This window comes from Bacteroides faecis, from assembly GCF_020091505.1.
GTDB lineage: Bacteria > Bacteroidota > Bacteroidia > Bacteroidales > Bacteroidaceae > Bacteroides > Bacteroides faecis.
In genome coordinates this window covers 4,381,941-4,497,283 of record NZ_CP081916.1, presented here as the reverse complement: position 1 = coordinate 4,497,283, position 115,343 = coordinate 4,381,941, and the positions used below count along the sequence as shown (strand labels likewise).

The following is a 115,343-nucleotide window of genomic DNA, read 5'->3' as shown; positions in this document are numbered from 1 at the left end:
AAAAGATATCTTGTCGCTTCTGCTATCTTCTATAGTCACGGCATTCATACCTGAAGGGTGGACGCTTGATTCTGTCACGCTGATACAGGATCAGGAAACTTTTGAGAAATTCGAGTTTACGTCTATGGACAAAAAGTGGACACGCTATGTAAAAATGAACAGATGAATTATGGGAAAAAAAACAATCACAGGAACAAAAAATGTATATGAATTAGCACAAGAACGACTGAAAGTAATATTTAACGAGTTTGATAATATTTATGTATCTTTCTCGGGAGGGAAAGATAGTGGGGTACTGCTCAATATGTGTATCGACTATATCAGGCGGAATAATCTGAAAATACGTTTGGGGGTATTTCACATGGATTATGAAATCCAATACAAGATGACCATCGACTATGTGGACAGAATACTGGAAGCAAATAAAGACATTCTGGATGTATACCGGGTATGCGTTCCTTTCCGGGTATCTACCTGTACGTCCATGTACCAGTCTTTCTGGCGACCTTGGGAAGATAATAAAAAGGATATATGGGTGCGCTCCATGCCTAAAAAGGCTATGAAGAAAGAGGATTTCCCTTTTTACAATACTACCATGTGGGATTATGAATTCCAGATGCGCTTTGCACAATGGATACACCAGAAGAAGGATGCGGTGCGCACTTGCTGCCTGATCGGTATCCGTACACAGGAAAGCTTTAACCGCTGGCGCTGTATCTACATGAGCCGTAAATTTCAAATGTATCATAAATATAAATGGACCTCAAAGGTGGGAAATGACATCTACAATGCATATCCCATTTTTGACTGGAAAACGACGGATGTATGGACGGCGAACGGGAAATTCCAATGGGACTATAACATCCTGTATGACCTTTATTATCGTGCGGGAGTGAACCTGGAACGTCAGCGGGTGGCGAGCCCGTTCATTAATGAAGCACAGGAGAGTCTGGCCCTCTATCGGGTACTCGACCCCAACACATGGGGAAAGATGATAGGAAGGGTGAATGGAGTGAACTTCACCGGTATGTACGGCGGCACACATGCGATGGGCTGGCAGTCGGTGAAACTGCCCGAAGGCTATACCTGGCGCGAGTTCATGTATTTCCTGTTGTCTACCTTGCCGGAACGGGCACGCAAGAATTATCTGCGAAAACTGTCTGTCAGCGTACATTTCTGGCGGACTAAAGGTGGATGCCTGAGCGATGCAACCATCCAAAAATTAATTGATGCCAAAGTGCCGATTATCGTGATGGATAACAGTAACTATAAAACGTATAAGAAACCTGTACGCATGGAGTATCAGGATGATATTGATATTCCGGAGTTCAGGGAGATACCTACTTACAAGCGTATGTGTGTTTGTATCCTCAAGAATGATCATGCCTGCAAATACATGGGATTCTCGCCGACAAAGGAAGAGATGAGTAAAAGAAGTCAAGTAATGGAACAATATAGAATTATAGTATCATGAGTGTAGATAAAAGCCCGGTCTACGAGGTAAAAGCAGTACCTGTAGAAAAAGTGTATGCGAACGATTACAATCCGAATGTCGTAGCTCCGCCCGAAATGAAGTTGCTGGAACTTTCGATTTGGGAGGACGGCTTTACGATGCCTTGTGTGTGTTATTATAATAAAGAGGAAGACAACTATATCCTGGTGGATGGTTATCACCGGTATACGGTGCTGAAAACCTCGAAACGTATTTATAAACGTGAAAACGGTTTGCTTCCGATTGTGGTGATCGACAAGGATTTGTCGAACCGAATGAGTTCCACTATCCGGCATAACCGTGCCCGTGGAATGCATAATATCGAACTGATGTGTAATATTGTGGCAGAACTGGACAGAGCCGGAATGTCTGATCAGTGGATCATGAAGAACATTGGTATGGACCGGGATGAACTGTTGCGTCTGAAGCAGATTTCGGGACTTGCGGATCTATTTGCCAATCGGGAGTTCAGTATCCCGGATGAGGTGGCACCTACGGAGATGGAACGGAAAACGCTGTAGACGTTATCAACTCAGAATAAAGCTTGAAAAGGCCCTTGGATGATTTCATTCAGGGGCCTTTTTTAATATGGATTTTATTTATAATAATTCACTTCAAAAGTTTCGAATGCCGTAACTTTTGGATTTTTTATATTCGAATAATGCAAAATAAAGATTTGATCCTTATTGCCTTTCATTATTCGTAAGCGCATTGGAGTTCTCCTGCATTTTTAGTCTTTTATTTAAACTTTCATTGTCAGTATGAGAAATGGATGAAATTCCTTATCTCATGCAATATACCGACATTTGCAATATCTGATTAAAACGTTTTTTGCGTGTCTAATAAATACAACTATTTAATGAGAGAGATTAAACATAACATATACAATAGAGGGCCGATTATTTTCCTGTTATTGCTGATTATTTCATCTTGTATAGATGAGACTTTCATTGATAACGATGATAAGATTAAAAGCTCATATATATCCATCAGAGGGATTGGAGCCAAGGTTGGTATACATCCGGGAACAACTCCTGATGATTATGTTATTGAAACTCTCCGTATTCTGGCTTTTGATAAGGTTACTGAAAACTGTGTGTCTAACGTTCGCTATAATGCTGCGAATGGCGATATTATACAACATCCTATTAATCCGGATAGTTATGATTTTGTTTTTTTGGCGAATGAACCGGCGAATACACTTATTATAGATCAGTTGGATGGAATAACTAAATATGAAGATTTAAACGATATTGCATATCCGGAGAGATATTTTTCGTCTGATTTGATTATTCCAATGATACAGGAAATTAAGAATATAACTGTATTGCCCAATGGTCAGGGAGCTCAGGTAAATGGTGGCGCGGTTGTTAATGTGCTGCAATTGGGACTTGACAGGTTAGCCGTCCGCTTGGATGTTGTGTTGGAGGCTGAAGATAATCTGGAAGCTACCTTTACTGGAATTATATTGGAAAATATTCCCAATGCGGTGCCACTTACGAATAATTATACAGGTGAAGTGGAAAGGAATGTAACACGTACTTTTACTAAAGCAGCTGATGCCGGTTATTTTTCGGACGAGACTCCAACTGCTTCGGACAGATCATGGGCAAAAGGAGTGAATCGAATTATTCTGCCTGCCAATGAGTTGAAGACAGTGGGAGATGCGAGTAAAGCAGTGACTCTTATAGTAGGCATGGGGAATAACTATAGTCCCTCCACTCAATTGAAGACCGCTAGTGATCCGACAGTGAGTTATAGTCTTCCGATAAATACAAAACTTGATTTTCTTGGTATCATCAAAGAGCCCTTGGAAGTGAATATTAAGGCATCAGAATGGGATAAGATTGGAGAAGACTGGGAGATTTCCGGTACCAGAGTCTTGAATGTGTCTGATATTGAGGTTAATATAACAGACTTCAATGGAGCACGAATTGCATTTTGGTCAAATATGCCGGTTGTGAGAGTGTTGGATGTGGTATATGATGAGAATGGTGCTGAAAAAGTGACGAATAATATATTTAATGCCTTGTCTTCTCAAAACTATGCTCCTAACGATGACTTCAGAATCAGGTATGATGCGAAAACAGGACTGGGATATATGGATATTGTGTTGGATCGGCCTAATACCGATGATAATGTGGCGGGTGATAAAACATATACTCTTACTTTATCAGCTTCAGAAGATCATGCGGGGACCAATGCCCTCCAAAGGAAAATTATTGTGCATGTAAAGCAGGAAGGTGTACGATATGTCTTTGAGAAAAATGCTTCTGACAATTTGTGGTCTACTCCTTATGTAGGAGCTTTTTGGGATGATAATGAAGTCGGAGAGAGAGTGATCAAGGGTATAAGATGGGACTATTGGTGGAATTGGACGGTAACAGTGCCTGATGAATACAGGGATTTTATTGTCATAAGTGCCAGCCCGAGTTTTGACCCGAATATTGGTACGGATAATCCAGGGGACGCTGAAGATTATCCGGTTGTTCCTAATGCTTTTAGATTTGAAACAGGGAGCTCTGTAGCAGGGAAAGGACGTGTCTATTTCAGAATAGGATTGAAAAGTAAAAATACAACAGGAAGCCCTAGATATGGTTTTGTGAATGTTCATTACGAAAAGTCTGAAAACAATGTAGTAACGTCTTATGATACTAAATTATTTGTTCGTCAGGGAGGCGATCCGGATTATCTGATGCGGAGTGGGAGTATAAGAGGTGCTTCTGATTATGGAGCTAAATTCTCGCCGTATAACTTGACGATGAAAGCGTTTAAGGATACTCCGGGTACCACAGTTCAGTATCAGGCTATAAATTATAGTAATCTAGCAGGTGAAGTTGATTTTGTAAAGTATCCTACCCAGGCCGGGGCGCATTTTCAGTGGGCACTGCCCATTGCGAATGTAGCTAAGGGACTCCGAGGATATCATCCTACGAATGTGAATATGGGAAGTGCCCCTTGGGCTATAACAGGGTGGCCGATAGAACGTATCAATGGTGTGAACCTTTTTTGGAATTCTTCGACGGGAACTATCCTGAAGAATTATTATGAAATATGTCCTCCCGGGTATGTTCGTCCCACTGATGGACCGGAGGATCGGATTGCAGTGAATAGTTATAATTACGATCAGGTTTATATGTCGGACTGGAGAATGTCTTTATTTGCCGATCCTATGCGGGGAGATGCGGCTTCCAATACGGTAGATAGTCCATATCCGACTAATGGGACATATAAACCGGAATTATATACTCCTGTGCCGCTTTCTGAAGTTATGTATGGATTTTATGCTGATGGTTTCTTTGACAGACGTCCGATCAAGGAGAAAACGATGGTTGATGGCACAACTAGAGGAGAAGGAACATTAGGTTATACTAAATATAGAGGTGTCAGTTTGGACAACGCTGATGTGGCTTATGGTGGTGTGTTAGTATATAACAGTAATACTAGTGCTTCTATCTTCTTTCCGGCTGCGGGAAGAAGATGGCATCTGGATGGTAGTTTGGAATATGCCGGCCAAACGGGATATTATTGGGCTTCCTCTGTAGCACCGGGGTGGACTAAGGTAGTTAGTGGCAATGAAACCGGAGCACCTTATGGAAATATATGGACGATGCAACTTAATTATGCAGAGCCACGCCCGATATCTACAGGACATGTATTTGGGTATTCAATACGATGTGTGAAGAAATGAGGAAAATAGTAATACATATAAATAAACTGTTCTATCTGCTCTTGCTACTGTTGATATCAAGCTGCGAGCATGATATCAATAGTACAGAGCAGCAAGGCGGAGGGAATGATTCGGATGATAAAGTACAGATTGAAATTTTTACTCGTGCTCATTCATACGATCTTCCATCGACGAGGGCTGCTGAAAATGATATCAGCATGACACCTTGGGTGCTTGTGTTTAAGGGAAATGGAGGAAGTGCCACCTTTGTAGAGGCAGTGCAAGCTTTCGAAATGGTAGGAAAAAGATATGTAATATTGACCAAACAAAGTAGTAAATGTCAGTTGCTAATTTTGGCAAATACTCAGAGTAAGTTTTATTATAATAATGATAATGCTAATGGATATGTATTTAATGAGACGAATCTTAATACAAGATTGAGTGGTGTAACGCTGGCGGATGCATGCTCAAAGTTGTTGACTGAACCATTAGCAAGTCCTTCGCTTACAATAATTCCATATAGCGGAACTGGTGAAATAATTCCGATGAGTGCTGTGCTGGAAGTAAATAAGATAGATAATGATACTAAAATACAGAATTCAGATCCGTCTAAGGGGGCATTGTTACTCACTCGTGCAGTAGCTAGAATAGCAGTAGTGAATACAGCAGACAATTTTGAGTTAAATGGAATTATGGCTTTATTCAATGTACCTCGACAGGGACAGTTGCATAACTATAGCAACTCGATCATGAATAATACTTCTAATTTGACGGAGTATCAGGGAGCTTCAGATTACTCAACCCCTTTGGTGGCTGCAAGTGTAGTGACTGAGGGACAGAGTACAAATAGCAATCCCATATATATATACGAGTCTAACACGCTGAATAATACATATATGATTATTCAGGGAAAGTATGATAATAAGGATTACTATTATAAAATGGCTATCGTCGATAAAAACTTGAACGCAATAGATTTGTCTCGTAACAAGTCTTATACGTTTACCATTATAAAAGCCAAGGGACCTGGTTACGACACAATGGCTGATGCTAAAGTGGCTAAACCTTCGAATGTCGACCTTGATTTCAAAATAATTGTGGATGATGGCGATTCGTATGAAATTATAGCTAATAATGATTATTATCTGGGGGTGAGTAATTCGGTCTATATTACTTACTCAGATGTGGATAATATCTATAATGCTTTTGATTTAATAACAGATTGTACAAAGGTTTTTCCTGATACAAGAAATATAACAGATAATAGGGGAGAAGTATCAGGAGCTTTTTCATTAAGTTCTCCCGTAGATGGAAAAATACCTGTTGTAACCGGGGGAGTTGCTTCCCCTCGTATTACTACAGTGAGGGTCTTTACATATACCTGGCTGATGTATTTTGAAAACGGTCAATTTGAAAACGGAGTTGAGAAAAATAATGCATATATAACATTAAAACTTGGAAATTTGGAAAAACAGGTTCATATCAGACAAAGACAGGCGATTAACGCAAGTGGAACTGTACTGGAGTATAGACCTACTGATAGCTATCCGTATCCGGGTACTTACCCTAACTTAATGGACTATCATTGTCTTACCGGTCAGGTTGAGGATGGCGATGATAATCCTAAAAATTGGATAAAATTGCGCCCTTCGACAATGGTTGAAAGAGAAGATACGGAACGGATTATAGTAGAAGATGGACAGATTTTTATTGAAGTATTGCCTAATACTACTAATAATCGCAGAAGGGGAACTGTATATTTGACAACAGTTATGTCTAATGGATCATCGGTAGGTGGGAGTTCTGTGAAGCGTATAAAGATTGATATCACCCAAAAAGGGTGACCTATAAATGTAAGATATAATGAAGAAAGTTATTATACTCATAGTACTTATGCTGGGATGCGTTGCTTTCGAGAGTAAAGCCCAGAAGATAGCTCTGAAAAGCAATCTTCTGTATGATGCTACTACTACCATGAATCTCGGTTTGGAGTTTGGACTGGCACGCAAATGGACATTGGATGTTCCTGTGAATTATAATCCCTGGAAGCCTGATAATGGCAGACGTTTGCGGCATTGGGGAGTACAACCGGAGGTTCGATATTGGTTCTGTGAGAGCTTCAGACGAACATTTATAGGAGTACACGGGCATTATGCGGATTTCAATGTAGGCGGATTTCCTGACTGGTCGTTTATTAGTGAGAATATGCAGAATACCCGTTACCAGGGACATCTGTATGGAGGAGGTATTTCGATAGGACATTCGTGGATATTGAGAAAACGTTGGAGTATCGAAGCATCGGTAGGAGTGGGATATGCACATATTGTATACGAGAAATATCCTTGTGCAACGTGTGGTACTAAACTGAAGGATTCGAGCAAAAATTATTTCGGTCCTACAAAAGCGAGTGTATCACTTATTTATGTAATTAAATAAAATAGAATGATGAAAAGGAGTATACAACTCATCGTATTGGTACTGATGGTTTTATGCCAGAATACAGGTTCGGCTGTTGCCCAGACGTGTTCTTATGATGGAACTATCTCTGTGGTGCCGGTACAACTGGAACAACGCGGTAAATCGGTTTATATAAATATTGACTTCGTCCTGAATGATGTAAGGGTGAAGTCGGCACATGGAGTGGATTTTATTCCACGGCTGATTGCTCCGACACGTAATCTTAATCTTCCGAAAGTGTCAATCAAAGGACACAATGAGTACTTGGCTTATGAACGTTGGCTTTCTCTGATGAGTACTAAGGAGAAGAATCTCTACGAAAAGCCTTATGTTGTAGAGAAAAGTAGTAAGAGAAGAAATGATACGATAAAGTATAGATATGTATTGCCTTATGAATCGTGGATGGATGATGCTCAAGTGGAGGTACAACGTGATGAGTGTGGCTGTGGTGAAACTCAATTGATGAGTGTGGAACCATTAGGTGACGTTGATCTGGAACGTATGCTGGTGCCGTATGTGGTAGTGCCTCACCTTGCTTATTTGCAACCGGCTGCGGAAGAAGTGAAGAACCGTGAAATACAAGCGGAATGTTTCCTTGATTTTGAGGTGAATAAAATTAATATTCGTCCGGAGTACATGAATAATCCGAAGGAGCTGGCCAAAATTCGTGCAATGATTGATGAATTGAAGTCTGATCCCAGTATTAAGGTAAACAAGCTGGATATTGTGGGCTATGCTTCACCTGAAGGATCATTGGCGAATAACAAGCGTCTGTCCGAAGGACGTGCAATGGCATTGCGTGATTATCTGGCATCAAAATATGATTTCTCACGAAATCAGTATTATATCGTCTTCGGCGGTGAAAACTGGGATGGATTGGTGAAAGCATTGGATTCGTTTGAAATGGAGTATAAAGATGAAGTACTGAATATTATCAAAGATGTTCCTCTGGAAAAAGGAAGAGAAACTAAGTTGATGCAGCTTCGTGGTGGTGTACCTTATCGATATATGTTGAAATATATTTTCCCAAGTCTTCGTGTGGCTATTTGTAAAGTGAATTATGAGATTAAGAATTTTAATGTAGACGAAGCGAAAGAGATTATTAAGACACGTCCTCAGAATTTGAGTCTGAATGAGATGTTCTTGGTGGCTAATACTTATCCGAAGGGCTCGCAAGAGTTTATCGATGTATTCGAGACAGCTGTACGGATGTATCCTAAGGATGAAATAGCCAGCATCAATGCTGCTATGGCTGCCCTTTCGCGCAATGACTTGGTATCTGCGGAACGCTATTTGAAAATGGTAAACGCTCATAAGCAATTACCTGAATATAGCAATGCTATGGGTGTATTAATGTTATTAAAAGGAGATTATGAACATGCGGAAGAATATTTGAAAGCAGCTGCCGAAGCTGGTCTGGAGGCTGCCGGACAGAATTTGGAGGAATTGGCTACGAAAAGAACGAATGCAGCTGAAATTGAAAAGAAAAATAAAAATAGAGATAAATAAACTAGTTACAAACGCTTTTATTAATTTGTAAGAACAATGAAAAAGAAGAATTTTCTTATGTTAGCGCTTGCTGCTGTGGCTTTTGCTGCTTGTAGTAACGAAGATTTGGTGCCGGTGGATAATCCGGGCAACAATAATGACTTGGTGACAGACCCGAATGCAGACGCATGGGTGGCATTAGCAGTAAAGACTCCGGTACAAACTCGTGGATTACATAACCCGAATCAGGAAGCTGCAACTGAAGATGAATCAAAAATCACTAAAGTACGTGCCATATTTTTTACGGCAAATGCAAATGAGGATGCTGCAACTGTGACTGCTGATATCACATTGTCTAATGATCAGGCGGGGCTTGATGCCAATGGTATACCAAGTGGAACTGCAGGCAAGGCTTTTAAAGTTCCTGCAACTTCTAAGAGAATATTGATTATTGCGAATCCATCTCCAGAGTTTGAAAAAAAGACTGTTAGTATGACAGATCAAAAATGGCCTGTTGGAACGCTATATTCAACGGTTAATGCTGCTCTTGATGATGCTGTATCAGATCTGACAATTGCTGGTGAATTTATGATGTCTAACGCCAAAGGATCGTTAGAACCTTCGGATGATGTTGAAACTTCACCAACATTTGGTGATCCCATCGATTTGTCTCTTTATGCAAATGAGACAGCGGCTACTAATAATCCATTGTCTATCAGAATTGACCGTGTTGTAGCAAAAGTTCGTGTATATGTAACTGCTGATTCTGATGCTAAAGCAACAATCTCGGATGCAGGATGGATATTGAATGCTACTAATAAGACATACTTCCCTGTATCTAAGAGAACATTGACTTGGAATGAAACTCCGGCTAATAAGCCAGGTGCTCGCGGTGAGTGTATTACTCCGTTTGACCAGTATAAGATAGGTTCATACAGAATTGACCCTAACTATGGTACTCAAAACTTGAGCTACTATAACTCTTATAGCAGTACTTCAGCTCCTTCTAATTGGAATGATCCTACAACTACGATAAATAAAGTTGCTGAATATTGTCTTGAAAATACGCAGACTGCAACTCATAATGTGCACGCTTATACTACGCATGTATTGTTGAAAGCTAAATTCATCCCGTCTGAATATGGTAGACCTGCACCTAATGATGGTACTCCATCTACAGATCAGGAAACAGACCCGGCGCTTGCTGGTGACTGGATGTTAATTAATGGTGGTTTCTATACTTTTGCTACATTAATGGAGTGGATTGAGGCAGAATTGAAAGCTAAATATGCTGATGGAGAACCTGCTACATTCCCGACTGCTCGTACTACTGCGTACAATAGATATTTAGTAGCTGTTGGTGTGGGTGCAATTGGGCTTCCTCCTACAGCCGATGCTACAGCTATTACTGCTCTTGTTGACGATTTTAAAAATACGAAAGCTCTTGTGGCAGCTATTGCAGCTAAAGACAGAGCTAAAACAGTAACAGGGCTTACTTATTATGTAGGTGCAGTAAGCTACTACAAAATCATGATCAAACATGATGATACTAGCGCTGCAACAAATGAGTTAGGTGAGTTTGGAGTAGTTCGTAACTCTGTTTATGACATTAATGTTAAGAAGTTTAATAACCCGGGATATCCGGCTATTCCAGATCCGGATCCAGATACTCCGGACGAAAGCGACGAAGGCTGGTTATCTATTGAAATTACACCTAATCCTTGGACTTGGTATACTCAAGAGGAAATCATGTAATTCAGAATTAGTAATAGAAATAGATTTTTCAAATAAAAAGTTGTGGGAGAAACTCTCCCACAACTTTACTCCCAACATTTTCAAAGTTGCCGAAAACTTTAAAAAAACTTCGGAATATAGCTTTTGATGGAATTATTGAGGTATTCCATCCTCTGGATTAGGAAATAACGAGAGAAGAAATAGTTTCTTTTCCTCTATATATAATTGAAAAAAGGAAAATATGAATCTAAAAAGCCTTATATGTTACGTTGTCTTAGGAATTCTTCTGATGGGTTCCGGGATAGTAGTTTCATGCGACAGCTTTAATGAAGACTTGCCGGAATGCCGCTTGCTTGTGAAGTTTAAGTATGACTATAACATGGAATTTGCAGATGCGTTCCATGCTCAGGTTGATAAAGTGGAGCTTTATATATTCGATAAAGACGGGAAGTTTATGTTTAAGCAGGCGGAAGAAGGGAGTGCACTGTCAACCGGTAATTATCTGATGGAAGTAGAATTGCCCGTCGGACAATATCAGTTTATGGCATGGGCCGGTGCACGTGATTCATATGACATTACTCCATTGACGCCCGGCGTTTCTACCATTACTGACTTGAAGTTAAAGCTAAAGCGTGAAGCCTCTCTCATTATCAATAAAAAGATGGAAACGCTTTGGTATGGTGAAATCATTGGTGTCAACTTCACAGGAACTGAACACCAAACGGAGACTATTAATCTGATCAGAGATACTAAAATAGTGAGATTTGGCTTCCAGTCTTATACCGGTACCTGGACATTGGATATGAATGATTACGATTATGAGATTATAGAATCCAATGGACACCTGGGACATGACAATTCATTGCAGGATGATGATGTGCTGAGTTTCCGTCCTTATTATATGGAGCAGAAAGATCCTGCTACAGCTTTTGTGGATATGAATACAATGAGGTTGATGGCGGATCGTAAGACTCGCTTGGTGCTTACAGAGAAGGCTTCGGGAAAGAAAGTATTCGATATAAATCTGATTGATTATTTGGCTATGACCAATGCGGAAGGTAAGAATTTGAGTACACAAGAATATTTGGATCGACAAAGCAACTACCATATTATATTTTTCTTATCTGAGTCATGGTTGGCCGTGCAGATTGTTGTGAATGGATGGGTACATCGCATTCAGGAAGAAAATCAATAATAAGATATTTAAGAGAATAGTGGGGAACTATTGTTAGCGGGACAGGATGAATCATCCTGAATAAGGGAAGACGAGGTTGTGTCAAAACGCTGGCACAACCTTTTTTTATGCACAAAGCCCAGACTTTCACAAGCCCGGGCTTTGTTATTACCCAAAGTTTTTGTATCTTTAGGCATAAAGTTTTTCGTTATGGCAAAGTTACATTTTCGTCCTTACATTCCCAACCAAACAGTTCTTTTTCCCGGAAGAATTGATGAAAACATAGCAGCGAACGATCCGGTTCGCATAGTTAATACTGTTGTTGATAATCTCAATCTTGACAATTTCAAGAAGCTTTATAAAGCAACCGGTCGCTGTCCTTATCATCCTAAAATGATGCTTAAGGTGATTATCTACGCCTACATGAACAATATCTATTCGTGCCGCAAAATAGAGAAGCTTCTCCTACGTGATATTCATTATATCTGGCTTTCCGGTAATGAACATCCGGATTTTATTACCATCAACCGTTTTCGAAACCGTGTAAAAGAGGAAATAAATACCGTATTCACGCAGTTGGTTCTTGTCCTTGCCGACAAAGGTTTCATCAGCCTTGACGTAGAGTATATCGACGGTACCAAGATTGAGTCCAAAGCCAACAAATATACTTTTGTCTGGCGCAAGACAGTCGAAAAGAACCGTACAAAGCTGATGGATAAGATCCGCATTCTCCTGGAGCAGGTGGATGAAGTCATAGCCCAAGAGAACTCCATGAAAGATACACCCGTAGAGTTCACTCCCGCCATGCTCTCAGATATAGTGAATGAACTTAAAGAGGTGCTGGAACACCATCCTGTAACAAAGGACAAGGAACAAAAGAAGGTCATCCGGGAAAAGAAGAAACAGGTCCGGGAACTTGAGGAGTACCGTGACAAGTTGATAGAATACGACAACCATCTTGATACTCTTGGAGAACGCAACTCCTACTCCAAGACCGATCCTGATGCCACCTTCATGCGCATGAAAGAAGACGCCATGAGAAACGGACAGACCCAACCCGGATATAATCTGCAAATAGGTACCGAGAACCAATTCCTCATAGACTTCCGACTGTTTCCCAACCCAACCGACACACTGACCCTCATACCTTTCTTCCACTCCTTTGAGCAACGCTATAACCGCTTACCAACTGTCGGTGTGGCAGACTCCGGTTACGGCTCGGAAGAAAATTATCGGTTCATGCAAGATAATGGGATAGAAGCCTTTGTCAAGTACAACTACTTCCATAAAGAACAGCGTCCCCGTTATACCCCCAATCCATTCCATGCGGAGAGTCTCCATTACAATGCGGGGGAGGATTATTACGTTTGTCCTATGGGGCAGCACATGAACCGTATAGGAACTAGACGTGACAAAACAGCAAGCGGATACATCACCGAAAGTGCCCGATATAAAGCACAAAGATGTGAAGGGTGTCCTTTGTGTGGCAGTTGCTTTAAAGCTCGGGGGAACCGTATGATAGAAGTCAACCACCGGTTAAACCAATACAAACGGCAGGCACGGGAAAGGTTACTCTCGGAAGAAGGCATCAGGCATAGGGGAAGGCGATGTATAGAACCGGAAGCAGTTTTTGGACAAATGAAACACAACATGGCATACAAAAGGTTCCGGCATGTGGGAGAAGACAAGGTTACAATGGACTTTGCCTTCTTTGCTATAGCTTTTAATATCAAAAAGATGTGTACAAAACTACTAAAAGCAGGAAAGAGAAGGAGTGCACACACTATATTTATCTTTATCAGACCACGTGTGACTCAAAATACGACGAATATTAAGCCTTATTACCTAATTACTGAAAAAATAGTCGCATAGACAAAAAAGAGGAACGACCATTTTATATTAAAAAAAGAAGGGGATGTGCCTTAGTTTTGACACAGCCCCGTTATTGTTTACAGAGTATCGATGATTGCCAGTTGTTTTTGCAAAAACTCAATACGTTGGGCCTCTCCACTTTCCGAAATCAGAGTAGAGTGGCGTTTTAGTGACTGAATCCAGTTTCGTTGGATCTGGCAGATTTGCGGGCTCTGTGAATCCATAGAATTGATAGAGTACACCCGAAGTAAACTGACTTGATAGTCTTTCTTCTCTATATAGGTGTAAGTCGCTTCAAAATCAATATTAGAGAGATAGAAATATACTTTATGTCCTTCACTGAACTCTCCCTTGATAGAAAGTGTTTCCATGATTGCAAGCAACTGGTATAGCTCTTCTTTCAGGTGTGCTACATCGTCTTCTGTGATCAGATTCAGACTGGCAAAGTACTTGATTTCCTTGATGAATGAAAGGAATATGTTGCTGTCCCAAATAAAATAGGTTTTCGGACATTGCTTCACACTTTCACTTAACTTCTTATGCGCTTTTACGATTTTCGGATCTACTTGCATTTCTGCCAATGAATTGGGAGTTTTCATTTGCCCGTTCTGGTAAATCCATCGACAGAGACGAAACTTGGACATGTGTTCAAAGGAAGAGTAAAGAGTGAAAGGGAGAAGATTGGAAGCTGTATAGACTTCCGTTGTGTTGTCTCCTTTCACATAATCGAATATTTGCTGATACCGATTAATAATCTCATAATAACTGTCCAAGGTGTTAGGTGAATTGAGCAGATTCATGTCAAAAGTAACTCTATTGGATAGATGGTTACCTATAATCTGATCAATGGAAATACCAAGCTTTTTGGATAGCAGGGCTACTTCGTCAATAGTAAAAGCCACTTCGCCACGAAGTCTACGATAAACTGCTTCTTTTCCCATATAGAGAATGTCTGCCAAAGAATTGGCAAGATTTTGTCCTTTGGGGATACGCTCTTTCATTGCAATAATCAACTCGTTTACAATACCATTTTTCATTGTTTGTTCTCTTTTATATACGTTAATAATCTGTATGATACATTCTATGCAAAATTAAGTCATGTAAACGATAGTTTTGTGTGGGAAAACAGCTCTGAGAGGTGATGGCTTTTTCTCATTTGATAGAATAGCTAAGTGCGGAGGTCGTATAATGAAAAAAGTAGGCAAGAGGCTTGTCTACTTTCATGATTTAGAACTAAGATTTTCGCTTAGTTTCGATAATCGAAACTAAGCGAAAATTAAAGAGCATCAATAATTTCACGTTGTTGCTTGAAGAACTGGATGCGTTGCATTTCTCCACTTTGTGAAATCAGTGTAGAGAATTTTTTTAGTGATTGAATCCATTCCTTCAAGCTTCGGAACATTTGAGCATCCAGCGTGGTTAGTGAGTTGATGGAATAAACTCGTATCATACTGAGTTGCATCAGGTTTGTTTCCAGGTAGCTGTAAGTTGCTTCAAAATTGATTTGTGACACATAGATATGCACATCATTGCCGAAGTCTGTTTTTCCTTTCATGGCGATGCTTTCCAACTCATCCGTAAGTTTCAGTAATTCCTCTTTAATGTTTTGCTTCATTTCGTCTGAAATAAGGTGAATGTCGGAGAAGTACTGTATGTCATTGATGAGATGAAGAAAAATCATACTGTCCCAAATATAATCGGTCGTATGAATATGCTGTGATAACTTCACAAAGTCTTGTTGGGCATTGATAATCTTTTGGGGAATTTTCAGGTCCTCAAAATGTTTGCAATTGATATGTTCATTTTGGTACATCCATTTGAAGAAACGAAACTTAGCCAGAAGTTCATGTTTCAGATAGAGCGTTTGGGGAATCACGTTTGAAGCAGTTCCTAATACAGCACTCGTATCTTCCCGTAATGTGTGGAATAACTTGACATGTTTGTTCAGGAAATCATAATAGGTCTCAAAGGGTTCGTTATGATCTACTACATTGATATCGAACATTGCATTATTGCTGAAGCTCACTCCTGCAATTCTATCCAATGATATCCCCAGTTCTTTTGAAATAACGGCTGCTTCCTGAAATGTAAAGGGGACTTCGCCGCGCAGCCTCCGGTAAATAGCTTCTTTGCCCATATAGAGGGTATCCATCAATATATTCGCTAGCTGTCCTTTTGCTGGGAATCTTTCTTTGGCCGCTTCTATCAGGTTTGTATTAAGTTCATTCATTATCATAATCCTATTGAATTAGTGGTTTATTGGTATTAATAACACTTGGTGCAGGGAAGTTGTTTCGAAAACTGAAACTATTTTATTTTTGCTTTTCTTAAAAAATATCCATCTCTAAAATTGTATATTATGAGCAAATCGTTTACATTTGCCTTTATAAACAAAACAGAGAAGTTATGTTCTCTGAAAAACAATAGTTAATATTAGAAAATGAAAAGAATATTGGTAAGTGGCGGGGCTGGATTTATAGGCTCTCATCTTTGTACTCGACTTGTAAATGAGGGGCACGACGTGATATGTCTGGATAACTTCTTTACAGGTTCCAAGGACAATATAAAGCATTTGATGGGGAACCATCATTTTGAAGTTGTAAGACACGACGTTACTTATCCTTATTCTGCCGAGGTGGATGAAATATACAACTTGGCTTGTCCGGCGTCTCCTATCCATTATCAACATGATCCGATTCAAACAGCCAAAACATCTGTGATGGGTGCTATCAATATGCTCGGACTGGCAATGAGACTGGATGCGAAAATACTGCAAGCCTCTACCAGCGAGGTGTATGGTGATCCGATTGTTCATCCCCAGCCGGAATTTTATTGGGGAAATGTGAATCCGGTGGGGTACCGGTCATGTTATGATGAAGGAAAACGATGTGCTGAAACATTGTTTATGGATTACTATCGTCAGAATCAGACACGTATCAAGATTATTCGTATCTTTAATACTTATGGCCCGAGAATGCTACCTAATGATGGACGTGTGGTTTCTAACTTTATCATACAGGCACTAAATAATGAAGACATCACTATATATGGTGATGGAAAACAGACACGCAGTTTCCAGTATATTGATGACCTGATAGAAGGTATGGTGCGGATGATGGATACGGAGGATGATTTTACAGGTCCTGTAAACCTTGGAAATCCAAATGAATTTCCGGTTCTTGAATTGGCGGAGAGAGTAATCCGGATGACGGGCTCTACTTCGAAGATTGTATTTAAGCCTCTGCCGACGGATGATCCGAAACAACGCCAGCCGGATATTAAACTGGCAAAAGAGAAACTGGGATGGCAGCCTACCGTCGAACTGGAAGACGGATTGAAGCGTATGATTGAGTATTTTAAAAATGTTTGATGTAACATAAAAATAGAATGATATGAATGTGGAAATAAATCCTTCCGAATATAAGATACTTATTGTGGACGATGTAATTTCAAATGTCCTTCTGCTGAAGGTGCTTCTGACTAATGAGAAGTTCAATATTGTAACAGCAGGTAATGGTACACAGGCTTTGGAACAGGTAAAGAAAGAGAAGCCTGATCTTGTATTATTGGATGTGATGATGCCGGATATCAGTGGTTTCGAAGTAGCCCGGCAAATGAAGGCGGACGAAGAAATGAGCGAAATTCCTGTTATCTTCCTTACTGCTTTGAATAGCACGGCGGATATCGTAAAAGGATTTCAGGTGGGTGGCAACGATTTTATTTCCAAGCCGTTCAATAAGGAGGAACTGATTATTCGTGTGACGCATCAGATTTCGCTGGTGGCAGCCAAACGAATTATTATAGCACAGACAGAAGAGCTACGCAGGACTATCATGGGACGTGATAAACTTTACTCTGTGATTGCGCATGACCTGCGTTCTCCTATGGGCTCTATCAAGATGGTGCTCAATATGCTGATTCTGAACTTGCCGAGTGAAACGATCGGTCCTGAAATGTATGAACTGTTGACGATGGCCAATCAGACAACAGAGGATGTATTCTCATTACTCGATAACTTATTGAAGTGGACGAAGAGCCAGATCGGTAAGCTGAAGGTTGTTTACCAGAATATCGATATGGTAGAAGTTGTGGAAGGAGTCAGCGAGATCTTTACGATGGTAGCTGGTTTGAAGAATATCCGTATAGCAATGGATATTCCTGATGAACGTGTGGAAGTACGTGCAGATATTGATATGATTAAAACGGTGATTCGCAATCTGATAAGTAATGCCATCAAGTTCAGCAATGAAGGATCGGAAGTTTTGGTATCGCTGAAAGAAGAAGATAATATGGCGGTAGTGAGCGTGAAGGATAGCGGTTGTGGTATTGATGAAGAAAATCAGAAGAAATTGCTGCATACCGATACGCATTTTAGTACCTTTGGTACTAATAATGAGGAAGGTTCGGGACTCGGACTGTTGCTCTGCAAAGATTTTGTTACTAAAAATGGTGGTGAACTTTGGTTTACTTCGAAGAAAGAGGAAGGCTCTACATTCAGTTTCTCGATTCCGCTGTTAGAAAGCTAATATAAGTTCGATAAAAGTTGATATAAATTCGAGATAAGTCAAAAGACTGTCCTGTCATTCAGAGCGGGCATTACTTGATAGAAGTGGTGTCGGTCCGGAATGGCAGACAGTCTTTGTTATAACCCTCTATAGGAGTACTTCCTAATGAGCACAAGACTTGCTTGTGACAAGTACTTAAGTTATCCGATTCTTGTACAATATTTGAGTCAAAGATGTACAACGTTTGAGTTAAAGATGTGCTACATTTGAATGAAAGATGTACTAGTTTTACTCATACTATTATCAGGATACTTACCGCATTCAGCCTTTTCAGTATCTCTCGCAAATGCCCTGACAGAAGGGGATAGCGGCTGAAGACTCTATTTTATAACCTGTCTCTAGTAGGCTTTGGGAGGGGGTGAGTGGTTTCAGCCCTTTCAGCCTTGACCATACATAAATTCATCGTTTATTTAGCCTATGGTTACTCTGCCTGCAAGTGATCGTCACTTAACATACGGGGTGAATTTCGTAAGCCCCGAGATGAATTTCACTCACCACCGAGATGAACTTCACTCAGCCCCGAGATAAAGGCTACTCGCCTCCGAGGTAAAAGTAAGATGGTATGCCGACTTATTTTAAATGAATAAGCCGACCTATAGTTCAGAAAAAAAAGAGGGTCTGTTTACCTCAAACAGAGGCTCTGTTTGTTCCCAATAGAACCTCTGTTTGAGGTAAACACAGGCTCTATTGAGTCAGAAATTATTAGCCTCTGAACTTTGAGTCTTCCCGACTGAAAGGGCTGAAACCGCTCCCCCCTTCTCAGAGCCTATCAGAGACAGGTTATAATATAGTGCCTTCAGCCGCTATCCCCTTCTGTCAGGGCATTTGCGAGAGATACTGAAAAGGCTGAATGCTGAATGGCTTTATCTTTTACAGATTGCCTTGAAATCACAATAAGCACATTTTTTAGTATCTTCTGTCTGTGTGAAAGGCTCATTCTCATCGAATATTTCTTCTAATAGTCTTTGCAGATGTTCGCGGAATTCATCCTCAAAAAAGGCAAAGTTGCTGACCGGGATTTTCGGTTGGCGAGGTTCTCCCATTTCAATGACCGGCGAATAGCTTTCAGAAGCAGCCCGATGGATATAAAGAAGGGAAGGAGCTACTTTCAGAGATTGCTGCCGGCTCATAATAGCAGCATACAGAAAAGTCTGGAAAATGTAGTTGGGACGACTTTCTGATGGAGTAAACAGTTGTTCAATGTTGGCAGGTGTCTTGGGACTTCCTCCGGTTTTATAGTCTACGATACGCAGAGTAGTGTCTTTGGCATCTATGCGGTCAACAGTTCCCCCTAGACGAAGGGTGATGGGACCTTGTCCGGTTTGGATCGTTATTTTCTCGGCAACTGGCTTTTCCATAGCGACCATTTCAAAGGGAGCGTATTGCAGGTCATTTCTCAGTAGTTGTTTCAGATAGGAAACAATCACTTTGGAATTGATGAGCTGCACACCATTGTATTCGGGTTTTTCTTCTGCCGGAACCTTAAAGAGTTCTTGCTTGAAAGCCAGATCCACATAGTTTTGCAGTTTGACTTCGTTGCGTAGCAGGCGTTCCAAATCTTCTTTTTGTATCATTCTCCCATTACCGGTCAGGTCTGTGTAAGCTAATTGGGCGGAGAGATGGAAGATCGTTCCAAACAATGCGGAGTCGATTTCCGCACTGACTTCGTCCGGTGCTTTTAATTTGGCTACATAACGGTAGTAGAATTTCAGCCGGCAATCGAGATAGGCGTTGAGGGCTGAAGGAGAAAGTATATATGATTGAGGACTTGAACAATCATAGGCACTGCGTAGTCGTTCGAATACTTCGGGAGTTTTCTCTATACTGATATCTGTTGTGCTTTGAGGAGATTGTCCGGCTTCGAGATACTCACGGACAATTTTGTGAGGCCCTTCTACCAGTAGTTGAAGCATGAAACGGGATTCTTCTCCACGATTCAGTCCATTGGAAGAAGTGTTATAGAGCAAAGTAATGTTTTCCGCCCGTTGTATCAGTCGGTAGAAATAATAGGCGTAGACTGCATTCTTATGTTCGATGGTGGTCATGCCGAAAGCTTTCCGAAGGTTGTAGGGGATAAAAGAAGAGTCTCCTCCGGATTTCGGTAGCTGCCCTTCGTTGAGCGAAAGAAGGATTATATTGCGGAAATCAAGGTTACGGGTTTCCAGTACTCCCATGACTTGCATGCCAATGGCAGGTTCTCCATGGAAAGGAATGTTGGAAGCGGTCAGAACCTTGCTGATCAAGCGTCTTAACGTGTCGGTACGTATGTTCAGTTCTCCGCTTTCTATCAGGCTATAGAGACGATTGATAGTAGTATAGCTCTTGAAAAGTGATTCCCGGTATAGTTGGTTGAAGATATCGCTATACTCGCTTTCTTCCCGATAGAGAAGGGAGATTTCTTTGACTAATTCCGTCAAATAATCGCATAACTCTTTGATGCCGTTTCGAGGAGTAAAGAGCTTTGCCAGAAAGTCATCCATCTTCAGTTCCGAAGGGAGCGGGTAGAAGCGGTTGGTCTTGGTCAGTTCCCGTTCTAAAGGTTCGGCATTGATGGATAGCTGCCGGGTATAAGGGTGCTTCAGTATAGCAGATACGGTTTCGTAGGTGAAGCGTCCGGTATCGCTGCGGTAGCCGTTGGTTTGTAATTCCATAGCGGCATTGATAAAACTGTATACCGGAGTTTGTGCCAGCGGGAAACCCATCGTGATGTTGACGTTCTTCACTTCTTGTGGAATGGAATGGAGTGCGGGAAGCAGCAGAGCTTCATTGCAGAGCACAACGGCGTTCTCTTTCTCTTCGTTGGTAGTGGAAAGAGTGTTATGTGCCCATTCAGGAAGAAAGCGGGCTTGTGCATTTTCAGTAGAAGCGGAGATGTAGCGTATATTTTTCGGTTTTCGCAAAGTGTCGAAACAACTTTCGGGTAATTCATTCGGAAATAGTTTCAGGTTACGGTTGATGAATTCTCCGGCTTCGTGTTTGGTAATCTGCTTGGTGTAGAAGATATCGTAATCCCAATAGAACATGGCTTTATCTGCATCTTGTAATAGTTGGAAGAATTTTGTCTCTACTTTATTGAGTACATTGAAGCCGACAAAGATATATTTGTCGTATTTCAATTGGGTGGTATCCAGTTGCTCGATTACATTGCGGTAGAGCATGCCTTCATAGGCTATTCCCAGTTCCGCTAAGTTTTCACGGTAGCGGTGGTAGATGGTGCCTAGTTTGTCCCAAAGGGAGATGAATTTCTCTTTCAGCACTGTCCGGCGTTCGATAGAGAAATTTTGGAAGAACTGCCGGATCGCCTCTTCCTGTTCTTTATCAAGAAACTCGTAATCGTCCATCAGATTCTTCAGGTCCTGTAAATTGCTGAAAAGTTTATCCGCATCAACGAGATTTTTGTCTACGTCGTCGAAATCACTGATCAGCAGTTCGCCCCAAAAATAGAAATCGTCCAGCGTTTCCTGGCTTTCTGTCTCTTCGCGGAATACTTTATATAGTTCGCAGACCAGTCGGATAGGATCACCGGCTTTCTGCACAGATAACTTCCGGAACAGGTCGCTGATACTCATTGCAGCAGGTGACCAGATGGGTTGATTGGATTCTCCTGCCAAATATTCGTTGAAGAATAAGTTGGCACGTTTATTAGGGAATACGAGTACTGTACGAGATAAGTCGTTTCCTATCTTGGCATATAAATCGTGAGCGACTAGTTGGAGAAATGATTGCATATCAATTATAGATTTTCTAGCTTATATATTTGTTTATTGTAGCCTGAACATTACGGGAATTGTGAATCGGACGGCAACTTTCGTTCCGTCATCCAGCTCTCCCGGTTTCCATTTAGGCATAAGACCGACAATGCGTAATGCTTCTTTGTCTAAATAGGGATCTACACCACGCACCACTTTAGGCTGAATAATATTTCCTTCTTTATCAACGATAAATTGAACGATGACGCGACCTTGAGCGCCCAATTCTCCTTGAGCTATTTCTTTCGGATAATTTATATTTTTAGTGATAAACTTCATCAGTTCTTGTGCTCCTCCGGGAAATTCGGGCATGACAGCAGCCACTTCCAATACGTCGGCAAGCGAGTCTTTTACTGTTATTATATCGCCTGATATAGGAGTGATCTCAATTAATCCCTGTTCTTGGGGTAGCTCAGGTAATTCTTGTTTGTTTACTGTATCTCTCTCTACCATAGGTATAGTATCCTCTATAGGAGTCGGGCATACTTCTCCAAACATTACACTTGTATTGGCGGAGTCACTGATAGTTTCCTGATTACTTCCTTTATTAGGGGAACTACTACAGGAAGTCATCGGTGCCATTGCTACCAAGCCGGCAGATATCCCTAATATAGTTATAGCTTTCCCGGCCATCCGTTTACGTTCCAGTTGTTGCTCTAAATAGCGTACTTCTGCTTCGCATTTGGGACATGTGCCCAGACAATCTCCTTGATATTGACACTCGGAAGTAATGAACTCAATATCGTTGGCTTCTGCTATTTGTCTGCGGATATCCTTTAATATCTTGCAGGTTTGTTTTCCTCGTTTCATGGCTGGTAAGTATTAAGTGTTTTATATGTAAACCGATCGAACTGGGTGATACCCATTTCTTTTAGAAGACGGATACTGTTGTCTACGTCACTCTCTGAATTATACACGGGAATGATGGGGGTACGAACAATGATTTGCTCATTTTTTCCATGCTCAATTAAATAATGAAGATTATTCAGCACCTTTTCATTTTCTTTTCCGGTGTATTGCTGGTATATATCATTATTGATGTCCTTGATATCGATGATATAATAATCAATGACAGGTAATAGTTTCTCTATATTCTCTTGTGGTACATTGAGTGATGATTCTACGGAAAGTTGCCATTCCTGTCCACAGAGCTGACGGAATTCATAAATAAAATCACTTTGCAAACAAGGTTCTCCACCTCCGAAAGTGATTCCTCCATGAGTGGCGAGAAAGTATAATTCATCCAGTCTGACTTCCTCATAAAGTTGCATGCAGTCATAGTGCTTCCATATGCCTTCCGAATGCAGAGATTGCGGATTGAGGCAATACTTACAACGCAATGGACAACCATGGAAAGCCACAAGTGTAGTAACTCCCTCACCATCAGTAGTGAGCCGATGACGACTGATTCCTATGAGCGGTGCCGTCTTCATTATTTCACTTTTACAATTAGTCCTTCATCCACATACCACAGATAGCCTGTGATATTTTTATATCCCATCTTAGTAAGTAACTGCATGTACCCTTTAACCTGTTTATTGTATTGGAGGTTTTCTTTTCCGAATTTGAAGTCAACTACCACTACTTGTCCGTCTTTCATCATTACACGGTCAGGACGTCGGGTCTGTAAAGCCCCTTTTTCTTTGTAAATGATAGCACATTCGTTAAACAAGGTCCATTCCCCTGAATACCAGTCTTGAATTTCCGGAGAAGAAAAAGCTTTGTGAGCCACTTCACGTATTTCTTCTGCTTTTTCGTTGCTGCCGATGACCCCTTCGAAAATCAGACGTTCGATAGCCGGATCAATGTCTTTTGCCGTTTCAATGGCGGAAAATAGTGTGTGCAGCATACGCCCCCGGTTGATAAAACGGTCGTCCGATTCTTCTTCTTCGATTCCCTGAATGAAATCAGCGGAACGGTTGGATTGCCGGAATTCAATATCATGACGCATAGATTCCATGCGGACGGGTAATTTCTCAGGTTTTTGAGTTAGTTTGTTAGTCGAAGTTTTTGCTTTTTCTTCTTCCGAAGGACATAGTTCTCCTTGCTCATAACAATCTTCTTCCCAATCAGTACCTTCTTTGAGGGCAACTACAGGCAGCGTATTGGCTAACAGTTCGGACATGGTGCCTTTTTGACCTTTTTTACTCCATATGATAAGATTCTTTCCGGCACGGGTAAAGGCTACATAAAGCAAGTTGAGATTGTCCACCCACAGTTGAAGACGTTCCTGCAAATAATCGTTCCCGTAAATGGACTCGGCCATTTGTGTCGAGTAATTGATTGGAAGGATGTCCATGTCATTAAACGGAGCCTCTTGAGGAGCACACCATACCAGTTGGTTATTCGTTTCATTTTCCAGTTTCCAATCGCAGAAAGGGAGGAGTACTGTATGAAATTCCAATCCTTTGGATTTGTGGATGGAGAAGATCCGGATACCTTCCACTTCACCGCTGGGAATAGTTTTGCTGCATAGTGTCTCGTCCCAGTAGCGGATGAAACTGTCAAGCTCAGAGGAATTACTTTGCAAATAATCCGTCACGGCATCGAAGAAGGCAAACAGATAGGCATCTTGTTCTTTGATGTGCCCCATCTCGAAGATGCTGAATAGTTCTTCCAGTAATTCGTAGAGAGGCATGAAACGGAGTTCTCTTTGCTTTTCGAGAAATACGGATGGCAGATAGTTCTCTATTGGAAGAAGCAGGAGCGTATTCCAGTCCATATTCTTCTGCAAAACTTCATTTTGGTAGGCTATTGCCAGTTGGGCCCGGGCTATCTTATTGTTTTCATCGGACAGATAACGCAATGCGTCTATCATCATACAGATGGCGAGAGAGGCATCGAGGCGAAAGGCTTCGTCTGATACGATTTTATAATGTAACTCTTTGTCGAAATAGTCTGCGATACGGGGAATACTTTTGTTCTTTCGTACAAGGATCGCTATGTCATTCAATCGTATACCGGAAGAGAGTAAGTGTTCTACTTCTTCCCCCAGACTAATTAATGTCTGTTCGATGTAGTCGTGTGTTTCGTCCGGTTCCAGAAAAGTAGCTTTGACATATCCCTTTTGCATACTTCGGGGGGATTCTTGTACAACATCGGCATAAGCCTTTTGTAAGTCATCGCAATCTTTGCCCAATTGTTGTTTGTAGACACCGTTCAGGTAATCTACAGCGGCAGTAAATATATGATTGTTGAATCGGATGACATTGGTTTCACTTCTTCGGTTGGTAGCCAGTGTTTTTACTTTAATAGGAAAGTGCTCAATGCGGTCATTCAGACCATTAAGAATTCCCCAGTCACCGTTTCGCCAGCGATAGATTGACTGTTTGACATCTCCTACTATCAGGCTGTCTGCTCCTTGTGAAAGACCTTCAAGCAACAGTAGCTTGAAGTTTCCCCATTGCATTCGGCTGGTATCCTGAAACTCGTCAATCATGACATTGCGGATGTTGGTTCCTATCTTCTCGAATACGAAGGAAGAATCTCCATCCTTGACCAGTTGATGTAACAAGGCATTGGTATCTGACAGAAGGAATCGGTTGTTGTCATGGTTCAGTTGGCGTACCTCCTCATCGATATTGGCGAGCAGCTGCACTTTGTTGAGATGTTGCAGGGAAAGCCGGCAACTGTTTAATAAAAGATTGTTTTTAGAACGTAGTTTTTCTGCATCTTCCAGTATCTGTATCAAACTGGAATTTGCCAGATCTATAATATCGGTATAACGGGGAGAGGTTTTTGTCGCCCAGTTCTTGGCGTCATCCAGACATTTCTCAACAGTCGCGTTACGAATGTCATTGCTTAGAATGCCATTATTCAATTTGCGGAAATAACTGCCTATTCCCCGTGAACCGTTTTTTAATTCATCGGCAGTCAGGGCGTGCCCTTCTAACTCTCCTTCAAACTGCTCGTAGAATCCTTTCATCTGCTCCAGTATCTCTGTTTCAAGAGCTTTCAGTTGCTTGCGGTATTCTTTGATAGTATCCGGATTACGGAGGCGTTGACGAAGACCTTCTCCTTTTTCTATATATCCTTCATCGAAGATGTTACGTCCAAAGTTTTTGACTTCATCCGATACATTCCAACGTTTGTCATCGGCTATTCGTTCATTAATGTAGTCCAACAGCCACGCGAGGACAGAAGAGGTAGGACCTAATTTCTCAATCATGCTATCCACTGCATCGCTGAGTACTTCTGCGTTGTTCAGTTCGATGTTTAAATTCGGACTGAGTTCCAGTTCGCGTGCCAGATTGCGCATGACGGACTGAAAGAAAGAGTCAATGGTCTCTACGCGGAAACGGCTGTAATCATGCAGCATAAATCCGAGAGCAATTCCTGCCGCTTCCCGTATTTCCAGTTCTGTTTTTCCTGTTTCTTCTTTGATACGGTTCAAGTAGGCTTCGGAATCTTTATCACCGATCTGAATACCGTATAGTTGGCTAAGGATACGTTCCTTCATTTCAGCTGTCGCCTTATTGGTAAAGGTAACGGCGAGTATCTGCCGATAGGCGCGTGGATTAAGTATCAGCAATTTTATATATTCTACGGCGAGGGTAAAGGTTTTGCCTGAACCTGCCGAGGCTTTATAGACTAGGAGTTCGCTCATGCTTTTAGTATGAATTGTTTCATGATTGTTTGAATATATTAGGCCCGAAATAAAGAATGAATAAAGGCAAATAGTCTTTTAAGGCAATACGTAACAGCTTTAATGCTTGTCCGATACGATAGTTGACTGTTTGGGGAGAGACGTTCAACTTCTCTGCAATTTCTTTATGAGTCAACCGGTGACTACGATTCATTTCGTATGCTTCACGATAATCTTTGGGAAGTTGCTTCAAGGCATTCTCATAAAGACGGAATAACTCATTTTCCAGATAAAAGTCAGGATTATCGAATTCTTTCTCGTATTTCTCTGTAATTTCCTGATGTACCTTACGCTTGATTTCAAAATGCGAAATACGGTTCAGGGCCTTGTTTTTCACGATAGTAAAAAGAAGCGTTTTCAATGTCAGCTCTTCTAGAAGGCTACAACGGTTTTCCCATAACCACATCATTGTGTCCTGTACAATCTCCTCAATCTCCTCTTGTTCGCTGACATATTGCGAACAAAAAGCACATAATCTACTGAAATAGTGCTTGTAGACAGCGTCGAATACATATTCTTCGCCTGCCTTTAAGGCAGTGATGATAGATTTATTATTGTTAATATCTAGGTATATAGGAGGTTGTTGCATTCTTCATTATTTTTTATGCAGAGCAAAAATAATGAAAGCAATGAAAGAAACGAAATAAAACGGGAGAAAATATTTTTTTCTTTTTTAGTTTAGTATCTTTGCGCTGTCAACTGTATTAATAACAGAGGTATTATATTTTTTTATAGTAAAAGGATGATTGAACATGGATGAATCTATCTTGGTGAACTACTTGCGGGGAGGAAGCAATGACGAAGAATGTCGGCAGGTAGAATTGTGGTGTGAAGAAGCATCGGAAAACCGACAAATACTAGAGCGACTTTATTATACCCTTTTTGTAGGCGACCGTATGGCAGTGATGGATGCTGTAGACACAGAAGCTTCACTGACGAAGTTTAAGTCGCTCGTACGTGAAAAGGAGAAAAAAGCCAAGCGAAGAAGTATATCGGTTCGATGGGGACGTTATGCGTCCGCGGCAGCCGCTTTTCTGGCAGGTCTTGTTTTCGCAGGTGGAATTGCGTGGGGATTGCTTTCCAATAAACTTTCTGATTATACAGTGATGACTACCGGCGGACAGAGAGCGCAAACAGTACTTCCGGACGGTAGTAAGGTTTGGCTGAATGCATCTACGAAGCTTATTTACCGTAATTCTTTCTGGAGTACGGATCGTCAGATTGATTTGTCGGGTGAAGCTTATTTTGAGGTGGCTCGTGATAAGCATGCTCCTTTCATTGTTAATACTAAGCATATTAAGACCTGTGTGTTGGGTACAAAGTTTAATGTACGGGCACGTGAAGAAGAGGATAGGGTAGTGACTACTTTGTTGCAAGGTTCTGTAAGAATGGAATCTCCGCGAACCGTAAATAATGGATACTTGCTGAAGCCGGGACAAACGTTGAACATTAATACAACAACTTATCAGGCTGAATTGATAGAATATGCCGAGCCGACTGAAGTTCTGCTCTGGATTAACGGAAAGCTGAAATTCAAGCAGCATTCATTGCTGGAGATTACAAATATCATGGAGAAACTGTATGATTTGAAGTTTGTGTATGATGACGAGAGTTTGAAGGTTGAACGTTTTACCGGCGAATTTTCTACAGATAATCTTCCAGACGAGATATTGAATGTGTTGATGCATACAAATCACTTCAGTTATAAGAAGGAAGGGCGGATTATTCGATTGTCTAAAAAATAAAGAGATATAGAGAGAATGTTTAAAAAAGGTATGTCGCTGAATGGCATACCTTTTTTATTTGAACTTATCGGAGATCCTTTAACAGCAACTCTTTTCTTAGGTTTTATTCCAACCCTATTTCATCTACGAATATAAATGCGGGTCTTCCTTTTCCCCAGTGCCATGTCGGTATGTCATATTCCGGTCGGGCTATTATTTTCACATAATGTGCCTGCACTGTATCAAAAGATAGTTCATGGGTATAAATACCATTTCTATCTTCCTTACTGGCAACAGGGTAAACTTCAGATTTTATTTCTTTGTATCCTTTCCCATCGTTTGATATGGCTACGGAAAGTTCGCGCAAATCGAGAATTTCTTCTCCTATTTCGGCATAAGTGCGTACCCATGCTTTGCTTATCGGAGTCTCCTGCTGTAAATCAATTACTGCTTCAAGGTCATTCTGATAGAATGCAATCCATCGTCCGGTACGATAATTTCTGCTGCCTGCCAACCCGTCAATTAGTGTGTTTTTTCCTTCGAATTTATACTTTTCATTGATGGGCTGTAGCATCGTTACTGGCTTCATAGTAGCTTTATTGAATTTAACTTCCTCTTTCAACACTGTACTTGTACCGTTTGGACGGATGGTGATTGCTTTCAATGTGCAGCTTTGATTAATTCTCAACGTATCTGTATATACGTTGGAACCGGCAGTAGGCTCATTGCCATCGAGGGTATAATAAATCGGAGCATTATCAATAGTAGATAGGACCACATTCAGTATATTGGCTTTTGTGTCAGGAATGTATTGGGATTTTACTTGAAAAATATGTTTGGCATAATTATAGTAGTTCAGATCATAGATGGTAATCAGTCCGGGCAATCGTTTCAGGAAATCTGCATAGTCTTTCTTCTCCGGCATAGTCCATTGTACTTCTGATAATGCAGCCATACGGGGTAATTCCATATATTCTACTTGGCTGTAAGTAGGAATATATTCCGTCCATAAATTGGCTTGTACTCCTACGATGTATTTTGCTTCTTCGGAAGTGAGTGTCTGAGGTACCGGTTTGTAGCTATATACTTTTTCCAAAGGTACATATCCGCCAATGGCAGGTGGTTCATTGTCTGTATCCATGGTCTGATAGTAGTCGAAGTACAGGAATAAACTGGGAGTCATGATCGCGTCGTGTTTGTGTTTTACAGCTTCAATTCCTCCTTCTATACCTCTCCATGACATGACAGTGGCATTAGGTGCCAATCCTCCCTCCAGTATCTCTTCCCAGCCGATGATCCGACGTCCTTTACCGTTAAGGAACTGCTCCGCATAATTGATGATGTAACTCTGTAGTTTCTGTTCGGCTGTATGATTTTTATCGGCTTTCAATCTTAGTTCTTTGATACGTGCCTGACATTTTGGACACTTTTCCCAGCGTATCTTCGGGCATTCATCTCCGCCAACGTGAATATATTCGGAAGGGAAGATATCTACCATTTCACTTAAAACGTCTTCTATAAATAGCAGAGTCTTGTCATTTCCCGCACATAACACGTCCTCCGATACTCCCCACATTTTCCATACTTCATAAGGACCGCCTGTACAACCCAATTCGGGATAAGCAGCAAGTGCGGCTTGCATGTGTCCCGGAAGATCTATTTCCGGTATTACCGTGATATGGCGTTCTTGGGCATATCTTACAATATCTTTGGCTTCGTCTTGTGTGTAAAATCCACTATAGGGAACGTCGTCGTATTCTCCGGAATTGTGCCCGATGACTGTTGCTGAACGTTTGGAACCTATAGTCGTGAGTTCCGGACGTTTTTTTATTTCGATTCTCCATCCCTGATCATCTGTCAGATGCCAGTGCAGACGATTGATATTATGTAAGGCCATCATATCAATGAAACGTTTAATGGAGTCGATAGGGAAGAAGTGGCGTGAAACGTCTAAATGTACTCCGCGATAGGAGAAACGTGGATAGTCGTTAATTTCGACACCAGGAAGGCTTATATCTCCTTTGTTTGTTGCCGGAAGTGACTTTCGTAATGTCTGTATACCATAAAAAGTACCAGCTTCTGAGGCTCCCCTAATAATTATATTATCCGGAGTTACTTTCAACTGGTATGCTTCAGCATTGTCTGTATTCAGTCCCGTTGTTAATGTAATAACGTTCGATGTAATCTGTTCATCGATAACTTTCAGCTTTTTGCCGGACATCTGACGAATGTATGTCGCCAGTAGGTTGGCATTTTGCTGCATTTCATCGTTGCCTTTCGGATAAACAATAGAAGTCCGGTCGTTCAGTACAAAATTACCAGTACTGATTTTGATTTCCTGGGGCAGAGGAATGATTTCATAATTTGCCTGTTGGATGACTTCTGAAGAACAGGAAAATAACCCACCGCATAAAAGAATAGCTCCTAATAGATGATGTTTTCTCATTTTATCTAATTTATGTTTGTCAAAGGTTGATTTTAGCTCTATATAAAACAAGAGCAAACTTATACATTTTCCTTGTAAGTTTGCTCTTGTCTGTTTTTTAATTGATGGAAAACTTATTCCACATGTTTATTCCCATGCATAGATATAGAATTTTGTGATATCTACACGGCTGGGAACAGTAACCATCTGATATTTCAGGTAACGTGTCTTAATCCGTTCATCAAAAGTGATGGTTTGGTTTCTTCCTTTCGTGTCCCATTGTCCGATAGACGTCCACTTGTCTCCATTTTCAGAGGAGAATATTTCCACTTTTGAAGGAGCATATCCGGCTCCCCAATGGGTAGTTTGAATACCTGTGACTGTTTTTACTTCTTTAAAGTCAACTGTCAGCCAAAAAGGTACTCCATTCGTGGCAACGTCATTGCTTCCTGTTCCTGCAACGGAGTTTGATTCTGCATTTTCTACTCCTTCCATAAAGGTGAATATCCAGTCTTTGGCATTGGTCAGCAATACACTTTCTTTTTTCTTTTCTGCAGTTTTAGAGATTTTCAGGATGATTTCCTGATAATATGCTGCATTTGCGACTTCCGACGATGTAGACTCAATATCTGTGATCTTGATTTTCAACGTATAGTCAAGGGCTTCTTTGGTGCTTTCCAGATACTTCCAGTCTGTAATACTTAAGGTAATCGGCTCTGAGGCTGTAGAACCACCTTTTATCACTAGATTTTTATCACTCAGATTGATCTTGTCTGCATCAATTCCATCACAAGTAACACTGTAGCGCACATTTATATCCTGAGCAATGGCTTTTTGTGTTGTAGCCATAAACTGAAACTCAACACTGCCTTCAATACCTTCTTCTTCAACATGTTTCAGTGTGAATGAAGGAGTCGGCTGCAAATAATCTGCCGGTAATAAAGAAACGTAACTCATATCCCATTCATTAACCGAATCATCATCACTGCAAGATGAGAAGAAGGGAATCATTGCACTCATGAGCGCAATGATTATAGATTGAAATACTTTATTCATAGTAATTATATTAATTTTATTTCCATGGAGTAGCTTCATCCGTAGACAGAATCTTATCTATCCACACTGGAGTGACTGTTGTGGTAATAGTATGTCCTTTGCCGGTAGCATCTTCAAATACATTACCTTTACCTTCATTGAATCTCCAATAAGCTTCTAATCCCGGAGATTTCGGGCTTGTGATAGTCATGTTATTCTGAATCTGAATTTCCGACCGGCATACGGACCAAATACGAGCTTCGCTCACCAATATCTTACATCCGCTCCACCAGCTACCGCCACTAAACCAACTCATACTACCAAATATACAAGGTCCGCCGGCAACGTCTTTTGAGCCTCCGTCTTTACCGTTAATGTAGATACGATATTTGGAACCATTGTATGTCACAGCAAGGTGTTGCCACTTATTAGGTTCGAAAGAGTAGGTCGGATTCAGATAGGTTTCGTGAGTCTGAATCTGAACCAATGAGTGAGCCTTGTGGTCATTATTATCGCTTTGCGGGTCTTCGAAACGTAATAACAAGCTCTTACCGTCGCTACCGGATGTGCTGAATACTGCACGGTTACGATTGGCGGTATTGCTGACCTGGAAACGTACTTCGACAGTAAATTCATTGTAAGTTTCGGGAGCTTCTGAGAATTTCTTGGCTACGAGTTCTGTGCTTCCGACAAACTGTGGAGCAGAGAATTCCATTATGCTATTGGCCAGAATCACCAGACTGCCGGTAACGGGCATTACGTCAATGCTGCCCTGTTTAGCTACCAAACGCACAGGTAAAGCATATGATTCGCCGGATGCGTTCATCTCTTCAGAGAATGCTTTAATGTGTATGGAAATGGGATCTGCGTTATAGGCACCTGCCTTTATCGTTATATTGTCCGGAAGGGTGTAATGAGTTTCCGGCAATGCGATATAGTTGGTACCATTAGCTTTGTTGTATGCGTCAAGAGCCGCCTGATCTATTGTCAGGCTGTAGCTGTTATCTTTTTGTTGTGTATTGCTGATATGAGCATTCAGAGTCACATTAGTTTCACCGCTGCCCATGACAGTCACTTTAGTGCTTGATGCAGTTAAAGCTTCTTCGAAAAAGACATGTGTATCCAATGTGCTATAATTCGCATCATCACAGCCAATCCATGTACCGCCTGCAATAAGCGATATCAGCAAGAAGTTTCTTATGTTCTTAATCTGTTTCATAGTGAATTAATATTTAATTAACGGTTTGGTAGAAGGATTCATAATTTGAATAGCTTTGCGTAGATTCTTGTATTCCGGGTTTGTCGGATACTCCGCTTCCATATGATAGCTTCCTACTCCGCCTTTACGGAAACCGTTTTTCGGTTGCCAGCGTGCCATTCCTTCCAAGGATTTCATGCTGTTACCATAACGGTCGATATAAGGATATCCACCATCCATTGCAGCATCTACGGCTTCAAAGTTTTCGGTCATGATGGTCATTTTTGTGATTTGTTCTTCGGACATTACACTGCCGTAGGTCTGAACAAGTCCCGGACCTGCCACACCGCCATCAATCAGTCGTTTGTCCAGGTTGTTGTCATTACCGGGTTTATAGGCCTGAATGATAAAGTAATCAAAGTAAGGACCTACATCGGGTCTGTTCTTTATACTTTGTGGTTCGCCGTCGATGATCAATAACTTGCCGGTTCCGGATTTAGGACCGAAGTATTTGCCAAGTTCGTCTACAAATATGAACATTCTGTCATCATCGTCTACAATGTTACCCGAATTACCATAATTGGGTTCGTAGTCAATGTCAAAACCGTCATATCCATATTTATTGATTGTATCAGCAATTGCACTCGCATATTTGCGGATGGATGCTTCAACTGCCTCTTTATTGGACTCATCGGAAGGCCACCCCCAGAAGTCATTCACAGCCTCCTGTTGACTGGCAAATCCCATTGATTCCCAATTGTCATATATATGTTGCGGAGTGATCTGTGTACCTACGGAAGTGATAATAAAGCACATAGTGAAACGAGTTCCTTTTACCTGCTGGCAGAATTGAAGGTCTTTCTTTTGTGCTTCTGTGATATTCGACCAGTTTCCCCAAATAGATACAACGTCTACGCTATCAGGTATTCCCGCCATGCTATTAACCAATGAAGCACCTTCGCCTGTCCAGTTGCCGAACCATCCGAAAGCTTTTGGATGATCAGACTTTTTATATGCACGCAAGGCTGCATAATATTCTTCAGAGGGACCTTCGAAGTAATCTTTCGCTTCTGATTCTGTCCAGTCATTACAACTCACCCATATCGGGGTGCTCAATGCTAACAATAAAAAATATAGTAAATAATTCTTTTTCATATTAACTTTAGTTAGGAGGTTATATTAATTTGTTTTTCCCCATGACAAATCTGTGGCTTCATTGTCCGGACCACCATTTCTCAGATACGAGACACCTTGCTGGTAGTTATTATGATTGTTCTGTACTTCCGTATAAGGGAATCTCAGGCGACGCATACCTCGTTTGCTATCTACTCCGGATGGAGACAGATTATCGATGCAAGGATAGAGCTCTGGATAACCGGTGCGGCGGTATTCAGCCCATGCTTCTAGTCCCAATGGATAGTTGGCTATCCATTTCTGAGTAATGATACGTTGAAGATTTTCTTCTTCATTGTCATTCCAGGCAACAGCAACTGTGTTGGAGATGGTGTATGCATGACCTCTGGGATCATTATTATGTGATACAACCGGTTTTTCCGTATTGGTCAGATAGTTGTCAGGCATCGTTGTTCCGTATTGTTCCATGGAGAGTTTGATTCCTTCTTCATAGTACTCTTTAGCTGATTTGCTGCCTACAGACCAGTTCTTTAATTTGCCTTCTGCACGAAGGAATGCAGTTTCGGCAGCGCAGAATACCAGTAGCTTGGAAGTACCTGCAATAGCCGGTATAGAATAACCTGCAACGTCACTTTTGGCAAAACCATCTTCTCCGGAACGCATACCCACATATTCCTGAGTATGACCAGTGAAAGTTGAATGATTAAAATACTTAGACATACGTGGATCGTTGTAGCCATTCATGTAATCAACGATATTAGCGTTAACACGCAAATCACCCCAACTTACAGCAGCCAATTGGTATGGGTTTGTCTGTGAGCCGCAATCCATCATAGCATTGTCATTATTCGCTTCAATCAACCCGGCTTCATGAGCTACAGCAGCTTCTGCGTTCTCTTTTGCCATCTCCGGATATGCTGTGCTAATGCGGATAGCAACTCTCAGTCGCATAGAATTTGCTAATCTTGCCCAATTGGCATAATTGCCGCTGAATACGGGGTCGTTGCTGGCGAGAGGGGCATTACCATTAGTGTCTTTATAATAGTTGTAGAGTACGTTTGCAGCACTTGCAAAGTCTTCCATTATATTCTTGTAGACTTGTTCTTCTGTGTCATAAGCTACATAGAAGTTACCTTTTTTCACTTGGCTGTAAGGCATCGGACCGTAACAATCGGCAACACGCAACATAGTTATGGCCCGTATCATACGTGCAAAAGCATAATAATGACCGCTTTCATTGGTTGCTTCCTGTATCTGAAAGAAATTACCGTATATTTTCTCGAAATTGGTATTCCAGGGACCTGCATTCCAGGCATCGCTTTGATTGAATGTGCCGAAATTAGTACCACTCCATACATTCGCACATGTCAGATAGCCTCCTAGTTGACCTACCATCTGATCCATCATCTGTGAGTCATTCTGCTGAATGTTTACAATCGTCTCAATCATTGACTTCATCAAAGTAGAAGGATCAGCTTCATGAATCTGGAATTGATTGGTGTTGTATTCTTCAAAATTACCAGTACAACTCCCGGCAACTAATGCCAAAGCAGTACCGACTGTTATATTTCTTAGATATTTCTTCATAATAATTTTCTCATTAATTTAGAATTGTACTTTCACATTAAATCCTATATTGCGCATGCTCGGTTGCATAAAGTAATCCACATTCATATAGTAATTACTTGACGTAGAAGCTGACAACTCTGGGTCAAACGGTGCTTTACAATAGATCATCCACAGGTTACGTCCCACAAGACCGAAAGTCACGTTGGCGACATTGTTCAGCCATTTCTTGGGAAGTGTATAACTAAGGCTAAGTTCCTGGAGGCGGACATTGGTAGCACTGTATAAATAATATCTTCCATAACCACCTTCACCGGTACCGATAGTCTGAAAGTATTTCTGTGTATCGACTTTTCCGTTATTCATTGGTACACCTTTATTGTCACGCGCATTGGCTGTAATACTTGATACACCATAGTAGTCAAGAACACCTTGTGTGGCTGAATATGCCAACCCACCTACACGTGCGGAAAGAACGACTCCCAGATTGATACCTTTATATGTGAAATTGTTTGTCCATCCTAAATTATAGTTGGCATTCAAGTTTCCGACTTTGGTAGGAGTCTCTGCTGTATGCATGCTAAGTCCTCCGGTTTGAGAATCTACTTTTATGTTTCCGTTATTATCTTTGGTCAATTCATTGTATACATAGATATCAGTCATTGTACCTCCTTCTGTTAAGATCACCCGGGGAGCCACATTCTCTTTACCGAGCCATCCTACAGGCATGTTCGGCATGTCAATCAGTTCGCCTGTTACGGGATTGGTGCTACCACCTGCCAGACGTTTCACTTTATTACGGTTTAGGGTGAATGTAGCATTTGAGGCCCATCTGAATCCTCCCCATTCGTCAGTAAAGCCAAGTGCCAGCTCAATTCCCTGATTTTGTACGTTACCAGTTTGTACAATAGCCTTATTATATCCGGAGGAAGAAGGAATATCTACTTTAAATGTTTGGTTCAAAGTATTGGAACGATAATAGGTTGCGTCCAGATTAAAGCGATTTTCCCAAAATTTTAAATTCAAACCGATTTCCCATGATTTGGTCTTTTCAGGTTTCAGATTATTCATTGGATAAACTGTCGGGTTTGCCCAGTTATGAGTCTGGCTGTTGTATTCATATCCCGGGTTAGTCAGGTAACGGTCGAAAGAAGAGGCTACAACAGTGTAAGACCCACGTACTTTTGCATAAGATATGATTTTAGGCAGAGCAAACATTTCTGTCAGTACAGCCGATAAGCCGACAGATGGGTAGAAGTATGAAGACTGATTGGAGAAAGCCAGTTTGGAATCCCAATCATTACGTCCGGTCAACGTGAGGTAAAGTTGACTTCTCCATCCTAATTCGACATTAGCGAATATACTTTGTACTTCGTCATCGTATCCGTCCGGTAGTGGTTTATAGTTTGCAGCGTAATTAATATTATTCAGTGCAAAGAAGTTAGGGATTATCAGGTCACCTGCAAAGCCGATTGTCTGCATGGAAGTGTGATAAAGTGACATACCGATATTGGTATTTAGACGGAAATCTCCGAATGTTTTATCAACAGTAGCCAGTACGTCAGTATATAAAGAACGTTCCTGGCGCATAGCATCTTCAAAGCCACCGTTAACAGAACAGAAAGTAGCAAGCGTTGAAGCATATTTCTCTGTTTTGTTACGATAGTCCGAATTATCCAGATTTACGCGTCCGGTGATATTTAACCAGTCTGTAATTTTCCATTTTAGGGAGGCATTCAACATATAACGCTTTTTGTCAGAGGTACGTCTGATACGGTTTTGAGTCCAGTATGGATTCTGCAATGACAATCCACCGTCGCCATAAGGCCAGTATTGTTTCATGAATCCGTAATTTGTATCGTAACGTTCGTACAGACGAATTTCATCAAAATTATCTCCGCGTGGAAATAGATACAAAGCGGGTAGGGGGTTGTAGTATTGTCCCTGAGATACCATGTTGGTATTATTCTGTATGATGTATTGTGCACCGATATCCAGTGTCAACTTATCATTCAGGAAGTTAGTAGTATTACGTGCGGTAAAGTTATAGCGGTTGTAGCTGTTATTGGGCAAAATACCATCTGAATTTGTCGTAGAAGCTGAGAAGTAAGTCTGATTTTTATCGCTTCCTGTCGATAATGTAATGGAGTTTATGATATTACTACCGGTATTGAAGAAGTCTTTCGGATCATATCTTTTATCTGTCAGATCTCCCCAGCTGAACAAGCCTGAACTTGTTCCGTATCTGTTCTGCATCTCAGGCATAATATATGCCTTGGAGAAGGTCGTACTATTGGAAACAGTAAGTGATATCTTTTCTTTTTTCCCTTTCTTTGTGTTAACCAGGACTACTCCATTGGCTGCGGCAGAGCCATAAAGGGCAGCAGCTGACGGTCCGGTCATCATACTTATACTTTCTATATCGTCCGGGTTTAAGTCTGCTACTGCATCAGAACCACCCATTGATCCGTACTGACCGTCACCACCACTTGAACCAGTGTTAAACATAGGTACACCGTCAATCACATATAAAGCATTGTTATTCTTGGTCAATGACTTCATACCACGCATTATAACACGTGTAGCACCACCGGCACCTGTAGCACCGCTGCTTATCTGCACACCGGCTACTTTACCTGCAAGCGAATTGATAAAGTTGGCATCTTTCACCGCTGTTAAAGTTTCTCCCTTTACTTGCTGTACATTATAACTCAACGCTTTCTGTTCACGCTTAATACCCAATGCGGTTACAACTACTTCTTCTAATGTTTGAGTATCTTCTCCCATCACTATTTTTAGTGGTTGTGTATTAGCTAATGTGATTGATTGGGAGATATGCGGAGTAGTATGAGAGAAGAACATCTCATACTAAATATAACCATTAATATTTGTATTTGATAATTCATATATTTGTGTAAATATATGAATTGTTGAGTGGATAGTTCTGTCTCTTTATTTATGTTGTTATTATTTACAATGTATAGTAAAAACAAAGGCTGCCTCATTCCAAAGGCAGCCTTTTCTATATGTACAATTTATTGTAGTTTGTTGCTATTCTTGCGGTGGGAATATAAACCCGTTCCCTTTGTTATCATCAAAAGAATAACTTGATGGCTTGGGTAAATTCTTACCATTCTTACTCCAGTCCCAAAGCAGAGTCTCATCCTCTGTAATTTCTCCGGTAGCACTATCCCTCTTCTTCCCATTCAATGGATAATAAAGCAGTAAATTGTCATCGTCAGGATTTACCATCTTCCATATATTCGAAGCTATCTCTTGCGAAGTTCTGGCCGTTTTCCAAAAACGAACCTCACGAATCAGCTCGTTTGAACCACCAATCCAAAAGCCAATCAATCCATAAGGACCTGTTCTGATTTCCCGGTCAGCAACCAGCACTCCGTTCACGTATACATAATTCTTTTGACCATCATATACGAAAGCTAACATATACCAAGTGTCAGGCTGTGCAGAGAATTTGTCAGCGGGAACATCAATCTGAGAGCTTCCCGTCTTAATTTGTAATTGATTAGGGTTAATAGTTACATCACCGAAACGAGTATAAATCTCATCCATAGGACCAGCATTGGCAACCAATTTAGTTCCACAAATAGAACGATTGTTACTTTTGTAACTAGCCCTATTGACCATAACTTCCATTGTCCATTGATCAACTTTGAAATCGTTAGGGAACATTTTATCATCCTCGCTCCCCGAACCACTTCCACTTGTACTTATCCGGAGCGCTTTTGTATTCACTCTTTGCTCAAGTACAAGTAAAGTCTCTTCTTGCCCTCTGATAATATTCACGTCACCTCCTGTAATACGTATAGGCAAAGCATAGTTACCTTCTAGTGAGAATTTTACATTCTTCAAAGAAATAGGAACATCCATCATTGCATAAAGAGGCATAAATGTTATTTTCTGTGAGATCTCATACATCTCTTTAGGAAGTACTATATAGTTAGTTCCATTTTTAGCATTATAAGCATCTAACTGAGCTTGATTACCAGCCTCCAATGTAACTTTTATTTCTTTAGTATCTTGAACAGCTAAAGCTACTTGCAACCCTTTAATTTCCACATCTTTGCCTTCTTCCACAAAGCTTTGTAATACGCCGTTATTAGCTATATATACTCCTTGCTCACTTTGAAAATCATCCAAAGGATTTTTATATAACTCATTTTGACAACCTGTTAAGAATAACAGAACAGCTAAATAAATATTCTTTTTCATAATAGTCATTCTTTAATATTAATCGAACTTACCAGGATATACCTGATTACCAAAATACAAGGCTTTTCTCAACCATTTGTAAGGAGGGTCATTCGGGTAGTCATACTCCATATGATAAGTACCTATACCACCTATTCTCTTACCACTGGGCAAATCGAGTGTTGCATAGTCAAGAATCTGATTCCCTTCCATACTGTTCAATTCAGGACGCACACTTGTATAATAAGTTATACCACCAGTTTTCCACCCTTGTTCAAATTCTACGGTAATAATTGTTTTACGCTCCCAATCGTCCAGATTCGGTTTATTTATTTTATAAATTACAGAACTAGTACTTGATTCCCAATATGCTTGATAGATATAATGATCAACCAATTTTGAAGTTTCTGTAGATAAGAGATCCGGCTGACCATCCATAACTAACATTCTTCCAGCAGGACGTAGACGGGCACTTAAAGTTTCAATGAAAACCTGCATCTTATTATTGCCGCTAGGACTGATTGTCTGGTAGTTTGCTAAAGTTCCGGAATGTCCATATCCAGGTTCGTAGTCAATATCAAAACCATCAAGATTGTACTTTTCAATACTATCACAAATAGCATTTGCATATGCTTTTACTCCTTCAATGAAGTTTCCTTGTCCCTTTTCTTCTACCCAATATTGCGTTGCATTCAATCCTTTAGGAGTCAACTGATCTCCCAAATCTTGAATAATCCAACATAATAATGCCTTTCCTCCTTTTACTTCTTGGAAGAATTTCAAATCTGCTTTCTGTTCATCAGAAAGGTAACCTCTTGTTCCCCAAAGAGATACAAAATCTACACTATCGGGTAACATCTTCAAATAATTTTGAGCGTTGTTTCCTTTTCCAGTCCAGTTACCAAACCAACCAAAGCCTTTCACATGAGGAGTTTTTCTATATTCTCTTATTTGAGCGAAATATTCACGCATGGTCGGTGTAAGATCTTCTTCGGTTTGGGCTTCTATTAGGGGAATCAGACGGTGCATTCCTTCTTGATTCTCAAAAACCTCTCTTTCTTCAGATGTCCAGTCAGAACAGCTTAGTATACTTAAGGCAGATATACCTATACACAAATACTTTAATAATTTCATAATTTTCTTTTCTTAAAAATGAATATCATTATTACTGATTAGGTTGTTTGGGCCTGTTTGAACGTACCCACCATAATTTAGTAGCTCCTATATCTCCACCTCCCAGCAATGTTGGAATTTCAGCCATATTAGGATTGGAATTATAGGCTGTAGGAGCAAATCTAAAGCGTTCAGGAACTCTGCAATCTTCTATTGAGGCGCCAATTCTTCCAGGAGCAGCTTCATCCATAGGTTTCATTAAATATGGGAAACCGGTTCTGCGATATTCGGTCCAAGCTTCCACAGCGTTCGGATATAGTGCCAGATATTTTTGCGTAATAATTTTCTGTAACTGTTCTTCTTGCTTACTCAAATTTCCTGTGTAATCATCCCATTTGGGTGAAGTATTTCCAATGCTTAAATCATGGTTATAAGTGCCATATTTGTAATTACTACCAGTGAGTCCGGTTGGTTTACCTGTTCCTGACAGGTATGTGGCAACTCCACTGACTCCTTGCTCTTGAAATGAAATATTTATTCCTTGTTCATAGAACGTTCTGGGGTCACCACCTATCAAATTGTAGAGAGCAGCTTCTGCTTTCAGAAAATAAGTTTCGGATGCTCTGAACCAATATAAAGGAGAATTGGAGTCTACTTTCGGACGCGATGCAAATTTTGCAGAATATGAGGTTTCCGATTTAGATTTACTATTCGTCGGTGCAACCGGAAAATAACCTGTTTGCGCCCAACTGCCAGATCCATATGTTCCTTCAGTAAAATATGCACTTAACCTAGGGTCTTTATATCCGTCCAAATATCCCCAAATAGTGGCGCCCATTCTTGTTTCGTTATATTCATTGACAGATGCTAACATTGAATTCAGCAATGGCATTTTGTCAGAACTTTTGATCTTTGCTTCACTTGAAATATCTTCGATAACACCGCCATTTTTAGGATCTAATGCTTTCGTAATATATTCTTTAGCCAAAGTCTCATCTATAAAATGTACTCTGACAGCTATTCTCAACATTAATGAGTTAGCCAGTTTTACCCAGTTTTGAACATTGCCATTGTATATCAAATCGTACTGGCCCATCACACTATAAGATATTGTGTTCAGCAATTCTACTGATTTTGACAAATCAGCCAGCATGCTTCTGTAAACAACTTCCTGGCTGTCGAATTTTGGCGCAATACTTCCATCACCTGCTGAGTTATAAGCAATAGGACCAAAAACGTCTGTAGCTCGCAACCATGCTATATTTCTGACAATATTAGCAATCTCCAATATAGCTTGTTCTGATGGGGAATCCGAATCTTTAGCGATTTCATATATTTCATTCCAGGGCAAAAAGATTTGCGAGTAAAAGTTCTGATATGCATAATTCATTCTACTATCTGTAAAATTCCAATTAGCCTCATTATTAAATCCCCAATTATTATTATTGCCAAAATAACCAATATAGTTACCGGAAGATATCAAATCAGTATTTTGTAAATCATTTCCAGGTCCAGTTGTCAAACTAGGTGAACCTATAGGGATCACTCTTTGCTGCATATTCATGAAACGGGCACCATATTTAAGAGGACCTAATTCCCCATCGGAGACACCGTAAGGATTGGTATTGACAGCTTCATAATCACAAGCTGACATAGAACAAAGTGCCAAAAGCAGAATTATATATTTTTTCATATTCAATTCCTTTATTTATTTTAGAATCCAAATTTCAAACTCAATCCATAAGTAGACTGGCTGGGTAACATAAAATAATCGTATCCTTGACCAAAAGTACCAGTGGAAGCTGTTAGTTCAGGATCATAAGGGGCCTTATTGTATATCATCCATAAATTAGTACCGTATACTGACAAGCTCAAATTATTAACAGTTCCTTTAAACCATTTATTGGGGAAAGTATAAGTTAGTCTGGCTTCCTGCAATCTCACATTAGTTGCTGAGTATGTATAGTAGGCATCCAAATTAGAAACTGCATCATAATAAGTTTTTGGATCAACTTTGAAATATCCTAATGATACACCACCTGCATCACGTGCATCTGCTGATGCTTCAGATACTCCATATCTGTCTAACATAGCTTGTGTTTTAGATATTACGATTCCTCCAATACGAGCTGTGAACAACAAGTTAAGATTAAATCCTTTGTAACTAAATCCATGCTGCCATCCCAAATTCCATTTAGGATTCACGCTACCTAGCTTGTAGGGTGTGGTGGTTTCTGTAGTTAATGCTTGACCTGGCTGATAGTCTACATAATTATCACCATCTCTTTTTAGCCATTCATTTGCATATACAGTACCAATTTCTCCTCCTTCTCTCAAACGGAAACGCCCAACCTGAATATCCGTTAAATCTATCAAGGTATTTGTTACCGGATTCAAGACATCGCGTGCCAATTGGATAATTTTATTTTTATTTGTCGTTGCAGTGAACGTTGTACTATAATTAAAATTACCAAATTTCTTGTCAAATCCTAAACTTAATTCAAGTCCTCTATTCTGGACATTACCAGCTTGTACAAACATATATTCAAAATTACTACCCAATGTAGCTTTCAGTAACTGATTATATGTATTTGAATGATAATACGTAACTCCGAAAGTTATTGTATTATTAAACCATTTGGAATCAAGACCTACTTCATAAGAACGAGTTCTTTCAGCTTTCAGATTGGAAATCGGATAATATTTAAAAGGTTTAAAGGTTCCTCCTTCAAGTTCGTGAGTGAGTGTTCCGGGAGTTAATCCTGTATAAGGGATCGGCGAACCTACCTCTGTATATGAAGCTCTGACTTTCAGGAAACCTAAAGTTGGCTCTAATTTTTCTTTAATATTATTGGGTAACAGTTCAGTAATGATGGCAGACAAACCAACTGAAGGATAGAAAATCCACGGATCATCACTGTTTACCAATTGAGAAGGCTTATCGGCTCTCCCTGTCAAGGTTAGGTATAAGGCCGAATTCCATGATACCTCAGCAGAAGCAAATACAGCAAAATTTCTCCTGCGACTGTCTCCACCGGTTTGACTTGCGGTGCTCTGCGTCGGGTCTATATTGCTATATACAAATTTATTCGGTACTAATAGTAACTGTCCTCCATATCCACGTCCTTTTGTATCATATTCTTCGAAAGAAGTTCCTGCATTGATCGTAGCATGATAGATTTCAGCAAACTGTTCATCGAAGTTTACCATTATATCTGCATATTTCTGTCGAAACGTCTCGTTAGAGTATGTATAGCGTCCGTTTGTACTAGCATATGTGTTTATGGTAGATGCATAACGTTTATCTTCCTTTTCAGTATAGGTATTATCTAAACGTACACGACCTGCCACATTCAAATAGTTGGTAATATCGTACTTTAAAGAGGCATATAACATATAACGGTCTTTTACTTCCGGACGAATGTTACGATAGGCAATCCAATATGGATTTTGTATATCCATACCAAAATCTCCGGGACTCCATTGCTGTTGAGAATATCCGAGTTCACTATTATAGCGTTCAAAATACTTCTCTTTCTCAAAATCTTCACCGCGCGGATATAAATATGCGCCAACAATTGGATTAAAATAAGTTCCATAAGAAATCATATTGTTATAATACTCACGTATATAACTTGCAGATGCATCTAATGTCAGCTTATCATTCAAGAATTTAGCAGTATTTCTCAATGTCACATTGTAACGGTGGTACTTGTTATTGGGGACAATACCATCAGAATTTACAGCAGCAATCGAAAAATAAGTCTGATTCTTATCGTTTCCGGTTGAAAGATTAAATGAATTATTAAAGGTTGCCCCTAATTCAAAGAAGTCTTTAGGATCATACGATGATTGATTTTCCAGTTTATCTCCCCACGAATAATAGTTTCCTGATATTCCATATCTATTTTGGAATTTAGGCATTGTGAGCGGTGTCATAAACTCTACTGAAGAAGATACATCTATACGCATTTTTCCAGCTTCGCCTTTCTTCGTATTGATTAAGATTACTCCATTTGCTGCACTTGCTCCATACAATGCTGCAGCAGACGGTCCAGTCAATACTGACACACTTTCAATATCATCCGGATTGAAATTGGCGATACCTTCACCTGAAGTTCTGCCGCTTCCGAATCCTGTTCCGTCGCCAGTTCTGTCAGCTTGATTACCAATTGGTACACCATCAACTACATATAGAACATTGTTATCTCCGCTAATAGATTTGTTACCACGCATTGTAACACGAGTACTACCTCCTACACCGGAAGCACTGCGTTGTATATTCACACCAGCCACTTTTCCGTTTAGACTATTGACGAAGTTAGCATCCTTTACGGAAGTTAAAGCATCATTGTTAACTTTCTGCACATTATAGCTAAGTGCTTTTTCAGAACGTTTGATACCCAAAGCAGTAACAACAACTTCATCCAATTTTTGTGTATCTTCCCCCATTGTTATTTTCAATGGCTGGGCATTGGTCAACGTGATTGCTTGGGAGGCATAACCGATATAGGAGATTTCTAATACATCACCTTTGGCTGCTTGTATTTTGAAATTTCCATCCATATCAGTAATTGCACCAGTAGCGGTTCCTTTCACTAGAATACTAACTCCAATCAAAGGTTCACCTTGTGCATCTGTTACTGTTCCTGTTGCAACGATTGGTGTTTTTTTCTGTTGTTCTACTTCTTTCTTAGTAGAAAGTACAATATGTTTATCGACTATTGAATAACTGATATTTGTTCCTTTAAACAACTGACCCATAACATTAGTCAGCGACTCTTTAGAAACTTTAATAGATATGACACGATTAATATCGACGTCATTTGTGTTGTATACTACTGACATTGAAGTTTGTTTCTCTATCTCTTTCAATGCAGTATTTAGAGGTACCTTCGATAGATTAAGGGTAATCATTCGTTCCTGCCCATAAGCTGAGGCAAAACTCGAAAACAATAAAAGGAAAAATAACAAGTATGGAAACTTGTGTTTTATAATTTCTTTCATCTTATTCTTTTTAATTAGAAATAGTTTTTAGGTAGTTAACAAACATGTGCGGATAATAAATATAACCGCCACTCATACAAAGGATCTATGTATCTCTGTTTCTCATATTTATAAATTTAAAGGTTACACTAAAAATGATTTTTCATAAGCGCTTATTCATTAGTAATACATTTAATACTGCAACCATACTAAACGAAAATAAGATTTTTTTTCGTAAAAAATGGTTAGGCTAAGCATTTTTTTTGAAAAATAAGTACATAATCATTTGATAAATAGAGCATTAAGTAATTCTGAAAAACTATTCAATTTATTACATTTGCATGCAATTTGCATATATTCAAATAACAGATAGATATAAAGCATCATTTTATGTTCAAATATTCAAAAGATGGAGTTTCTGTATTGACCATATTAGACATCAGAAGAGCTAAAATTAATGGATTATTTCCAGTTAAAGTTCAGGTAGTATTTCGGAGAAAACAGAAATATTATTCTACGGGGAAAGAATTGTCAAAAGAAGACTGGGATAGATTGTTAAAGGCAAAAAGTCAGTTATTAATGGAGGTAAGAGCTGATATAGAAAGTAGTTTTTCTATTATAAAACAACAAGTCAGCGAACTTATCCAAAAAGGAGAATTTAGTTTTGAAATATTAAGTATTAGACTTGGAAGGCATACGAAAGAAATTAATTTGCGTACAGCTTTCGAATTAAAGATGAAGGAATTAGAGGATAATGAGCAGGCAAGTACATTTTTTAATTATCGAAGTGCCTTGAAGAGTTTAGAAAGTTTTGGTGGTACCAATATTCCATTAGACAGAATAACAGTGGAGTGGCTGAAGCACTGTGAACGTTTTTGGATTTCTAACGGTAAAAGCTATTCAAGCGTGAGTATTTATTTTCGAACCTTAAAGTGCATATTAAACCGTGCTGTACGAGATGGAATATTGAAAGAATCATCATTTCCTTTTGGAAAGAATAAATATGAAATACCAGAAGGACATGGTCGAAAACTAGCTCTCACTCTCCCTGAGATAAAGAGAGTCATGTCTTTCCAAGATTCTACCAATGAATTAGAGGAATTTCGTGATTTATGGTTCTTCTCTTATTTATGTAATGGAATTAATTTTATGGATCTGTTATTTCTCCAGTACTCAAATATTGTAGATGGAGAAATTTGTTTTATACGTTCCAAAACATCCAGGACAACTAAACATAGTAAAGAAATACGTGCTACTATAACTCCTGAGATGTGGGATATCATTCATAAGTGGGGAAACCCCAATGTAAGTCCGCAGACCTACATTTTCAAATATGCCAAAGGGGATGAAGATGCTTTTGAAAAGATCAGATTAGTGCGTCGTATCGTTACTAAATGTAATAGAAAGTTAAAGAAAATAGCCCAAGGTACAGGTATTGCTCAGTTGACCACTTATACAGCAAGACATTCATTTGCGACAGTATTAAAACGTGGTGGAGCCAAAACCTCTTATATTTCCGAAAGTCTTGGTCACTCCAATTTAGCTGTTACTGAGAATTATTTAGCATGTTTTGAAAAGGAAGAGAGGATTAGAAATGCCCGACTACTGACTAATTTCGATCATAAAATGTAAATTTGAATGGTGCATGCAAATTGTATGCACAACGCTACTTTTTGTGTTTATTGCATAGGCATAAAATAAATGAATATACGATAATATGATGAATTATAGAAAAATCTCATTGTGTCTAATATCATTACAAGATATGATTAGCCATACGGCTAATCATATCTTGTAATGTCGCATTTTATAAACAATAGAAAACATGAAATCAGTAAAATCAGCACATTCTTAAAAAAATGCATATTTAATGTACCTATAATGTAATATATTACATTAAACTATATAAGAATTAGAAATAAAGCTTGTATTCTCAATTTATTTTCAACGGCATGATTTAAATAAACGTTATTAATAATTATATGGTTATTAAATCGTGCAAAACACAGACATTATAATATAAATAACAATATGTAGAATCATATTGTCATTTCAGAATCAGACGAAAAAATAAACCAAATAGAGAAAAAGTTCTTTCAAAGTACTCATATTTATCTTGGTTTTAAAGGAATTGATGTTTCCTTTAAAACCAAAATGCCGTTCCTTTTAAACCAACGACTGGCTCGTTCATATGTTTTAAAGCTCTTTCATGGAATGGAAGATGACATTTTTATGCACTAAGCGATTATTTTATGCAAATACATCGCATAATCTCGCAATAAATTATACATTTTTTTTGCTATTTATTAGATTTCATAGACTTTGACCACTTGGCTATTCTTAAAAATAGAACATAAAGAAATATGAAAAGAGCTATAAATTCATTACTCCCAATCAATCACGCTTGCCAACGCCCAACCCCTAAAGGTTGTGATGGGAGAAGATACTCAGACATTAGAAGAAGTAGTAGTTACTGCGTTGGGTATCAAACGTGAACAAAAAGCGTTGAGTTATAATGTACAGCAAGTAAAGGGAGATGAATTGACTAATATAAAGGATGCTAACTTTATTAATGCTTTATCAGGAAAAGTAGCTGGCGTAACAATAAATGCTTCTTCAGCCGGTGCTGGGGCTGCGGCTCGTGTAGTTATGCGTGGTACAAAGTCTTTGGAGAAAAATGATAATGCACTTTATGTTATTGATGGTATTCCAATGTTTAATGTAAATTCAGGAGATAATGCTGGAGGTACGATGAACAAACAGCCAGGATCTAATAGCGTAGCTGATATTAATCCTGAAGATATTGAGAGCATGACAATTTTAACAGGACCTTCCGCTGCAGCCTTGTATGGTTCGGATGCTTCTAATGGAGTTATTCTTATTACTACTAAAAAAGGTACTGTAGGAAAAGTGCAAATTTCTTATAGTAATAGTACAAGTTTTTCATCTCCGATGATGATGCCGAAGTTTCAGAATATTTATGGTAATCGTGAAGGAGAGTTAGGCAGTTGGGGGAGCTTGATGGATACTCCTAGCAACTTTGATCCATCTGACTTCTTCAATACGGGAATGACGGAGATGAATGGTTTCACGTTGACCACCGGTACTGAACAAAATCAAACTTACGCATCTGTCTCTACTACAAACTCTACAGGTATCTTACCTAATAATGCTTATAACCGCTATAATTTCTCTATTCGTAATACCGCTAAATTCTGTGATAATAAGTTGAGTCTTGATTTGGGAGCTCAATATATTATTCAAAATAATAAGAATATGGTAGGTAGTGGACAATATTTTAATCCCTTGGTATCTCTTTATCTTTTCCCACGAGGTGAAAACTTTCAGGAAGTACAGATGTATGAACGCTATAGTGAGGCTCGAAACCTTATGGTACAATATTGGCCGGAATCTATATTTGGTACTGATTTGGATATGCAAAACCCATATTGGATTATGAATCGGATGCAGAATGAGCTTTCTAAACGTCGTTATATGTTTAATGCTAGTCTGAAATGGGATATAACAGATTGGGTGAATGTAACAGGGCGAGTACGTGTGGATAATTCAGATAGCGATAGTTATGAAAAGTATTATGCTAGTACACGAGGTACTTTTACAGAAAGTAGTTCTAAAGGTTATTATGGACATACTAAACAAAATGATCGGTCTGTTTATGCTGATGTAATGGCTAGCATAAATAAGAATTTCTTTGATGACAAACTTTCATTGAATGCAACTGTTGGTGCTTCTATTAATGATATTCAGGAAGATGCTATGTATCTAAAGGGAGGATTGGAGCAAATTCCTAATTTCTTCCATTATGGCAATATCAATGTCAATACTTCCAAGCGTAATGAATCAAAATGGCATGATCAAGTACAGAGTGTTTTTGCAAGTGTAGAATTAGGATGGAATCATCAATTGTATTTGACTGTCACCGGGCGTAATGACTGGGCATCTCAATTAGCTTTTACCAGCAAAGGTTCCTACTTTTATCCGTCTGTTGGTCTGTCATGGCTTGTTAGTGAAGCTGTAAAGCTACCAAAAGCTATTTCTTATTTGAAAGTTCGTGGTTCGTGGGCGGAGGTCGCTTCTTCCCCTAATCGATACCTTACCCAAATGCAATATACTTATAATGAGCAAACAAATACATATGAATATCCTGCAAGTCATTATAATACTAATCTGAAACCAGAAAATACAAAGTCATGGGAACTAGGTGTCAATGCTAAATTCCTTGGCAACCGTATTAATTTAGATATGACCTTCTATCGTTCTAATACCTTCAATCAGACATTCTATGTTGATGCATCGGCTTCATCCGGATATAAGAATAATATTGTGCAGACTGGCAATATTCAAAATCAAGGTATTGAGCTGGCTTTAGGATATTCTGATACATTTGATAAAGTGAAGGTATCTACAAATTTCACTTACACTCTTAATCAAAACAAGATCGTTAGTTTAGCGAATGGTGCCATCAATCCGGAAACCGGCGAAGCTATCGAAATGGAGTATTACTCAAAAGGAACATTGGGAACTAGTGGTGGTCCGACTTTAAGACTCTATGAAAACGGATCAATGGGAGATATTTATATCAATCAGCGTTTGCGTCAGTCTCCTAATGGATATATTTGGAAAGACCCCTCTAATGGAAGTTTGGCTATTGAAAATACGGAATACCGCAAGGTTGGCTCTATTCTTCCTAAATATTATTTGGGATGGAATGGTAGTGTTGCTTGGAAGGGATGGAATCTTGGATTTGCATTCACCGGGCGTTTTGGAGGATTAGTTGTATCGGATACACAAGCCATGATTGATAAATATGGTGTATCTGAAAGTTCTGCAGTTGCTCGTCAGGCAGGCGGTGTATGGGTTGGAGACAGTAAAGTGGATGCTGAGGAATATTATAGTAAAGTAACTACCGCTGTTGGTACTTATTATACATATAGTGCAACGAATATTCGCCTTTCTGAACTGAGCTTGAGCTACCAACTTCCTAAAACATGGTTCAAAAATCATGTAAATATGACACTGGGGCTTACAGGAAAGAATTTATGGATGATTTATTGTAAAGCACCTTATGATCCGGAAAGTACATCTTCTGTCACTAGTAATTTCTATCAGGGGGTTGACTATTTTCAACAACCTAGTTTGAGAAGTCTCGGATTTAATGTCAAACTAACATTCTAGTTTAGATTATGAAAAAGAATAAGATAATAAAGAAGTTTGCAAAACTGTCTGTGTATACTTTGTTAGTAGCACTAGGAACAGGTTGTACCGATAAATTTGAAGAGTATAATACAAATCCCTTTGGACCTAAACCTGACCAAATGCTGGGTGATAATGCAATCACCGGATCATTGATTAAAAGCATGATTCCTGCATTAGTACAAGGACAACAGAACAATTCACAGATGTTGGATCAGATGATTGGATCTGAATATGGTGGAGAAATTACTTGTATCGCCCAATGGGGTAATGGAGGTAATTATTATACTTACAATCCAAGAGTTGGGTGGTATGGAAATATGTTTGATACTACTATGCCACAGATTTATACCGGATATTTCCAGATACGTGATCTTTCTGATGGCAAAGGATTGGCTTATCAATGGGCACAGATTCTTCGTGTGGCAGCTTCACTTAAAATTAGTGATTGTTATGGACCGATTCCTTATTCTCAAATTACAGGAACTGCTTTTACTGTAGAATATGACAATATGGAGGATCTTTATAAACACATGTTTGATGATTTGGATGAAGCGATTTCCGCTTTTAAAGTAGCAGTGTTAGGTAATGAAGATATGAGTTCTTTATCAGAATACGATCTTGTATTTAATGGAGATTTTAACAAATGGGTGAAATTTGCCAATTCTTTAAAGCTTCGTATGGCAATGCGCATTTCTAGTGTTTCTCCAGCACTTGCCAAGGAGAAAGCAGAAGAAGCTGTTTCTGATGTAATTGGTGTGATGACATCTGCATCAGATGCTGCATATAGTAAATATAATGACGGTATGAATCCATATTATCGTGTTACTTCTTCATGGAATGAAATTCGTATCAGTGCTAATATCACTTCATATTTAAGCGGTTATAATGATCCTCGTTTGGCTAAATATGCATCAGAAGCAGATGCTTCTATCGGTGGAGGACAAATAGGAGTGCGAAATGGTATTTACCAAAGTGCTACAACTCAGGCAAATTATACAAAATTCTCCCGCCTGAATATTGGTATAGATGATGAATTGCTCATTATGTCTGCATCTGAAGCTTATTTTTTACGTGCAGAAGCTGCATTGATGTATAAATGGAATATGGGAGGAACTCCCAAAGAACTTTATGACGCAGGAGTGACAGTGTCTATGGAAGAACGTAAAGCTACTATTGGCGATTATTTGAAAAGTGAAAAGGTTCCTGCTGCTTACAGTGATCCTTCGGATTCAGGTAAGGATATAGCAGCAGTGTCAACTGTAACTCCGAAATATAATGAATCAGCAAGTGTTACAGAGAATTTGGAGCGTATTTTGATTCAGAAGTGGATTGCCAATTTTCCGAATGGTTGGGAAACGTGGGCTGACATTCGTCGTACAGGTTATCCTAAACTATTCCCTATCGTGAATAATCTGAATACAGATGGGGTGACAGTGCAGCGTGGTATGCGTCGTTTGCCTTTCCCTCAGTCAGAATATAATACGAATAATGCAAATGTGAAAGCAGCTGTATCAATGTTAGGTGGTGCAGATAACTCTGCCACAGATCTTTGGTGGGCTAAGAAAAATTAAATCAGAACGTTAAAATAATTTTTATTATGAAAACGAGCAAATTGAAAAAAATAATATACGGAATAGGAATTTCTCTCTTTTTTTCGCAGGGATTCTTAAATATCGCATGTAGTGATTGGACCGACATAGAGGCGAAAGATTATTATGAACCTCCTACGCAAGGTTATGAAAATAATTTGAAGGATTATTTTAACTCTCCACATAAGATTATGTTTGGCTGGTTTGGTAACTGGGCAGGTAAGGGAGGTTCTTCCATGCAATATGCTTTATGTGGATTACCGGACAGTACGGATTTTGTGAGCCTTTGGCTCTGTTGGGGAAATCTGACGGTTGAGCAACAGGCTGATTTAAAAGACTTTCAGGCTAAGGGTTCCAGAGCAGTGCTTTGTTGGCGCGCAGGAGATATTGGTGATAATCTCACACCGGGGGGTAACGATGATGCAGTGAAGGAAGCGTTTTGGGGCTTTGATCCTAAAGATGAGCAATCTTGCATTGAGGCTGCTAAGAAATATGCACTTGCTATTGTAGATACATGTAACAAATATAATATCGATGGATTTGATTATGATATTGAGGATTGGGGGACTTTAATGAACTCCAGTATGCCATCAGTACCCAATGCGTTTATGAAGACTTTACGTGAGGAGTTTGATAAGACGGGGAAAATGTTGGTTGCTGATATCCCTGGTGGTGCAGGTTGGTTGAGCTTTTATGAAGTGCTTTCAGAGGAAACAGTTCTAAGTCTTGATTATATAGCTTGGCAGACCTATGAACTAGGACATTCTGGATTGGATTCTTTCTTTGAAGCTGTACGTAGAAGTCACCCTAATGTCTTTAAAGAAGCTATGGGGAAATCTATTGTGACTGCAACTTTTGAAAGAGCAGTGGATAAGCATTACTTTACCGAGCAACAGAGCTATCATCCGGCTTGTGGAATAGAACATGCAGGTATGGGGGCTTATCATATTGAGTATGATTATCCTGGAAATCCTGATTATCCCACAGTGCGTGCAGCTATTGCTGCACAGAATCCTCCTATTAATAACTAAAAGAAAGGGTTAAACAATGAAGAGAATATCTTTACTTAAAATAATGGCATTTGGGGTACTGGCACTGGTCCATACTGCATGTGAAAATGCTAAGTATGATGTTATAGATAATTTAGTCTATATAAATGAAGCGTCTACATCCAAAACTAAAGAATTGACATTGACAGAGGGTACGACGCGTACTTCGTTAACTGTACGTTTGGTGAATATTATTAATCAAACAATAAAAGCTAATTTATTTATTGACGAATCTGTATTAGATGCTTATAATAAGAAGAATGAAACTAATTATAAAATGCCTCCTAAAGAATATATATCATTTCCTGAATCAGTGACAATTGAAGCAGGTTCTGTAAGTGCAGATCCTGTGAATGTTGATATTAAAAGTTTTGAAGCTGAAGGCGGTGCTCAATATGCAATTCCCATCAGTATTAAGAATGTGGAAGGAGGTATTGAGAAGTCGGAATCCTCTTCCAGTTTTTTATTGGTTCTTGTGAAGCCTTTGAAACAAGCTGTTCCTAAATTAACATGGTATAATGGTATGCATGCAGCCCCGGAAGGAGCTTGGGGGTTAGCTTTGCCAAATTATACATTGGAATGGTGGAGTAAAGTCACCTCTAAATCAGGGAACGGTGGATATACTAAGAATAATCAGGCTATAATAAACTCAGGAGGTTCAGGGACAGAACTATATATACGGTTTGGTGACTTAATCTATTCCGAGAATGGTAGCTATAAAAATAATTTCCTACAAGTAAAAACGATGGGGTCTCAATTTGATACAGGTGATCCAACTAAGGGAAAAGGTTTAGAAGCACAAAAATGGTATCATTTTGCAGTGAGTTATGATGCAGCATCCGGTACTACTTTATTGTACCAAAATGGTACTGTAGTTGCCTCATTATCTTCTTCAATAGGACAACCGATGAATATTGATCAATTTCAGATGATTTCTTCAGGAGAAGAATATTTTCCGGATTTCTGTGAAATGTGTCAGGTTCGTTTTTGGAAAGTTACACGCACAGTTAATCAGATAAAGAAATCTATGTATACCGAAGTTGACTATACAGACAAGAATTTGTTGTTGTATCTGCCAATGAATGAAGGTGAAGGAGCTACAATACTACACGATGTAACCGGTAATGGTCATGATGTGGAAATTGGCAATTCTAACCTAGGTAACGAAAACCGTCAAAAGGTGACATGGGAAACATATTCATTTGCTCAATAATTTAAAACAGTATGATATGAAAGCATTATTTAAATATATATTATATAGTACATTTTTTGCTATGTCATTGCCATTAGTCACAGCATGTGACGATGACGAAGCAACAGATCCGTATGATATCAATTATGTCTATATTTATAAACCAAGTGAAACAAATGCTACTTTAGAGTATAAAGGAGACGGAACTTTTTTGAAAGAAATCGCCACCGAACATATTTTGTCTCCTGTCAGGTGTACTAAACCTGCACCACAAGATTTGACCATCCAATTAGCTATTGACAGGTCATTGGTAGATGCATACAACAGTGAATATGGAACGAGCTATGTAGCTTTACAAAATGCAGAACTGGAAAATGCAACTTTGTATATAAAACAAGGGGAATATATCTCTGCAGATACTTTAAAAGTGCATTATACTAATATGGAAGAATTTAAGAACGGATCGGAAAATTATATTCTCCCGATTGCTATAACTTCTATTAATGGAACAGGAGTATCAGCGAGTGAAAGTAATAGTAAGATATTCTTGACATTTGAATCGACTTACAAACCAAATCATGTCACACTGACTTCAAGTAAAGAATATCTGTTAGAGTATCAGTATAGTCAAGGATTTACAAATTTAAGCAGTGAATGGAAGCTTGACGGTATCTTAAAATCGGCATGGGCCGCAGATGGTGACACCAAAGTTACTCTTGCTATTAATCCGGCATTAGTTGGAACGTATAATGCATTGCATGGCACAGATTATTCTTTACTGACTAGTGCAAGTTTGAAGCAATCGACAATAATGATTAAACAAGGAAAAACAACTCCGGAAGAGAGTGTTGCCTTGAGTTTTTCGGATGATATGGCTTCTGTGCAGCTGGGTACTAACTATGTTATTCCAGTGACAATCACGAATGTTGATGGAGTAGGAGCAGATATAGGCGAGAATAAAGTTATATATATTGTTTATAAAACAGCACTTGTCGGATTTTTATCTTGTGTAAACAAACCGGTAGGTTCTGTAATAAATGACCATTCGGGTTGGAGTTTTACTTTGAATGGACAATCTAGCGACTTGTATGATTATGTTCCGGATGGCAGCATACTTGATATCGATTTGGGAAAACAAGAGAATATAAAAACTATTGCTTTACATTTCTATGAATGGTTTTATTCTTCGGAAAGTGCAAGTATAGCGATAAGTAATGATGGAGAGAAATATGAGGATCTTGGTGTAGCTTCAGGATTTGCAAATAAGACAAGTTACATTCTTCTTCTTGTGGCTAAACAAGCGCAATATATAAGAGTAACTTTCCATGGAGCTCTTTATTATTCTCCTTATATTAATACTGTAGGTATTTATACTGAAACTGAATAAAAAATGGCCCAAGTTTATTACTGAATGAGCTTGGGCTATTTGCTGTTTATATCATGTTGTGATCAGTTCTAAGTTTTCTTTGTTAATAAAACTTAGAACTGATTTTTTTCTTGAGTATCTTATATTTTTGGATTGTATTATCTAAAAACTAATTAAAGGAAATGCTATGAGAATCATTCGCCGTATTATTTTTCAGCTGCTTTGTTTGTTGGGAGCATGTTGTTATATTCCTGCAACAGCACAAGTCGTTTTAGTTGATAATGGAAAAACTAAATCCAGGATTATTCTATCAGAAAATGACCAGATTAATCAAATATCAGCAAATTTATTTCAATTGTTCCTTCAGAGAATTTCAGGTTGTACATTTCCCATTGTAAAAGGACAGAATGCAAAAAAAGGAGATATTATAATCAGTAGCAAAACCCCAGCTGGAGTGACAGAAGACGGTTTCAGCCTATCTACGAAAGATGGAATCTTACGTATTTCAGGCAGTGGGAATGGGGCAGTCTACGGAGTTGTAACTTTACTTGAACAATATCTTGGAGTGGATTATTGGGGAGAAAACGAATACTCTTTTAACCCTGCGAAGACAGTCGAACTGCCGCTTATCGATAAAATAGATAATCCGGCTTTTCGTTACCGCCAGACACAATGTTATGCTATTCGTACAGACTCCATATATAAATGGTGGAACAGGCTGGAAGAGCCAAATGAAGTGTTTGCTGCCGGTTATTGGGTGCATACTTTTGATAAGTTGCTTCCTGCTTCCGTATATGGAAAAGACCATCCGGAATATTATTCTTATTTTAAAGGCAAACGCCATCCGGGGAAAGCGAGCCAATGGTGTCTGAGTAACCCGAAAGTTTTTGAAATCGTGGCTCAGCGGATTGATTCTATTTTTAAGGCAAATCCGGATAAGCATATTATGTCTGTGAGTCAGAATGATGGTAATTACACTAATTGTACATGTGATGCCTGTAAAGCAATAGATGATTATGAAGGAGCACTTTCTGGAAGTATCATTACTTTTTTGAATAAACTGGCTGCCCGTTTTCCTGATAAGGAATTTTCCACGCTTGCCTATCTGTATACGATGAATCCTCCGAAACATGTGAAGCCATTGCCGAATGTGAATATCATGCTTTGTGATATAGATTGTGACCGTGAAGTGACTTTGACGGAAAATGCCTCAGGTAAAGAGTTTGTGAAAGCAATGGAAGGCTGGTCTGCCATCACTAATAATATTTTCGTGTGGGATTATGGTATTAATTTTGATAATTATCTGGCTCCGTTCCCTAATTTTCATATCTTGCAGGATAATATTCGTCTGTTCAAAAAGAATCATGCCACTATGCATTTCTCACAGATTGCAGGAAGCAGGGGAGGAGACTTCGCTGAGTTACGTGCCTATTTGGTATCTAAGTTAATGTGGAACCCCGAAGCGAATGTTGATTCTTTGATGCAGCATTTCCTGCATGGATACTATGGAGAGGCTGCGCCATACCTTTATCAGTATATCAAGGTGATGGAGGGAGCGTTGATAGGCAGCGGACAAAGATTGTGGATTTATGATTCTCCTGTTTCCCATAAATACGGAATGCTGAAACCACAACTGATGCGACGTTATAATCAACTGTTTGATGATGCAGAGAAAGCGGTGGCTGAAGATAATAAATTCCTGAAGCGTGTGCAGCGTGCCCGCTTGCCCATTCAGTATTCGGAATTGGAAATTGCCCGTACTGAGACTGGTACAGATATGAATGAGATCAGTCCGAAATTGGCACTTTTTGAAGAACGGGTGAAAGAATTTAATGTACCGACATTGAATGAACGTTCCAATTCTCCTGTGGAATATTGCCAGTTGTATCGGGAGAGATATATGCCCCGTGCAGAAAAAAGCGTTGCGATAGGAGCAAAGGTTACTTATCTTATTCCTCCTACCGGTAAATATGCAGAGATCGGAAAAACGGCATTAGTGGATGGATTATTCGGAGGATCTACTTTCGTTGAAAGCTGGGTTGGCTGGGAAGGAACAGACGGTGCTTTTGTTATAGATTTGGGTAAAGAGAAAGAAATACATAGTATAGAGACGGATTTCCTGCATCAAATCGGAGCCTGGATTCTTTTCCCTCTGAAGGTGGTTTATTCCTATTCTGAAGATGGAGAGAATTATGCACATTGGGGAACACATGATATGCCGGAAAACCGTTCGGGGAAAGTGGAGTTCCGCGGAGTGAAGACTGAATCGGAAATGCCAGTGCATGCCCGTTATGTGAAAGTTGAGGTCACCGGTACGAAAGAATGTCCCGAATGGCATTATGGTGTAGGGCATCCTTCGTGGTTCTTTATCGACGAAGTAACAATAAAATAAAAAAAAGTAGGGGCAAGCGTTAGTAGTTTGCCCTTCTTAGTTGTATTATATATAGATGGGTCAGAAAAATGACCCTTTCATCTATATACTATTGAACTATGCAACAGAATAAAACTGCTTCTCAAGGAAAAACTATCAACCCGATTTATTGGGTACCTACCGCTTATTTTGCAATGGGACTTCCCTTTATTGCCATCAATTTGGTTTCCGTATTCATGTTTAAGGATTTGGGTATTTCTGATACTCAGATAACGTTTTGGACTTCTCTTATCATGATGCCCTGGACACTCAAATTCTTATGGAGCCCTTTTCTTGAAATGTATCGGACCAAAAAGTTTTTTGTACTGGTAACCGAACTGTTGAGTGGTATATTGTTTGGAGTAGTAGCTTTTTCGTTATTCTTTGATTATTTCTTTGCTATCAGTATTTCCACTATGGCGGTGATTGCGTTCAGTGGAGCCACACATGATATTGCTTGCGATGGTGTATATATGGCAGAACTGAATAAAGAGGATCAGGCTAAATATATTGGAGTGCAGGGGGCTTTCTATAATGTGGCAAAATTGGTTGCTAATGGTGGATTAGTTGCTTTGGCAGGTATGCTGGCCGAACATTTCGGGGCAATAGAAGGAGCTTCGATAGATGCCAATAAGGGTGCATATTCATCTGCATGGATGATTATTTTTGCCGTAATTGCTGCAGTAATGGTATTGCTCGGTCTTTATCATATAAAGATGTTGCCTTCTACACAAGTTCCTGCTACCGGAAAAAAAACTACTTCAGAAATCATGCAGGATTTGGTAAATGTGATTGGGAACTTTTTTACTAAAAAACATATAGTATATTATATCTTCTTCATTATTCTCTACCGATTGGCGGAAGGATTTATAATGAAGGTTGCTCCTTTGTTTCTGCGTGCCTCCAGAGAGGTCGGAGGTCTGGGGCTGTCATTGACAGAAATCGGAACATTGAATGGCGTCTTTGGTTCTGCCGCCTTTGTTATCGGTTCATTGCTGGGTGGAATATTTGTTGCCAGATATGGATTGAAGAAAACTTTATTCATGCTTTGTTGCGTGTTCAACCTTCCTTTCCTTGCTTATACTTTCCTTGCTGTAGTCCAGCCGACCAGTCTTTATCTGATCGGAACATGTATCACAATGGAGTATTTCGGCTATGGTTTCGGATTTGTCGGACTGACCTTGTTCATGATGCAGCAGATTGCTCCTGGCAAACATCAGATGTCACATTATGCATTTGCTTCGGGAATCATGAATCTGGGAGTTATGCTTCCGGGAATGATCAGCGGCTATTTTAGTGATTTACTGGGATACCGTAGTTTCTTTATCTATGTACTGATCGCAACAATTCCTGCTTTTTTGATGACCTATTTTATACCTTTTACGTATGATGATTCAAAAAAGAAAAAATAAATTGCTATTTTTGAGTGATAATAGATAACTAATTACTAAATAAATAATTATTATGAATAAGATTCAAATTCCCTGGGAAGAACGTCCTGTCGGATGTACAGATGTAATGTGGCGTTACTCGCAAAATCCGGTCATCGGACGCTATCATATTCCTTCATCCAATAGTATTTTCAATAGTGCTGTCGTACCTTTCAAAGATGGGTTCGCCGGCGTATTCCGTTGTGACAACAAAGCTGTACAGATGAATATCTTCACAGGGTTCAGTAAAGATGGTATTCATTGGGATATTAGTCATGAACCGATTCAATTTAAAGCCGGTAACACGGAAATGATCGAATCCGAATATAAATATGACCCGCGTGTTACATGGATTGAAGACCGATATTGGATTACTTGGTGTAACGGCTATCATGGACCTACTATCGGTATTGCCTATACATTTGATTTTATAGATTTCTTCCAATGCGAGAATGCCTTCCTGCCTTTCAATCGTAATGGAGTACTTTTCCCGCAAAAGATAGATGGCAAATATGCTATGTTAAGTCGCCCCAGCGACAATGGACATACACCGTTCGGTGATATTTATATCAGCTACAGTCCGGATATGAAATACTGGGGTGAACATCGTTGTGTTATGAAAGTGACTCCTTTCCCTGAAAGTGCCTGGCAGTGTACCAAGATTGGTGCAGGTTCGGTACCTTTCCTTACTGATGAAGGCTGGTTGCTTTTCTATCATGGTGTTATCACTACTTGCAACGGTTTCCGTTATGCAATGGGTTCGGCGATACTCGATAAGGATCATCCCGAAAAGGTACTTTATCGTACCCGTGAATATCTGATAGGTCCGGCTGCACCTTATGAACTTCAAGGTGATGTGCCCAATGTGGTATTCCCATGTGCGGCATTGCAGGATGGTGAGCGTGTAGCTGTTTATTATGGAGCTGCAGATACTGTTGTAGGAATGGCTTTCGGCTATATCCAGGAAATAATTGATTTTACAAAACGGACGAGCATTATTTAAGAAGGATATGAGACGTATATTATTAACTTGCACACTGGCTTTCACCCTTCTCCCCGTATTTGGGGGAGAGGGTAAGGCCCCCCCTATGAATAAGGAAAAGAGTCTGTTGATAGACTATGTAGATCCTTTTATTGGAACGACAAATTTCGGTACCACTAATCCCGGAGCTGTTTGTCCGAATGGAATGATGTCCGTAGTACCTTTTAATGTGATGGGTTCTGCTGATAATACTTACGATAAAGATGCACGTTGGTGGTCTACGCCTTATGAATATACCAATTGTTTCTTTACAGGATATTCTCATGTAAATCTGAGTGGTGTCGGTTGTCCTGAACTGGGTTCTTTATTGCTGATGCCTACTACCGGAGAACTGAATGTAGACTATAAGGAATATGGGAGCAAATATAAGGATGAACAGGCTTCTCCCGGCTATTATTCCAATTATCTGACGAAGTATAATATAAAGACAGAAGTCTCTGCTACTCCGCGTACAGGTATTGCCCGTTTCACTTTTCCTAGAGGAAAGAGTCATATACTTCTGAATTTGGGCGAAGGCCTGACCAATGAGAGTGGAGCCATGCTTCGTCGTGTAAGTGACAGCGAAATAGAGGGAATGAAACTATTGGGTACTTTCTGTTATAATCCCCAAGCTGTATTTCCCATCTATTTTGTGATGAGAGTGAACAAAGTTCCCACCACAACCGGATATTGGAAAAAGCAACGTCCGATGACAGGTGTGGAAGCAGAATGGGATCGAGACCAAGGCAAATATAAATTGTATACCCGCTATGGAAAAGAAATAGCAGGTGACGATGTGGGCGCTTACTTCACTTTTGAAACAGAGGAAGGAGAACAGGTCGAAGTACAGATGGGAGTTTCCTTTGTAAGCATAGAGAATGCCCGTTTGAATCTGGATAAAGAACAGTCGGGAAAAAACTTTGAACAGGTGCTTTCCGATGCCCGTGCACAGTGGAACGATGACTTGTCACGTATCACTGTAGAAGGAGGAACGGATGCACAGAAAACAGTTTTTTATACGGCACTTTATCATTTGTTGATTCATCCGAACGTTCTGCAGGATGTAAATGGTGAATATCCGGCTATGGAGAGCGATCAGATTCTGACAACGAAAGGTACCCGATATACTGTATTCTCTTTGTGGGATACATATCGTAACGTACATCAGCTTTTGACTTTGGTTTATCCCGAACGTCAGATGGAAATGGTACGTACCATGCTCGATATGTATCGTGAACATGGTTGGTTTCCTAAATGGGAATTGTATGGAAGAGAGACTCTTACGATGGAAGGTGATCCAAGTATCCCAGTGATTGTGGATACATGGATGAAAGGATTGCGTGACTTTGACGTAGATCTGGCTTATGAAGCTATGTACAAGTCGGCTACATTACCCGGGGCGGAAAATCTGATGCGTCCGGACAATGATGACTATATGTCAAAAGGATACGTGCCGCTTCGTGAACAATATGATAACTCCGTATCTCATGCACTGGAATATTATATCGCAGACTTTGCCCTTTCCCGTTTTGCGGATGCTTTAGGAAAGAAGAAAGATGCGGAAATGTTCTATAAACGCTCTTTGGGATATAAGCATTATTATAGTAAGGAGTTCGGTACATTCCGACCTATTCTTCCAGACGGAACTTTCTACAGTCCGTTCAATCCGAGGCAGGGAGAGAACTTTGAACCGAATCCCGGTTTCCACGAAGGTAATTCTTGGAATTATACTTTCTATGTACCACATGATGTATATGGATTGGCTAAACTGATGGGTGGAAAGAAACCTTTTGTCAATAAGCTGCAAATGGTGTTTGATGAAGGACTATATGATCCGGCTAACGAACCGGATATTGCTTACGCTCATCTGTTCTCTTACTTTAAAGGTGAAGAATGGCGTACACAGAAAGAGACACAGCGACTGCTGGATAAGTACTTTACGACCAAACCGGACGGTATCCCTGGAAATGATGACACAGGTACGATGTCTGCATGGGCTATTTTCAATATGATAGGTTTTTATCCCGACTGTCCGGGATTGCCGGAATATACATTGACTACTCCGGTATTTAATAAAGTAACGATCCGCTTGGATCCTAAATGGTATAAGGAAAATGAGCTGGTAATTGAGAGTAATCGTACCGGATCGGAAACTCTTTATATAAATAAGGTGTTATTGGATGGTAAGAAGTTCAATAAATACCGCATTACCCACGATGAACTTGTTCATGGTAAACGCTTGATATTTGATTTGAAATAACACGCAGTGTTTCATAGGTATCGTTTTTGGGTTGACAAGGCTGTCGGACTTTTCAGGGTTCGGCAGCCTATTTTTTTACATCTTACCTGAATAATCCTTTCAAAAAGATAGTGTCACTATATGTCTGCGATAATGACACTATATCAGTGGTATAGTGACACCATTTACCTGGGATAGTGTCATTATCTTATTTTTATAAATATCCCCTTTTCCGTTTTAGTATTAAATATTTGGAATGTAGCCGATTACAAAGTTTCCTTTCATCCGTCTTTTATACGATCAGCGTATAATTAAGATGATGAATAGAAAGAAATTATTTCAACATATCCTTTGGATATTAATCGTAGCAGAATGTTTTCCAATGCTGGCTGTTGCTGCATCGAAACAAAAAGAACAACGTTACAAGATCGCCGTATGTGACTGGATGATATTGAAACGTCAGAAGATTGGTTCGTTCCAATTGGTGCATGAGTTGAAAGGAGATGGAGTCGAGTTGGATATGGGTAGTCTCGGTAAAAGAGAAATGTTCGATAACAAATTGCGTGAGCCCCATTTCCAGCAGCTATTTCGTGAAACAGCTCAGAACTATAATTTAGAGGTTCCTTCTATTGCTATGTCCGGTTTTTATGGACAATCTTTTTTAGATCGTGCTAATTATAAAGAATTAGTTCGGGATTGTCTGGATGCAATGAAAGTAATGGGTGCCAAGGTCGCTTTTCTCCCTTTGGGTGGAGTGGAAGCAGGCTGGCAGGAAACTCCGGAACTTCGGACAGCTTTAATAAAACGGCTGAAGGAAGTAGGGGATATGGCTGCTTCGGAAAGAGTTGTAATTGGCATTGAAACTCAATTGGATGCAAGAGAAGAAGTGAAACTATTGAAAGAGATTAATTCTCCCGGTATCAAGATCTATTTTAAATTTCAGAATGCATTAGAGAATGGAAGGGATCTATGTAAGGAACTCAAGATTCTTGGAAAAAATAGAATTTGCCAGATTCACTGTACAGATACGGATGGAGTGACTCTTCCTTTCAATGAGCGGCTGGATATGAATAAGGTAAAAAAGACGCTTGACAAAATGGGCTGGAGGGGCTGGCTGGTTGTAGAACGCTCACGAGACAAGGATGATGTGAGGAACGTGAAGAAGAATTATGGAACGAATATAAAGTATTTGAAAAAGGTGTTTCAAGAGTAATATAATAATTGAGATAATAGGTAGGAGGGACTTCAAACATTATATGTCCTCTTACTATATTAAAAGTCCGAACTTAAAAAAGTTCGGACTTTTTTTTCACTATGCGAATCAAATCCTAATCCTATAGAGATATTGATGCTTTCTCATCCTTTATTTCGGATGCTTGTAACCATTTTGTTTTTTATTTAATTCACTGTTTCCGTTATGGTATCAATCAGCAGAATTTTGGTGGATTACAATGATCTTATCCATTCGTCCTTTATATGAATCGGTTAAAGTGGAAGTTAAAACGATGTGAAGATGTGGAGAAGAACGATGATTGGAATATAAAATATTTAAAAGAAAATTTTCAACAATGATAGGGAGGGGAATTATGATATAGTTTAATAAAACTAAGAGAAAAAACTTCAGATTCTATTTTTTATTCTTTTTAAGAGATTACGATTCTTTTAGTTGTATCTTTTTATTTATGTGAATAGATGTCTGATGATGTAATATATCATTTTATATAAATTAAAATTTAATCTATGAAGAGTAAACATTTATTCTTGCGAGTAAAAAGGGATAGTTTGGCATTTGCGGCAGCTATACTTCTTTTTAGTTCTTGTGTCGATGGATACAAGGATGATTGGACCTTCTCATCGGAAGTTCAGGGGGTAACCTTGGAATCACCGTCGACTGAAGGTTGGACTTTTACCAGAAACGTAGATATTACGTCTCTGGAAATTAAATGGCCGGTAGTGCTAGGAGCCGGTGGGTACCAAGTGACATTTTATAATATTGATGATCCTGACAATCCAGTTGTTATAGGCGAAGAGAATGAAGTCGTAGATAAATGTACGATTACGCGTGATATTACTGAAGATACAAAGTATAAGGTTGCAGTCAGAGCATTAGGAAATCAGAAGTATAATAACGCTGATGCTGTTGCAGCTACGGAAATGACTTATAATACATTGGTTCGAGTACGTGAAACAATACCAACAGGAACTAATCTGACCGAATATTTTACGGCAAATCCGATTGATCCTCTTGCAGAAGGAGAAGAAGAAATAGCTTATGAATTAGTGGCAGGTGGTGTATATGAAATGGATGGTAATATTGATTTAGGAACGACTACATTGACTATTCGTGGCGACAAAGTAAATCATGCCAAACTGACAATGAAAAGAAATGCTTCTTTTATAAATCGCGGAGCTGGTCTAAAAATTAAGTTTATAGATTTTGATTTTGATGCTGATACTTACAGTGCTTCTAATAGTAGAGGTGTCGTTATGTTCAATAGCACAGAAGCCGGTATAGTGCAGCAGCCTTATGTTTTCCAATCTTGTACTATAAAAGATCTTCCCGTACCATTATATTACTGTAATAATGGTTATGCTTTGTCGTCATTGTCTATTACTGATTGCTTGGTTAGCATTAATACAGCAAGTACTATATTTATAGCATTCAACGGTCAAGGTTGGATCAAAGATTTGAGCTTTTCAAACAGTACTATTTATTATACGGTTCCCGGATCTGCCTATTTTGTTCAGATGAGAGGACGTACTCCGTCAAACTTTAGCGGATCTGGCTGGAGTACATCGCTTCGGAAAATGAGTAATTGTACGTTCTATCAAATTGGCACTAACAATCGTTTCTTTAATAATGTAATAAACAGTAATAGTGCTGTGTTCTTTTTGGAAATGCAGAATACTATTTTTGCAGACTGTGTCGTAAGTTCGGCCACAGGAACTGAAGGTGTTTTCAGACGGATCTGTAATGCGGGAAATTATGGTAATGTAAATTATACACTTGGATATAATACTTATTATTATAGTGCTGTTCCGGGAGGATTCCTTGATTATGATACTAGTGATGAGAATGGACGAGACCATTCGGGAACAGCTATTAAGGTAGAGCCAAAGTTTGTGAATGCTGCTAACGGTGATTTTACTTTGAGTAGCTCGGAGCATATTGCGAAACGTTGTGGAGATCCACGTTGGCTTCCGACAACAGAATGAATACAATGTATAAACAATAACAGAATACTATGAGTAAAAGATATTTCATTTTAGGCTTATGTATGCTTTTTATACAAGCCTTTGCGCAAATCGTCTATGCCCAAAATGCACGTACGGTGACCGGGGTTGTTGTGGACGAATTTGGTGACCCAATTATTGGGGCTGCAATTAAGATTGTAGATTCTACGGTAGGCACGATAAGTGATATTGATGGTAAATTTAGCCTTCCCGTCCCGGAAGGGGGAAGATTGGCTGTTTCATTTGTAGGATACGTTTCTCAAACAATAACGAATTTGAATAATCCAAAGATTGTATTGAAAGAAGATGTAGCTAATCTGGATGAGGTGGTTATTGTAGGTTATGGTACACAAAAAATGAAAAACATAACGGGGGCGATTGAAACCATTACTCCGGATGAGATTAAAGATCTTTCGGTGGGTAACTTAGGTGATGCATTGAGCGGAATGATGAGTGGTTTGCATGTAAATTCGGGTGGTGGTCGTCCGGGTAGTACCCCAAGTCTACAAATACGCCAAAGTAATATCAATACCAGCATTACTCCCAATTCAACGCGTGGAGGTGATGCAGATCCTAGCCCATTATATGTAATTGACGATTTTATTTCTATAGAGGATGCATTTAATAATTTGGATGTGAGTGAAGTAGAAAGTATTACGGTTTTGAAAGATGCTTCGGCAGCTGTATATGGGGCACGTGCGGCTTACGGTGTCATATTGGTGAAAACCAAGCGCGGTAAGGTAGGTACACCTTCCATATCTTATACAGGGCAATTCGGTTTTACTGATGCTTTGAAAAAAACTAAGATGCTAAGTGCTTATGATTATGGACGTATTTATAATGCCGCACGTGGAGCTGGAACTTCTACCGGTGAATCGGAATCGGATAATAGAAGAACGCAATATTTCCAGGCTGACGAATTGGAAGCAATGAGAGGACTGAACTACGATTTGCTGGATGATGAGTGGAGTGCGGCTTGGACGCAACGCCACAGTTTCAGTATTAATGGCGGTACAGAGAAGGCTACTTATTTTGCGGGTGCATCTTACTATAATCAAGAAGGTAATATGGGACGTTTAGATTATGATCGTTGGAACTTCCGTGCGGGTGTTAATGCTAATATCGGTAAGTGGATTAAAGCCTCCTTACAGTTCTCAGGTGACATGGGTGAACAGAATAACTCACGTAATGGTATAACCAGTGGTGGGACAGATGCTGATTTTAATTCTCTAATGACACATTTGCCTTTTGTGCCCGGATATGTAGGTGGACGTCCTGTTGTATATACAGGTATGGAAAATGTGTCTTCGGGCTTAAGTGCTGTACGACTATTCCATTTTGGAGCAGTTCAGGATTCTCCTGACAATACTCAAAATCAGACAAATAATATGTCCATAAACGGTTCATTGGAATATGATTTTGGTTGGAGCAAATGGTTGAAGGGGCTAAAAGTGAAAGGTTCTTATTCGAGGAGCATTATCAATAATAAGAGTAATAATATCGGTACTAAAATGAATGTCTACAGGCTGCTGGAACGTGGTGGCAGTGGAAATCACCTTTATACTGGCGATGATATAAATATAGATGATAGCAATTTTGGTACTTTTACTTTGGATAATGGTAATTTATTGAGCCGTGCGATGAATAAAACGGATAACTACCAGATGAACTTGACAGTCAGCTACGCACGTCAGTTTGGTTTGCATAATGTGAATGGATTGTTTTCTATTGAAAAGGCAGAATCGGAATATGAATATCTGACCGGTACTGTAACTGATCCTTTCAGCTTTACCGATGGACAATCTAATTCGACAGCTACCGGTGCGGATCAAACGACTACGTTCGGTCGTACGGAATCGGGTATGCTCTCTTATATCGGTCGTCTGAACTACTCGTATGCAGACAAGTATTTGTTTGAGTTCCTGCTTCGTTCGGATGCATCTACCAAATTTGCTCCTAGTAACTACTGGGGAATGTTCCCTTCATGGTCAGCAGGTTGGGTTATCTCGGAAGAAAGCTGGTTTAATAAAGAAAAACTAGGTATTGATTTCTTGAAGATTCGTGGTTCATTCGGTATTTTGGGAAGAGATAATATACAACCTTGGTTGTGGACACAACTTTATAGCCGAAATGCAGATGGAGGTCCTATATTTGGTACAGCCACCAATACCTATAGTGGTGCAACATTCCAAATGCCGCAAAGAGGGGTCAACGCAGATGTACATTGGGATAAAACCTACAAGACCAATTTAGGTATCGATGTCAGGATGCTGGATAGTAGACTGGGTATTACATTAGATGCTTACTATGATATGGGACGTGAGTTGTTCACAACTTTCACGGGTACTTCTTTCTATCCGACTACTGTAGGTACGCAGGCTACTCCTGAGAACTTTGGAGAAGTTGATACGTATGGTTTAGAACTTACTTTGAATTGGAAAGATAAAATCGGTAAAGATTTTTCTTATTGGGTAAAAATGACTACCGGTTACAGTGATAACAAGATTAAAGAAGCCGGATTCCAGGCTACTCCCGGTTTTGATGACATTGTTCGGGGTGAACGTTCCGACCGTGGTGTGTGGGGATACGAATGTATTGGCATGTTCCGCACCTATCAGGATATCGAAGAGTATTTCGCAGTGAATAAGATCACTTCTTATCTTGGGAATACGAAAGATAACATTCATCCGGGTATGTTGATCTATCGTGATGTACGTGGTCAGCGTAATGCCGATGGTACTTATGGTGAAGCAGATGGCGTGATTGATCAGAATGACTATGTGAAGATTTCCAATCGTGCCAATAATCCTTATGGATTGACTTTTAATTTTGGTGCTTCGTATAAGAACTTCTCATTCAGTGCTCAATTTGGTGCAAGCTGGGGTGCTTATGCTCTTGTACAGACAGACTTACGTCAGGAAAAATACGATGATCTGGAATATAAAAATGTATCTGCCATGTGGAAAGATATGTATGTGTATGAAGATGTATTGGATGCCGGTGGTAATGTAGTGGCGCCAATGAACCGGAGTGCTAAATATCCAAACTTAAGATATAGTGCCATAAACGGTCAGGCTTCTACATTTTGGAAAGTTAGCGCAGCCAGCGTTCGATTACGTAATTTGACAGTTGCTTATAGCCTTCCGAAGGAATGGACAAATCGGATCGGCATCAGCAGTTGCCGTCTGAATTTGACTGCTCAGAACCTTTTAAACTTTTACAATCCTTATCCTGATGGTGTTTGGAGTACATGGGGAGGCACTTATGGAAGATATCCTAATTTGCGTAAAGTAACTTTAGGTGTTAATGTCTCATTCTAATATCAAAGAAGATTATGAAAGAAAAGATAAATAAAATATGTTTGACAGCATCGATGGTGACAGGACTAATCTGTTTTACTGGATGCAGCGATGATTTTCTGAAAGACAAGAAAGTATATGGAAGCTATGACGCTTCGGTTGTGTACGAAAATTATGAAACAGCCAAAAGTCGTGTGGACTTTTTATATCAGTCTTTATTGCCTAGTTCTACCGGAGGTTCCAATGCTTTGACCGATATAACCAGTGCGGGTATTGATGACGATTTTTCCAAATGTACGGAGGAATATGGAGACTACTCTATTTTCAATGATCCTACGGCATCTCTTACTATTCAGACTGTTCCCGATTATTTTTATGTAATCAACAGTGAAAGAAGTCCTTGGGGACGTATCCGCGAATGTAATAATGTGATTGAAGGTGTGACGGGAAGTGCGACTCTTTCGCAGACAGAGAAAGAACAATTACTCGGACAAGCTTACTTTTTTCGAGCATGGCGTTATTATCTGTTGGTGAAAATGTATGGTGGTGTTCCCATTGTAGACCACGTCCAGAATCCGGTGATAGGTGATGGTAATGGTGAGAATCTGGTCATTCCTCGTTCCTCGACTAAGGCTTGTATAGACTTTATATGCGATGACTTGGAACTGGCAGCCAGCTATCTTCCTGCACGTTGGCAGAATGAAGGGCAGGATTACGGACGCATAACCGCCGGTGCAGCACTTGCTCTAAAAGGTCGTACATTGTTGCTTTATGCTAGTCCACTTTTTAACCGTGCCGATGACGCATCTCGTTGGAAAGATGCTTACGACGCCAATTTTGCTGCCATCACTAAACTGAATGAAGGTAACTTCGGACTTGCTTATGAAGGCAATGGCGGAGAAGACAATGCCAAGAATTGGGCCAGAATGTTCGCCACTTATACAGGTGGAAGCGAAGCCGTATTTGTTACTTTATATAATAATGTGTCTCCTATTGCTTCACAAAACATCAACCGATACAACTTGTGGGAGCAGGGAATCCGACCAGGAAATATAAACGGAGGCGGAGGAAAGACTCCTACAGCGGAAATAATAGACATCTTCCCGATGATTGACGGTAAGAAACCGATGGAATCAGGAGTTCATTATGACCCTAAAAAGTTCTTTCTAAATCGTGACCCGCGTTTCTACCGTACATTTGCATTTCCGGGGGTAGAGTGGAAATTCAACAGTGGCAATGTCGATTTTTCAGGAGCAACGATGTCTGGTTTATGCCCAACCCGTTATACCAGTGGTGCGAACTATGAACTTTGGAATTATTGTTGGTATACTACGGCTGATGAGCGTAATAATCCGAGTAGAAGCGGTTTTGCAGCCGATATGCTGGGCACTAAGAATAGAGGAGTCTATGTTCGTAAACGTTCGGATGATTTTGATTTGGGCACTAGTCTTTATGTGTTTACTGATAACAGCAGTGGTGATCAGCAGGGATTCAGACGATCGGCAGCTCCTTACATGGAGATACGGTATGCGGAAGTATTGCTGAATCTGGCAGAATCAGCTTGTGGTGCGGGCGGCACTTATCATGCGGAAGGGGTCAAGGCGCTGAAAGCCGTACGTGGCAGAGTAGGCTATACGAGTGCAAATAATTATGGCCTGGATGCGGCGATTGAAACTGACCGTGCTAAATTGTTTGAAGCTATATTGTATGAACGTCAGGTAGAGTTGGCTTTTGAAGGTAAACGTGCGTATGATATGCGTCGTTGGATGCTATTTGACGGAGGTGTAGGACAAGGTGCTTTGAATGCAAGTTGGGCATTGAGTGGCTTTGGAGGTAATACTTGTACTTATTTGGGTGTGACTCCGATGAATGAACGTGGTAAGAGATATCGCATAGAAATCAATGTTGAAGGTACCGGGTCTGCAAATAATGACAGTGATCCGATTAAAAACGTAGAGCGACCAGCAGCACTGACATTGAATGAGAAGATTGCTACGGAAGCAGACGGAGAAACGATTCTTGATCCGGCTGTGTCAAGTATATGTACATTCTATGATACCTATTTCTCACGTAAAGATATCAGTCTTGATGGTAATGTGCTGGACATTAATCCTTATTTCCAACCCAGATATTATTTCTTTGGATTGCGTCAAAGTGCACAGCAAACTAATGCGACATTGTATCAGACCATTGGTTGGGAAGATTATGCTCACGGTGGTATGGGTACTTTCGACCCATTGGCAGAATAAAAGATTTTTCTGATTCCCGGAAAAAAGTAATTTAATATAAAAAGGTGGCCTCAAGGCACTTTCCTTTTAATAGGAAAAGTGTCTTGAGGCCTTTTTTTGCATATAATTTCCAATTAACTTCATTTTTGTTCTTTTTATGTGATTACATATCTTTAAATCATACGTCCTTTTTATGTATGAAGAAAAAGAAGAGTGGTATATGTATTTTATGATTATTTAAGTAGTTTACTAACATGTCTTCATTCAAGAGTTCATGGGAAGCTTCTTATAATTTTTATTGAGATGGAAAGCAATTCACAAGATTAACTGACTGTCAAAGTAGGGAACTGAATAATAGGAATCAAACCGAACAAAGAAATAAATCGAAGACTGTAGAAAGAAGCCATTAGTTTTGCAGCCATTACTGCATAAATGTGAATGAAATGTTTAACGGACTATTGTATATAATATTCAACTTAAATATTGATAACATAAGAACGTATTGTTTAATTTAAATTTAATGTATGAAAAGTAATCGTTTATTTTTACGAAGAAGAACACGTGGACTGTTATTCGCTACGTTATTATTTCTTTTAAGTAGCTGTACCATAGGGTATCACGAAGACGAATCTTTTGAGTCGGATGTGAAAAATGCTACACTGGAATCTCCCCAATTGGAGAATGTAAAAGTGGAACTTGATGCCACAGGAGAAAATGCAACTATTGAATGGCCTGTAGTGCATGGAGCAGAAGGTTATGAGTTTTCTTGGTATGTAGTTGATGATCCTGAAAATCCGATAGCTGTAGTTGAAGGAGAGTTTATCGATGGTTGTAGCGTTGAATTGGAAGTAGAAGAAGATACAAAATATAAATTCTTAATTAAAACCATTGGAAATAAACAGTTTAATAACAAAGATGCAGAAAAAGCCTGTGAAATAAGTTTTTCAACTTTACTTGAAACATATGCATCCATTCCTAGTGGAGTAGATTTGACTCAATGGTTTATTGATAATCCGCTTCCAGAGACTGATATGGAACCTAATGAAGATGGCACTTTAAAAGAGTTGGCATATGAATTAGAGGCTAACGGTGAATATACTATATCAGGTCCAATAGATTTTGGAGCACGTAAAGTTACAATTCGTGGAAATAAAATTAATCATTCGAAAATTACATTTGGTCAAAGTGGTAGAATATTAACACAGAATGGTTTGAAGATAAAGTTTATGGATTTCTATTGTAATGCAATGGAGAAAGGTTCTTCTGATGCTTCATTAATTGGATTAAGTAAGACTCCAAATGAACAATTAAAAGTATCTTCTGGAGAATACGTTATTAAAGATCCCATCGTTATTCAGTCTTGTAATGTATATGACCTTAATAGGCATTTATTATATGATTCAGGGAAAAAATATTGTGTAGAAAACTTTACAGTAAAAGCTTCTTTTATTAGATGTAATCAGTCTAATACGATTGTGTATTTTAATAAAGGTAGTTTTATTAATATAACATTTAAAGAGAGTACTCTTTGTAGTACTGTACAGAATGGAAGTTATTTTGCACAGGTAAATGGTAACAGACCTAACAAGATTACTGGATATTCAAATGGAACTTTTAATTTTTATAATTGTACAGTATACAATCTTGCTTATAGCAAAGACTTTACTAATTGGAATAGCTATAGAGGACAAGCATGCTTAACACTAAATTTCTCCAGAACTATTTTTGTAGATTGTGGTAAAGGAGATATGACGAATAAAATAATGGGTAATGCAAATATGTCTAGAAATTTTGAATATAATACTTATTGGTATAATGGTAGTCAAAGTAATGACAAATATGATACAAATACTCTTGATACAGATCCTGGCTTCATTAATGCTGTAAATGGTGATTTTACTGTAACTGGAGCAAGCCAGCTTGAAAAGAGAACCGGTGATCCACGATGGCTTCCACTTGTTGAAGAGTAAGTAAAGTAGTATGATAATAAAAATTAAATACAATGAATAAGAAAAATATTATTCTCAGTTTATTCATCGGTACACTGTTGACTTTTGTTATGCCATTGTGTGCCCAGAATCAGACAGTAACTGGACTTGTTGTAGATGTAAGTGGTGAACCGATAATAGGTGCTACTGTCATGGTGGTAAATGGGACAGTAGGTACAGTGACAGATATTGATGGGAAATTTAATATTAAGGTTGCTCCAAAAAGCAAATTGAAAGTTTCCTTTGTTGGATATACTTCACAAATTATATCTGATTTAAAAAATCCTAGGATTGTACTTTTAGAAGATCAACTGAAATTAGATGAAGTTGTAGTACTTGGTGATTATGGTTCTCAGAAATTACGTAATGCAACAGGTGCCATTGAAACGATTTCCACAGAAGAATTGAAAGATTTGTCAGTGGGTAGTTTGGGTGACGCGTTAGCTGGTAAAATAAATGGTTTACATGTATCACTTAGTGGTGGGCGTCCAGGTAGTACACCAAGCTTACAGATTCGTCAAAGTTCAGTGAATACTACCATTACTCCAAGTTCTGATTTAGGAGGTAATGCAAGCCCTACTCCACTATATGTTATTGATGGCTTTATTGCAGATGAAGGTGCTTTCAATAATTTAGATATAAATGAAGTAGAAAATGTGACTGTTTTAAAGGATGCTGCAGCGGCTGTATATGGAGCACGTGCTGCGTATGGTGTTGTGCTGGTTAAGACTAAACAAGGAAAAGTAGGTGCTCCCAAAATTTCTTATTCAGGACAGTTTGGTTATACAGATGCATTGATGTTACCGAAGATGCTAAATGCCTATGATTACGGTCGTATATACAATGCTGCTCGTGCTGCTAATACTGCTACTAAGGATCAAGAATCCGATGACTTGAGGGTACAACTTTTTCAATCTGATGAGTTGGAGGCAATGAAGGGTATGAATTATAATTTATTAGATAAAGAATGGAGTGCGGCTTTGACGCAGCGTCATAGTGTCAACATTAGCGGGGGAACAGAAAAAGCAACTTATTTCGGTGGTGTTTCGTATTATCAGCAAGAAGGTAATATAGGGCGCTTGGACTATAATCGTTGGAACTATCGTGCTGGTGTAAATGCTAATATTTCAAAATGGATGAAAGCTTCTTTGCAGGTATCTGGTAATTATGGAGAGACAAATAAACCTAAAAATGTAAAAGGTGGTGGCTCTGATGGTGATTTTGAATCTTTAATGTTACATGTACCTTATGTGCCTGATCAAGTAAATGGATATTATATTTTTCATTCAGGTATGGAAAATATAACTAATCCAAGTGATCAGCAGAAGTATAATTTTGCAGCAGTACAGAATGCGTCAGATAATGTTGAGAATCAGAATCAGAATTTTTCTCTTAACGGTTCATTAGAGTATGATTTTGGTTGGAGTAAATACTTACGTGGTTTAAAGGTAAAAGCTTCTTATTCAAAAAATATAAGTACAGGAAAAACAAATACTATCGGTACAAAAATCGATGTATATCGCCTTATATCCCGTGGTGGCAGCGGTGGTCACCTTTATGTTGGTGACGAGATTGAATACAATGCTAATACATTGGGATTGTATGAGTTGAATAATGGCAACTCTTTGGGGCGTAGTATGAATCGCTCAGATAGTTATCAAATGAACTTAACAGTAAGCTATGCACGTCAGTTTGGTAAGCATTATGTCAGTGGTTTGTTCTCTATTGAAAAAGCAGAATCAGAATGGGAAGATTTGAATGGTAGTCTTACAGATCCATTACCTTTTACAGATGGCCAATCTAGTTCTGTGGATTCCAATGCAGAAGGTTTTGCTCAAACTGTAACGTTTAACCGCAGTGAGTCTGGTATGCTTTCTTATGTTGGTCGTGTGAATTATTCATATGATGATAAATATTTGTTTGAGTTTATGCTCCGTTCTGATGCCTCTGCCAAATTTGCTCCTCAGAATTATTGGGGAATGTTCCCTTCATGGTCTGCCGGCTGGGTTATTTCAGATGAAAAATGGTTTGATAAAGACAAGACAAAAATCGACTTTTTGAAGATACGTGGTTCGTTTGGTATTCTTGGTAAAGATAATGTGAATGCTTGGCTTTGGACTCAGCTTTACACCCGTAATCCAGACAAAGGACCGATCTTTGGAACTAATTCTAGTACAAATACAAGTGCTACGATTCGTATGCCGAAACAAGGAGTAAATCCTGATGTACATTGGGATAAGACTTATAAAACTAATTTTGGTATTGATATGGCCTTTTTGAAGAATCGAATGAGCGCTAATTTGGACTTCTATTATGATATGGGCCGTGAAATGTTTGCTTCACATCAAGGAACTTCTTATTATCCGAATACGGTAGGAATACAGCCTGCTCCAGAAAACTTTGGTGAGGTAGATACATATGGTGTTGAATTGTCATTAGGATGGAAGGATAAAATTGGAAAAGACATGTCATATTGGGTAAAGCTTACAACAGGATACAATGATAATAAAATCAGAGAGACAGGTTGGAAGGCTGCATATGATTTTGATAAATTAGTGAGAAATGAACGTTCTGATAGAGGACTATGGGGTTATGAATGTATAGGTATGTTCCGTAGTTATCAGGAAATTAATGAGTACTTTGATAAATATAGTATTACTAAATATTTAGGAAATACAAAAGAAAATGTACATCCTGGTATGCTGATTTATAAGGATGTACGTGGACAATATGATGAATCAACTGGAACTTTTGGTCCGGCAGATGGTATTGTTGATGAACAAGATTATATAAAAATTTCTCACCGTGCTAGTAATCCTTACGGTGGAACTTTAAATTTCGGTTTCTCTTATAAAGATTTTTCTATTAGTGCGCAGTTTGGTGCAAGTTGGGGAGCATATTCCTTAGTTCCTACAACTATGCGTAAAGAAAGTTACTCTGAATATAGTAATGTGTCGGCAATGTGGAAAGATATGTTTGTATATGAGGATATTTATGACGCTAATAATATAGTAACTGTAGCACAAAACAGAAATGCAAAATACCCGAATATTCGCTATAGTAGTGTAAATGGTGCACCCTCTACTTTTTGGAAAGTAAGTGCAGCAACAGTGCAACTTCGTAATATGACAGTAGCTTATGCATTGCCTAAAGAATGGCTAAAAATAATTGGCATTAGTAGTTGCCGTTTCAATCTTACTTGCCAAAATGTATTTAACTTCCTAAACCCTTATCCAGAAGGAGCATGGGCTTCTTGGGCGGGAAGCTATGGATATTATCCGAACTTACGTAAATTCACGTTAGGTGTTAATGTTTCATTTTAATAATTTGAATACAATGATGAAGAAAATAAATAAGTATGGTTCAATTGCATTACTGACCATAACAGTTGCCGTCTTTACAGGTTGTAGTGATCAATTTTTGGAAGACAAAAAATTATATGGAAGTTTTAACGGTACGACTATTTATGAAAATTATGAGTCAGCTGATAACCGTATAGCTTACTTGTATTATATCATGCTGCCGAGTGCGACGGGTGGATCTGATCTGACTGGTTCTATGGGTGATATGCCAAGCACGGGAACAAGTGATCAATATTCGAAATGTACAGAAGAATATGGAGGGATATCAGGTTTGATGAATCCTAATTCTCCTCTAGATTATGAAACTGTTACTGATTATTTTAATCTAGATAACAATTATTCTCCTTGGGTGCGTATTCGTGAGTGTAATGATATGATCGAAGGAGTGATTGGCAGTGAAAGTTTAACTGAACACCAAAAGCAGTTATTGTTGGGACAAGCATTTTTCTTCCGTGCATGGCGTTATTATTTAATGGTAATGATGTATGGTGGTGTACCTATTATTGATAATGTACAAAATCCTATAATTGGAGATAGTGAAGGTATTCATTTGGTAGTTCCACGCTCGTCTACAAAAGAATGTATTGATTTTATTTGCAAAGATTTGCAAACAGCTGCTGATTATCTGCCAGCACGTTGGGAGTCTGAAAATAAGAATTTTGGACGCATAACATCGGGGGCAGCATTGGCTTTAAAAGGTCGTGTGGAATTGTTATATGCCAGTCCGCTTTTTAATAGGGCGGATGATGTTACACGATGGGAAACTGCATATCAAACAAACTTAGCTGCTGTAAAAAAACTGGAAGAAGGTAATTTTGGATTGGCTTATGAAAACAATTCAGGAAAGAATGCAGCAGGTTGGGGAAAGATATTCTCCGATTATATTGGCTCAGAAGGTGGTGGAGGAACTGTTTCTGAGGCAGTATTAGTAACTTTATATAATAATGTATCACCAGCCGAGCACTTACAGCTTGAAAAATGGAATGGATGGGAACATTCTCTTCGCCCAGCTAATGCTGGAGGTGGGGGTGGTATGACTCCCACTGCAGAAATGGTTGATCTTTTTCCAATGGCGGATGGGAAGAAACCAAATGACATGAATGGATCTTATGATTATAATCAAGAACTTTTCTTTTTAAACCGCGATCCAAGATTTTATCGCACTTTTGCGTTCCCTGGTGTAGAATGGAAGTTTGATAGTGATGACTTGAAATCTTTTGGTGAAAAAGGTCAATTACCTTATGGCATTAATGGGTATACTACAGGGAATAATTACAAGTTGTGGAATTATTGTTGGTATGATAATGTAGATGATCGTAATAGTAACTCTAAGTCAGGCTATGCAGCTGATTGTCTAGGTACCAAAAATACGGGGATTTATTTGCGTAAGCGTACAGATGATTTAGCACTCAATTCTAATCCTTTATATATCTTTGAAAAGACTTCAGGTAATGGATTCAGACAGTCTGCTGCTCCATATATGGAAATACGTTTTGCCGAAGTATTATTGAATTATGCGGAGGCTGCTTGTGGGGCAAATCATTTTGACGAGGCAGTGAATGCTCTTAAACGAATTCGTAAGCGTGTAGGATATACAGATAATTGTGGATTAGATCCAGCTATTTTTAATGATCGTGCTAAACTATTTGAGGCTATACTTTATGAACGTCAAATAGAACTTGCTTATGAAGGTAAACGTTTCCACGATGTGCGACGTTGGATGTTATTTGATGGTGGAGTGGGCCAAGAAGCACTGAAATCGACTTGGAAACTTACAGGTTTTAATGGCAATACATGTAACTATTTAGGAGTTGAACCATTGAATGGTCAGAGAAGACATCGGATTGAGGTTTATGCAAAAAATTTTATTGCTGCTAAAAGTAATAATGTCTACAATGAAGATAAAACAATAAAAGAAACCTATGATGAATTATGGAATAAACGTCCGACAGCATTAAGTTTGACTGAAGATATAACTTGTACAGAATCAGCCGATGATGAAATAACATATGCAGATGCAAAGGTAAAGGCATTGGCTCAGTTTTATCAAGAACATTTTAAACGTAAAAATCTTAGTACTGACGGTAATGATGAAACTATTCTTCCAACATTTAAACCTTATTATTATATCTTAGGTTTTAAGAAGAATGCGATGCAAAACAATGTGTCATTAGAACAAAATATAGGATGGGGCGACTATTGGAGAGGTGGAGCTGATGGTACCTTTGATCCTTTGGCAGAGTGAATTCGTTTATCAAAATAATTACTTGATCTGAAGAATGTTCATTCTGAAATAAACCTAAGGACCATTTATCACTTTGATCTTTTGAAAAGAATATTAAGGAATAAGTGGTCCTTTTGTATTTAAAGTTAGAATAGAAAAATATATTATATTTTCTGATTACATATTTCCTTGTTTTACGTCTTATTATTGTATTTTTGAATTAACAATCTCACAAAACCCAATAAAAATGAAGAAGAAACATGTACTTTTAGTAGCTTTTGCAGCTGTAATGTTGACTCCGACCGTTGTATGGGCACAATACCCGCAGATAACTGACGAAGCCAAAGCGAATTATACAAAGATGATGACCGAGGAACGGAAACGTTCTGATGAAGCATGGGAGAAAGCGTTACCTATAGTACTGAAAGAAGCAAAAGAAGGACGTCCTTATATCTCATGGGCTGGTCGTCCCTATGATTTGCCACAAGCTAGAATTCCCTCGTTTCCGGGTGCTGAAGGAGGTGGAATGTATAGTTTTGGTGGTCGTGGAGGTAAAGTAATTACGGTTACTAATCTGAATGATCGTGGTCCGGGTTCATTCCGCGAAGCTTGTGAGACAGGTGGTGCACGTATTATTGTATTCAATGTGGCTGGTATCATTCGTCTGGAATCTCCGATTATTGTTCGAGCACCTTACGTTACTATTGCCGGACAGACAGCACCGGGTGATGGTGTCTGCATTGCCGGAGAATCATTTTGGGTGGATACACACGACGTAGTTGTACGTCATATGAGATTCCGTCGTGGAGAAACAAAAGTATGGCATCGTGATGACTCCTTTGGTGGTAATCCGATTGGTAATATCATGATAGACCACTGTTCATGTACATGGGGACTGGACGAAAATATATCTTTCTACCGTCATATGTATGATCCGAGTGAAGGACAGTATGAGAGCAAAGACGAAAAGCTTGCCACGGTAAATGTAACTATTCAGAATACGATTTCCGCAAAAGCTTTGGATACATATAACCATGCATTCGGCAGTACATTAGGAGGTGAAAACTGTGCATTTATGCGTAACCTTTGGGCTAGTAACTCAGGCCGTAATCCGTCTGTTGGTTGGAATGGAGTATTTAACTTCGTCAATAATGTGATATTTAACTGGGTGCATCGTTCAACTGACGGCGGTGATTATACGGCTATGTTTAACATGATCAATAACTACTATAAACCCGGTCCTGCTACTCCCAAAAACAATACAGTAGGTTGTCGTATCCTGAAACCGGAAGCCGGACGTAGCAAACTGAATTATAAAGTTTATGGTCGTGTATATGCTGATGGTAACGTGATGGAAGGTTATCCGGAAATAACAAAAGATAACTGGAATGGTGGTATACAGATTGAAGGTCAGCCAAATACTGACGGATATACTGAAATGATGCGGAGCTACGAACCGTTTGCAATGCCTTATATTAAAATTACATCTGCCAATGATGCTTATGATTATGTAACGAAACATGTAGGTGCCAATATCCCTTGCCGCGATATTGTAGACGAACGCATTATCGAAGAAGTAAAAACCGGTATTCCTTATTATGACAAGAAAATGGCGAAGGATGCTAACGGTGACCTTACAGGCTTAGCTCCTAAATCAATGGGTGAAGACGGTCAGTTCAGATATCGTCGTTTGCCGAAAGATTCTTATAAGCAAGGTATCATTACTGATATTCGTCAGATGGGTGGTTTCCCCGAATACAAAGGAACTCCGTATGTGGATACGGATGGTGACGGTATGCCGGATGAATGGGAAATTGCTAATGGATTGAATCCGAATGATCCAAGTGATGCTAATAAAGATTGTACAGGTGACGGATATACGAATATTGAAAAGTATATCAATGGAATCAGTACAAAGCACAAAGTAGACTGGAGAGATTTAAAAAACAACTACGATACATTAGCTGAAAAAGGAAAATTAATGTAATCTGCAACCGGTATCGGTATAAGATGCCGGAACTGGGTTTCCTTTTGGCATATGGTATAAAAAATAAGATGAAATGAAAAAGATAGTTTTAATGTCTCTGTTGTTTCTTTGCGGTTGGATATCTGCCGGAGCAGTCGATTTGAACAAAGAGAATCGTGATCCGAAATATGTAGAGTCCATTGTCAATCGTTCGCAGAAAATTGTAGATAAACTAGGACTTACGGATGCGAAAGTAGCCGAAGATGTTTGTAATATTATTGCCAATCGCTATTTCGAACTGAATGATATTTATGAAATACGTGATGCAAAAGTAAAAAACGTTAAGGAATCAGGTTTGACCGGTGATGCGAAAGATGAAGCGTTGAAGGCAGCTGAAAATGAAAAAGATGCAGCTTTGTACCGTTCTCACTTTGCTTTTCCTGCCAGTTTATCTCTCTTTTTGAATGAGGAACAGATAGAAGCCGTAAAAGATGGAATGACTTATGGCGTGGTGAAAGTGACTTATGAAGCTACGCTTGATATGATTCCTTCTTTGAAGGAAGAAGAAAAGGCACAAATCTATGCTTGGTTGGTAGAGGCGCGTGAGTTTGCTATGGATGCAGAAAATTCAAACAAGAAGCATGCGGCTTTCGGTAAGTACAAAGGACGTATCAACAATTATCTGGCCAAACGTGGGTACAATTTGACAAAAGAACGTGAAGAGTGGGCTAAACGTGTAAAAGCACGGGGAGGAACACTGTAAAACCATAGCATGTTGTAAACAAGGAATTTGTGACAAATAAGATACTATAAAAAGAAGTGGAATTCTTTCCCATTATTAAATGGTTAGTTTGTTTGATGGAGGAAAGGGTGGCTCGGAGAGTCGCCCTTTTATCGATTATAAAGAATGATTCTTTATATCTATTTGAGTACAAATCCGGCTTTTTATCGTCTCTGTATAAAGGATATTAGTATAGTGTAAAAGAATCATAGAAATGGGAAAGTTAAAAAATACATTAGCTGCAATAAGCATTCTACTTTTAGCTTCTTGTGGAGGGAATAAAGATTATTATATGTTCACTTCATTTCATGAGCCGGCTGATGAAGGTCTGAGATATCTGTATAGCGAAGATGGAATGTACTGGGATAGCATTCCCAGCGTTTGGTTGAAACCAGAATTAGGGCAACATCGGTTAATGCGCGACCCTTCCATAGTGCGTACACCGGATGGAACCTTTCATTTGGTGTGGACTACCAGTTGGAAAGGTGATTTAGGTTTTGGCTATGCACAGTCCAAAGATTTGATTCACTGGTCGGAGCAACAAATGATTCCTGTGATGGCAGACGAACCTACCACTGTCAATGTATGGGCACCGGAGATTTTTTATGATGACGAAGGTGAACAGTTTATGGTAGTATGGGCCTCTTGTGTGCCCGGTCGTTATGAAAAGGGAATAGAAGAAGAAGAGAACAACCATCGCTTGTACTACATCACAACAAAGGATTTTAAGGCAGTATCGAAAGCGAAAGTATTATATGATCCCGGTTTCAGCTCGATTGATGCTGTGATTGTGAAACGGGCGAAAAATGATTATGTAATGGTACTCAAAGATAACACACGTCCCGAACGCAATCTGAAAATAGCTTTTTCTGGCTCTATGACCGGCCCTTATTCGCCGTCATCACAACCCTTTACCGAGTCGTTTGTAGAAGGGCCGACGGTTGAAAAACTCGGTGATGATTATCTGATCTATTTTGATGTTTATAAGAAAAAAATATATGGAGCTATGCGTACCAGGGATTTTCGGAATTTCACGGATGTCACCGAAAGCGTAAGTGTGCCTGTCGGACATAAGCATGGAACTATCTTTAAAGCTTCGGAATCTGTTGTTAAAACATTGCTGGAAGAAAGCAAGAAGAAATAAACTAAAACCTGAAATAAATCATGAACAACTTAACGAAGATTCTTTTTGTATTGGCTACCGGATGGCTGACAAATACCATTCAAGCACAGTCCCCGCAAGACAGAATCCATTACACAGGAAAGGAATTGTCGAATCCCGCTTATCATGACGGACAACTGTCTCCGGTAGTAGGAGTACATAATATTCAACTGGTACGTGCCAACCGTGAACACCCGGATACGTCGAACGGTAACGGATGGACTTATAATCATCAGCCTATGTTGGCCTACTGGAACGGTCAGTTCTATTATCAGTATCTGGCAGACCCTTCGGATGAGCATATACCACCTTCCCAAACATTCCTGATGACCTCAAAAGACGGTTATCAATGGACAAATCCGGAAATAGTATTCCCCCCTTACAAAGTGCCGGACGGATATACTAAAGAATCCCGCCCTGGTATGCAGGCAAAAGATTTGATCGCTATCATGCATCAACGTGTAGGCTTTTATGTATCTAAGTCGGGCAAGTTGATTACAATGGGAAATTATGGGGTAGCCTTAGATAAGAAAGATGATCCGAATGATGGGAACGGCATAGGTAGGGTAGTGCGTGAGATTAAGAAAGATGGTTCGTTTGGTCCTATCTATTTCATTTATTACAATCATGGTTTTAGCGAGAAGAACACCGATTATCCTTATTTCAGGAAGAGCAAAGACCGTGAGTTCGTCAAGGCCTGCCAGGAGATTCTGGATAATCCGCTCTATATGATGCAATGGGTGGAGGAAGCTGACCGTGAAGATCCGATCATTCCACTAAAAAAAGGCTATAAAGCGTTCAACTGCTATACATTGCCCGATGGCCGTATGGCAAGTCTCTGGAAACATGCATTGACTTCTATCAGTGAAGATGGAGGACATACCTGGGCAGAACCGGTGCTTCGTGCAAAAGGGTTTGTCAACAGTAATGCAAAAATCTGGGGACAACGTCTGAGCGACGGTACTTATGCTACTGTTTATAATCCTTCGGAATTTCGCTGGCCGTTGGCTATTTCGTTGAGTAAAGACGGACTGGAATATACTACATTAAATCTGGTACATGGTGAAAATCCTCCCATGCGCTATGGAGGAAATTATAAATCGTATGGTCCTCAATATCCCCGTGGTATTCAGGAAGGAAACGGAATACCTGCAGATGGTGATTTGTGGGTTTCATATAGCGTGAATAAAGAAGATATGTGGATTTCCCGTATTTCTGTTCCGGTAGAGATCAATGCTTCCGCACATGCAGATGATGATTTTTCGAAATTCGGTTCAATGGCTGAACTAGCTAATTGGAATATTTATTCTCCGGTTTGGGCTCCGGTTTCTTTAGAAGGAGAATGGTTGATTTTACAGGATAAAGACCCGTTTGACTATGCGAAGGCAGAGCGTAAGATTCCGGCTTCTAAAGAATTGAAAGTTTCATTTGATCTGTTGGCCGGACAGAATGATAAAGGTATACTTCAGATTGACTTTTTAGATGAAAACAGCATTGCTTGTTCGCGGCTTGAGCTAACTCCGGACGGTATTTTCCGTATGAAAGGTGGCTCACGGTTTGCAAATATGATGAAATATGAGGCAGGGAAGACTTATCATGTAGAAGCAGTTCTTTCGACTGCAGATCGTAATATTCAAGTGTATGTAGATGGTAAGAGAGTCGGTTTGCGTATGTTTTATGCTCCGGTAGCGACTATTGAACGAATCGCTTTCCGTACGGGAGAGATGCGTACATTCCCGACCGTAGATACTCCTGCCGATCAAACTTACGATTTACCCAATGCAGGTGGGCAGGAACCGTTAGCGGAATATCGCATTGCCAATGTGAAGACTTCCTCCACAGATAAGGACGCTTCTTCCGCTTTTTTGAAATATGAGGACTTTAGTCATTATGCTGACTATTTCAATGGCATGGAAGATGAGAATATTGTTCAGGCCATTCCCAATGCCAAGGCTTCGGAATGGATGGAAGAAAATATTCCTTTGTTTGAATGCCCGCAACATAACTTTGAAGAAATGTACTATTATCGTTGGTGGTCATTGCGTAAGCATATCAAGGAAACTCCTGTCGGATATGGCATGACCGAATTTCTGATTCAGCGGTCTTATTCGGACAAATATAATCTGATAGCCTGTGCTATCGGACATCATATTTACGAGAGCCGTTGGTTGCGCGATCCGAAATATCTGGATCAGATTATACACACATGGTATCGTGGCAATGATGGCGGGCCGATGAAGAAAATGGATAAGTTCAGTTCATGGAATGCGGATGCCATACTTGCGCGCTATATGGTGGATGGTGATAAGGATTTCATGTTGGATATGGCGAAGGATCTGGAAACAGAATATCAGCGTTGGGAACGTACGAATCGTTTGAAGAACGGACTGTATTGGCAAGGTGATGTACAAGATGGTATGGAAGAGTCCATCAGTGGAGGACGGAAGAAAAAATATGCCCGTCCGACAATTAACAGTTATATGTACGGTAATGCAAAAGCTCTTTCGCTAATGGGAATTCTTTCCGGTAATGAAGGAATGGCTATGAAATACGGCATGAGAGCGGATACATTAAAGAGTCTCGTGGAGAACGATTTGTGGAATACACGTCATCAGTTCTTTGAGACTGTGCGTATTGATTCTTCTGCCAATGTGCGTGAAGCAATCGGGTATATCCCATGGTATTTCAATTTACCGGATACAACGAAGAAATATGAAGTTGCCTGGAAAGAGATTATGGATGAAAAAGGATTTTCTGCTCCTTATGGATTGACTACGGCAGAACGCCGTCATCCGGAATTCCGCACGCGTGGAGTCGGCAAGTGTGAGTGGGACGGAGCTATCTGGCCGTTTGCTTCTGCACAGACATTGACTGCAATGGCTAATTTCATGAATAACTATCCGCAGACTGTTTTATCTGACAGTGTATATTTTCGTCAGATGGAATTGTATGTAGAGTCGCAATATCATCGTGGCCGTCCGTATATTGGCGAGTATCTGGATGAAGTGACCGGTTATTGGCTGAAAGGCGATCAGGAACGGAGCCGGTACTATAACCATTCTACATTCAATGATTTGATGATTACCGGATTGATTGGACTTCGTCCCCGTCTGGATGATACGATAGAAGTAAATCCGCTGATTCCGGCTGATAAATGGGACTGGTTTTGTCTGGATAATGTTTTATATCATGGGCACAATCTGACGATTCTTTGGGATAAAAATGGGGACCGTTACCATTGCGGAAAGGGATTACGTGTTTTTGTGGATGGGAAAGAGGCAGGACATGCGGATACGTTGACAAGACTTGTTTGTGAGAATGCTTTGAAATGATAGATTCAGACACGGATTATTATTTATAACATATTGAAAACCAGATAATGATTTTAAGAAAATATCTTCTTCTTATTCTTTGCCTGCCATGTTTCGTACAAGCGAAGAATATAACAATCAGTCGCCTGACTTGTGAAATGCAGGAAGGGTTAGTAGTGGTTGAGGGAGTGCCCCGTTTGGGATGGGTGATGGAATCACCTGAAAACGGAACACAACAATCGGCTTATGAAATAGATATTCGGGAGGCTCTTACCGGCCGTTCTGTGTGGAACAGTGGAAAAGTAAACTCTTCACAGAGCCAGTTGGTATCCATTGAAGGAGCGGATATTCGCTCTGGCAATCTACTCAATTATATTTGGCGCGTACGGGTTTGGGACGAATCTGGTTCACCCTCACAATGGAGCTCAGATGCTAAATTTCGTTCAGTTCCTGACTGCTTTTCTTCCAGGAAATGGATTGGGGCTATTACTCGTCAGGATGCCCACTTGCCGGAAGGTCGTAAGTTTCATGGTGGCGAATTGAAAAAGCCGGAGGTAAAAGCGGCTTGGGAAGCGGTGGATACACTAGCCAAGAAGAGCATTTATTTGCGGAAAACATTTGAGTTGGGAGATATAAAGGGAGGTAGTGCCGGTCGTAAAACAAGCAAGAGGATTGTAGAAGCGACAGCTTACGTATGCGGACTGGGATTCTATGAGTTTTCGTTAAATGGCAAGAAAGTAGGTGATAGTGAGTTTGCTCCGCTTTGGAGTGATTATGATAAAAGTGTTTATTATAACACGTATGATGTGACAGAGTTGTTGCAAAATGGTGAGAATGCAGTTGGAGTTTTATTGGGGAATGGATTCTATAATGTACAAGGGGGACGTTATCGTAAGCTACAGATTAGTTTTGGTCCTCCCACGCTCTTATTTGAGTTAGTTGTTAATTATGAGGATGGAACACATACGGTCATCCATTCTGATAATGGCTGGAAATATGATTTGAGTCCGATAACCTTCAACTGTATTTATGGAGGTGAGGATTATGATGCGCGTGGAGAACAGAAAGGATGGAACCAAGTTGGGTTTGATGATAGTGATTGGCGTCCGGTAGTAGTTCAGGAGGCTCCGAAAGGAATACTTCGCCCACAAATGGCACGTCCGGTGAAGATTATGGAACGGCACAACATTCAAAAGGTCACAAAACTGAATGATGAGCAAGTTGCCTTGGCTTCCAAATCTACGAAACGAGTGGTAGCCCCTTCTGCCTTAGTCTTGGACATGGGACAGAATCTGGCTGGTTTTCCCGAAATAACAGTACGTGGTAAACGCGGACAAAAAGTGACTCTGATAGTCGCCGAGGCGTTAACGGAAGAAGGTGCTTGTAACCAACGTCAAACAGGACGCCAACATTACTATGAATATACATTGAAAGGTGAAGGAGATGAAACTTGGCATCCTCGTTTCTCTTATTATGGTTTCAGATATATTCAGGTGGAAGGTGCTGTCTTGAAAGGACAGAAGAATCCGCATCAATTGCCGGTATTGAAAAACATTCAGTCCTGTTTCGTTTACAATTCGGCAAAGAAAGTTTCTACATTTGAATCATCAAATCAGATATTCAATGCTGCTCATCGCTTGATAGAGAAGGCAGTACGTAGTAATATGCAGTCTGTGTTTACGGATTGTCCGCACCGGGAAAAACTTGGTTGGCTGGAGCAGGTGCATCTTAATGGTCCGGGATTATTATATAATTATGATCTGACTGCTTATGCTCCGCAAATTATGCAGAACATGGCTGATGCGCAGCACTCCAATGGAGCAATGCCGACAACAGCCCCTGAATATGTCGTTTTTGAAGGTCCGGGTATGGATGCTTTTGCCGAATCGCCGGAGTGGGGAGGTTCTTTAGTTATTTTTCCATTTATGTATTATGAGACTTATGGAGATGATTCGCTGATCAGAAAATACTATTCCAATATGCGTCGTTATGTGGATTATCTCAAAACTCGTGCAAATAATGGAATCTTATCTTTCGGTTTGGGTGACTGGTATGATTATGGAGATTTTCGTGCGGGATTCTCACGGAATACACCTGTTCCATTAGTGGCTACCGCACATTATTACATGACCGTTATGTATTTGGTAAAGGCTGCCGGAATGGTAGGTAATGAATTTGATGTTCGTTATTACAGCTCTTTAGCCCATGATATTATGGTAGCCTTTAATAAATGTTTCTTAGATAATAATACCGCACAGTATGGTACGGGAAGTCAATGCAGTAATGCACTTCCGTTGTTTCTTCATTTGACACAAAGTGCAGGAGAACAAGGTGTTTGTCAGCCGGATACAAATTTGAATAAAAAGGTGCTTTTCAATCTGATTAATGATGTAAAGGCACATGGAGATCGTCTGACAACCGGGGATGTGGGCAATCGTTATTTGATTCAGACATTAGCCCGTAACGATCAGAATGAACTTATTTATAAAATGTTTAATCATGAAGAAGCTCCCGGTTATGGTTTTCAGTTAAAATTTGGGGCAACTACTCTGACAGAACAATGGGACCCGCGTCAAGGCTCTTCGTGGAATCATTTTATGATGGGGCAGATTGATGAATGGTTCTTTCGTTCATTGGTTGGAATTCGTCCATATACGGTATTATCTGCCTCCTTGGAAGGAAAAGATGATTCAATGCAGGGCTACCGGAAATTTATCATTGCTTCCCAACCGGTAGGAGACTTGAAATATGTCAAATCATCATACGAAACCCTTTATGGTACTATTGTAGTAGAGTGGACTCGGCAAGAGGATGCATTTACCTTAAATGTGTCTGTTCCGGTGAATACAACGGCTGTCGTATATCTTCCGGGAGAGAAGGAACCCAAGGAAATACAAAGCGGAATGTATAAGTTTGACTGATAATACCTATATTTAGGCACGAATTTCTTGAATGGAAATGATGAAGAAGTATTCTTTAATATAATAGATTATGAATTTACGAACAACTCTTTTGGCATTCCTGTGCCTTTGTGCAGCCACTGTTCTTCATGCCGAACGTGTAGACATGTTGAAAATCGGTGCAAAGGCAAATGGCAAAGTTCTTAATACAAAGTTGATCAACACTACGATTGACCGTCTGAACCGTAATGGTGGAGGAACCCTTTTCTTTCCGGCGGGAACTTACCTGACAGGAAGTATCCGGTTGAAAAGTAATATAACCTTGGAGCTGGAAGCTGGTGCCACGTTACTTTTCTCAGATAACTTTGATGATTATCTTCCTTTTGTGGAAGTCCGTCACGAAGGAGTGATGATGAAAAGTTTCCAACCTTTAATCTATGCAGTGGATGCAGAGAATATTACGATCAAGGGCGAAGGAACTTTGGACGGACAAGGTAAAAAATGGTGGATGGAGTTTTTCCGGGTCATGATTGACCTGAAAGATAACGGTATGCATGATCTGAATAAATATCAGCCTATGTGGGATGCAGAGAATGATACTACGGCCATTTATACTGAAACAAATAAGGATTATGTAAGCACATTGCAGCGACGTTTTTTCCGTCCTCCGTTCATTCAGCCTGTTCGTTGTAAGAAGGTAAAGATTGAGGGAGTGAAAATTGTCAATTCCCCTTTCTGGACTGTAAACCCGGAATTCTGTGATAATGTGACTATCAAAGGAATTACGATTGATAATGTTCCTTCTCCTAATACAGATGGCATCAATCCGGAATCCTGCCGGAATGTACATATCAGCGATTGTCATATTTCAGTAGGTGATGACTGTATTACGATTAAATCGGGAAGAGATGCACAAGCCCGACGTTTGGGAGTACCTTGTGAAAATATCACTATAACCAATTGTACAATGCTTTCCGGGCATGGTGGTGTTGTTATTGGCAGCGAAATGAGTGGAAGTGTGCGTAAAGTGACTATTTCCAACTGCGTGTTTGACGGGACTGAGCGAGGTATCCGCATTAAGTCAACTCGTGGAAGGGGAGGAGTCGTTGAAGATATTCGTGTCAGCAATATTGTGATGAGCAATATCAAGCAAGAAGCTGTCGTTTTAAACTTGAAATACAGTCCGATGCCGGCAGAACCGAAGAGTGAACGCACCCCAATCTTTCGTAATGTACATATCAGTGGGATGACTGTTACAGATGTAAAAACACCGATAAAAATAGTCGGATTAGAAGAAGCTCCGATATCAGATATTGTATTACGTGATATCCATATTCAGGGAGGAAAGCAGAAATGCATCTTTGAAGATTGTGAACGCATTACGATGGATGATGTGATTGTCAATGGTGAGGAATTAAAACTTAAATAAATGAAACGGATACTTTTCACAATGCTGCTTGCCGCATCCCTTTCGGCAGAGGCGCAAACACAAAGATATGAGACGGAATTTGCCCGTCCCTTAAATGAAGTTCTGACGGATATTCAAAACCGTTTTGGAGTCCGCTTGAAATACGATATTGATACAGTAGGCAAAGTATTGTCTTACGCTGATTTCCGTATTCGTCCTTATTCAGTGGAAGAGTCGCTGACAAATGTACTTGCACCTTTTGACTACAAGTTTGTCAAGCAGAAGGGAAATATGTATAAGTTGAAAGCTTACGAATATCCCCGTCGGACGGATGAGGATGGGGAAAAGATGTTGGCGTATCTGAACACCCTTTATGCTGATAAGCAAACATTCGGATTGCGTACGGATTCTTTGAAGAAAGAAGTCCGTCAGCGTTTGGGCATTGATGCTATGTTGGCCCAATGTGTTAAGTCGGAGGCTATTCTCTCGAAAACACGAAAGTTTGATGGCTATACTGTACAGAACTTTGCACTTGAAACACTTCCCGGATTGTATGTCTGCGGCTCTATTTACACCCCTCAATCAAAAGGGAAGCATGCACTGATTATATGTCCGAACGGACATTTTGGCGGTGGACGTTATCGTGAGGATCAGCAACAGCGCATGGGCACTTTGGCCCGTATGGGAGCTATTTGTGTGGATTATGACTTATTCGGATGGGGAGAATCTATATTACAGGTTGGCAGTGCGGCGCATCGTAGCAGTGCGGCGCATACTATTCAGGCGATGAATGGTTTGCTGATTCTTGATTATATGCTTGCTTCCCGGAAAGATATTGATACCGGTCGTATCGGAGCGAATGGTGGTTCCGGTGGTGGTACACATACAGTGTTACTAAGTGTATTGGATGATCGTTTTACGGCTTCTGCTCCGGTAGTGAGCCTGGCTTCCCATTTCGACGGGGGATGTCCCTGCGAAAGTGGCATGCCTATTCAGCTCTCGGCAGGAGGCACTTGTAACGCAGAATTGGCTGCGACATTTGCTCCGCTTCCACAACTGATTGTTTCTGATGGCGGAGATTGGACAGCCAGTGTTCCTACGTTAGAATTTCCTTATCTGCAACGTATTTATGGTTTCTACCATGCAAAGGATAAGGTTACAAATGTACACCTTCCCAATGAGAAACACGATTTTGGCCCGAATAAACGAAATGCTGTTTATGATTTTTTTGCCGATGTGTTTCATTTGGACAAGAAGAAACTGGATGAAAGTAAAGTTACTATTGAACCCGAAGCTGCCATGTATAGTTTTGGAGAGAAGGGAGAGCTATTACCGGAGGGCGCCATTCGTTCTTTCGATAAAGTAGCAGCTTATTTTGACAAGAAAGTATTTGCCAGACTAAACTCGGATACTTCTCTTGAAAAGAAAGCGATGGACTGGGTAGCCTCACTGAACCTGAATGACGAGAGTAAAGCCGGATTTGCAATTACTACTATTTACAATCATCTGCGTAAGGTTCGCGATTGGCACAATGACCATCCTTATACCACGATTCCTGCCGGCATCAATCCGTTGACAGGCAAACTATTGAGTAAACTTGACCGTGAAATGATTGCTGACTCTGCTATGCCGAAAGAGATACATGAAAAGTTGATGAAAGACTTGCGCAGGGTATTGACAGAAGAACAGGTGGAACAGATCCTTGATAAATATACTGTTGGAAAAGTTGCATTCACTCTAAAAGGATATCAGGCTATTGTACCTGATATGACGGAAGAAGAAACAGCATTTGTCCTGGAACAACTGAAGCTGGCTCGTGAGCAGGCTATTGACTACAAGAACATGAAACAGATTTCTGCTATCTTCGAAATCTATAAAACTAAATGCGAACAGTATTTTAACGAACATGGGCGTAACTGGCGCCAGATGTTTAAGGATTATGTGAATAAAAGGAACGCAGAGAAAAAGGCACAGGGAAAGAAATAAACCTTAGTTAGGAATAAGAGATAATCATATAATGTACATTAAGAGCGGCAATACCTTTGGAAAAAGAGGATTGCTGCTCTTGGTGTATCATACATTATGTGAAAAATAGAGTTAGCCGGACATCTTTTTCGCAGGAAATGTGTTAATTTGTAGACAACTAACAGAAACGTATAGTATATGAATAAGCAAAAAGTCGCATTAGTACTTTCTATGGGTGGTGCACGGGGTATTGCACATATTGGAGCCATCGAAGAATTGCTCCGTCATAATTATGAGATAACTTCTATTGCAGGAAGTTCAATGGGAGCGATGGTAGGAGCGATGTATGCTTCGGGAAAGATGGAGGAGTGTAAAGAATGGTTGTATAGCTGGGATAAGCGTAAAATGTGGGAACTGGCCGACTTAACCTTAAGTCGGGACGGGCTGGTAAAAGGTGACCGCTTCATTAAAGAATTAAAACAGATCATTCCGGATATGAATATCGAAGACCTGCCGATTCCTTATGTGGCAATGGCTACGGATATTGTATGTGATCAGGAAGTAAGGTTTGACAGAGGAAGTCTGCATGAGGCCATCCGGGCATCCATTTCTATTCCGATGGTTTTCCGTCCGTTGCGGAAAGATGGTATGGTATTGATTGACGGGGGAATTTTAAATCCTCTTCCGTTGAAGCATGTGCATCGTACTGAAGGAGATATTCTGATTGCAGTGGATGTAAATGCCCCGATTGATTGTGGCAAGAAAAAGAAGATGAGTCCTTACAATCTATTGACAGAATCCTCAAGAATGATGATGCAACAAATCACCCGTTACCAGATAGATCGTTGTCAACCTGATATTTTGATTGAGATGTCCGGCAATGCTTATGATATGCTTGCATTCAATCACGCAGCTTCTATTGTGAAAACCGGGGTTGAAGTTACCAAAAGTGCATTGAATAGAATCGGTAGAAAGGAGTCATAAGCCTTTATCTATTCTGTATATATCATCTTTTTACTCATTCCTCCGTCAATAGTGATATTCTCGCCATTGATAAAGTCATTCTCATCCTGACAAAGGAATAGGCACATACGTGCGATATCTTCGGGTTTGCCTACCCGCTTGGAGGGATGCTGCATATGGTCTTCCGGTCGGAGTTGATCATAATTTTGTGTTTGTATCCATCCCGGAGCAATGGAATTTACAGTAATATTCCATTCTGACAGTGATGTTGCCAATGCATGTGTAAGCGAATAAATGCCACCTTTTGAGGCAGCATAGCCTTCACTTCCCGATTCGCTCATCAGATATCTTGTAGAGCAAATATTGATAATTCTTCCATATACATTAGGAGTGGACAGACCTTTACGATGGATAGCGAGTGCACGTGAGGTGATGAAAACCGGACGCAGATTGATAGACAGGATTTTGTCGAAATCTTCCACGCTTGTTTCTGTGATAGGAGAGAACTTGCTGATACCTACGTTGTTGACTATAATATCGATATCTCCCCATTCTTTCAGAATATGTTGCATACAACTTTCAAGTGCATCTTTATCACTGACATCGACCGGATAGAATGTAGCTCCGCTATTTTGAGCTATTTGTTGTCCTGCTACTTCGTTAATATCACAGAAAGCGACTTGATGCCCGGCTTGGCAGAAAGATGCTACGATAGCCTTGCCGATACCTTCAGCTCCGCCTGTAACGAACACCCTTCTTTTCAAGCAGTTCGGCTTTGAAGTAATTACAGTCGGTTGTTCTGATTTTATCTGGTTAGTTGATGGCGATTTCTTTTTACCATATTTTTGCGCTTGTTTCCAAGCTGCTTTTCTCGCCTCGTATTGCTCTTGCTGTCTTTCTATATAATTGTCTGCCATGAGTTCTTCATTTTTAAATCTGAGGAACAAAAATAATATATTTATTCGAAAAGGCAAAATTACTCAAGAGTCATTATAATGGCTGCTGAAAATCAGTGCTTTGAAGAAAAATGAGCAACTTTTAACCTTAAAGCTAAGCATAATAATATCCCTTGCTTGGGTTGGTGTTATATTATGAATATGAATAAGTAATTCCCCAATAATCTAGAACATTGATGTTTACATTATCATTGATCATGAATTTGATAACTTTATAACGCCGGACTTCTGAGGAAATAAACCTTATAATGATCTGTTTTTTTATATTATCTAGAGATTTCTATTGGCAGGTAATTAAAATATGAGACTTTTTTACTTGCACATAGTGTTAAAAATATCAAACTGTTAGTGGTTATGAATAATGTTAAACGTCTTAAAAACAGTTCTAGCTTCTGATATCGAGAGGAATTTCATATTAGGTAGTACTCTTTATAATGACCATGCAAAGAACATGTCGGATAAGAATTCTACCCGTGTCATCTTGACTTTTTAATAATATATAGAAAAAAGAGTATGAAAAAGAATTTGAAGTATTTGTTGTTGCTCTCGTTATTATCCTTCATGGCTTGCAATGGTGATGAAAAAATAGATTCGGGTATGGTGCAGCAAGACGGTGAAGCATTGCAACTGAATGTTCGTGTTGGTGATTTTGCTATTAACGATATCTCCAATATTCGTGTCACGGATAGCGGAAGTGCAACCACTTTCGAAAATGGGGATCGTATCGGTGTCATTGTGCTGGATGCAGATAATAATGTACTATCCGACAACATACCTTACAAATATGATGGTAGCATTTGGAGCTTCGACAGCAGCAATGGTGAAGGAAAAACAGCCATATACTACGACAATAAAGCCACGGTTTACTTTGCCTACTTTCCGTATAGTAAGGAAGCGGATAATGTGATTAACATAGATGGTCTAAAAGGAATATTCTTACCGGAGGGTGATCAACGCAGCAAGGATGCCTACCGTGCTTCCGATTTGTTGGTATGGAGTGACACGAGTGGTAGACCGCTAAAAAAATTAGATATACTATTTGAACATGCTTATTCCTTACTTTCGTTGTCTCCTTCCATAAAATGCAAAATTAAAGGAAGGAGGGACTTTACTTATGTTCCTTCTTCCATTAGTGATGTGAGTTTCAATATCGGAACTGAGTCTCTTTTCCCTTACCAGGTGAATGACGGCAGTTATCAGGTAATTATTTCTCCGAAAAGGGCAAAGGTTCATTGGCTTTATGGATATAACAAAGAGATGTATAGTGGTGCGATGCCCTATACAGATTTATCTGCCAATACCTGTTATACATTTACCCCGATTTTAAAAGATATAGGTGATTATACATTGGATAAAGTTCAAATGGGCGATTTTTATTGCAAGGATGAAAGTAATAACGGCTATTTGATTCCCGGCGATGTTACTGCTCTTTCCGCAGATATGGACTGCTTGGGTATCGTTCTGAAGTCGGGTAAAGACAGTGGAGGCGAATGGGTAGATTATTGTAAATACAAACAGAAAGATGGTATAACAGAGATGCATACCGTGCATGGTTACGTTCTTGCGCTTTATGATGCCAATGGAGGAAATGCTTGTACATGGGGGCTTTGGAGTCTTGCTGCTATAGACAGCGGTGAGCCGAGTATCGGTTTCTACGGTTATAAGAATACACAAAGAATCATTTCGTTTGCAGAAAGTGAGAATAGAACTTTAAAGGATGTTTTTCCCACTGTCTATTGGATAACGGATGGTACGGAAGGCTATGAATATAGTTATCCTGCCCCTGCGAATAGTAGTGGCTGGTTTTTACCCTCGCTAGGTCAATGTTGGTATTGGATGTACAATAAGGCTAATCTTTTATCCGCTATCAAGAAAGCTACTGGGGATAATGACTATGGGTGGAAATTGGGGTATTGGTCAAGTTCGGAGGACGGCTACGATCCGTTTCTCAACGCATACTATGCCGACACCTACGTCGGTGCCATGGATTGGGACTATAAGATCAGCAAACTTTATGTCCGTGCGTGTCTTGTTTTTTGATTTGTGGTGTATGCTATTTATTCGGTAAAGGAATATTGATAAACCTGTAAATAATAAAAATACCGCGCTGACACGATAATTGTCAGTGCGGTATAATTATAACAGAGAATCTGTTTTTTTATTCAGCTACTACTTAAGCTTTGACGGATCTATTTCCGCATACTTAATCCGTTGGCGACGCCAAGTATAAATCGCATGTAACTTGCCGTCTTTACCTTGAATAATACTTGGATAGGAATATTGGCTGATAGGACTATCTTCCAGTGTAAGGACAGGTTTCCAATGAATGCCATCCTCTGAAATGGCAACACATAGTGGAGTACGAGGTCCTTTCGGTGTACCGGGCTGTGTTGAGAAATTGTTGTAAATGAGTATGTGACGTCCGTCACTCATCGTTACAGCATCTGTTCCGGAATTATTGTTCGGGACATTGCTCAATGTCACTTTATTCCATGTTTCACCATTGTCGCTACTCCAGGCTGTTGCCAATAATGCATTACGTGTACGGCAAAGTACTTGTAATCTTCCATCCTTATGTTTTAGAATACTGGGTTGGATGGCGAGAATCGGCTGTGCACCTTTCCCTTGGATAGCTTCTCCTGCCTCTTGGTCATCTACGTTAATACCACCTTTTTTACGATTCTGAGTCGGAACAGACAACTCTGCCGGTACTGATTCCGTCGTTTTCCAAGTTTTACCTTTATCATCCGAATATTCAAAATGGATGCGCCATCCTCCTTTTCCTTCCCTGCTTGATGGACAGATGATACGCCCATTGATGTATTCGGGTTTGTTCTTGATAGGACCTAAAAATCCTTGGGGGAGTGCTTCACGCTTGCTCCATGTTTTACCTCCGTCTTTGGAACGAACCAACCATCCGGTCCAGTCGGCTACACTTAATCCTATTTTATAGAATAAGATCAAGTCACCTCCGGGTATTTGGAATAATACTGGGTTCCAGCATGCTTTTCTGCGGGCTGTCAGTTTCCCTTTTGTGTCCTTTACAGGTGTGCAGGCAGTGTCGATGCCTGCAATCTCAGCATTAGGATCATTGAGTGCAAACACACCGTCAGCTGCAAGTTTGGGAGCTGTCCATTCTTTTGCCCCTTTGGCTTTGCGGCATACCCAGATGCAACAATCCGGATTACGTTCTTTGGTACCACCGAAGAAAGAAGCTACCAAGTCACCGTTTTTCAACTCCACAATGGTTGCCCCGTGACATTCGGGGAAAGAAGCTTTTTCATATAGAAATTCATCACTGATGATGGCGGCGTTCCGTGTTGGTATATCTACGCTGAAATGATATTTGCCGGAACCTATTTTTTCTTTTCGTCCATCCGGCAGGTGCACTTCTCCTGTTGTATTGGCAGGAAGTTCGATATCCCATTCCAGATGCATGGGAGCCTTTTTCCATTGGCTGGTAATCTTTCCATAGATACTCATATAAGAAGCATCCACGTTACTCAATTCCTGAATTTCAAAAGCAGGCTGGAAAACAATATGTTTATAGCCGGATTTCCAACGGTCGGCACGGATACCAGCCAGATTATTGAAGCACCAGGGAAGTAGGTCGCCTAAGAGCATCACGTGGTTTCCACTGTTCATACCTGGATTTGCAGTATCACCGTTCCAAAGCTCCCAGATGGTAGTGGCACCTTGTGCAGCCATATACCCCCACGAAGGATATGTATCATTGGTGGCTAAGAGATATGCTACATCTGCATGCCCCCTACGGCTCAATTCACGCATTAGCCATTGTGTACCGATTACTCCGGTACTGATATGTCCTTTATTCGTTGTAATAATGGTCGTAACGGCATTCTTGGCCACTTCCTTAATGTATGGCTTGGGCACAAGACCGAAGGCTAACGGTAAAATATTCGCTGTTACAGTATTATTGCCATAGAAAATACTATCCGGATACAATGTATGACCGGGTACGAGCGATGTTCCTTCCTTCGCATGAAGAAAACGCGCATTAAACGCATCTTTCATTTTATGTTCCAGGTCTTCCCACTCTTTAGCGTCGGCTGTTAACCCTTGAATGCTGGCAAAACGATGCATTAATTGCAATACTTTCAGGTAATAAGCGGTAGCTATCAGTGCACCATCCGTTTTGCGGGCAGGATCTTGGCTATGAATCATTTCTAACGATTCGGGAGGAACGCACCAGTCACCATATTTGTCTTTGGTTATAATGTAATCCTTTGTCATATAATACTCACGGATATGAGATACCCATTTTTTGATAGCAGGATAATTATCTTCTATCGGGCGTTTGTCTCCATAGTTGGTAAAGAGCATATCGCAGACCAAGGGTAGGGTAGCGGGCCAGGTCACATTATCCGAATAGTAATTCCAAAAAGCCGGAGCTACATCGGGGATGCATCCGTCTTCGCGCTGTGCTTCGCGGATATCACGTGCCCATTTGTTGTACATCGCATGATTGTCGAAGAACATGCTTTCACCCCAGCAACCCATTGCATGATCGCCTAGCCAAGGCTGGCGTTCGTTACGTTGCGGGCAGTCTACCGGCATCCCTTTATAATTGCTCCGGATGCCCCAGAATGCGTTGCGTATGATCTGATTTAATGTCTCGTCTGAACAGGAGAAAGAACCGACATGATCCATTTCGTCTTCTACGACTTCCACAGTGAAATCTTCTACTTTTGCATCGGGATACCCACTGATTTCCACATAGCGGAAACCATGATACACAAAACTGGGAGCCCAGGTTGCACCTTGCGGTTCATGTCCGCTAACTACATATATATCCGTACAATGCGCATCGCGCAGATTCTTCGTAAAGATTTCCCCATTTGATTCTAAACGCTCTGCGAAATGAAGGCGAATACTGTCGCCTGCCTGACCTTTGATACGGAAGCGTACCCATCCTGCCAGATTTTGGCCGGTATCCATAATGTATTTATCACCAAGTTTCTTGATAGAAAGCGGCTTTAGAGTTTCCGTTACTTTCATGCCCGGTATCATCTGTGCACGTAATGTTCCACTGGGAATGCTGACGCGTTGGGCAGGTGTCCACCCCTTATCATCGTATCCTGTCAACGTCCAGTTTCCCAATTCTTTGCGTGCGTCATATTCTTCGCCATCATACTCGTTGTTGCTGCGGACCGGTCCTTCAGTCGTTAATTTCCAAGAGATGTCCGAGACGATTGTTTCTTTGTTTCCATCCGTATACTCTACAATCAGATTCAGGCGAAGCTTCGGATAGCCGAAAGTAGGTATTTTATACGGTTTGTAATTCTGGCGCATGGTATAAAAACGACCGTTGCCTAAGGTTACTCCGATTGCATTTTCTTTCTGAAGCTGAGACGTGACATCATAAGTATTATATAGAATTGTTTTCCGGTAATCGGTAGGGACAGGTGCCAGCACTTGGTCACCAATACGTTGTCCGTTGATGAATAACTCATACAGCCCCATTCCGGCAACGTGCACCATGGCTCGTTTCACCTCTTTCTTCAATGCAAATTCTTTGCGAAGATAACGGGCTGCCAAGCGGCTCCATTGAGTTTCACTATCGCCCGGAGCTGCCCGGTCCAGACCAATCCATTGGCCTCTCCAGTCTGCTTCATTGAATAACCCCATGCTCCAGAAAGCCGGGTTACTCCAGTTCGCTTCTCCTTTATTGGTATATACTTTTACTTTCCAGTAATAGGGAGCATTGCACTTCAGTGGTTCTCCCTGATAGGTAATCCATTGGGAAGCATCCGTTTCTATTTTTCCGGAATCCCACATATCTCCTTTTCCTTGTGCCAATAGCTCCGGGGAAGATGCAACAAGAATGTGATACGCAGTTTGCATCACATTCTGTTCATCCGACTCGATACGCCAACCCAGTCGGGGCTGGCGTGTATCGATGCCTAATGGATTCTTTAGCTGCTCTGTCCGCAGGTTGGTTACGTCTATGGCTGCACGTAATGAACCTGCTCCAAGAAGCAGTAAAGAAAATAATAATAGTTGTATTTTCTTATTCATGAGTGTAAATTAGATAAAGAGAGTGATTACTAATTAGACTCCGGCACCTTGGCGGTCCGGAAGTTCTGTCCAATCCTTATTCACATAGTCTTTACTACTGTCTACTACAATAAGGATATGATCGTTTCCGCTGCTGTAACCGCTGTCATGCTGGAACTTGTGCACACCGTTATCAAACTCACCGATGTATTTCAGTTTGCCATCTTTGGTAGTGTACCACCAGGCATTCTTTTTAGCACCACTAATTTTGCTGAAATCAACTTCCATCGGACGTCCGGTATAGTTATATACCATCAGATAATCATTACCGCGTGTCGCAATGGCACGGTCATACCGTTCACCGTTTTGTCCGGCAATGATAGATTGATCCGGTACGCGTTCGAAGAATGGGAAAGTCAGCATCAGATTCTTCAGATACTTCATTTGATTGTATCCGGGATCATTCAAAGCATCATACCAAGGTTTCTTAGCACCATAAGCACCGCCTACACCCGGTTTGATAAATTGCATAATAGAATTGTGACCATAGGTATGTCCGAAAGAACCGGCAAATACAGACCAATAAGCATATCGACGTACATCATAATCTTTCCATAATAATTCATTCTCGTCATGCAGGCCGTGAGGTATTTCCTCGTAGATGGGTTCACCGTCTATGACAGGTTTCATGGGTTTCATAGCCATACTGCGTTCTACAAAGCGCCAGTTGTCTTCTTCCGTATTTTCTTCAATAGGATAGTCGCCGTCGCCGAAACGTTGCCCATAACGGCGGTGTCCGCTTTGGAACATATTGAAATCCAGCCAGGGAGCATTGTTGAACCAAGTTGCAGAAGTCGTTCTGCCACGTGGATGGAATGTCATCAGATGATTTTTATCAATTGCCTTGATGGAGGTTGCCAAGGCTTCCCATTCGGCAGTTTTCACATCACCACGGATATCACCGCCGATAAACCAGATAATATTAGGCTCATCTTTATAACGTTCCGCCAAGAACTTACCATAAGCTTTTGCCTGATCTACATTCATTTCACCATGACTTACCGGACTTCCCCAGATGCAGACCATGCCGATATAAAGACCTTTCTTTGCTGCGGTACGGATAATGTAATCCATATGATCCCAATAACCATATACACCTTTCTGATTGATATTCTTGAAGTTGTAGCCGTCAGTCATTGAATACTGTCCGTAGATATTCATAGACGGGACATTATTCAATGTCTGAACCTGAATCACGTTATATCCGCGGCGTTTGCATTGTTCCAGATAATATTCGGCTTCGTCACGATTCAGACGTTCAGGCAGCAGCCAGCCGGTTTCTCCCAGCCAGAAGAAAGGAGTGCCGTTTTCGTGTTTCAGATAACGTCCTTCTTCAGAAACAACGAGCTTGCCGTTGCTCCATGGGATATACGTTTTTTGTGTTTTCTTCTGTGCTGAGACAGTGGTTGCCAATGTTAACAGCAACAATAAGAGAGGAAGGATCTTGAATTTTCTCATTGTATTCTATTGTTTTCTTAGTTTAAATACGAATTAAAATTATGCTGATGCGGATTAGTTCGATTTCGCCGTCAGATTCTCAAATTCAATGGCAGCCAATATAAAAGAACCTACTGACTTCGGATCATTCTCTATAACCGGTTCGCCGATATAATATTCAAATGAACCGTCACGATATCTTTTCGAGTCTCCACCCAGTCCTGCTACCGCACAACAATTGGTGATCGTGTAGCTACCGTCTTCTTCGAGACGGGTAAATGTATTGACCATTCCATCAAAAGCTTTGCGGGTAGGTTCGATGTATTCATTGCCGATATATCCTTTGTTAATAGCTTTGGCAAGTGTGTAGACAAATAAGGCAGTTGCCGAAGATTCCAGATAATTTCCTTCACGCGCTCCCTGATCCGTCACCTGATACCAAGTACCGGACTGAGGGTCCTGATATTTCACCAATGTTTTTGCCAGTCCCTGAAGAATCTGTATTACGCTGTCGCGTCCGATGGTTTCCTGTGGCAGATAATCCAGTACATCCACTATGGCAGCTCCATACCATCCAATGCTGCGACTCCAGAAGTTAGGTGAACAACCTGTTTCGGGATTTGCCCATTTCTGCTCACGGCTTTCATCCCATCCGTGATAGTAAAGTCCTGTGGCAGGATCATAGGTCTTATGGGCTATTAAAAGTATCTGCTTCACGGCTTCATCATATAGGGCAGATTCCTGAAAAGTAGTACCATACTGTACTAAATAAGGAGAAGCCATAAAAATACCATCCAGCCACATCTGATGAGGATATCTTAACTTATGCCAGAATCCTCCTTCACTTGTACGGGGTTGCTCTGCCATTTGTTTACGCAAGGTATCCATGGCTATTTTATATCGTTCGTCTCCTGTCTTTGCATACAGGTCGAAAAGAATCTTTCCGCCATTCACATTATCAATATTGAATGAAAGGTATTTCATTGTTTTGATACGTCCGTCAGTATCAACCAGACTGTCTGCATAGATTTTGGCATACTCATAATAGGTACTGTCTCCCGTATGTTTCCATTCTTCCAACATCGATTTTACTACGAGCCCGTGGGTATATCCCCAACGTGGTTTCTTGGCTTTTTCAATCATCCAGGGTTCGGGAAAACGTTGCATTTCAGAACGTGCCATACGTTCGCTCCATTTTTCAGTTTCTGTTTTTTGAGGTGCTGTGCATGCGATGAAGCAAGCGACTCCACAAGCAACAGTCAGTTTTAATAAGTTTCTGTTCATATCAGTAGAGTTATTATTTTCCAATCAGTATATATTCTTCTCCTGCTTTGGTGGGCAAGTCATATAAATATGTTTTTGCAATTTCCACTTTATTCAGGTTGGCTTTCTCATTAACCAAAGGTTTGGGAATCGTGGGGACTGCGTAGAGAGGGTGCGGATTTTCTCCTTTGGCACGTTTCAAGCCTTTGCCGGTTAGCGGGTTGAGTGAACGCAGACGGCAGTTTCCACCTTTATGAGATTTCACAACCAGACGATTTACTTTTCCATTCTTCCAGTCCAAATCGAGTTCGAAACCTCCACGGGCGATAATACCTTTGACAGAACCGTCTTTCCAAAGAGTAGGAAGTGCCGGAAGCAAGTAGATAAAACCATCGTAACTTTGCATCAACATTTCGGCTATTCCCGCGGCGCAACCGAAGTTTCCGTCAATCTGGAAAGGTGGGTGTGCGTCGAACAGGTTAGGGTAGGTACCTCCTTTTTTCTTTTCGTTACGTACCAAAGTTAATTGGTCGGCTATTAGTTCATAGGCATGGTCACCATCAAGGAGTCGTGCCCATAAGCATACTTTCCATCCCATGCTCCATCCGGTAGACGGGTCTCCGCGGTGAATGAGGGAAGTGCGTGCCGCATCGAATAGTTCCGGAGTACGGTAAGGAGAAATCTGGTTGCTGGGGAATAGTCCGTACAGATGGGATACATGGCGATGTACATCGTTCGGGTCATCCCAGTCGAACATCCATTCCTGCAATTGTCCCCAATGTCCTACTTGCATGGGAGCCATTTCTTTGAGGCGTTGCTCCAGATGAGCTGCAAATTCTTTATCCGTATTCAGAATTTGGGAAGCTAAAATAATAGCGGTCCAAAGATCGAATATCAATTGATTGTCCATTGTGCATCCGGCAGCTGTAGTTGCCTTTCCGTTGCTACCGGAATGTACATTCTCCGGTGAGTTGCTCGGGCAGACTATCAGCCAGTTGTGTACAGGTTCTTTCACCATAATCTCATCAAAGAATAGTCCGGATTCTTTTAATATCGGGTAAATGGAACGAAGGAACTCAATGTCTCCGGTATACAGATAGTGTTCCCAAAGATGACGGCACAACCATGCACCACCACTGGGCCACATGCCCGAAGGCGCTTTGTCGAGTGCTCCTGTAATGCGCCATATATCTGTGTTATGATGTAATACCCATCCATTAGCTCCATACATGACTTTGGCTGTTTCCTTTCCGCTTTCACTAACCTCTTTTATAAGTCGGAAAAAAGGTTCGTTCAGTTCACTTAGATTAGTCACTTCCGATGGCCAGTAATTCATTTCCAGATTGATATTACAGGTATATTTGCTATCCCATGAGGGGAATAATTTATCATTCCAGATGCCCTGTAGATTTGCAGGCTGCCCGCCGGGTTGTGAAGAGCAGATTAACAGATAGCGCCCGAACTGAAAGTAAGTGGCAACCAAATGTGCATCATGGGTCTCTTTGAAATTCTCCACGCGTTTGTCGGTTGTCACATTCTTATATAGGTCTTCTCCTAAATCCAGAGATACTCTGGTCAGATACCGACGATAAAAATCCACATGATTCTTCTTGGATTCTGCGAAAGAATGAAGCAATGCTTCGGACAAATAACTCTTTGCACGTTCTGCCTGATTGCCTGTGATATCCAGATAGTTATTGAAATTAGTGGCTATAGACACATAGATCGTAGCTTCATCGGCTCCTTCGACAGAAAGAATACCGTCAGCACAAGCTATTTTTCCTCCTTGATTCCGGGCGGTTAGTCTGCCTTGAAATTCAACTTTCCCTTTCAGTCCTTCATGCAGGGAAGATACTCCTGAAAGTGTTACACAGTTCCCTTCTTCAGAGTTAATCATTACATCCTGATGGGGTGAAGTGAGCTGTGCGTTGAAGGTTATTTGTCCCGGACGGTTGGCAGTCAGCCGTATCATCACTACCTGATCGGTGAATGAGGTGATCGTTTCACGCTGATATCGCACTCCGTCTACTTCATAGCGGACGATGACACGTGCAGAGTCTAAACTTAATTCCCGATAATAGTCAGAGTAACGGGTATGTCCGGGAAAGGCTATTCGCAGGTCACCGAAACTCTGGTAAGGCATTCCCGAATTTGTTTTTGCCATTACTTTTTCAGTGGCTAGCGTCTGTGCTTCCAGATACTTTCCGGCAAAAACAAGTTCACGCACCTTCGGGATATACTCCAATGCGTCCGGATTTGCATTGTTGTTGGGGCGTCCTGCCCAAATGGTTTCTTCGTTTAGTTGTATTTGTTCTGTGCCGGGCGTTCCATATACCATAGCCCCCAGACGCCCGTTTCCCAAGGGTAAAGCTTCGGTCCATACCTGTGCGGGACGGTCATACCATAGCTTATATTCCTGCGTAGGTATCTTCTTCTCCTGTGCATGGATACAGCCCACAGACACCATGACAAACAGATATCCGATAAATCTCTTTTTATTCATTTTCATCCAATCGCTTTTATACTTTTATAAAAGGACGATCGGAAGTGATTTTTGTACCCAGTATACAGGTTATAAGAGGCGGGGATAATTAAAAGTTATCGGGCATAAAAAAAACGAACTTCAATATCTGCTTAAAAAGGACTTACTTTGCAGGTGGAAAAGCACGGTGGAAAAGTAATTTTTCAAGTGCGGACCTATATGTTTAATTAATAAACAGATAATTGAAAATGTATAATTTAATCGTTAGACCGTTGTTATTTCGCATTGATCCCGAAAAAGTACATCGAATACTTTTGAACTGGCTGAAATTCTACCGTTATCTGCTTCCGTTAAGAAGTTGTGTGAGAGGACACTATAAAGTTTTTGCCCCCTTTTCATACGGAAATCTGCACTTTAAAAATCGGGTAGGCTTGTCTGCCGGATTCGATAAAAATGCGGAAACGTTTGATGAGTTGGCAGACTTTGGTTTCGGTTTTCTGGAAGTGGGCACTATAACTCCCGATAGTCAGCCGGGAAATCCTTCTCCCCGTATCTTACGGCTGGTGAAAGATGAATCACTGATCTCGCGTACCGGTTTCAATAATTGCGGTGTTGATATTACTCTGGAACATATTCGAAAGAATAGAAAACATTCATACATGCTCGGAGTAAATATCAATAAGAATCCACTTTCTGCCGGTGAACAGATCATCAAAGATTTTGAGTTGGTTTTCACCCGCTTGTATGAAAGTGTAGATTATTTTACGTTAAACTGGGGCAGTATCGATCATGAATCATTTGCTAAAGTTTTAGAAAACCTCACAACATTTCGTCAGACAGCGAACAAACGGTGCAGTATTTTCATTAAACTTCCAGCGGATATAGATGAAAGGGCATTGGACCTGGTCATTTCCCTCGCATGTAAATATTCCATAGAAGGCTTTATAGCCACAGGTCCGACAATGGACCGTTCGGAATTGCATCAGACAGAAACAAAACAGTTGGAAAAGATTGGCAACGGTGGTGTCAGTGGTCGGGGGATTGGTAAGAAATCGCAGCATGTAGTGCGCTATCTGTCCAAGCATACCGACCATCACTTTTTGATTATCGGAGCAGGAGGGATAATGACAGCGGAGGATGCAGCTGATATGGTTTCTCAAGGGGCTGATATGGTACAGATTTATTCGGCATTCATTTATTCAGGTCCGTCCATTGTTCATCAAATAGGGAAGAAACTTAAATATTAATTGATATGAAGAAATTAATTTGTATGAGTCTGTATGACGACTTATCCATGACGACCTATAATTTGTCAGAAGTGGACAATGCCGAATTGACCGGAATCGTAGAAAATGCTCCCGAAGGAACTTTATTTGTTTTCACTTGTGACAAGCCTGATGGCAGTAGTGTTATAGTGTGTCCCGGAGGTGGCTTTCTGAAGACTAATCTGGAACATGAAGGTACTGATTTTGCCGAATGGTTTACGAAGCAGGGAATTACATATATTGTCTTTAAATATAGAATGCCTCATGGTAATCCTGATGTTCCTGGACAGGATATTCAGTTGGCATTGAAAGTGGTGCGAGAAAAAATTCCCGAGTTTTGCGATAAATTGGGAGTTATGGGTGCTTCTATCGGAGGATATCTGGCAACTTGTGCAGCTACTCTTTTACCGGATGATGAAAAGCCGGATTTCCAAATCCTGATGTATCCGGTAGTGAGTGTAGACGATCGCCTGACACATCTTCCTTGTCGAGAACGAATGTTTGGCAATTCCTACTCACCGGATAAAATAGAGCAGTATTCACCGATTGAGCACGTTACTTCCGGTTCACCAGTCGCTTTCATCGTAGCAGCTGCGGACGATGCTGTGGTAAGTCCTCTGAATAGCATTTTGTATGCAGCCAGATTACAGAAAATAGAGATTCCTATCTCCCTGCACATTTATCCTACAGGAGGACATGGATTCGGCTATAATGATAGTTTTGTGTACAAACAGAAGTGGCTTCAAGAGCTTGGGGAATGGTTGGCAAAATTATAATTCTTTTCTTGTAAATTGAAATATACTTCCTATATTTGTCATTCAGAATATTTAATGAAAAGAAATTATGAAAAAATTAAAGGTTATATCTATGTTGGTGGTGCTGATGTTCCTGTTTATTATAGGAATACAGGCACAGACCGTTACTCCCAGTAAAAAATATATCACGAAGGAACTGAACAACGTAAGCAACTTTAGTTCAATCAGAGTATTAGGCAGCCCCGATGTTGAATATCGTCAGAGTAGTGGCTCTAAAACGACAATTTCTGTATATGGTTCGGATAATTTGGTAGATTTACTGGAAGTCTCTACTGTGAATGGAGTATTGCAGGTGAATATCAAAAAAGGAGTTAAGATTCTTAGTGGAGAACGTCGTTTGAAAGTGATAGCTTCTTCTCCTTCATTGAATCAGGTAGACATTAAAGGTTCGGCAGATGTATATCTGAAAGGTACTATCAAAGGAAATGACTTGAATTTGAATATAACTGGTTCAGGAGATATCGAAGCGGAAAATCTGCAATATACTAATGTATATGCTTGGGTAAAAGGAAGCGGAGACATTGACTTGAAGAATGTGAAAGCTACTATTGTAATGTCAGAAGTTAACGGTTCGGGTGATATCAATATGAAAGGTTCGGCACAAAAGGCTGCGCTGACAGTAAATGGTTCCGGAGATATTGATGCTGAAAAGCTGGCTGCGACTAATGTCGTTGCTACTGTTGCCGGTTCGGGTGATATAGTTTGTTATGCTGCCGGGCAGTTGGATGCAAAGGTTAGTGGTAGCGGTGATATCGAATATAAAGGAAGTCCTTCTGTTGTAAATAAACAAGGTAAGAAGAATTCGATTACTAGCAAGTAAAAGGATACCTTATTATAGTAAGTGGGCAAATATGTGACAGATAGCATGTTTGCCCGTTTTTGTTTGTGCATTTATTAGTGTCTTATCTGAATATATGCAACGATAAAATGTTAAAAATGCAGCTAATTAAGATACAATTAACCTGCAATTCTGTTTTAATTCATATGGACTTATATCCACATCTGATATTATAGTACATTATGGAAGATTATTTAATTAAGCCAATCAGTATATGAACTTAGATGAAGTTTTAAATTACCGTCGCTCTGTACGAGTGTATGATAAAGAAAAGAAAATAGATACAGAGAGAGTGAAACATTGTCTGGAACTGGCAACTCTGGCTCCTAATAGTTCGGATATGCAACTGTGGGAGTTTTATCACATCACACAGCCCGAATTAATGGCAAAAGTTTCAAGAGCTTGCCTTGATCAGAAAGCAACTTCTACGGCTTCGCAGATTGTTGTTTTCGTGACACGTCGTGACTTGTATCGGAAACGGGCGAAGTTCGTCCTTGATTTTGAGACAGGAAATATCCGGCGGAATAGTCCTGAAGACAGGCAGGAAAAACGTATTAAAGACAGAAAACTATATTACGGGATACTGATGCCGTTTGTCTATGCCCGTTTCTGTGGTCTTTTAGGACTTTTCAGAATGTTGTTAGCTAATATTATCAGCATTTTCCGTCCTATGATGCTCGAAGTATCCGAAGGTGATGTGCGTGTGGTAGTACATAAATCCTGTGCACTTGCTGCCCAGACATTTATGATTGCTATGGCAAATGAAGGATATGATACCTGCCCTTTGGAAGGCTTGGATAGCCGGAGGCTTAAAAGGTTGCTTAAGTTACCTCATGGTGCCGAAATAAATATGGTGGTTTCTTGCGGAATACGAAATGGAAATAAAGGTATTTGGGGGGAACGCTGCAGAGTGCCGTTTGAGAAGGTTTATCGTAGAATTTAAATTAGTTCAACAGACGGAGGATAATACTAAACGGTCTTTATTAAATAATCAGATCTGCGGAGATACGTTTTGGCATACCTCCGTTTTTTGTTTTATAATCTGCCCGAGTATAGAGGCGAATATGCTTGTCAGCTTGATTTAATTGAATTTTAATAAATGAAATTTATTTTTTCGTAATTGTACAAATAACACAAAATAATGTTCACTGTGGGCTTCATTTGCTATATTCCGCAACAAAACTTGCTTAGAGTCATAGTATTAGTCACCTTTCGAAACATTTATTGTTTGTATCCGTCATGAATGGAGTTTGGCTAGTCCCCAAATATACGGATATTTGTGAAGTGAGATTTCACTATCAAAAGTATTGGTCCTTTCGGGCCGGCCGCCTGTGAAGGTAGCTCTATTGTTTGTTTTGTTTGTGTTTGGTGCATCTTTTTTCAAGCGAGAAAGAAGATGCACTATTAATTTATACCACCTAATTGTCGGATATGGGCTGAAAATTTGCCTATGAAACGAAGAAAGCATACATTTGAAGAAAAAAAGAAGATGGGTGAGAAAGCGTCGATGTGGAACTTATGGCATGGCTGTCACAAATGGAGTGAGGGCTGTCGCCATTGCTACGTATATCGCACAGATGGCAAATATGGAAAAGACAGTTCGGTTGTGACAAAGACAGAAAAGTTCGGTTTGCCCTTGCAGAAGAAAAAGAATGGAGAATATAAAATACCTTCAGGGAACTTGGTATATACCTGCTTTACTTCCGATTTTCTTATTGAAGATGCAGATAGATGGCGTGCTGAAGCATGGGAAATGATGCGGATACGGCAGGACCTTCACTTTATGTTCATAACGAAGCGGACAGAGAGACTACAGCAGTGTTTGCCACCGGACTGGGGAGATGGGTATGACAATGTGACGATTTGTTGTACCATGGAGAATCAGGACAGAGTAGATTATCGCCTGCCTATTTATAGAGAAAGTCCTATTAAACATAAAATTATTATCTGTGAACCTCTTCTTAGTTCGATTGATTTCAGAGGAGAGTTGGAAGGATGGGTAGAGCAGGTAGTAGCCGGAGGAGAGTCCGGGAAAGAAGCTCGCGTATGCAATTATGATTGGATATTGGACATTCGCCGCCAATGTGTGGAAGCGAATGTCGGTTTTTGGTTTAAACAGACGGGAAGTTATTTGTTGAAAGACGGACATGAATATAAAGTTGCCCGACAGTTCCAACATTCGCAGGCGAGGAAAGCGGAACTGAATTATACTCCTAAGAAATAACGGAAAAACATATATAAATAAAGGAATACGAAGGTTGCCGGACAGCCTTCGTTTTTTGTTTTATTGAGTACAAAATATGAATAATCACGTCTCTCTTTAAAGAGATAGTGTGTAAATTTTAAAAATATTCATATTAAATGAAACAGATAAAGCTGTTATTTCTTCTAGCTTCCGCCTCCGTCACGGGAGTATTTGCACAAAGCAATGGATTGACGGACATGAGTCAAAGCCGTTATGCCAAAATGGCGAACACCGGAATAAATGCCGTACATTGGACCAATGGATTTTGGGGAGAACGTTTTAATGTATTTAGCGGGACTTCCCTGCAGAGCATGTGGAATACCTGGAATACGCCGGAAGTTTCTCATGGTTTCCGTAATTTTGAGATTGCTGCCGGTGTATGCAAAGGAGAACATTGGGGACCTCCATTTCATGATGGAGACATGTATAAGTGGATGGAAGGGGTTGCTTCTGTGTATGCAGTCAATAAAGATCCGGAACTGGACAAGTTAATGGATAACTTTATTGCTTGCGTCGTAAAAGCCCAACGTGCAGACGGTTATATACATACACCGGTTGTTATAGAAGAACTAAACAAAGGGATCGACAGTCATACGCTGGCAGATTCTCAGCAACAGACTGTGATTGGTACGAAGGTAGGTGCAGAGGATGAGAAAGGAGCTTTTGCCAATCGATTGAATTTTGAAACTTATAATCTGGGGCATTTGATGATGGCAGGTATCGTCCACCGTCGTGCTACCGGAAAAACGACTCTTTTCGATGCAGCAGTGAAAGCTACGGATTTCCTTTGCCACTTCTATGAGACAGCTTCTGCTGAATTAGCACGCAATGCTATTTGCCCTTCACACTATATGGGAGTGGTTGAGATGTATCGTGCCACAAAAAATCCCCGTTATCTGGAACTTTCGAAGAATCTGATTAATATTCGCGGTATGGTAGAGAACGGTACGGACGATAATCAGGACCGTATCCCTTTCCGTGATCAGTATCGTGCAATGGGACATGCCGTACGTGCCAATTATCTTTATGCAGGCGTAACAGATGTATATGCCGAGACAGGAGAACAACAGTTGATGAAAAACCTGACTAGCATCTGGAATGACATTGTCACTCGGAAAATGTATGTGACCGGAGCCTGCGGAGCCCTCTATGACGGAACTTCTCCTGATGGTACCTGCTATGAACCGGATAGTATACAGAAAGTGCACCAAAGTTACGGTCGTCCCTATCAGTTGCCAAACAGCACGGCACATAATGAAACATGTGCTAATATTGGTAATATGCTTTTCAACTGGCGTATGTTGGAAGTAACCGGAGATGCAAAATATGCAGAACTGGTAGAGACTTGTCTTTATAATAGTGTATTGAGTGGCATCAGTCTGGACGGAAAGAGATATTTCTATACGAATCCCCTCCGTATTAGCGCCGATCTGCCTTATACACTTCGTTGGCCGAAAGAACGGACAGAATACATTAGCTGTTTCTGTTGTCCTCCGAATACATTGCGTACTCTTTGTCAGGCACAGAATTATGCTTATACATTAAATGATGAAGGTATCTATTGCAACTTGTATGGCGCAAATACATTGACAATCCACTGGAAGGATAAAGGTGAGATTGTCTTGACACAAGAAACGGATTATCCCTGGGATGGTAATGTACGCGTGAGATTGAATAAACTGCCTCGTAAAGCCGGAGCTTTCTCTCTTTTCTTCCGTATACCGGAGTGGTGCGAAAAGGCTACATTGACAGTAAATGGCGAGCCGGTGCAGATTGCTGCAAAAGCAAATACATACGCGGAAGTGAACCGTATATGGAAAAAAGGAGATATGGCGGAGTTGACAATGGACATGCCTGTCCGTTTGCTTGAAGCTCATCCTTTAGCAGAGGAAATCCGTAATCAGGTGGTCGTGAAACGTGGTCCGTTGGTATATTGTCTGGAAAGTATGGATATTGCGAACGGAGAGAAGATAGACAATATACTGATTCCCTCAGATATACAACTGACTCCCAGGAAGATTACGATTGAAGGTAGTCCGATAGTAGCGCTTGAAGGAAAAGCCCGCCTGACATCAGAAGAGTCATGGGAAGGAGTACTTTACCGACCGGTCGCCCGTGCCGGGAAAACTGTGGATATCCGTTTGATTCCTTATTATGCATGGGGGAACAGGGGAAAAGGGGAAATGACTGTTTGGATGCCACTAGCAAGATAAAAATATGATTAGAAAGAATGTGATAATAATGGGGGTATTACTAGCCATGAGTTCTACTCTTATGGCCGGCGATATCTGGGTTTCTCCGAAAGTGACCCTGACATCAGCTTTGCGACAGGCACGTGAATGGCGGCGAACCGGTGATGAACGTGCTCAGGGAGGGATCAATATTTATATAGAAGGTGGTACATATACATTTCATGAACCTGTTTTTATTCGTCCGGAAGATAGCGGAACAGAGGATTCTCCTACGGTAATTCGTTCCGCTACCGGTGAAAAAGTTGTGTTGAGTGGAGGTGTCCGTATCAATGGCTGGAAAAAACAGGGTAAGTTTTGGGTAGCGGATGTTCCGACATTTAACGGACGTCCGTTAGATTTCCGGCAGATGTGGGTGAACGGAAAGAAAGCTGTCCGTGCCCGTGATGTAGAAGATTTCGAGAAGATGAACCGTATTTGTAGTGTGGACGAGAAGAATGAGATTCTTTATGTCCCTGCCAGTGCAATACGTAAACTGACAGACGGGAAAGGCATTTTACAAGCCAAATATGCCGAAATGGTTCTTCATCAGATGTGGTGCGTGGCAAATCTTCGCATTAGTTCTATCGAAATACAGGGGGACAGTGCTGCCATATGTTTTCATCAACCGGAGAGCCGGATACAGTTTGAACATCCCTGGCCCCGTCCAATGGTTACGACGGACGGACATAATTCCGCTTTCTATCTGGTCAATGCACGTGAATTGTTGGATGTGCCCGGAGAATGGTACCACGATATAGAAAGCCGTAAAGTCTATTATTATCCGCGAACAGGAGAGAAGATGCAATCTGCTGATACGGAGGTGATAGTCCCTGCCGTTGAGACATTGGTGCAGATAGCAGGAACGTTGGATCGTCCGGTTTCGAATATTCGCTTTGAAAACATCACTTTCTCTTATACTACCTGGATGCGTCCTTCCGAAAAAGGTCATGTTCCTCTCCAGACAGGGATGTATCTCACAGACGGTTACCGCATCGAACCGAAGATGCAGCGGAATTATTTGAATCATCCGTTGGATAACCAGGGATGGTTGGGACGACCGGCTGCGGCTGTCCGGGTGGTTGCTGCCAATCAGATTGATTTCGAACGTTGCAGTTTTGAACATTTGGGCTCTACCGGATTGGATTATGAGCAAGCTACACATGGCGGGGTGATTCGTGGATGTCTTTTCC

The 115,343-nt window shown here is 40.2% G+C and carries 68 protein-coding genes (2 of these 68 cut by a window edge); 46 read left to right on the top strand and 22 right to left on the bottom strand.

Annotated features, from left to right (window positions below):
• The 10 genes from K6V30_RS17590 to K6V30_RS17545 all read left to right on the top strand — a co-directional run.
• Positions 1-166: the 3' portion of a hypothetical protein gene (locus K6V30_RS17590; RefSeq protein WP_029425534.1), read on the top strand. Its footprint begins 242 nt before the window's first position; only the last 166 of its 408 coding nucleotides appear in the window; the start codon falls outside the window, past its left edge; the stop codon is at positions 164-166.
• A 3-nt stretch (positions 167-169) separates the two neighbouring features.
• Entirely contained in the window at positions 170-1,474 is a 1,305-nt protein-coding gene (locus K6V30_RS17585; protein ID WP_070612404.1) for a DUF3440 domain-containing protein, read from the top strand.
• The gene (locus K6V30_RS17580) at positions 1,471-2,013 is read left to right on the top strand and encodes an IbrB-like domain-containing protein (RefSeq protein WP_010537870.1); all 543 of its coding nucleotides are present in this window, start codon (positions 1,471-1,473) and stop codon (positions 2,011-2,013) included. The genes K6V30_RS17585 and K6V30_RS17580 overlap by 4 nt, the downstream gene beginning before the upstream one ends.
• Positions 2,014-2,351: 338 nt before the next feature.
• Positions 2,352-5,183: a hypothetical protein gene (locus K6V30_RS17575; RefSeq protein WP_055269977.1), complete on the top strand. Its 2,832-nt coding sequence runs from the start codon at positions 2,352-2,354 to the stop codon at positions 5,181-5,183.
• Complete coding sequence (locus K6V30_RS17570) at positions 5,180-7,006, top strand: hypothetical protein (protein WP_010537872.1); 1,827 nt, start codon at positions 5,180-5,182, stop codon at positions 7,004-7,006. Before K6V30_RS17575 ends, K6V30_RS17570 begins: the two co-directional genes overlap by 4 nt.
• Before the next feature lie 19 nt (positions 7,007-7,025).
• Complete coding sequence (locus tag K6V30_RS17565) at positions 7,026-7,598, top strand: DUF3575 domain-containing protein (RefSeq protein ID WP_022301077.1); 573 nt, start codon at positions 7,026-7,028, stop codon at positions 7,596-7,598.
• Positions 7,599-7,604: 6 nt separating this feature from the next.
• On the top strand, positions 7,605-9,128 hold the full coding sequence (locus K6V30_RS17560) for a DUF3868 domain-containing protein (protein ID WP_172680464.1): 1,524 nt from the start codon (positions 7,605-7,607) through the stop codon (positions 9,126-9,128).
• A 36-nt stretch (positions 9,129-9,164) separates the two neighbouring features.
• Positions 9,165-10,862, top strand: coding sequence for an Mfa1 family fimbria major subunit (locus K6V30_RS17555; RefSeq protein WP_010537875.1), 1,698 nt, complete (start codon positions 9,165-9,167; stop codon positions 10,860-10,862).
• A gap of 220 nt (positions 10,863-11,082) precedes the next feature.
• Complete coding sequence (locus K6V30_RS17550; RefSeq protein ID WP_010537876.1) at positions 11,083-12,036, top strand: FimB/Mfa2 family fimbrial subunit; 954 nt, start codon at positions 11,083-11,085, stop codon at positions 12,034-12,036.
• 189 nt (positions 12,037-12,225) lie between these two features.
• Positions 12,226-13,887, top strand: a complete 1,662-nt coding sequence (locus K6V30_RS17545; protein WP_224207175.1) for an IS1182-like element ISBthe2 family transposase — start codon at positions 12,226-12,228, stop codon at positions 13,885-13,887.
• A gap of 77 nt (positions 13,888-13,964) precedes the next feature.
• Here the strand turns inward: K6V30_RS17545 and K6V30_RS17540 are convergent, their stop codons facing one another.
• Complete coding sequence (locus K6V30_RS17540) at positions 13,965-14,924, bottom strand: helix-turn-helix domain-containing protein (RefSeq protein WP_010537877.1); 960 nt, start codon at positions 14,922-14,924, stop codon at positions 13,965-13,967.
• 239 nt (positions 14,925-15,163) lie between these two features.
• Positions 15,164-16,123: a hypothetical protein gene (locus tag K6V30_RS17535; protein ID WP_055270691.1), complete on the bottom strand. Its 960-nt coding sequence runs from the start codon at positions 16,121-16,123 to the stop codon at positions 15,164-15,166.
• A 204-nt stretch (positions 16,124-16,327) separates the two neighbouring features.
• Here K6V30_RS17535 and K6V30_RS17530 point away from each other — a divergent pair, with 204 nt between their 5' ends.
• Positions 16,328-17,257, top strand: a complete 930-nt coding sequence (locus K6V30_RS17530; RefSeq protein ID WP_022301079.1) for a UDP-glucuronic acid decarboxylase family protein — start codon at positions 16,328-16,330, stop codon at positions 17,255-17,257.
• Positions 17,258-17,279: 22 nt separating this feature from the next.
• Entirely contained in the window at positions 17,280-18,413 is a 1,134-nt protein-coding gene (locus K6V30_RS17525; protein WP_010537880.1) for an ATP-binding response regulator, read from the top strand.
• A gap of 902 nt (positions 18,414-19,315) precedes the next feature.
• Here the strand turns inward: K6V30_RS17525 and K6V30_RS17520 are convergent.
• From K6V30_RS17520 to K6V30_RS17500, 5 genes are read right to left on the bottom strand one after another with little or no spacing between them, the layout of a single operon-like run.
• Positions 19,316-22,180 (bottom strand): PD-(D/E)XK nuclease family protein, encoded by a 2,865-nt coding sequence (locus K6V30_RS17520; protein ID WP_055270693.1) that lies wholly within the window; start codon positions 22,178-22,180, stop codon positions 19,316-19,318.
• Positions 22,181-22,213: 33 nt separating this feature from the next.
• Positions 22,214-23,011 (bottom strand): energy transducer TonB, encoded by a 798-nt coding sequence (locus K6V30_RS17515; RefSeq protein WP_010537882.1) that lies wholly within the window; start codon positions 23,009-23,011, stop codon positions 22,214-22,216.
• A complete protein-coding gene (locus tag K6V30_RS17510) occupies positions 23,008-23,634 on the bottom strand; it encodes a radical SAM protein (protein ID WP_010537883.1) in 627 nt (208 codons plus the stop codon). Before K6V30_RS17510 ends, K6V30_RS17515 begins: the two co-directional genes overlap by 4 nt.
• Positions 23,634-26,807, bottom strand: coding sequence for a UvrD-helicase domain-containing protein (locus K6V30_RS17505; protein ID WP_070612907.1), 3,174 nt, complete (start codon positions 26,805-26,807; stop codon positions 23,634-23,636). The genes K6V30_RS17510 and K6V30_RS17505 overlap by 1 nt, the downstream gene beginning before the upstream one ends.
• A gap of 19 nt (positions 26,808-26,826) precedes the next feature.
• Positions 26,827-27,435, bottom strand: a complete 609-nt coding sequence (locus K6V30_RS17500) for an RNA polymerase sigma-70 factor (protein WP_055270697.1) — start codon at positions 27,433-27,435, stop codon at positions 26,827-26,829.
• A gap of 163 nt (positions 27,436-27,598) precedes the next feature.
• On the opposite strand from K6V30_RS17500, the gene K6V30_RS17495 reads away from it, so the two are divergent.
• Positions 27,599-28,591 (top strand): FecR family protein, encoded by a 993-nt coding sequence (locus K6V30_RS17495; protein ID WP_055270699.1) that lies wholly within the window; start codon positions 27,599-27,601, stop codon positions 28,589-28,591.
• A 103-nt stretch (positions 28,592-28,694) separates the two neighbouring features.
• Here K6V30_RS17495 and K6V30_RS17490 read toward each other — a convergent pair whose 3' ends face one another.
• The 10 genes from K6V30_RS17490 to K6V30_RS17445 form a co-directional block, all read right to left on the bottom strand.
• Complete coding sequence (locus K6V30_RS17490; protein ID WP_055270701.1) at positions 28,695-31,016, bottom strand: glycoside hydrolase family 20 protein; 2,322 nt, start codon at positions 31,014-31,016, stop codon at positions 28,695-28,697.
• 126 nt (positions 31,017-31,142) lie between these two features.
• Positions 31,143-32,051 (bottom strand): DUF4999 domain-containing protein, encoded by a 909-nt coding sequence (locus tag K6V30_RS17485; protein WP_055270703.1) that lies wholly within the window; start codon positions 32,049-32,051, stop codon positions 31,143-31,145.
• 16 nt (positions 32,052-32,067) lie between these two features.
• Positions 32,068-33,249, bottom strand: a complete 1,182-nt coding sequence (locus K6V30_RS17480) for a DUF1735 and LamG domain-containing protein (protein WP_010537889.1) — start codon at positions 33,247-33,249, stop codon at positions 32,068-32,070.
• 6 nt (positions 33,250-33,255) lie between these two features.
• Positions 33,256-34,383: a glycoside hydrolase family 18 gene (locus tag K6V30_RS17475; protein ID WP_022301083.1), complete on the bottom strand. Its 1,128-nt coding sequence runs from the start codon at positions 34,381-34,383 to the stop codon at positions 33,256-33,258.
• A gap of 24 nt (positions 34,384-34,407) precedes the next feature.
• On the bottom strand, positions 34,408-35,949 hold the full coding sequence (locus K6V30_RS17470; protein ID WP_010537891.1) for a SusD/RagB family nutrient-binding outer membrane lipoprotein: 1,542 nt from the start codon (positions 35,947-35,949) through the stop codon (positions 34,408-34,410).
• Positions 35,950-35,967: 18 nt separating this feature from the next.
• The gene (locus tag K6V30_RS17465) at positions 35,968-38,790 is read right to left on the bottom strand and encodes a SusC/RagA family TonB-linked outer membrane protein (protein WP_081030912.1); all 2,823 of its coding nucleotides are present in this window, start codon (positions 38,788-38,790) and stop codon (positions 35,968-35,970) included.
• Between the two features lie 189 nt (positions 38,791-38,979).
• Complete coding sequence (locus K6V30_RS17460) at positions 38,980-40,161, bottom strand: DUF1735 and LamG domain-containing protein (RefSeq protein WP_008761679.1); 1,182 nt, start codon at positions 40,159-40,161, stop codon at positions 38,980-38,982.
• A gap of 18 nt (positions 40,162-40,179) precedes the next feature.
• The gene (locus K6V30_RS17455) at positions 40,180-41,274 is read right to left on the bottom strand and encodes an endo-beta-N-acetylglucosaminidase family protein (RefSeq protein WP_008761680.1); all 1,095 of its coding nucleotides are present in this window, start codon (positions 41,272-41,274) and stop codon (positions 40,180-40,182) included.
• 31 nt (positions 41,275-41,305) lie between these two features.
• Positions 41,306-42,946 (bottom strand): SusD/RagB family nutrient-binding outer membrane lipoprotein, encoded by a 1,641-nt coding sequence (locus K6V30_RS17450; RefSeq protein ID WP_010537893.1) that lies wholly within the window; start codon positions 42,944-42,946, stop codon positions 41,306-41,308.
• A gap of 20 nt (positions 42,947-42,966) precedes the next feature.
• Positions 42,967-46,260 (bottom strand): SusC/RagA family TonB-linked outer membrane protein, encoded by a 3,294-nt coding sequence (locus K6V30_RS17445; protein ID WP_070612909.1) that lies wholly within the window; start codon positions 46,258-46,260, stop codon positions 42,967-42,969.
• A 369-nt stretch (positions 46,261-46,629) separates the two neighbouring features.
• On the opposite strand from K6V30_RS17445, the gene K6V30_RS17440 reads away from it, so the two are divergent.
• The 25 genes from K6V30_RS17440 (at position 46,630) to K6V30_RS17320 (ending at position 94,564) form a co-directional block, all read left to right on the top strand.
• A complete protein-coding gene (locus K6V30_RS17440) occupies positions 46,630-47,871 on the top strand; it encodes a site-specific integrase (protein ID WP_055270711.1) in 1,242 nt (413 codons plus the stop codon).
• 747 nt (positions 47,872-48,618) lie between these two features.
• A complete protein-coding gene (locus K6V30_RS17435) occupies positions 48,619-51,435 on the top strand; it encodes a SusC/RagA family TonB-linked outer membrane protein (RefSeq protein WP_224207323.1) in 2,817 nt (938 codons plus the stop codon).
• An 8-nt stretch (positions 51,436-51,443) separates the two neighbouring features.
• Positions 51,444-53,027, top strand: coding sequence for a SusD/RagB family nutrient-binding outer membrane lipoprotein (locus tag K6V30_RS17430; RefSeq protein ID WP_011107590.1), 1,584 nt, complete (start codon positions 51,444-51,446; stop codon positions 53,025-53,027).
• 26 nt (positions 53,028-53,053) lie between these two features.
• On the top strand, positions 53,054-54,076 hold the full coding sequence (locus K6V30_RS17425; protein WP_008765826.1) for an endo-beta-N-acetylglucosaminidase family protein: 1,023 nt from the start codon (positions 53,054-53,056) through the stop codon (positions 54,074-54,076).
• Positions 54,077-54,092: 16 nt separating this feature from the next.
• Positions 54,093-55,307: a BT_3987 domain-containing protein gene (locus K6V30_RS17420; protein ID WP_008765825.1), complete on the top strand. Its 1,215-nt coding sequence runs from the start codon at positions 54,093-54,095 to the stop codon at positions 55,305-55,307.
• Between the two features lie 16 nt (positions 55,308-55,323).
• Positions 55,324-56,673 (top strand): DUF4999 domain-containing protein, encoded by a 1,350-nt coding sequence (locus K6V30_RS17415; RefSeq protein ID WP_055270772.1) that lies wholly within the window; start codon positions 55,324-55,326, stop codon positions 56,671-56,673.
• 166 nt (positions 56,674-56,839) lie between these two features.
• Positions 56,840-59,044 carry a DUF4838 domain-containing protein gene (locus K6V30_RS17410; protein WP_055270714.1) on the top strand — a complete coding sequence of 735 codons (2,205 nt, stop codon included), beginning with the start codon at positions 56,840-56,842 and terminating at the stop codon, positions 59,042-59,044.
• 98 nt (positions 59,045-59,142) lie between these two features.
• The gene (locus K6V30_RS17405) at positions 59,143-60,474 is read left to right on the top strand and encodes an MFS transporter (protein WP_008765822.1); all 1,332 of its coding nucleotides are present in this window, start codon (positions 59,143-59,145) and stop codon (positions 60,472-60,474) included.
• Positions 60,475-60,526: 52 nt separating this feature from the next.
• Positions 60,527-61,495, top strand: a complete 969-nt coding sequence (locus tag K6V30_RS17400) for a 1,4-beta-mannosyl-N-acetylglucosamine phosphorylase (RefSeq protein ID WP_008765821.1) — start codon at positions 60,527-60,529, stop codon at positions 61,493-61,495.
• 7 nt (positions 61,496-61,502) lie between these two features.
• Positions 61,503-63,773 (top strand): GH92 family glycosyl hydrolase, encoded by a 2,271-nt coding sequence (locus K6V30_RS17395; protein ID WP_055270716.1) that lies wholly within the window; start codon positions 61,503-61,505, stop codon positions 63,771-63,773.
• 298 nt (positions 63,774-64,071) lie between these two features.
• On the top strand, positions 64,072-64,965 hold the full coding sequence (locus tag K6V30_RS17390) for a sugar phosphate isomerase/epimerase family protein (RefSeq protein WP_055270774.1): 894 nt from the start codon (positions 64,072-64,074) through the stop codon (positions 64,963-64,965).
• A gap of 527 nt (positions 64,966-65,492) precedes the next feature.
• Positions 65,493-66,968 (top strand): DUF4992 family lipoprotein, encoded by a 1,476-nt coding sequence (locus K6V30_RS17385; protein ID WP_055270718.1) that lies wholly within the window; start codon positions 65,493-65,495, stop codon positions 66,966-66,968.
• Between the two features lie 29 nt (positions 66,969-66,997).
• A complete protein-coding gene (locus tag K6V30_RS17380; RefSeq protein ID WP_055270720.1) occupies positions 66,998-70,306 on the top strand; it encodes a SusC/RagA family TonB-linked outer membrane protein in 3,309 nt (1,102 codons plus the stop codon).
• Between the two features lie 14 nt (positions 70,307-70,320).
• On the top strand, positions 70,321-72,534 hold the full coding sequence (locus tag K6V30_RS17375; RefSeq protein ID WP_008765815.1) for a RagB/SusD family nutrient uptake outer membrane protein: 2,214 nt from the start codon (positions 70,321-70,323) through the stop codon (positions 72,532-72,534).
• A 503-nt stretch (positions 72,535-73,037) separates the two neighbouring features.
• Complete coding sequence (locus K6V30_RS17370) at positions 73,038-74,483, top strand: DUF4992 family lipoprotein (protein ID WP_008761666.1); 1,446 nt, start codon at positions 73,038-73,040, stop codon at positions 74,481-74,483.
• A gap of 32 nt (positions 74,484-74,515) precedes the next feature.
• A complete protein-coding gene (locus K6V30_RS17365; RefSeq protein ID WP_008761665.1) occupies positions 74,516-77,824 on the top strand; it encodes a SusC/RagA family TonB-linked outer membrane protein in 3,309 nt (1,102 codons plus the stop codon).
• Between the two features lie 16 nt (positions 77,825-77,840).
• Entirely contained in the window at positions 77,841-80,108 is a 2,268-nt protein-coding gene (locus K6V30_RS17360; RefSeq protein WP_008761664.1) for a RagB/SusD family nutrient uptake outer membrane protein, read from the top strand.
• A gap of 226 nt (positions 80,109-80,334) precedes the next feature.
• Complete coding sequence (locus tag K6V30_RS17355; protein ID WP_055270722.1) at positions 80,335-82,074, top strand: hypothetical protein; 1,740 nt, start codon at positions 80,335-80,337, stop codon at positions 82,072-82,074.
• Positions 82,075-82,147: 73 nt separating this feature from the next.
• Positions 82,148-82,816 (top strand): DUF3826 domain-containing protein, encoded by a 669-nt coding sequence (locus K6V30_RS17350; protein ID WP_055270724.1) that lies wholly within the window; start codon positions 82,148-82,150, stop codon positions 82,814-82,816.
• Positions 82,817-83,048: 232 nt separating this feature from the next.
• Positions 83,049-83,978 carry a glycoside hydrolase family 43 protein gene (locus K6V30_RS17345; protein ID WP_055270726.1) on the top strand — a complete coding sequence of 310 codons (930 nt, stop codon included), beginning with the start codon at positions 83,049-83,051 and terminating at the stop codon, positions 83,976-83,978.
• Positions 83,979-83,998: 20 nt separating this feature from the next.
• Positions 83,999-87,328, top strand: coding sequence for an MGH1-like glycoside hydrolase domain-containing protein (locus tag K6V30_RS17340; protein ID WP_055270728.1), 3,330 nt, complete (start codon positions 83,999-84,001; stop codon positions 87,326-87,328).
• A 47-nt stretch (positions 87,329-87,375) separates the two neighbouring features.
• The gene (locus tag K6V30_RS17335; protein WP_055270730.1) at positions 87,376-90,228 is read left to right on the top strand and encodes a glycoside hydrolase family 78 protein; all 2,853 of its coding nucleotides are present in this window, start codon (positions 87,376-87,378) and stop codon (positions 90,226-90,228) included.
• A 70-nt stretch (positions 90,229-90,298) separates the two neighbouring features.
• On the top strand, positions 90,299-91,636 hold the full coding sequence (locus K6V30_RS17330) for a glycoside hydrolase family 28 protein (RefSeq protein ID WP_055270732.1): 1,338 nt from the start codon (positions 90,299-90,301) through the stop codon (positions 91,634-91,636).
• Complete coding sequence (locus K6V30_RS17325; protein ID WP_055270734.1) at positions 91,637-93,601, top strand: 6-O-methylesterase; 1,965 nt, start codon at positions 91,637-91,639, stop codon at positions 93,599-93,601.
• Between the two features lie 177 nt (positions 93,602-93,778).
• On the top strand, positions 93,779-94,564 hold the full coding sequence (locus K6V30_RS17320; protein ID WP_055270736.1) for a patatin-like phospholipase family protein: 786 nt from the start codon (positions 93,779-93,781) through the stop codon (positions 94,562-94,564).
• A gap of 8 nt (positions 94,565-94,572) precedes the next feature.
• On the opposite strand, the gene K6V30_RS17315 is transcribed toward K6V30_RS17320, so the two are convergent.
• Entirely contained in the window at positions 94,573-95,460 is an 888-nt protein-coding gene (locus K6V30_RS17315; protein ID WP_055270738.1) for an SDR family NAD(P)-dependent oxidoreductase, read from the bottom strand.
• Positions 95,461-96,012: 552 nt separating this feature from the next.
• Between K6V30_RS17315 and K6V30_RS17310 the strand changes: the two genes are divergently transcribed.
• On the top strand, positions 96,013-97,539 hold the full coding sequence (locus K6V30_RS17310; protein ID WP_055270740.1) for a fimbrillin family protein: 1,527 nt from the start codon (positions 96,013-96,015) through the stop codon (positions 97,537-97,539).
• Between the two features lie 129 nt (positions 97,540-97,668).
• Here the strand turns inward: K6V30_RS17310 and K6V30_RS17305 are convergent, their stop codons facing one another.
• From K6V30_RS17305 to K6V30_RS17290, 4 genes are read right to left on the bottom strand one after another with little or no spacing between them, the layout of a single operon-like run.
• Complete coding sequence (locus K6V30_RS17305; protein ID WP_055270742.1) at positions 97,669-101,538, bottom strand: family 78 glycoside hydrolase catalytic domain; 3,870 nt, start codon at positions 101,536-101,538, stop codon at positions 97,669-97,671.
• Between the two features lie 33 nt (positions 101,539-101,571).
• Positions 101,572-103,035, bottom strand: coding sequence for a glycoside hydrolase family 140 protein (locus tag K6V30_RS17300; RefSeq protein WP_055270744.1), 1,464 nt, complete (start codon positions 103,033-103,035; stop codon positions 101,572-101,574).
• Positions 103,036-103,089: 54 nt separating this feature from the next.
• Entirely contained in the window at positions 103,090-104,298 is a 1,209-nt protein-coding gene (locus K6V30_RS17295; RefSeq protein WP_055270776.1) for a glycoside hydrolase family 88/105 protein, read from the bottom strand.
• Between the two features lie 13 nt (positions 104,299-104,311).
• Positions 104,312-106,780 (bottom strand): glycoside hydrolase family 95 protein, encoded by a 2,469-nt coding sequence (locus tag K6V30_RS17290; protein WP_168166584.1) that lies wholly within the window; start codon positions 106,778-106,780, stop codon positions 104,312-104,314.
• 227 nt (positions 106,781-107,007) lie between these two features.
• Between K6V30_RS17290 and K6V30_RS17285 the strand changes: the two genes are divergently transcribed.
• The 7 genes from K6V30_RS17285 to K6V30_RS17255 all read left to right on the top strand — a co-directional run.
• Positions 107,008-108,006 carry a quinone-dependent dihydroorotate dehydrogenase gene (locus K6V30_RS17285; RefSeq protein ID WP_055270746.1) on the top strand — a complete coding sequence of 333 codons (999 nt, stop codon included), beginning with the start codon at positions 107,008-107,010 and terminating at the stop codon, positions 108,004-108,006.
• A gap of 5 nt (positions 108,007-108,011) precedes the next feature.
• Positions 108,012-108,800: an alpha/beta hydrolase gene (locus K6V30_RS17280; RefSeq protein WP_070101333.1), complete on the top strand. Its 789-nt coding sequence runs from the start codon at positions 108,012-108,014 to the stop codon at positions 108,798-108,800.
• A gap of 67 nt (positions 108,801-108,867) precedes the next feature.
• Positions 108,868-109,659, top strand: a complete 792-nt coding sequence (locus K6V30_RS17275; protein WP_055270748.1) for a head GIN domain-containing protein — start codon at positions 108,868-108,870, stop codon at positions 109,657-109,659.
• Between the two features lie 232 nt (positions 109,660-109,891).
• On the top strand, positions 109,892-110,620 hold the full coding sequence (locus K6V30_RS17270; protein WP_010537926.1) for a nitroreductase family protein: 729 nt from the start codon (positions 109,892-109,894) through the stop codon (positions 110,618-110,620).
• A gap of 546 nt (positions 110,621-111,166) precedes the next feature.
• Positions 111,167-111,901, top strand: coding sequence for a DUF5131 family protein (locus tag K6V30_RS17265; protein WP_055270782.1), 735 nt, complete (start codon positions 111,167-111,169; stop codon positions 111,899-111,901).
• A gap of 137 nt (positions 111,902-112,038) precedes the next feature.
• Complete coding sequence (locus tag K6V30_RS17260) at positions 112,039-114,135, top strand: aceric acid hydrolase (protein WP_010537928.1); 2,097 nt, start codon at positions 112,039-112,041, stop codon at positions 114,133-114,135.
• Positions 114,136-114,139: 4 nt separating this feature from the next.
• A protein-coding gene (locus K6V30_RS17255; RefSeq protein ID WP_029425539.1) for a right-handed parallel beta-helix repeat-containing protein crosses the window boundary here: on the top strand, positions 114,140-115,343 show its 5' portion. It continues 626 nt past the right edge of the window; only the first 1,204 of its 1,830 coding nucleotides appear in the window; it begins with the start codon at positions 114,140-114,142; its stop codon lies off the right edge, out of view.

What these genes read in the sequence shown, in the direction of transcription:
- K6V30_RS17585 (WP_070612404.1), top strand. Translation starts at nt 170, where the DNA reads ATGGGAAAAAAAACAATCACAGGAACAAAAAATGTATATGAATTAGCA.
- K6V30_RS17580 (WP_010537870.1), top strand. Translation starts at nt 1,471, where the DNA reads ATGAGTGTAGATAAAAGCCCGGTCTACGAGGTAAAAGCAGTACCTGTA.
- K6V30_RS17575 (WP_055269977.1), top strand. Translation starts at nt 2,352, where the DNA reads ATGAGAGAGATTAAACATAACATATACAATAGAGGGCCGATTATTTTC.
- K6V30_RS17570 (WP_010537872.1), top strand. Translation starts at nt 5,180, where the DNA reads ATGAGGAAAATAGTAATACATATAAATAAACTGTTCTATCTGCTCTTG.
- K6V30_RS17565 (WP_022301077.1), top strand. Translation starts at nt 7,026, where the DNA reads ATGAAGAAAGTTATTATACTCATAGTACTTATGCTGGGATGCGTTGCT.
- K6V30_RS17560 (WP_172680464.1), top strand. Translation starts at nt 7,605, where the DNA reads ATGATGAAAAGGAGTATACAACTCATCGTATTGGTACTGATGGTTTTA.
- K6V30_RS17555 (WP_010537875.1), top strand. Translation starts at nt 9,165, where the DNA reads ATGAAAAAGAAGAATTTTCTTATGTTAGCGCTTGCTGCTGTGGCTTTT.
- K6V30_RS17550 (WP_010537876.1), top strand. Translation starts at nt 11,083, where the DNA reads ATGAATCTAAAAAGCCTTATATGTTACGTTGTCTTAGGAATTCTTCTG.
- K6V30_RS17545 (WP_224207175.1), top strand. Translation starts at nt 12,226, where the DNA reads ATGGCAAAGTTACATTTTCGTCCTTACATTCCCAACCAAACAGTTCTT.
- K6V30_RS17540 (WP_010537877.1), bottom strand. Translation starts at nt 14,924, where the DNA reads ATGAAAAATGGTATTGTAAACGAGTTGATTATTGCAATGAAAGAGCGT.
- K6V30_RS17535 (WP_055270691.1), bottom strand. Translation starts at nt 16,123, where the DNA reads ATGATAATGAATGAACTTAATACAAACCTGATAGAAGCGGCCAAAGAA.
- K6V30_RS17530 (WP_022301079.1), top strand. Translation starts at nt 16,328, where the DNA reads ATGAAAAGAATATTGGTAAGTGGCGGGGCTGGATTTATAGGCTCTCAT.
- K6V30_RS17525 (WP_010537880.1), top strand. Translation starts at nt 17,280, where the DNA reads ATGAATGTGGAAATAAATCCTTCCGAATATAAGATACTTATTGTGGAC.
- K6V30_RS17520 (WP_055270693.1), bottom strand. Translation starts at nt 22,180, where the DNA reads ATGCAATCATTTCTCCAACTAGTCGCTCACGATTTATATGCCAAGATA.
- K6V30_RS17515 (WP_010537882.1), bottom strand. Translation starts at nt 23,011, where the DNA reads ATGAAACGAGGAAAACAAACCTGCAAGATATTAAAGGATATCCGCAGA.
- K6V30_RS17510 (WP_010537883.1), bottom strand. Translation starts at nt 23,634, where the DNA reads ATGAAGACGGCACCGCTCATAGGAATCAGTCGTCATCGGCTCACTACT.
- K6V30_RS17505 (WP_070612907.1), bottom strand. Translation starts at nt 26,807, where the DNA reads ATGAGCGAACTCCTAGTCTATAAAGCCTCGGCAGGTTCAGGCAAAACC.
- K6V30_RS17500 (WP_055270697.1), bottom strand. Translation starts at nt 27,435, where the DNA reads ATGCAACAACCTCCTATATACCTAGATATTAACAATAATAAATCTATC.
- K6V30_RS17495 (WP_055270699.1), top strand. Translation starts at nt 27,599, where the DNA reads ATGGATGAATCTATCTTGGTGAACTACTTGCGGGGAGGAAGCAATGAC.
- K6V30_RS17490 (WP_055270701.1), bottom strand. Translation starts at nt 31,016, where the DNA reads ATGAGAAAACATCATCTATTAGGAGCTATTCTTTTATGCGGTGGGTTA.
- K6V30_RS17485 (WP_055270703.1), bottom strand. Translation starts at nt 32,051, where the DNA reads ATGAATAAAGTATTTCAATCTATAATCATTGCGCTCATGAGTGCAATG.
- K6V30_RS17480 (WP_010537889.1), bottom strand. Translation starts at nt 33,249, where the DNA reads ATGAAACAGATTAAGAACATAAGAAACTTCTTGCTGATATCGCTTATT.
- K6V30_RS17475 (WP_022301083.1), bottom strand. Translation starts at nt 34,383, where the DNA reads ATGAAAAAGAATTATTTACTATATTTTTTATTGTTAGCATTGAGCACC.
- K6V30_RS17470 (WP_010537891.1), bottom strand. Translation starts at nt 35,949, where the DNA reads ATGAAGAAATATCTAAGAAATATAACAGTCGGTACTGCTTTGGCATTA.
- K6V30_RS17465 (WP_081030912.1), bottom strand. Translation starts at nt 38,790, where the DNA reads ATGTTCTTCTCTCATACTACTCCGCATATCTCCCAATCAATCACATTA.
- K6V30_RS17460 (WP_008761679.1), bottom strand. Translation starts at nt 40,161, where the DNA reads ATGAAAAAGAATATTTATTTAGCTGTTCTGTTATTCTTAACAGGTTGT.
- K6V30_RS17455 (WP_008761680.1), bottom strand. Translation starts at nt 41,274, where the DNA reads ATGAAATTATTAAAGTATTTGTGTATAGGTATATCTGCCTTAAGTATA.
- K6V30_RS17450 (WP_010537893.1), bottom strand. Translation starts at nt 42,946, where the DNA reads ATGAAAAAATATATAATTCTGCTTTTGGCACTTTGTTCTATGTCAGCT.
- K6V30_RS17445 (WP_070612909.1), bottom strand. Translation starts at nt 46,260, where the DNA reads ATGAAAGAAATTATAAAACACAAGTTTCCATACTTGTTATTTTTCCTT.
- K6V30_RS17440 (WP_055270711.1), top strand. Translation starts at nt 46,630, where the DNA reads ATGTTCAAATATTCAAAAGATGGAGTTTCTGTATTGACCATATTAGAC.
- K6V30_RS17430 (WP_011107590.1), top strand. Translation starts at nt 51,444, where the DNA reads ATGAAAAAGAATAAGATAATAAAGAAGTTTGCAAAACTGTCTGTGTAT.
- K6V30_RS17425 (WP_008765826.1), top strand. Translation starts at nt 53,054, where the DNA reads ATGAAAACGAGCAAATTGAAAAAAATAATATACGGAATAGGAATTTCT.
- K6V30_RS17420 (WP_008765825.1), top strand. Translation starts at nt 54,093, where the DNA reads ATGAAGAGAATATCTTTACTTAAAATAATGGCATTTGGGGTACTGGCA.
- K6V30_RS17415 (WP_055270772.1), top strand. Translation starts at nt 55,324, where the DNA reads ATGAAAGCATTATTTAAATATATATTATATAGTACATTTTTTGCTATG.
- K6V30_RS17410 (WP_055270714.1), top strand. Translation starts at nt 56,840, where the DNA reads ATGAGAATCATTCGCCGTATTATTTTTCAGCTGCTTTGTTTGTTGGGA.
- K6V30_RS17405 (WP_008765822.1), top strand. Translation starts at nt 59,143, where the DNA reads ATGCAACAGAATAAAACTGCTTCTCAAGGAAAAACTATCAACCCGATT.
- K6V30_RS17400 (WP_008765821.1), top strand. Translation starts at nt 60,527, where the DNA reads ATGAATAAGATTCAAATTCCCTGGGAAGAACGTCCTGTCGGATGTACA.
- K6V30_RS17395 (WP_055270716.1), top strand. Translation starts at nt 61,503, where the DNA reads ATGAGACGTATATTATTAACTTGCACACTGGCTTTCACCCTTCTCCCC.
- K6V30_RS17390 (WP_055270774.1), top strand. Translation starts at nt 64,072, where the DNA reads ATGAATAGAAAGAAATTATTTCAACATATCCTTTGGATATTAATCGTA.
- K6V30_RS17385 (WP_055270718.1), top strand. Translation starts at nt 65,493, where the DNA reads ATGAAGAGTAAACATTTATTCTTGCGAGTAAAAAGGGATAGTTTGGCA.
- K6V30_RS17380 (WP_055270720.1), top strand. Translation starts at nt 66,998, where the DNA reads ATGAGTAAAAGATATTTCATTTTAGGCTTATGTATGCTTTTTATACAA.
- K6V30_RS17375 (WP_008765815.1), top strand. Translation starts at nt 70,321, where the DNA reads ATGAAAGAAAAGATAAATAAAATATGTTTGACAGCATCGATGGTGACA.
- K6V30_RS17370 (WP_008761666.1), top strand. Translation starts at nt 73,038, where the DNA reads ATGAAAAGTAATCGTTTATTTTTACGAAGAAGAACACGTGGACTGTTA.
- K6V30_RS17365 (WP_008761665.1), top strand. Translation starts at nt 74,516, where the DNA reads ATGAATAAGAAAAATATTATTCTCAGTTTATTCATCGGTACACTGTTG.
- K6V30_RS17360 (WP_008761664.1), top strand. Translation starts at nt 77,841, where the DNA reads ATGAAGAAAATAAATAAGTATGGTTCAATTGCATTACTGACCATAACA.
- K6V30_RS17355 (WP_055270722.1), top strand. Translation starts at nt 80,335, where the DNA reads ATGAAGAAGAAACATGTACTTTTAGTAGCTTTTGCAGCTGTAATGTTG.
- K6V30_RS17350 (WP_055270724.1), top strand. Translation starts at nt 82,148, where the DNA reads ATGAAAAAGATAGTTTTAATGTCTCTGTTGTTTCTTTGCGGTTGGATA.
- K6V30_RS17345 (WP_055270726.1), top strand. Translation starts at nt 83,049, where the DNA reads ATGGGAAAGTTAAAAAATACATTAGCTGCAATAAGCATTCTACTTTTA.
- K6V30_RS17340 (WP_055270728.1), top strand. Translation starts at nt 83,999, where the DNA reads ATGAACAACTTAACGAAGATTCTTTTTGTATTGGCTACCGGATGGCTG.
- K6V30_RS17335 (WP_055270730.1), top strand. Translation starts at nt 87,376, where the DNA reads ATGATTTTAAGAAAATATCTTCTTCTTATTCTTTGCCTGCCATGTTTC.
- K6V30_RS17330 (WP_055270732.1), top strand. Translation starts at nt 90,299, where the DNA reads ATGAATTTACGAACAACTCTTTTGGCATTCCTGTGCCTTTGTGCAGCC.
- K6V30_RS17325 (WP_055270734.1), top strand. Translation starts at nt 91,637, where the DNA reads ATGAAACGGATACTTTTCACAATGCTGCTTGCCGCATCCCTTTCGGCA.
- K6V30_RS17320 (WP_055270736.1), top strand. Translation starts at nt 93,779, where the DNA reads ATGAATAAGCAAAAAGTCGCATTAGTACTTTCTATGGGTGGTGCACGG.
- K6V30_RS17315 (WP_055270738.1), bottom strand. Translation starts at nt 95,460, where the DNA reads ATGGCAGACAATTATATAGAAAGACAGCAAGAGCAATACGAGGCGAGA.
- K6V30_RS17310 (WP_055270740.1), top strand. Translation starts at nt 96,013, where the DNA reads ATGAAAAAGAATTTGAAGTATTTGTTGTTGCTCTCGTTATTATCCTTC.
- K6V30_RS17305 (WP_055270742.1), bottom strand. Translation starts at nt 101,538, where the DNA reads ATGAATAAGAAAATACAACTATTATTATTTTCTTTACTGCTTCTTGGA.
- K6V30_RS17300 (WP_055270744.1), bottom strand. Translation starts at nt 103,035, where the DNA reads ATGAGAAAATTCAAGATCCTTCCTCTCTTATTGTTGCTGTTAACATTG.
- K6V30_RS17295 (WP_055270776.1), bottom strand. Translation starts at nt 104,298, where the DNA reads ATGAACAGAAACTTATTAAAACTGACTGTTGCTTGTGGAGTCGCTTGC.
- K6V30_RS17290 (WP_168166584.1), bottom strand. Translation starts at nt 106,780, where the DNA reads ATGAATAAAAAGAGATTTATCGGATATCTGTTTGTCATGGTGTCTGTG.
- K6V30_RS17285 (WP_055270746.1), top strand. Translation starts at nt 107,008, where the DNA reads ATGTATAATTTAATCGTTAGACCGTTGTTATTTCGCATTGATCCCGAA.
- K6V30_RS17280 (WP_070101333.1), top strand. Translation starts at nt 108,012, where the DNA reads ATGAAGAAATTAATTTGTATGAGTCTGTATGACGACTTATCCATGACG.
- K6V30_RS17275 (WP_055270748.1), top strand. Translation starts at nt 108,868, where the DNA reads ATGAAAAAATTAAAGGTTATATCTATGTTGGTGGTGCTGATGTTCCTG.
- K6V30_RS17270 (WP_010537926.1), top strand. Translation starts at nt 109,892, where the DNA reads ATGAACTTAGATGAAGTTTTAAATTACCGTCGCTCTGTACGAGTGTAT.
- K6V30_RS17265 (WP_055270782.1), top strand. Translation starts at nt 111,167, where the DNA reads ATGGGTGAGAAAGCGTCGATGTGGAACTTATGGCATGGCTGTCACAAA.
- K6V30_RS17260 (WP_010537928.1), top strand. Translation starts at nt 112,039, where the DNA reads ATGAAACAGATAAAGCTGTTATTTCTTCTAGCTTCCGCCTCCGTCACG.